We start from the raw sequence: 93,566 nt of genomic DNA on the forward strand, positions 1-93,566 counted from the left end.
AATCCACCCCCTTGGCCCCAGCCGCCGCCCATCGGCGGGATGATCCAGGGTCCCCCGCCGCCACGTCCGCCGCGGTTGCGCGACGCGCGCCAGATCAGGAAGATCACCAGCCCGAAGAACACCAGCGGCAGCACCTGGGCCAGCGGGCTCTCGGTCGTGGTCTGGTCTTCCCGCAGGGTGGGCCGCTTCTGCCAATCGCTTGAATCGGTGCTCAGCACCGTGATGACGTCATCGGTGCCCCGTTCGATGCCGCCGGAAAAATCGCCGGTCTTGAAACGCGGCACCATGGCACTGGTGATGATGACCTTCGACAAGGCATCGGTCAGCGTGCCCTCGAGCCCGTAGCCGACCTCGATCCGCACCCGACGTTCCTTCGGTGCGACGAGCAGCAGCACGCCGTTGTTGTTCTTGGCCTCGCCGAGCTTCCAGGCGCGGAACAAGCCATTGGCGTAAGGTTCGATCTCGACGCCGTCGAGGCTTGGCAGGGTGGCGACGACGAGTTGGATGCCCGACTTGTCCTCGAGGCCTTTCAGCTTGTCGTCGAGCCGCTGCCGGGCCGCGGGGTCGATCACGTCCGCCCCGTCCACCACCCGGCCCGTCAAGGCCGGATAGGCAGGATCGGCCGCCACCGCGCCGGCGCCCAGCAGCAGAAACAACAAGCCAAGGGTGGCGGCTGCCCAGCCGGGCAGGCGGCGTGTCGAGGCCTGAAGGGCGGGGCGGGACGTCATCGGTCGATCCGTCCGGTCAGAACTTCACCTCCGGTGCCTTGTCGGCGCCTTCCGTGGTGGCCGTGAAGGTCGCCATCGGCTTGTTGTGGAACACGATCGTTTGCCAGATCACGTTCGGGAAGGTGCGCAGCGCCAGATTGTAGTCCTGCACCTGGCCGATGTAGTCGCGCCGGGCCACCGCGATGCGGTTCTCGGTGCCCTCGAGCTGCGACTGCAAGGCGAGGAAGTTCTGGTTCGACTTGAGGTCGGGGTAGTTCTCGCTGACCGACAACAAGCGCCCGAGGGCGCCGGACAACTGGTTCTGGGCATCCGTGAACTGCTTCAGCTTTTCGGGGTCGTCGAGGTTCGAGGCGTCGATCTTCACCGACGTGGCCTTGGCCCGGGCCTCGGTCACGGCCACCAGCACGTCCTTTTCCTGCTTGGCATAGCCCTGCACGGTGTTGACCAGGTTGGGGATCAGGTCGGCGCGGCGCTGATACTGGTTCTGCACCTCGGCCCAGGCAGCCTTGGCCGATTCTTCCTTGGTCGGAATGTTGTTGTAGCCGCAGCCGGCCACGCTCAGGCCAAGCGTCGCGGCCAGCGTCAGGCCGCGGGCGTGTTTCCAAAATTGCGTCATGCTGGTCCCCAAGGTGCTTTGGGCGCGGACAGGTCCGCGCCGCCGATCAACGGTCGTCGAGCGTGAAGCCGATCTTCACCGTCACCTGGAAATGCGCCACCTTGCCGTTCTCGACATGGCCACGGGTCTCGACGACCTGGAACCAATGGATGTTGCGCAAGGTCTTGGCCGCGTCCTCGACCGCGTTCTTGATGGCCTGATCGACCCCATCCGGCGACGAGCCGACGACTTCGACGAGGCGGTAGGAATGTTCGGACATGGCTTCCTCTTGGATGGGACGCGTGGTGACGACCGCCGGACCCGTGCCGGTCGCATGCGCGCCGGAGGCTCCGGCAGCGTTGTTCTAGGGTCGACCATCGTGATGGGAAGTGCAGCTGCGATCAAGCTTGCTGTCGTTGGGCTGGCGTCGCCGCGTCGCGGGCGCTAGATGTAAAGCCTCATTCACAGGCGTGCCGAGACGCCGCCCCGCGCCGCACCCCGTGCGCTCAAGATCCGAGACTGTTTCACCTTGCCTTTTCCGACCCTCAGCGCGCCGCTCGCGGACGCCCTTGCCGAGCGCGGCTACGCCGAGCCGACCGGCGTGCAGAGCGCCGTTCTCGACCCCGCGCTGGCGGGGCGCGACCTGCTGGTATCCGCCCAAACGGGGTCCGGCAAGACGATCGCCTTCGGGCTTGCGATCCATGACGGCCTGCTCGGCACGCGCGAGCGTTTCGAGGCCGCGGCCGAGCCGCTCGCCCTGATCGTCGCCCCGACCCGCGAACTGGCCCTGCAGGTGCAGCGCGAGCTCGAATGGCTTTACGCCAAGACGGGCGCCGTGGTGACGTCCTGCGTCGGCGGCATGGATCCGCGGCGCGAGGCGCGGGCGCTCGATACCGGAGCCCATATCGTGGTCGGCACGCCGGGTCGGCTGCGCGACCATCTCGAGCGCGGACGCCTGAAGCTCGACAACCTGAAGGCCGTGGTGCTCGACGAGGCCGACGAGATGCTCGACATGGGGTTCCGCGAGGACCTCGAAGTGCTGCTCGACGCGACCCCGTCCGATCGCCGCACCCTGTTGTTCTCCGCCACTCTGCCGAAGGGCATCGCCCATCTGGCCAGCCGCTACCAGCGCAATGCCCAGCGGATCGCGGTGGCGGGGGCGGTCGGAGGCCACGCCGACATCGAATACCGGGCCGTGCGGGTGCAGGGCCACGAGATCGAGCACGCGGTGGTGAACCTGCTGCGCTACATGGATACACCGAGTGCCATCGTGTTCTGCAACACGCGTGAATCCGTGCGCCACCTGCATGCCGGCCTGTTGGAGCGTGGCTTCTCGGCCGTGGCGTTGTCGGGCGAACTCAGCCAAAGCGAGCGCAACCATGCCTTGCAGGCGCTGCGGGACAAGCGCGCCCGCGTCTGCATCGCCACCGACGTGGCGGCGCGCGGCATCGACCTGCCGAACCTCGGGCTGGTGATCCACGCCGAATTGCCGAACGACGCCGAAGCCCTGCAGCATCGCAGCGGCCGCACCGGCCGCGCCGGCCGCAAGGGCACCAGCGTGCTGCTGGTGCCGCGGCAGCGGCTGCGCAAGGCGGAGGGCCTGCTGGCGGCGGCCGGCGTGCAGACGACCTGGTCGGGCCCGCCCACCGTCGAGGAGATCCGCGTTCTCGATCAACAGCGCCTGCTCGCCGATCCGTTGCTGACCGAGGCCGCGGCCGAAGAAGATGCCGAGCTCGTGGCCGAGCTGACGCGTGAGCGTTCGGCTGCCGACCTCGCGGCGGCGCTGCTCAAGCTGTACCGGTCGAACCTGCCCGTCGTCGAGGATGTCAGCGACCCAGGCTATCGCTCGGACACGCGGTCGCCCCGGCCCGATCGGCCGGAGCGGGGCGAGCGCGGCGCGTCCGGCCCGCGCGAGGGCGGCGACGGTGGTAGTGGCGTCTGGTTCCGTCTCGATACGGGTCGCGCCAACAATGCCGATCCGCGCCGCTTGTTGCCCATGCTGTGCCGCCGCGGCGACATCACCCGGCAGGACATCGGCGCCATCCGGATCTTCGACCGCGAAACCAAGGTCGAGATCCATCCCGACAAAGCCGCTCATTTCGCCGAAGCCGTGCGGCGCACGAACGGGGCCGGCGCCGTGGCGATCGACCGGGTCGCCGAAGCGCCCGGCCCGGCCCGACGCGACGCCAAGGCGGGCGTCGAGCCCCGCAAACCGCGCAAACCCCATAAGCCGCGCACCGGCTCGGCCCACTGACAGGGCCGCTGCCAAGCACGCCGCGACGCCAACGCACCGCATTCCCGATCCCGTCTGAGCCGCTATGATGGCGGCCGGCGGCGTCGGACCGGGCTCGATCATGCGTGTGTTGCGTTTCATCCTCGGCGATCAGCTGACCCACACCATTTCGGCGTTGCGGGACATCGGCCCCGACGATGTGGTGTTGATGGCCGAGGTGGCGGAAGAAGCGTCCTATGTGCCGCATCACCCGCAGAAGATCGCCTTCCTGTTCTCGGCCATGCGCCACTTCGCCGATGACCTGCGCGGGCGCGGCATCACGGTCGACTACGTGGAACTTCACGCCGATGGCAACACGGGTTCGCTGACGGGCGAGCTCCTGCGTGCCGTCAGGCGCCACGCCGCCGATGCGGTCGTCGCGACCGAGCCGGGTGAGTGGCGGGTCGAGGCCATGATGGGCACCTGGGCCGAGGCGGCGGGCGTGCCGGTGGAGATCCGCACCGACGACCGCTTCCTGTGTTCGAGGCCCCAGTTCGCGGCCTGGGCGGCTGACCGTGCGTCCCTGCGGCTCGAATGGTTCTACCGCGCCATGCGGGAGAAGACCGGCCTGCTGATGGAGGACGGCAAGCCGGCCGGCGGCCGCTGGAACTTCGATGCCGAGAACCGCAAGCCGCTGCCGGCCCGCCACACGGTGCCCGAGCGGCGCCGCTTCGTGCCCGACGCGCTGACGCGCGACGTGATCGAGCTGGTGCGTCGGCGGTTCGGCAACAATTTTGGCGATCTCGAGCCGTTTGGCTGGGCCGTGACCCGGGCCGAGGCGCTGCAAGCGCTGGCGGATTTCGTCACCAACTTCCTGCCGTCCTTTGGCGACTACCAGGATGCCATGAAGACCGGCGAGGGGTTTCTCTACCACGGCGTGATCTCGCCCTACCTCAATGCCGGGCTGCTGACCGCCGAAGAGGTGTGCCAGGCCGCCGTCGCGGCCTATGCGGCCGATGCGGCGCCGCTCAACGCCGTCGAAGGATTCTTGCGGCAGGTCCTCGGCTGGCGCGAGTTCATCCGGGGCGTTTATTGGCTGAAGATGCCGGGTTACGAGAAAACCAATGCGCTCGGAGCCAGCCGCCCGCTGCCGGCCTTCTACTGGACGGGCGACACCGACATGAACTGCTTACGCCAAGCGATCGGCGACACCCGCCGGCAGGCCTATGCGCACCACATCCAGCGGCTGATGGTGACGGGCAATTTCGCGTTGCTGGCGGGCGTCCGGCCGGCCGAGATCGAGGAATGGTACCTCGCGGTTTATGCCGATGCCTATGATTGGGTGGAACTGCCCAACGTGCACGGTATGGTGATGTTCGCCGATGGCGGCCTGATGAGCTCGAAGCCCTATGTGGCGGGCGGCAATTACATCGACCGCATGTCGGATTATTGCGATGCCTGTCGCTATGACGTGAAGCTGAAGAGCGGGGTGGGAGCCTGCCCGTTCAACTACCTTTACTGGGCCTTCCTGATCGACAATGCCCCGTCGCTGCAGGGCAACCACCGGCTCGGCAACCAATACCGCACCCTGGAGCGGTTCGGCCCCGAGCGCCGTGCCGCCCTGCAGGCGGAGGCGCATGCGTTTCTGGACGCCCTGCCGAGCGACTATTGAGCCATGCGGGGGTCGCGCCGCGTCTTTCATCTCGCGGCGGCCGAGCCTGGGCCGAGCCGCCTCGCGGCGCTGATCCAACGCCGCCTGCCGATCACGGATGTGCCCTCGGTGCCGGAACTCCGCCTGCATCTCGCCGAGCCGCGCAGTGGGCTCGGGCGACTGCTGGCCCGCGACCCTGCTGCGGCGGCGCCCTATTGGGCCCACGTGTGGAGCGGCGGCCTCGTGCTGGCGCGCTACCTGCTCGATCACCCCCCGCTCGTGGCGGGTCGCAGCGTGCTCGATCTCGGCGCCGGTTCCGGCCTCGTGGCCATCGCCGCCGCACGGGCCGGGGCGGAGGCGGTGCAGGCCGTCGAGGTCGACCCCTACGCGACCGAGGCCATCGCGCTGAATGCCGCGCTGAACGGGGTTTCGGTGGTGCCGCTTTGCGCCGACATCCTCGACGCCGCACCGCCCATGGTGGACGTGATCCTGGTGGGCGACCTGTTCTACGAGGCCGGGCTGGCGACCAGGGTGGCGGCCTTCCTGGATCGCTGCACTGCGGCGGGATGTCTGGTGCTGGTCGGCGACCCTGGGCGGGCGGCCCTGCCGCTCCATCGCCTGGTGACCATCCATGCGGCGCCGGTGGCGGAATTCGGCTCGGGCCACGCGGCCATGCCGGCGCAGGTGTTCCGCTACGGCGCGTCGTGACGGATCATCGGCCCCGGATGGTGCCGGTCGGCAACGTGACGCTGCCGGGCAGCGCCTCGGCATAATTGTCGGCGATCTCGCCGCAGAGCGCGTCGTGGTCGAAGCTGGCGCGGCGGGTCTGCACGTCATGCTCGAAGGCGGCCCGCTCAGAACCGCCCGGCAGGACCGACGTGGTGGACACACCCTGGCGAGCCAGGAAACCAAGCGCGATGCCGAAATTGACGGCCTCGCCGTGGCAAGCGCTGTCGATCAGGGTCAGATCGGCCATGACCTGCACGGCTGCCGCCACCTTCGTGGCGTCGGGTGCGGCATCCTCGGCCCAGGCCGAAGCGACGCCCAGACAGGTCAACGTCGCCCAGGCGAAGCAATGGATCAAAGAGGGGCGGCGCAAGGGCATCGGCAATCCATCGGGCACCCCTGGGGTGCGCCGCCAACCCTTACTTCGCGGTAAACAGCGGCCCGGGTTCCGGGGTGCCGATCGACACCCAACGGTTCTGGTCCTCGCCGGACTGCCGCTTGATGAAGCGATAGCCCGTTTCGTCCCAGCGCATTACCTTGTCGGTCATGTTGTCGAGCACGAGGTCGCCCTTGCCGGTCTTCACGGTCAACACCGCATGGCCTTCGCCGGCATGGTCCTTGACCACGGTGACCAGCAGCGCCTGACGGGGCAGGCCGCGATCCATCAGCACCTTGCGCTTCATCAGCACGTAGTCTTCGCAATCGCCCTTGCCGTCGAGCGGATAATCCCAGCGATCGACGACGCCCCAATGCTCCATGTCGGTCACCGACGTGACGCTGCTGTTGACGCTGCGGTTCACCTGGTCGAGGTCGCGCAAGGTCGCGGCGGTCGGCGGGATGGTGACAGGCACCAAGGTCGGCCCATCGCATTCCCCGGCATAGCGATTGCAGAAATCCACCCAGCCGTAGGGCACGCTGGTGATCCCCGTCGTCTGCATGAAGGGCGTGCCGGCCTGGGCGGCGGCGAGGCCGCACGACAAGACCAGCGCCACCAGCGCCGCCGTCCAACCCTGCCAATGGGATCCGCTCATCTCGGCCTCACTCCTGATGGCCGGATCGTGACAGGATGGGTTTGCGGGCCACGAAAGTAAAACGATCGTTTTTTACGGGCCCGTCTTTACGAAGACTACCGAAGCGTGAAGCCGCCGCGGCTGTGGTCAGCAGGGAAGCGAGCCAGTGCGCCACGTGTCCGATCCTCGCCTTGCAGCGGCATGGGCGCTGTTGCCCGCCGTAAGCATGAACGGAAGGTTAACACATTCGTTCCGACACGGGGCCGCCGCCCTGGCGAATGGTTAACGGCGGCGCCTGCCGTCCAAAAAAAGCCGCGGACCGGCCATGATGCGCCGGGAGGCGCAGATCGACCCGATGCGGTCGGCAAACGCGGCCTTCAATGAATACTCTACGGCAGCACGGAGTATCTAAAAAGAATACGCCTCACTATCGATAGTCGATGGCAAGCATGTTGCGTGATGTGCAAGATGTGATTTAGATTTCGCATGCCCCTTGCTGTTTCGAAGGCACTGCGATGTCATGACGGTGGCGCTGACGCTGAATGCTGCCAAGTCGCGGGGCTGGGCCAGGGCGCTGATCGCCTTGTTGATATTCTTGCGGCTCGCCGAATGCGCGTGGAGTGGCGCCTTCAACATCCCGGCCGGGCAGGGGCTCGCGATCTTTGACGCAACGTTCGAGGGCGGCAGCCGCTACTTCGATGGCCTCGGCCACATGGCGCCCGCCAACGCCTTCAAGCGGGGCGACGTTTCGGCCTATGTCGAATATGGCGTCACCGATTGGCTGATGGCCGTGATCCGGCCCGATCTGACCGCGGTGTCGCTCGGCGGCAGCCCGGGTGGCCGCTACGCCGGCCTCGGCACCTCGGAAGCGGGCGCACAGGTGCGGGTCGCCACCTTCGGGCCGGCTGTCCTGGCGGTTCAGGGTACGTTCCGGCTTCCCGGTTCGACCGATCGCCGCAACCCGGCGCTGTTGAACCAGACGTCGCATGACGCCGACCTGCGCGGGCTCTTCGGCTATGCGTTCGCGCTCGGCTCCTGGCCAGCCTTCCTTGACCTGCAGGGCGCCTACCGGTTCCGCGACGCGGGCGCACCCGACGAGGCCCATGCGGATGCGACCTTCGGGGTGCGGCCCTGGGCGGACCTGACCCTGATGCTGCAGGCCTTCAACACCACCGGCCTTTCGCGCGGCACGGCCTGGTTCCCGCGCCAGCGCTACACCCATGTGGTCGCGTCGGGCGTCTACGACCTCGACCCGTGGTGGTCGGTGCAACTCGGCCTGTTCACCACGGTGCTGGGGCGCCAGTCGCTGCAGGATCGTGGCGTCACCACCGCGGTGTGGCGTCGGTTCTGAGCCTTATTCGGCGGCCGTCGCCAGTTCGAGCGCGGCCCGCAGCGTGTCGCCGTCATAGGGCTTCGACACGATGGGGATGCCGAGGAAGCGTTCCGGCACCTTGACGCTTTCGCCATAGCCGGTCGCGAAGACGATCGGCACGTCCTGACTGACACACACGTCCGCCACCCCGAAACTGGTCTCGCCCGCCAGGTTGATGTCGAGCAGCACGGCATCGAAACGGCCCACCGCGATGGTCCGCAAGGCATCCGACACGGTCCCGGCCACATCGACGGTCAGGCCGGAACCCTGCAGTTCCACCTGGGCGTCGAGCGCCACCATCATCGAATCCTCCACGAGCAGCAGGCGCTTGCCCGTCAAGGTGAGGGAGTCGCCGAGCCGCGCGAGGCTCGGCTCGTCTTCGTCGCTGCCGAGCGTGACGTGCAGGGCCGGAATCATGAAGCGGGCCGACAGACCATCCGGCAGGTAATCGAGCCGGGCCTCGCCCCGGAGCTCGAACGGCACGGTCTGTTCCATGATGACCGAGCCGAAGCCGCGCCGCTCCGGCTTCCGCACCACCGGGCCGTTCTTCTCGATCCAGCGGATCGTCAGCGCGCCTTCTTCCGACGTGGTCCAGTCCACGTCGAGGTGGCCGCCGGGTTGGCTGAGCGAGCCATATTTGGCCGCGTTGGTCATCATTTCGTGGAACACGAGTGCCAGGGCCTGATAGGCGCGGGGGTCGAGCATCACCGGTGGGCCGGCAAAACTGATGCCCTCGATGGCGCCGCGCGCCCAGGCCTTGGCCTCGGCTTCGAGCAGTCGCCTCAAGGGCGCCGCCGTCCAGCCGCTCTGGGTCATCTGGTCGTGCGCGAAGCTCAAGGCCCGGATGCGTTGCTCGAGGTCGGACGTGAAGGCCCCGATCGAGGCGGCGCCATGCTGGCTTTGCCGCACCAGCGAGCGGATCAAGGCGAGGATGTTCTTGACCCGGTGGTTGAGCTCCGCGATCAGCAGCGCATGGCCTTCCTGGGCATTGCGCTGTTGTCGTTCGGTGATGTCGCTACGCCGCAGGATCACGTCGAGCAGCGACACCCGCAGGCCTTCCGCGATGTGGATCTCGGCCGGCAGCCAGGGCGCCGACTGGCCGGTCACCTCCTCGCGCCAGGCAGCGAAGCTTTTGCGAGGCCCGATGCGGGTGCCGTGCCCCGTCACCTCGACGGCTTTGTTGGGGTTGCCGCCCCATTGCACCACCTGGGGCAGTTCCTTGCGGAAGAACAACAGATAGTCGCGCGGCGTGCGGGCGAACGGGATCGCCAGCACGCCGCTGGCCAAGCTGCGATAAGCGGCAGCGCTCGGGGCCAGCGTGTCGAGCCGTTGCACCGCGAAGGATTGCCGGGCCGGCTGTTGGTCGAGCGCGGCAACCAGGTCGGGCATCAGTTCGGCCGGCGGCAGCGAGCCGACGCCCGAGAACACGCCTTCGTACCAGATCCCGATGCCGTCGCAGGGGATCAGCTCCTTCAACAAGGGCTCGTAACGCGCCACGTCGTCGAACAGCGTGGTCTCGGGCGGCATGCTGTTGATCAGCCGCTCATGCGCGTCGCGCGACCGCGACACATGCGACAATTCCCGGGCGCGTTCCTGCGCGTCGATGTGCAACGACAAGACCTGGCCGAACAATTCGCAGGCCGAGGCGATGCCGGAGGACAGGAGCCGCGGCGCGATGTGGTGGCAGGCGATCAGCCCCCACAGCTTGTCGCCCACGATGAGCGAGATCGTCAGGGTGGCGCTCGATCCCATGTTCTTCAGATATTCGATATGGATCGGCGACACGCTGCGCAGGGTCGCGAGGCCGAGGTCGAGCGGCGCCTCGAGATTCGGCGCGGCCAGCAGCGGCGAAGGCTCGTAGAAGACGTCGGGGATCAGGCGCAGCCATTGCGTCAGGTAGAGCTGCCGCGCCTGGGCCGGGATGTCGGACGCCGGGTAGCGCAGGTTGAGGAACGGGGTCAGGCCGGAGCGGAGCGATTCGGCCACCACCTCGCCCGACTCGTCCTGAAGGAACCGGTAGATCATCACCCGGTCGAAGCCGGTGACGGCCCGCACCTGGTTGGCCGCCAAGGTGAGCGACCGCTCGAAGGTGGGGGCTCGCTTCACCCGCGTGATCATGCTGCGCACAAGCGTCATCGGCGAGGAGCTCGAGACTTGCGCGCCCGTGCCGGGCAGGAATTCGATGATGGCGGCCGAACCGCTGACATGGGCCATGACGTCGGCCGTCAGCGTGTCGGACAAGGCGACGTGCGGCAGCAGCTCGGCCTGTCCCGACACGGAGGACGCCTGCAGCACGTTGCGGATGTCGTGCAGGGCTTGCGGCGTCAGAAGCGCATCGGCGGGCTTGTCGAGCAGCGCCTCCACATCGGTGATGCCGAACATCGGCCCGAGATTGCGCGACACATGCGTGATCTTCCACGACGTCATGTCGCAAGCGATCAGGCAGCCGTGCGCCTGCACCGAGCCCGGGATGCGAATCGGCTCCTTGGCGCAGATGTCCAGATCGACGGCGGGGGACGCGGCTAGCGATGACAAAACAAGAAGGCTCCTGCCGTGATCCGGGATGCGTGGCGCCCCGATCCATCCCGTTCGTCACGCATGGGCATGACGATAAAGGCCGGAACGTGTCGACGCTTCCGGCAGTCCTGGGGCCTCGGCACCGTCGGCCGCAAGCCGGAACAGATTGAAGGCGAGATCGGCGCCGGCCTGCAGCCCTCGCTTGGCCGCGGGGGTCGAAGGAACACCATCCAACACGGCCAGGAAGGTCGGCCAGCCGCGCTCGACCTGATGGGCCAGGAAGCCCGTCGCCGACCGCACGGTGACATCGGAACTGTTCATCACCCGGCGATGCAGGACCCGCCCGCCGAGCCTCGATCCTTCGAGCACGTAGAGTGCCCCGAGCGCATGGTCCCGCGACGGCAAGAACGGACCCGAAGGGGCGATCGGCGCCGGCAGTCCGAGCGCGGCGAGGTCGGCCCGAAGCGCGGCGGCGCGACGGCGCGCGGGCCAATCGGGCAGAAGCGCCGTTGCGCCCGCCGCATCGAGCGCCTGTTCCAAGGGGAACACCGCCCGCGCCTGGGCCAGCAGGAAGCCTGATAAGCCCTGCCTGTCGCGCAGATCGAACCGCTCGAAGGCGGCTTCGACGCCGTCGTGCCAGGGGCGCGTCACCCGACGCAAAAAAGCGTGCGGGGTTTCGCCGTCCGGGTCTGGTGCTGCCTGTTCCGGGGCGTCCATCATGGCGGCAGAAGGCCCCATTCCGGGCCCCTTCGCAAGACCAAGGGCGGCGCCTTTGCGAGAAGCGCGGCAAGCACGCGCCGCGACCCGGCTGCGGGATCACCCAGGGGTGCCGTCGCAACGGCGATCCAGCCTGGCGCCAAGCTTCTCGCAGGCTTCGTTCCGCTCGCAATGACGACTGCGGTGCGAGGCGCGCGCAGGGTCCACCTCGCCCGCGGCGATTGGCCCGATCCCCAGGGGCCCCGGACTTGACCTCCATCCCCCGCATCGCCACAACCGAAGACCATACGAGAAGGTCCACAATCGTGACCAGCGTCACCCTCATCGACAATTACGACAGCTTCACCTGGAACCTCGTGCATTACCTGGGGCAACTCGGGGCGGCCGTGACGGTGCTGCGCAACGATGCCGTCACGGCCGCCGACGTGGTGGCGACTCATCCCGATGCCATCGTGCTGTCGCCCGGGCCCTGCACGCCGCGCGAGGCCGGCATCTGCCTCGACCTCATCAAGGCCGCGGGCGCCACCACGCCGATCCTCGGCGTCTGCCTCGGCCATCAGGCCATCGGCGACAGCTACGGCGGCCAGGTGACGCGTGCCGCCACGCCCATGCACGGCAAGAGCTCCATCGTGCATCACCGGGGCGAGGCGGTGTTTCGCGGCATCGAAGGCCCGTTCGCGGCGACCCGCTACCATTCCCTGGTGGTGGCGCGCGACAGCCTGCCGGATGTGCTGAGCGTGACGGCAGAAACCGACGACGGCACCATCATGGGCTTGTCGCACCGCAGCCATCCGGTGCACGGCGTGCAGTTCCATCCCGAAAGCATCGCGTCCGAGCATGGCCACCTGATCCTCAAGAACTTCCTCGCCCTCGCGGAAACCTGGAACACCCGCAAGGCTGCGGCCTGAGCCGATGACCTCACCGACGCCCATCTTGGGCCTGAAGCCCGTGCTCGGCCGCATCGCGGCCGGTGAGGCGTTGTCGCGAGACGCGGCGGAAGCCGCTTTCGACACCATCCTTTCGGGCGATGTCACCCAAGCGCAGATCGGCGCCTTTCTGATGGGGCTCCGGGTGCGCGGCGAGACCGTCGACGAAATCACCGGCGCCGTCGCGTCCATGCGCAAGCGCATGGCCCAGGTCGTGGCGCCGGCCGATGCCATCGACATCGTCGGCACCGGCGGTGATGGGCAGGGCACGGTCAATGTTTCGACGCTCGCGGCCCTGATCGTGGCGGCCTGCGGCGTGACGGTCGCCAAGCACGGCAATCGCGCCGCTTCGTCGCAATCGGGGTCGAGCGATGTGCTGGGCGCGCTCGGGGTCGGCATCGGCTTGACGCCGGCCGCGGTGTCGCATTGCCTCGCCGAGGCGCGCATCGGCTTCATGACGGCCCAGGCCCACCATCCCGCGATGCGCCACGTCGGCGGCGCCCGTTCGGAACTCGGCACCCGCACGATCTTCAACATGCTGGGGCCGCTCTGCAATCCGGCCGGCGTCAGGCGCCAGCTGCTTGGCGTCTTCGCGCCGCAATGGCTCGAGCCGCTGGCCGCCGTGCTGCGCAACCTCGGCAGCGAGCGCGTTTGGGTGATGCATGGTGCCGATGGCCTCGACGAGCTCACCATAACGGGTCCGAGCCATGTCGTGGCATTGGAAGATGGCGTTCTCCGCCGCTTCACCGTCACCCCCGAAGAGGCGGGGCTGCGTCGTGCCGAGCCGGCAGCGCTGCGCGGCAGCGACCCGGCCGCCAATGCGGCAGCCCTGCGGGCGGTGCTGGCCGGCGCCCGCAACCCTTATCGCGACATCGCGGTTCTCAACGCCGCGGCGGCGCTGGTGATCGCCGAGTTTGCCGGCGACTTGCGGGACGGCGCTGCGCTGGCCGAGCGGGCCCTCGACGACGGCCGCGCCCAAGCGACGCTCGACCGCCTCGTCGTTCTTTCCAACCCCACCGACCGGGAGCCCTGACATGGCCGACATCTTGCGCGAGATCGAAGCCTACAAGCGGCGGGAGATCGCCGCCGCCAAGGCCGCCGTGCCCCAGCTCGAGCTTGAGCGGCGCGTGGCCGACATGGCCCCGCCGCGTGGTTTCGCTTTGGCGCTCGAGGCCAAGCTGGCGCAGGGGCAAACCGCGCTGATCGCCGAGATCAAGAAGGCCAGCCCGTCGAAGGGGCTGATCCGCGCCGACTTCGACCCCCCGGCGCTGGCCCGCGCCTACGAGGCCGGTGGGGCCGCCTGCTTGTCGGTGTTGACCGATGCGCCGTCGTTCGGGGGCGATCCGGCGTTTCTCGGTGCGGCGCGCGAGGCCGCGGCGCTGCCGGCATTGCGCAAAGACTTCATGTTCGACCCCTATCAGGTGTGGGAAGCCCGGAGCTGGGGGGCCGACTGCATCCTGGTGATCCTGGCAGCCCTCGGCGACGCCGAGGCGCATGCCCTGACCAATGCCGCGCGGGCCTTGGGCATGGATGTTCTGGCCGAGGTGCACGACGAGGCGGAACTCGACCGGGCCCTCGCGCTCGACACCCGGATGATCGGCATCAACAACCGCGACCTGCGCAGCTTCGCGGTGTCGCTCGAGGTGTCCGAGCGCCTCGCGGCCCGGGTGCCGCAAGGCCACCTGCTGGTCGGCGAAAGCGGCATCGCCACCGCCGACGACTGCGCCCGGCTTGCACGCGCCGGCATCCGCGCGGTGCTGGTGGGCGAAAGCCTGATGCGCCAGGACGATGTGGCGGCCGCCACCCGCCGCCTGTTGGCGCCCGTGGCCGTCGAGGTGGCCGCATGAGCGGCCTGACCCATCTCGGCCCCGGCGGCGAAGCCCGCATGGTGGACGTGTCCGGCAAGGACGCCACGCTGCGGGAGGCGGTGGCCGAGGGCCTGGTGATCATGCAGCCCGAAACGCTGAAGATCGTCGTCGACGGCAATGCCAAGAAAGGCGACGTGCTCGGCACCGCCCGGATCGCCGGCATCATGGCGGCGAAGCGCACCCATGAGCTGATCCCGCTGTGCCACCCGTTGGCTTTGTCGGGCATCACCGTCACGCTGGAACCCGAAGGTGAGTTGCCGGGCCTCCGCCTGCGCGCCACCGTCCGCACCACCGGGCCGACAGGGGTCGAGATGGAGGCCTTGACGGCCGTCAGCGTCGCGGCGCTGACGGTCTACGACATGGTCAAGGCCGTCGATCGCACCATGCGGATCGAGGCGATCCGGCTGGTGCGCAAGTGCGGCGGCGCTTCGGGCGATTTCAAGGCCGGAGCGGCCGCTTGAGCGCTGACCCGATGGTGTCGGTGAGGGAGGCGCTGGAACGCATCCTGGCGACCGCACCGCAGGCGCTCGCGGCCGAGAACGTGCCCTTGGCGGAAGGGTTCGGCCGCACGCTCGCGCACGACGTGGTGGCCCGTCGCACGCAACCGCCCTTCGACGTGTCGGCCATGGACGGCTTCGCGTTGCGGGCCGCCGATGCGGCGCAGCCCGGCACCCGACTGCCGATCGCCGGGCGCAGTGCCGCCGGCGCGGGCTATCACGGCAATCTGCCGGCCGGCACCGCGGTGCGGATTTTCACCGGCGCCCCGGTGCCGCCCGACGCCGATGCGATCCTGATCCAGGAGAACGCCCGCTACGATGATGCGGGCCTCACGGTCGTGGAGCCGCCGGCGGCGGGGCGTCACATCCGCCGGGCCGGGCTCGATTTTCGCGAAGGCGAAGTGGGGCTGCCGGCCGGTACCCGCCTGAACCCCGCCGAACTGGCGCTGGCGGCCGCCATGAACCATCCGGTGCTGCCCGTGGTGCGCCGGCCGCTCGTGGCCATCCTGGCGACCGGCGACGAACTGGTGCAGCCCGGCGCAGTGCCGGGGCCAGACCAGATCGTCGCCTCGAACAGCTTCGCCATCATGGCCCATGTGGCGGCGGCGGGCGGCCGCTGGCTCGACCTCGGCCTCGTGCCCGATCGCATCGACGCGATCGTGGTGGCGATCCGCCGGGCCGAGGAGGCTGGAGCCGACGTGCTGGTGACGCTCGGCGGTGCTTCGGTGGGCGACCACGACCTCGTGCAGCCGGCCCTTGTGGCGGCCGGCATGGAGCTCGCCTTTTGGAAGATCGCCATGCGGCCGGGCAAGCCGATGATGCATGGGTGCATCGGCGCCATGCGGGTGCTGGGGCTGCCCGGCAACCCCGTATCCTCGATCGTCAACGGGGTCTTGTTCCTGCGTCCGCTGATCCGGGCGCTTTGCGGCGATCCACGGGCCGGCGCCGACCCCTGCGAGCCCGCCATCCTGGCGGCCGACCTGCCGCCGAACGACGTGCGTCAGGATTATATGCGCGGCACGCTGGTGCCTGCCAGCGACGGGGGGCTGCCCCGCGTCACCGCCGGTCGCACGCAGGATTCGTCCATGTTGCGGGTCTTAGCCGGGTCCGGCTGCCTCGTGGTGCGGCCGCCCCATGCCACCGCGGCCCGGGCCGGCGACGCGTGCCAGATCATCCGGCTCGACCGTTATCCGTTCTAGCGACGGCCTGGTTCGTCGGGCCAACAAGGTGTCGCCGTGCTGACAGTGCATCACCTCGCCAATTCACGCTCGCAGCGCGTGCTGTGGATGCTGGAGGAACTCGGCGTTCCCTACGCGGTGCAGCGCTGGGAGCGGGGCGCCGACATGATGGCGCCGGCGGCGCTGCGGCGCATCCATTCCCTCGGCAAAAGTCCGGTGCTGGTGGATGATGACAGGACCCTGGCCGAGACCGGCCTGATCCTCACCTATCTCAGCACGCGCTACGGCCACGGCTCCCTGGCACCCCCGGGGAATGACGCGACGGCGCCCGAGCGCCTCGATTGGTTGTATTGGCTGCACTATGCGGAAGGCTGTAAGCGTGGCTGGACGGCCGCCTACCGGTTTTTGGTTTGGCTTGGGATAGGTGTCCACCTGATGCTGAGGTGGACACCTGATGGAAACGAGCGGCGGGAAGCGGCGCGTTTGGCCTGCTGAGGAACGACAACGGATTGTCGCTGAAGCGATGGCGCCGAATGCGTCGGTTGCGGCTGTCGCCTTGCAGCATGGCGTCAACGCCAATCTTCTCTTCAAGTGGATCAGCCGCTTGCGTCAGGGCTTGCCTGATCGGCGTCAGGATCCCCGCGCTGCGAGGGACGGCACAACAGTTGGCCCGATGCCGATGTTCATTCCGGTCGAGGTTATTGCCCGGGCTGCACCGGCTCCGACCCTCTTGCGGGTGCCGGCCAAGAAGGTCAGGCGCCCGGCCTCGCTGGCACAACGGCCTGGTCAAGGTCGCCGGCAGGGTGCGATGGAGATCGCGCTCCCGAACGGCGTCTTGTTGTCGCTCGACAGCGACGTCGATCCGGAGGCGTTGCGGCGCATCCTGTCGGCCCTGGTCGGCCTTCGATGCTGACGATCGCCCCGGGGCTCAAGGTTTATCTCGCCTGCAAGCCGGTCGACATGCGCCGCGGCTTTGACGGCTTGGCGGCTGACGTCACGCAGGTCCTGCGCGCCGACCCGTATTCCGGGGCCGTCTTCATCTTCCGGAGCCGCCGCGGTGACTACCTGAAGATCCTGGCGTGGGACGGCTCCGGCCTGTGCCTGTTCGCAAAAAGGTTGGAGAAGGGACGCTTCGTGTGGCCGCCGATCGTGGAGGGTGGCCTTCGCCTTTCGGCGGCACAGCTCGCCCTGTTGGTGGAAGGCATCGATTGGCGCCGCACGGTGGCGCCCGCCGAGGTCGCGGCCCCCACGCGGGCCTGAGATCGGCGCCATTTTCCTTGCGGCTCAGGCCCGTGAGGATAGTCTCTGGCGATGTCGCGCACTGCCGCCGATCTCCCTCCGCCTACAACTCCACACGGCTTCGCCGCGCGGAGCCTCTTGTAGGCTCCGCCCGACGACCCTGCCGCGCTCCGCCACTTCGCGAGCGCGTTGCAGCACGATCTCGCGGTGCTCGAAGCCACCGTCCAGGCCCAGACCCTGCTGGTCGAGAAGCTGAAGCACCAGCTCGCCGTGTTGCGACGGGCGCGCTTCGGCCGCTCCTCGGAGAAGCTCGACGCTCAGGTCGAGCAGCTTGAACTGCTGATCGGCGACATCGAGGAGAGTGCGGCCGAGACACAGGCCACGATCGCTCGATCGGCAGAGCCGGTGCCTGTCGCGGCCGAGCGCAAGCCGTCCACGCGCGTGCCCTTGCCGGCCCACCTGCCGATCGAGACGATCCTGCACGAGGCGCCTTGCGTTTGCCCAAACTGCGGTGGCACCACCTTCGGCCGCATCGGCGCTGACGAGCGCGAGGTGCTGGAATATGTGCCCGCCCGCTTCCGCCGCATCCTGCACCTCCGCCCGAAGATGACCTGCCGCGCCTGCGAAACGATCGTGCAGGCGCCGATGCCGAGCCTGCCGATCGAAAAGGGCCGGCCTGGTCCGGGGCTCCTGGCGCACGTGGTTGTGTCGAAGTTCTGCGATCACCTTCCCCTATACCGCCAGTCCGAGATCTACGGTCGCGAAGGCGTCACCATCGACCGCTCGGTGATGGCGGGCTGGATGGGCCACGTCGCGGCGCTGCTCGCGCCCCTGGCCGAACGCATCGGTCGCCACGTGCGCGCCGGCCCGGCCATCCACGCGGACGACACTACGGTTCCGGTGCTCGATCCTGGGCGCGGCAAGACGAAGACCGGCCGCTTATGGGTTGCGGTACGCGACGAGCGGGGCTTCGGCTCGATGGCGCCGCCTGCGGCCGTCTACCTTTACTCGCCGGACCGGACGGCCCAGCATGCGCATGCGCTGCTGAAGGGCTGCCGCGGCCACCTGCATGCCGACGGCTACGCGGGCTTCGGCAAGCTCTACGAACCCGATCTTCTGACCGGTGCGCCGGCGCCGCTGATCGAGGTGGCGTGCTGGAGCCATGCACGACGCAAGATCTACGACGTCCATGTCACGACGGCGTCTCCCGCCGCCGAGCGCGCCCTGGCGCTGATCGGCGATCTGTTCGCGGTCGAGACCATCATCTGTGGTAGGCCGCCAGCCGAGCGGCAGCGCGCACGTGTCGAGCGGTCCACCCCGATCCTGGACGCGCTGAAGGTTCACCTGGAAGCGACGCTGGCTAGGATCAGCGGCAAGAGCCCCTTCGCCAAGGCGATCCGCTATGCGACGTCACGATGGCCGGCGCTGACGCGCTTCGTTGGTGACGGAAGTCTCGAACCCTCGAACAACGCCGCGGAACGGGCCATCAGGCCTCTGACCTTGGGTCGAAAAAACTACCTGTTCGCCGGTTCCGATGCGGGCGGCCGCCGCGCCGCGACCTTCTACACCCTGATCAGCACGGCACGCCTGAACGGCGTCGACCCTCAGGCTTGGCTGACCGACGTCATCGGCCGCATCGCCGACCATCCCATGAGTCGCCTCGACGAGCTGCTCCCCTGGACTTGGACCGCCAGCCGACCGCCTCATGCTCAAGCCGCGTAGCCTGCCGCGGCCATCCGCTCACGCTTACGGAAGGCTCGGCCATGCCGCCGCTGCTGGTGCGACTGGTGTTCGACGCGCTGCCGCGCCGTGCGCCTTGGCCCCTTCGCCCTGCCGCGGCCTTGTTGGCCGCCGGAGTCAACAAGCGGCTGCTCGGCCCGCAACTGGCGCTGCACTTCGATTATTGGGAGCACAGCCTGCGCGAAAGCGGCTGGTTCGCCGGGGCGGAGTTCTCGACCGCCGACGTGATGATGAGCTTTCCGCTTGAGGCCGCCGCGAAGCGCGTCGGCCTTGGTTCGCGCCATTCCGCATCGCAAGCTTCCTCGAACGCATCCATGCGAGGCCCGCCTACCGCCGCGCTCTCGAGCGCGGCGGTCCCTATGATTTTGCCTGAAGCGTTTCCGTCAGGCGTCGCGGAGCGTCAGCCGCTTGTTGATGCCAAGTGCCACCAGGGTGCAGATGCAGCCTGAGAACAGGTAGGCGGCCACGGCCCACAGGCCGAAGCTGTTGTAGGACCCGAGCGTGATCAGCGGCGCGAAACCGGCGCCCACCAGCCAGGCGAGGTCGGACGTCAGAGCCGATCCGGTGTAGCGGCTCTGGTTGGTGAAGTTGGACGCCACCGCACCAGCGGCCTGGCCGAGCGACACGCCGAGCAGGCCCCAGCCGAGAACCGTGAACAACGTCTGCCCGTGGGTGCCGGCGCCCAACATCCAGGGCGTCAGCAGGCTGAAGATCGCAAGCAGCACCGCCACGGTGCCGAGCGTGGTGCGCCGCCCGAAGGTGTCGGCGAGAATGCCGGACAACAAGACGCCGAGAAACCCGATGGCGGCGCCACCGATCTGCCGCAGCAGGAACTCCCCCGGCGACCGATCGGTGTAGAGGTCGACGTAGGACAGCGGGTAGATGGTTACGAGATGGAAGCAGGCATAAGTGGCAAGCGGCACGAAGGCGCCCACCACGATGTTGCGGCCGTAATCCCGCAGCAAGGTCCCGACAGGCATCGGCAACAACTCGCGATGCTCCAGCATCTCCTCGAATTCTTCCGTGGCCACGAGGCGGAGGCGTGAGAACAAGGCGACGACATTGATCGTGAAGGCCACGAAGAAGGGATAGCGCCAGCCCCAACCCAGGAAATCCTCATGACCGAGGTTCAGCTCGAAGAAGCTGAACAAGCCCGCCGCAACCGCGAAACCGATCGGAGCGCCAAGCTGCGGGATCATCGCATACCAGCCCCGCTTGCCCTGCGGGGCATTCAGCGCAAGCAATGACGCGAGGCCGTCCCAGGCTCCGCCGAGAGCCACACCCTGCAGGATCCGGAAGATCGCCAACAACACGATGGAGGCGGAACCGATCTGCGCGTAGCCGGGCAGGAAGCTCATCGCCGCAGTCGAGCCGCCAAGCAGGAACAAGGCCGTGGTCAGCTTGACGCCGCGGCCATGCCGACGGTCAATCTCCATGAACAACACCGTGCCGATCGGCCGGGCCAGAAAGGCGAGCCCGAAGATGGCAAAGCTGTAGAGCACCCCGGTGAGCCGCTCCGCGAAGGGGAACATCAGCTGCGGGAACACCAGCACCGAGGCGATGCCATAGACAAAGAAGTCGAAGGATTCCGAGGTGCGCCCGATGATCACCCCGATGGCGATTTCGCCTGGCGCGACATGGTGCCCATCGGCGTTCACCAGACGGGCGTCACGTTCCAACGCCGTCGAAGTAGGGGTTTGTTGACCTGGGGCGGCCATGCCGGTGCTCCGCATGCGGACCCTAAAAGGGTTGCTTCCTGTGTTGTCCTATCGCATAGGGCCGCTTGGGGGCAGGCGTCAAACGGCTTCGGCCGCGCGGGACAAAAGGTCTTCTGGCCAAGCCCTCCACCACTGTGTAGAGCATGGTGCATCGCACCAAACCGGATGGTTCGTTTCGTCGTGAGAGTTCTGCGCGCCTTTGCCGTCCTGCCGCTGCTGCTCTTACTGGGCGGTTGCGATTGGGCCATCATCAGCCCGGCTGGCGACGTCGCGGTGCAGCAGCGTAACCTGATCTACGCTTCGACGGGCCTGATGCTGTTGATCATCGTCCCGGTGATCCTGGCGACGCTGATCTTCGCCTGGCGCTACCGCGCCGCCAACACGACGGCCAAATACGATCCCGACTGGCACCATTCGACGCAGCTCGAGGTGCTGATCTGGACCGCGCCGTTGTTGATCATCATCGCACTCGGCGCGCTGACGTGGATCAGCACCCATGTGCTCGATCCGTTCCGCGCCCTTGGCCGCATCGATGCCTCGCACCCGATCACGCGCGAAACGCAGCCGCTGGTCGTCGAGGCTGTGGCGCTCGATTGGAAGTGGCTGTTCTTCTATCCCGAGCAGGGGATCGCCACGGTCAACGAGTTGGTGGCTCCGGTCGACCAGCCCATCACCTTCAAGATCACATCCGCCACCGTGATGACGTCGTTCTTCGTGCCGGCGATGGCCGGGCAGATCTACGCCATGGCCGGCATGGAAACGCAGCTTCATGCCGTGATGAACAAGCCCGGCACCTTCCAGGGTCTGGCCGCGCATTACACCGGCGCCGGCTTCTCCCACATGAACTTCAAGATGCACAGCCTCGCCCCGAGCGATTTCAACGCCTGGGTCGAGAAGGTGCGCAAGGAAGGCACCGGTCTCGACCGGGCCACCTACATGAACCTCGCCAAGCCGAGCGAGCAGGAGCCCATCCATTATTACGGCTGGGCCGAAAGGGGCCTTTATCAGGACATCCTCAATCTTTGCGCCCAGCCGGGTAAGATGTGCCAGAGCGAGATGATGATGATCGATGCCAATGGCGGCGGCGGCAAGAACAGCGAAGCCAACTACGATCGGCTGAAGTACGATGGCGCGATGACGGAGGAGGGCCATGAGGCCCCTGGGGCCACCTTCCCGGCGTCGGGGCGGCCGCCGAATTCGAACGTGCAGCCGGAAGGCATGAAGCCGCGGCCGCTGTCCCCCGAGGTGAACGGCCAAAAGTCGCAGGGCGACGACGGCCAGGGGCACAATATGCAAGGAATGCCGGGCATGACGGACGGTAAGATCGCTCCGGCGCAACTCGACAAGAACTGAACCACACGGTCACAAGGTCACGAACGGGCAAAGACGCAATGTTCTCGAACCTCGATCTCCAGCACCTCATCCTGGGTCGCTTCACGCTGGAGGCCATACCCTATCACGAACCGATCCTGTTGATGACCTTTGCGGGCGTTGCCGTAGGTGGGATCGCGCTCCTGTCGATCCTCACCTATTTCAAAGTCTGGGGTTATCTGTGGACCGAATGGTTCACCAGCGTCGATCACAAGAAGATCGGCGTCATGTACATCGTTCTGGCGATCGTGATGCTGCTGCGCGGCTTTGCGGACGCGCTGATGATGCGCACCCAGCAATCCATGTCCTTTGGTGAAAACCAGGGCTTTCTGCCGCCGCACCATTACGATCAGGTCTTCACAGCTCACGGCGTCATCATGATTTTCTTCATGGCGATGCCCTTTGTGACCGGCCTGATGAACTTCGTGGTGCCGTTGCAGATCGGCGCCCGTGACGTGGCCTTCCCGTTCCTGAACAACTTCTCGTTCTGGATGACGGTCGGTGGCGCCATCATCACGATGGCCTCGTTGTTCGTCGGTGAATTCGCCCGGACCGGCTGGCTGGCCTTCCCGCCCTTGTCAGAGGCTGCCTACAGCCCCGGCGTCGGCGTCGATTATTATATCTGGGCGTTGCAGATCGCAGGTATCGGCACGCTGCTTAGCGGCATCAACCTCATCGCCACCATCGTGAAGATGCGGGCGCCCGGCATGACCATGATGAAGATGCCGGTCTTCGTCTGGACGTCGCTCTGCACCAACGTGCTGATCGTCGCCTCCTTCCCGGTGTTGACTGCTGTTCTGGCCCTGCTGTCGCTCGATCGTTACGTGGGAACGAACTTCTTCACCAACGATCTCGGCGGCAATCCGATGATGTACTTCAACCTCATCTGGATCTGGGGCCACCCGGAAGTCTACATCCTGATCCTGCCGGCCTTCGGCGTGTTCTCGGAAATCACGTCGACGTTCTGCGGCAAGCGGCTCTTCGGCTACGCGTCGATGGTTTATGCCACGGTCGTGATCACCATCCTGTCCTACCTCGTGTGGCTGCATCACTTCTTCACCATGGGGTCGGGCGCGAGCGTCAACTCGTTCTTCGGCATCACCACGATGATCATCTCGATCCCGACGGGGGCGAAGATCTTCAACTGGTTGTTCACCATGTATCGCGGCCGCATCCGGTTCGAGCTGCCGATGATGTGGGTCATCGCCTTCATGGTGACGTTCACCATCGGCGGTATGACGGGCGTGCTGCTGGCGGTGCCGCCGGCCGACTTCATGCTGCACAATTCGCTGTTTCTGGTGGCGCACTTTCATAACGTCATCATCGGCGGCACGTTCTTCGGCGTGATGGCCGGCACCAACTATTGGTTCCCGAAGGCCTTCGGGTTCAAGCTCGACGAGTTCTGGGGCAAGATGTCGTTCTGGCTCTGGACGGTCGGCTTCTACTTCGCCTTCATGCCGCTGTATGTGCTTGGCCTGATGGGCGTGACCCGCCGCCTCAGCCACTTCGACGATCCGTCGTTGCAGCCCTGGTTCATCGTGGCGGCCTTCGGTGCCTTGCTGATCGCCGGTGGGATCGGGTCGTTCCTGATGCAGCTGTTCGTGTCCATCAAGAACCGCGAAAAGCTGCGCGATCTGACGGGCGATCCTTGGAACGGCCGTACCCTGGAATGGGCCACCTCGTCGCCGCCGCCGGCCTATAACTTCGCCTTCACGCCGATGGTGCACGACCTCGACACCTGGACCGACATGAAGGCACGGGGCTATACGCGGCCGCTCGAGGGCTACAAGCCGATCCACATGCCGAAGAACACCGGCGCGGGCGTGATCCTGTCGGGCATCTCGACCGTCATCGGCCTCGCCTTGATCTGGTACGTGTGGTGGCTGGCTGCACTCGGTTTGGTGGCGTTGCTGGTGTGCGCCATCGGGCACACGTTCAATTACAACCGTGACTATTACATCTCGGCCGAGGATGTGGTGCACACGGAAGCGGCCCGGACGAAGCTCCTGGCAGGGCAGGTCTGATCAAAATGGAAGCGTCGAACGCCGCCGCCGCGACGGCGACAAGTCCGGAAGAGCTGCATTTCTATGTAGCGGACGAACATGGTCATGCCGAAGGCAGCACCATGCTCGGCTTCTGGCTTTACCTGATGAGCGACTGCCTGATCTTTGCAGTCCTCTTCGCCTGCTATGGGGTCTACGGCCGGCAGTTCGCTGCCGGCCCAACGCCTCACGACCTTTTCGACCTCTCCACCGTGGCGTTGAACACGTCCATGCTGTTGTTGTCGTCCATAACCTATGGCTTCGCCATGTTGGCCATGGAGGACGACAAGGTCGGACGCACCCAGCTTTGGCTGCTTGTCACGGGCCTGTTCGGGGCGGCTTTTGTGTTTCTCGAAATCCGGGAGTTCCTGGAATTCATCCACGATGGCGCCGGTCCGCAACGGTCGGCCTTCCTGTCCTCGTTCTTCACCCTTGTGGGGACGCACGGTCTGCATGTCAGCCTTGGCCTGATCTGGCTGGTGACCTTGATGGTGCAGGTGGGACAGCGCGGCTTGGTGCCTGAAAACCGCCGTCGCCTGATGTGTTTGTCGATGTTCTGGCATTTCCTCGATGTCGTGTGGATCGGCGTCTTTTCCTTCGTTTATCTGATCCCGGTGCTGCGATGACGAGCGACGGCGTTCACGTCGAGGTCCTCCACAGCGGGGACCAGGCCGGTCACGGAAGCCGCAAGGGCTACCTGACAGGCTTCATCCTGTCGGTCATCCTGACCGCGGTCCCGTTCTGGCTGGTGATGAACCACGTTCTGACCGATCCCCGCGTCATGGCGGGATTGGTCATGGGCTTCGCGCTCGTGCAGATTGTGGTCCACATGGTCTACTTCCTGCACATGAACACGAAGTCGGAAGGCGGCTGGACCATGCTGGCCTTGATCTTCACCGTCGTGCTGGTGGTGATCGCGCTCGCGGGCTCGCTGTGGATCATGTACCACCTCAACACCAACATGATGCCGACCATGCAGAACATGCGCGACATGTCCTGATGCCCAGGGAACCGGCCGGGGATGGCGAGCGGGCTCGCTCGACCGGTTCCCTGGTCGGGCTCGGTGCCGTAGCTCTGTCTCTCATCGTGGTCCTGTTGGGGCTCGGCACCTGGCAGATGGTTCGCCGGGTCTGGAAGCTCGATCTGATCGCTCGCGTCGAGGCGCGCGTCCATGCGGCGCCGGCGGCTGCGCCGGGGCCCGATCAATGGAAGGCCGTTACGGCCTCCGGCGACGAATACCGGCACGTCACCCTGACCGGCACCTTCCTCAACGCCGACGAGACGTTGACCCAAGCCGTGACCGATTATGGTCCCGGGTTCTGGGTCATCGTGCCGTTGCGGGCGGCGTCGGGCATGACGGTGCTGGTCAACCGTGGCTTCGTGCCATCCGACCGCGCCGATCCCGCGAGCCGCCCCGACAGCACCGTTGAGGGTGAAACGACTGTGACGGGTCTGCTACGCCTGCCGGAGCCGCATGGCGGCTTCCTGCGTAACAATGATCCGGCTACGAACCGCTGGTATTCCCGGGATGTCGCGGCGATCGCGGCTGCGCATGACCTTGGACCCGTGGCTCCCTATTTCATCGATGCCGATGGGCCGCCCGATCCGAGCCGTCTGCCTGTCGGCGGGCTGACGGTCGTGCACTTCCCCAACAACCACCTCGTTTATGCGCTGACTTGGTACAGCCTCGCCGCCATGCTGGCCGCAGCCGTGGCCTGGATCGGGCGGGACGAATGGAAACGGCGTAGCCGTCGCACTCGATCACGCGCGTTGCCTTTCAGCGGCTGATGGCGGCAGGCGCCAGCCGAAAGCGTCGGCGGCTCGGGTAATGGTGATTGATGCTCCTCATTCCGGGCAAGCGGAGTGCAGACCCGGAATCGGGGAGCTTCAGCGTCGCAGTCCGGCGCACACCGGTTCCGGGTTCGGCTGCGCCGCCCCGTAATAAGGGTCGGTGGCGGTTCAGGAACAATGCAGGTTGCTATCAAGGTCGGACGAAGTTCGACCACCCCGAGAATGCGTCCGCGCCGAGACCGACAGCGGGACTCGGCGGCTTAGCGCTGTGGCCTCAAACCACGTTCGGGTAGATGTAGAGCTGGATGACGTGTTCTACGAACCAGATCAGCAGCAACAGCACGATGGGCGAGATGTCGACGCCACCAAGGTTCGGCAGGATCTTGCGGATCGGCCGTAACACGGGCTCCGTCACCGCATTCACGAAGTTCCAGATCGAGCGGACGAGTTCGTTGCGAAAGTTGATGACGTCGAACGCCAGCAGCCACGACATGATGGCCACGGCGACAATCACATAGGTGTAGAGCTGCAAGACGACGAACAGCAGGTCGAGGAGGGCGCGCATGGGCGGTCCGGAAAGCCAGGGCTAGACCGGCGCTTGTGCCCGGCGACATTCTTCTAAGGGGCAGGGTGGGTCGGGGCAACCCCGCCCGGCTTGGCCGACAGGGTGTCCAGGTGTCCGATCAGCAACCCCGACGCCGCTTCGCCTTTTAAAGCGAGCCGGAGGGCTACGAGAGCTGACCGTGGTTTCCCTTACCTGGGTGGCCTTATCGCCGCCGACCGGTGGCTTCGGCACATGGGCCTGCTGTTATGCAACACCTGCCGGGTGTCTTGCGTCGAGTGTCGGCGAGCCCGACTTCGAGGCTGACGCCTTCCGGTGCAGCCGATAGGGTCGAGAACTTGAAGCCTGTTCGGATTAGTCTTTCCCCCATGCGTGGCTTTCTGGTTTTTGCGGCCTGCCTGCTCCCCACCGTCGCGCTGGCGCAACTCGACCTGTCGGGTGCCACAGCGCCGGCACCGGCCGGGACGGTGGTGACGCCGGCTCCCGCCAAGCCCAAGGCCCCTCGGCCCCCAAGGGTCGTGCCGGCCGCACCGCCGGCCGAGTCGACCTTGGGTGGCAAGACGCTGTCGCTGAACGGCGGACGCAGTCAGGTCACCTTCGCGCCGCGCGACAAGACGGTCGACGTGGCGCGGCTGCTGCTGGCCGGGCACAAGATTTCCAACGGCCGGGATGAATGTCAGGTCGACGTGTCGGGCATGCCGCTCAGGCTCACGCCACTCGACAAGGCAAATGGCCTCGTCCGCTATGCGATCCCGTTGTCGGCCTGTCCGCTCAGCTTCGATGTTCTGAGCGGCGCCATCGTGACCCACGCGGATGCGGCGACCTGCAGCTTCAAGGAGGCCGACTGCCAAGCGGCCGTTGTGGGGCTGTGGGGTGCGCAGCCGGGCGACATCGGGGCCGATCAGGTCAAAGCGATCGAACGCGACCGCACGGCGGCCGAAAAGGAGGTCCGAGCCGCCTATAAGGCGCTCGTATCCTCCACCAAGGACCGCGCCGTCATCAAGGATTACGCGAGCGATCAGGCAGGGTTCTCGTCGCACCGCGAGGAAGCCTGCCGGGATTACATCGGCGAGTCCCGGCATGGGTTCTGCGCGGCCCGCCTCACCCAGGCTCGGGCCACATCGCTTGAGGCCGCGCTGGTCGTGGCGCAGGCCGCCAAGGAGGAGCGCCGCCGCAAGCGGGCAGGGCGCAACGGCCGGCGCTAGTCAGGCGCCGGCCGTCGCGCGATCAGGCGGCCGCCTTCGACCAGGCCACAACGCTCTGTTTCTGGGCGCCGAGCCCGTCGATGCCGAGAGCCATCGTGTCGCCCGGCTTGAGGAAACGCGGCGGCTTCATGCCCATCCCGACCCCGGGCGGCGTCCCGGTGGTGATGACGTCGCCAGCCTCCAGCACCATGAAATGCGACAGATAGGAGACGATCTTCTTGACGTCGAAGATCATCGTGCCGGTGGTGCCGGTCTGGCAGCGCTGTTCGTTCACGTCGAGCCACATGCCGAGTTGGCCGACGTCGGCGATCTCGTCGGCCGTCACCAGCCAGGGGCCGAGCGGTCCGAAGGTGGCGCAACCCTTGCCCTTCATCCACTGGCCGCCGCGCTCGATCTGGTATTCGCGCTCCGACACATCGTTGCAGATGCAATAGCCCGCCACATGGGCCGGCACCTCGGCCTCGGTGATGTACGAGGTCCGGGAGCCGATCACGATGGCGAGTTCCACCTCCCAGTCGCTCTTTTCCGAGCCGCGCGGCAGCATGACAGCGTCGTAAGGGCCGACGATGCAGTTCGGGGCCTTGTTGAAGAGGATCGGCTCCTTCGGGATCGGCATGTTGGATTCGGCCGCGTGGTCGGCATAGTTCAGCCCGACGGCAATGAAATTGCAGGGCCGGGCCACGCAGGCGCCGATCCGCGGTGATCCGTCCACCTTGGGCAACGTGTCGACCGCGAGGTTGCGCAGCCGGTCCAGCGTCGCGGGCCCGAGATTGTCGCCGCCGAGGTCGCCCGTCAGCACCTGGCTGAGGTCGCGGATGGTGCCCTGCGGGTCGAGCAGCCCTGGCTTCTCGTGTCCGACCTCACCGTAGCGCAACAGCTTCATGGTCCGTCTCCCGTCCTGTGGGGCCTTTCGAGCCCGGCCCGTTTACCCGAACTTCGTGGCTCGACGGCATGGTGGGGGTCAAGCCCGAACCTGGACGCCCGCCTTGAGCCTCAGCCTCGTCGACCAGAGCGATGCCGCGTCGCGCGTCGGCCGTCATGCTCTGTTCGGCCCCATGCTGGCCGCCTGTGCCCTGGCTGTGCTGGTGATGGCGCCCCAGGCCTGGTCCGTTGCCAGCCGGGGCACGTTCCTCGATCCCGACGATGCCCTGCGCACCGTGGAGATCCGCGACTTCCTGGCCGGCCAGTCCTGGTTCGACATGGTGCCGCACCGTTTGTCGCCCGGCCACCCCTTCGCGATGCACTGGTCGCGCCTCGTCGATGCACCGTTGGCCGCGCTAAACTGGGCGTTCGGACGGGTGATGCCCGCCGATGCGGCCGAACGGGCCATGCGGATCGTGGTGCCGATCGGCTTGTTCCTCCTGGCGCTTTGGGCGATCCTGCGCATCACGGCGCGCCTCGCCGGACGCGCCGCGCTGTTGCCGGCCGGGCTGTTGTTCGCCTCCTCGACGGAACTGATGGCCAATTTTTTGCCGGGTCACATCCACCACCATGGGCTGCAAGCCATGCTGCTGCTCGGCGCGGTTTTGGCGCTGATGCGCGTTTCCGCGCCAAAGCGCGTTCCAACGCCGAAGGGGCAGCTACGGCATGGGGCGCTGGCCGGCGGACTTGCGGTGGTGTCGCTCGGCATCGGCCTGCAGAACCTGCCTTTCGTGGTCGGCATCACCGGTGTGGTGCTGGGGCTCTGGGTGGTGCGGGGCCGTCCGCAGGCGCGGGGCCTCGCGGGGTTCGGGCTCGGCCTTATGGCGGCGGTGCCGGTGTTCTGCCTCGACGTGGCGCCCCACCACTATGCGATTGTGGCCTGCGACGCCTTCTCGATCGCCCATGTCGTCGCTGCTGGCGCGACGGCGGTGTTGTGTCTGCTGTTAGCAGGGCTATCGGAGCGGCTGCCGCGTCCCGCCAGCCGCGCCATCGCGGTCGGCTGCGGCGGGGCCTCGATCGTGGTCGGGCTTGCCTGGGGGTTCCCGACCTGCCTCGGCGATCCCATGGCGGGCGTCGATCCCTTGCTGCGTCGGGAATGGCTCGATGGGGTCGGTGAGGCCCTGCCGTTGTCCCGGCTGATCGCGGCATCGTGGCCCGAAGGGATGGCTCTGCTGCTCACGCTTGCGGGCGGTCTCGGCGCGACCGTCCTGGCGACCGTCGCGGCCAGGCCCGATCGGCATGCAGGCTGGCTGGGCCTGCTGGTCTTGGCGAGCATCGGCGTGGCGGGCACGCTCTGGCAGGTGAGGGTGGCGGCCTCGACGGCGGCGCTGCTGGTTCCGGGCTCGGCCTGGCTGGTCGGGCAGGTGTTCGAGCGCGCCAGCCGGCGGCCCGGGCGGCCGGCCCTGCTGCTCGCGGTTGTGAGTGGTGTGATGCTCGGCGGATCGGGATGGAGCGCCATGGCCGGCTTGGGGGCCCGGCACGGTTCAGGTGCGGCCGCCGCGGCGCGGCCCGCCGACTGCTTCGATCCCGCCGCCTTTGCGGGGCTGGCGGCGCTGCCGCCAGGGCTCGTGCTGTCCAGCATCGATCCCGGCTCGGCACTCCTGGCCTATACCGGCCACACGGTGCTGGCCGCCCCCTATCATCGCAACACCTACGGCAATCGGCTGTCGCTGCTGGCCCTGGCGGCACTGCCCGAGGCCAGCCTGCCGATGCTGCGGCAAGCGGGCGTGCGCTATCTGGCGCTGTGCCGTGCCTCGAACGAAACGGCCGAGACCGTGGCGACCCACCCGGATAGCCTGTCGGCGCGCCTCATGGCCGGTCAGGTGCCCCCCGGCCTGACGCGGCTCGGCGGCGATCGGGACACCTACCTGATCTGGCAGGTCGATTGAACCTCGCTCAGCCGGGTTCCAGTAGGCCGAACACGGCCACCAGCGCCACGGCCATGATGCCCAACCCGATCTCCGTCAGCGTTGCGCCGCGGATGCGGTTCATCGCCCGGCCATCCCCGCGGATCCACTGACGGAGAAAGCCGTAACGGTTGAGGAGAGCCAGGGCCGTCATCAACAGAGCGCAGGCGATCTTTAGGGCCAGCAACGTTCTGTAGGGCGAAGCGTCGGTCCACGACAAACCACCGGGCCCCGACGCATGGCCAAGCACCAGCGCGGCATTGATGGCGCCGGTGGCCAACACCCCGGCAACAGCCGCGTGCCCGACGGTCGAGAAGCGCCGCAGCGCCAGCACGGCGTCGCCATGCGTATCCCGTGCCGCCTCGGCCAGGATGGGGAAGAGCAGCGGGAGCGACCCGAGCCAGAAGCCAGCCGCCAGCAGGTGCAGCCACGTCGCTCCGCGCTGCAGCAGCCCGGGCACGCCGGCCCGCATGGCGGCATGCCCGCCGGCCGCGACACCCGCCAGCAACAGGCCCGCCACGACCGCCGTCGCGGCCGTGCGCCCGGGCAGGCGTCCGAGCGACAGACCGAGCAGGGCCGCCGCCGCAACCGCTTGGGCGACCCAGAGCGGCCCGAGATTCGTCTCAAACAACACGTCTGCGAGGCGTCCGGGCGTCAGCGCATCGGCCCACAGGCCGCCGAGCGCCGCCGCCTGCAGCGGCAGGGAGGCCGCGACACTGAGGGCCGCAGTGGCGGCGGCCAACACCTGCCAGGGTCGGAAGCGTGGCTCGAGCCGATACCGCAAGGCCGGCGGCACCAGCACGCCGCTATAGATCCCACCGCCCCACAGCATGAGCGTCGGGACGTCGCGCAGCCAGCGGACGACGGCCATTCCCGTGTCGATCTCCATGCCGCTCCCCGGCAGCGACGCCGTTGCTACGGCCGCGAAGCCGCCGATGCCTCACACCTGGACGACGCTGACCGGTACCGCTCCGACGCCGGCCGTCGGATGGCGCAGATCGACGTCGACGCGCCAATGGACGATGAAATGCGAAGCCGAAGGGCGGTACAGCCCCACCACATCTTCCGTGGTGTAGGCCAGGTGGCAGACCTGCCCCACACGGCAGCCACCGCCGATGCTGCCGGCCAGCGCCGGTATACCGAGGGAACTGCTGGCGAGCGCCGCCTTGACGCAGGCGGTCTCGCCCGCTTCCGTGCGCTTGTCGCATTGCGACAGGGCGCGTTCGATTGAGGTTCGGGGCGCGTCGACCGTATTCTCGATGCGCAGCACGTCCGGCACCGGCACCTTGGGCAGGTCGGACACCAGGGGCAAGGTTTCGAGCGTCGAACAGGCCGCGAGCCAAAGGCACGGCAGCAGCAGGAGGGCGGTTCGGAGGTTCAAGCTACGGCTTCCGTCAAGCTGGGGTCGTCGTCGTCCTGTCCGGTGCGGTTGACGCGATCGGTGACGATCCATTGCCGCAGCGCATCGGCCGCCGCGGGTCGCAACATGGCCGCATCCGCGCGACCGCTCAGCCAGGCGTCGAACCCATCGGGGGTCAGCAGCACCGGCATGCGGTCGTGATAGGGCACCATCCAGTCGCTGGCGTCCGACACGACGATGGTTGCGGACAGGATCTCGGCGCCGGTGTCGGGGTCGCGCCAACGGTCCCACAATCCTGCGAAACCCAGCACGGGGCTCCCGTCGCCGGCCGTGAACAGGTGCGGCACGCGGGCTCCCTTCGGGCCTGTCCATTCGTAGAACCCGGAAGCCGGCACGATGCATCGGCGCTGCCGGAAGGCGTCGCGGAACATCGGCTTCGCGGCCACCGTTTCGGCCCGGGCGTTGAAGGTGGCCGGCACGTCGCGCAGGGTCTTCGACCACCAGGCCGGCACAAGACCCCACCGCATCCGCACCAGCTCGCGGCGGCCTTCGCGGTCGAGCCGCACCACGTCGATGGTGGTGGTGGGCGCGATATTATAGCGGGGTTGCAGGTTCAGCGGCGTGCCGATGACGGACAGGAACCGGTGCACCTCTGCCCAGGTGTAATGTTGCGTGAAGCGGCCGCACATGCGGGGACCATGCTCCGTCGTGGCTGGGATGTCGAGGGAGGAACGGCTTGCGCCGTCCCTGGGGGGCGCCTAGCCTGAGGTGTCACCGCGTCGCAGAACGCGGGCCAGCAGCCAGGAGGATGCAATGACCTTATCGGTTATTCTCGCGGCGAAGGGCCGCGACGTCACCACCACCATGCCGGACCGGACTTTGCGCGACACCGTGCGGACGCTCGGTCGCGAGCGCATCGGCGCTATCGTGGTGGTGGACGGCGAACGCCGTGTTCACGGCATCGTATCGGAGCGCGACATCATCCGGGCGGTGGCGGCCCGCGACCTGACGGTGCTGGACGATCCGGTGTCGGGCCACATGACCACCCGGGTCGAGACCGCGACGCCCGACAGCGGCGTGATCGAAGCGTTGGCCCGCATGACGGCGGGGCGTTTCCGACATCTGCCGGTCGTCGAGGACGGCCGGCTCGCGGGGCTCGTGTCGATCGGCGACCTCGTCAAATACCGCTTGTCCGAGATGGAAACCGAGAATCAGGCCATGCGGGACTACATCACCGCGGTCGCCTGAACCCCCGGCCTCAGCCCAGCATCTCCAGCCGCGGCGCCGACCCGGGCGTGGTCGCGACCCGACGATAGAAGCAGGAATGGCGGCCGGTATGGCAGGCACCGCCGTCGCCGCCGACCGTGACGCGCGCCACGAGGGCGTCCTGGTCGCAATCGGTGCGCAATTCCAGCAGCCGTTGCGTCTGGCCGGAGGTGTCGCCCTTGCGCCAGAGCGCATCGCGGGATCGCGACCAATAGGTCATCACGCCGGTGTCCAGCGTCGCGTCGAGCGCCGCCTGGTTCATGTAGGCCACCATCAGCACCGTTCCGGTGCTGGCTTCCGTGGTGACACAGACGATGAGGCCCTGGGCATCGAAGCGGGGCGTGAAGGACGCGCCTTCCTCGAGAACCCTATCATGGCTCATCGGGGCATCCGCACGAGCGTGATGAAGCGCGCTTGTTCGGCCGGATCGGAGAAGCAGCCCTTGAAGCTCGTCGTGATCGTGGAGGCGCCCTGCTTGCGGATGCCCCGCATCGACATGCACAGGTGCTCGGCCTCGACCATCACGGCGACACCGCGGGGCTGCAGGTGTTCGTCGATCGCCTGGGCGACCTGTTCGGTCATGGTTTCCTGCGTCTGCAGGCGGCGGGCGAACACATCCACCACGCGAGCGAGCTTCGACAGGCCGAGTACGCCATCGGCTGGGTAATAGGCGATGTCGACCCGTCCCATGAATGGGATGACGTGGTGCTCGCAATGCGACGCGAAGCCGATGTCGCGCACCAGCACCATCTCGCTATAGCCCGCCACATCCTCGAATTTGCGTTGCAGGTAGGCGGCCGGATCGTCCCGATACCCCGAGAACAGATCTTCGTAGGACCGCACCATGCGTTTCGGCGTGTCGATCAGGCCTTCGCGGCCGGGATCGTCGCCGGCCCAGCGCAGCAGCGTGCGGACGGCGTCTTCGGCCTCCTCGCGGGTGGGGCGGCGCCCGGCATCCGCGTCGGGGGCCTCGACCCCCGGGGGCGTCGGTTGCACGATGGCGTTCATGGTTCTCAGATCCTCGGCCCGGCGGGTCTCGCGGAGGCCGGGCGTGGCGCCTATATAGAGGCGGTGACCGGACAATGCACCTCATGGCTGATCCCGGCGGACGGCATCGATGCTCAGCGACATCTATAACACCCGCATCCTGGCCCTGGCCGGCAACATTCCACGCCTGGGCCGGCTTCCGGCACCGGACGGCACCGCGACCGCTCATTCGCGCCTGTGCGGCTCGACCGTGACGGTCGACCTCGTCCTGCGGGACGGTCGGGTGGCGGACTTCGCCCATGATGTGAAGGCCTGCGCCCTGGGGCAGGCCTCCTCGGCCATCATGGCGGAAGGGATCATCGGCAGTACGCCGAGCGATCTCAAGGATTTGCGCGATCAGGTTCATGCCATGCTGAAGCAAGGCGGCGCGCCGCCCAAAGGCCGGTGGAGCGGTGTGGCTGTGCTGGAGCCGGTCCGGGATTTCAAGGCCCGGCACGCCTCCACGCTGTTGACCTTCGATGCGGTGGTGGAAGCCCTGGCCCAGGCCGAAGCGCGGCAGGGCAGGCTTGCGGCCGCCGTCTGAAGCGCGGCGCGGGCTGGCAGCAGGCCTCGCGCATGGCCTGATACTGGGCTACCAGCTCAGTCTGTCGGGCCTGATCGGGCGCCAGTGCCGCTTTCTGCCGAGCTGTTCGGATTATATGGACGAGGCCATCGCCCGGCATGGGCTGTGGCGAGGGGGATGGCTTGGCGCCACGCGTTTCTGCGATTGCCATCCGTGGGGCGGCTCCGGCTACGATCCCGTGCCGGACCGCTTGCCGGCTCTGGCGCCGTGGCGGTTGCGACGGGCTTGCCGGGCTCAGGAGCGGGCCAGCAATTGTGCCGATAGCCCGTAGATGCGCAGGCGCAGGTCGTCCGGCATGTCGCTCAGCACATGCAGATAGGTACGACCGCCGTCGCAGATCTGCTGATCGGGCAGGGGCGGGTCGAAGGTCTTGCCGTCGAGCAGCGCCGCGATCTGTTCGTCGGTCAGGTTCTGCGCCTTCAGGGCGGCGGTGAGCTGATCGAAATCGGCGTTGGTGGGCTGCTGCCGTTCGACGGGCTTTCGCTGCCCATCCGCGATGGCGTTCAGCGTCGCCATCGCGATGCGGGCCAGGGCGCCGCGGTGTGTCGCCGCAAAGGCCATGAAGCCGGGCCCCGAGCCGCCATACAGGAAATCGGCGCAAAGCGACGGGTCCCGTTCGGCCAGGGTATCCAGCATGGCGCCCTGGGCCGCGAACACTTCGCCGAGCGGTAGCGGCTCCGCCTTGGCGGCCAGCACGCCCCGCGATTGCCGCAGGTCTCGCAGGGCATCGGTGAGGAGCCGCTCGGGGTTGGGCGGCCGCCCGGTGCGCATCACGGTCTGGCTGGCCCGATCGAGGACGCCCGCATATTGGGTCGGGAATTCCGTGCGAAGCCGGTCATAGAACGGCGCATAATCGGGCGCGTCGCCCATGCGCGACAAAACCAGGGCCTTGGCCGCCGCAGCGTCCGGGCGGGGCGGGGCATCGACGGGGCGAAATGCGACCGCCGGCACGGTGGCGGTCGGCGCCCATCGGGCCATGCGCCAGCCGAGACTCGCCACCAGGGCTACGGCCAAGCCGAGCAGCACGAAACGCAGTGCCTTCATGGCCACAACCCTTAGAACCCGCCGCCATTCTAGGGAAGCCCCCGGGATCGGCAAGGCCACGCTCAAGCCCGAACACGGCGCAACCTGGCCGAAGGCGCTTGTTTCACCGGCGCGGGTGACTTATCCGGGCGACCTCACCCCATGACGCGCCTACGTCGACATGTATCGGCGAGTGGGCGCGAAAGGACAGCAGCTATGATCACCGTAACCTTCCCGGATGGCGCCAGCCGCTCCTACGAGCCTGGCACCACGGGCCTCGCCATCGCGTCCGGCATCTCGCCCTCGCTGGCCAAGCGCACCGTCGCGATGGCGCTCGACGGCGTCGTGACCGACCTTGCGGATGCGATCACCCGCGACGCGCGCATCGAATTCGTCAATCGGGAGGACCCGCGCGCGCTCGAACTGATCCGGCACGACACGGCCCATGTGCTGGCCGAGGCCGTGCAGGCGCTGTATCCCGGCACCCAGGTGACCATCGGCCCGGTGATCGACGACGGCTTTTATTACGACTTCCACCGCGCCACCCCGTTCACGCCCGAGGATTTCGCCACCATCGAGGCGAAGATGCGCGAGATCATCGGCAAGGATCGGCCCTTCACTAAGACGGTGAAGAGCCGGGACGAGGCGCGCGCCTTTTTCGAAGCACGCGGCGAAGCCTTCAAGGTGGAGCTCGTCGACGCGATCCCGGCCGGCCAGGACCTGAAGTTCTACAGCCAGGGCGAGTGGATCGACCTGTGCCGCGGCCCGCACATGACCTCGACCGGCAAGGTCGGCACCGCCTTCAAGCTGATGAAGGTGGCGGGCGCATATTGGCGTGGCGATTCGACCAAGCCGATGTTGTCGCGCATCTACGGCACCGCCTTCGCCAAGCAGGCCGATCTCGACGCCCACCTGCACCGGCTCGAGGAGGCGGCCAAGCGCGACCACCGGCGGCTCGGACGCGAGATGGACCTGTTCCATTTCCAGGAAGAAGGGCCGGGCACCATCTTCTGGCACCCGAAGGGCTGGACCCTGTTCCAGACCCTGATCGGCTACATGCGCCGCCGCCAGCAGGCGGCCGGCTATATCGAGGTCAACACCCCGCAGGTGCTCGACCGCGCCTTGTGGGAAACCTCGGGCCATTGGTCGAGCTACCGCGAGAACATGTTCGTCACCACGACCGAGGACAAGCGGGTCTTCGCGCTGAAGCCGATGAACTGCCCCGGCCACGTGCAGATCTTCAAGAACGGCTTGAAGAGCTACCGCGATCTACCGCTGAAGATTGCGGAATTCGGCATCGTGCATCGCTATGAGCCGTCCGGCGCGCTGCATGGCATCATGCGGGTGCGCGCCTTCACCCAGGACGACGCCCACATCTTCTGCACCGAAGACCAGATCCAGGCCGAAAGCCTGAAGGTCAACGACCTCATCATGTCGATCTACCGCGACTTCGGCTTCGACGACGTGCAGGTGAAGCTGTCGACCCGGCCCGAGAAGCGCGTCGGCACCGATCAGGTCTGGGACGAGGCGGAGCGCTCGCTCGGCCTCGTGCTCGATGTGCTGGCCCAGCAGGGCATCCCGACGGCCGTCAACCCGGGCGAGGGCGCCTTCTACGGCCCGAAGCTCGAATATGTGCTGCGCGACGCCATCGGGCGGGAATGGCAGTGCGGCACCAACCAGGTGGATTTCAACCTGCCGGAGCGCTTCGGTGCCTTTTATATCGGCCCGAATAGCGAGAAGGTGACGCCCGTCATGCTGCATCGGGCGATGTTCGGATCGCTCGAACGCTTTACCGGCATCCTGATCGAGCATCATGCCGGGCATCTGCCGCTGTGGCTGTCGCCCGTGCAGGTGGTGGTCGCCACCATCACCCAGGAGGCTGACGACTACGGACGCGAGATCATCGAGCGCTCCCAGGCGATGGGCCTGCGCATCGAGGGCGATTTCCGCAACGAAAAGATCACCTACAAGGTGCGCGAACATTCGTTGGCCAAGACGCCCGTGCTGCTGGTGCTGGGCCGCAAGGAAGCGGCGGAGCGCACCGTCTCGATCCGGCGGCTCGGCTCGACCGAGCAGACCAGCATGGGGCTCGATGCGGCCTTGCGGATGCTGGCCGACGAAGCCGTGCCCCCGGACGTCAGGCGGCAGGACCAGGCCCGGTTGGCGGTCGCAGCCGAATAAAGCTCGTCATTGCGAGCGAAGCGAAGCAACCCAGGGGGGACGCGCACCCCTGGGTTGCTTCGTCGCTGCGCTCCTCGCAATGACGAGAAAGCGCTTCTGATCGTTAGAACGCCTTGAAGGTGATCAACGTCCGGGTGTCGGCGATGCCCGGGATGCGATGCACCTTCTCACCGACGAAATGGCCGACGTCGACCCCGTCGTCGACGTGGAACTTGGCCAGCACGTCGAAGCTGCCGGCGGTCGAATAGATCTCGGACGCGATCTCGGCCTCGGCCAGCGCGCTCGCCACCGCGTAGGTGCGGCCGAGATGGCATTTGATCTCGACGAAGAAGGTCTGCACGCGTTTCGTCCTTTCAGTCGCTTTGCGGCGCGATCGTGCCGCCTTGCGCCCCGGTCGGCACCTCGACGTCGCGATCCGTACCCGACGCGACCTTGAACTCGGCCTGATAGGTTTTGCCGGCATGCCGCGCGATGGCGATGTAGTCGCCTTCCGCCAGCACCAGTGACGGGAAGGCGCCGATCAACTCGCGCACCACGTCGCCGCCGGGCGTCAGGATGGTGAAGCCGGTGTCGGCCAGCGCCTCGCCACCGGGCTGGTTAACGAGCTTCAAGGTCATCACGGCGGCCCGGTGCTTCACTGTGGCGGTGATGAACTTGCCGGCCTGGACCCGGAGATCGGCGTTGACGACGGAGTTGCTGTTCGACACCGGCACCAGGGAGCCGACCCCCACGGTGTCCAGATAGGTCGAGGTGATGTGGTACATCCCTTCAGGCAGCCGCAGGATCTCGCCCGGCTTGGCGTTGGCCACAACCAGCTTGGCCTGCGGGTTGCCGTGTTCCGGCACATAGATGGCGACCGAAAGCCGGTCGGCCGCGATGGCGGCGTCACCCAGCCGGCCGTCCACCTCGAGTGCTCCGGCGTTCAGGGTCAGGCGCTCGCTCGCGGCCTTGTCGGTCACCACGACGCGCTTCATCTGGCTGGCGAACCCGTAGGTGACGTGCACCACATAGGCGCCGTCCGGCAGCGTGAAGGCGGGTTGCGCCTCGCTCGACTGGGCCACGATGCGATGCGTGCCGTCTTGGTCGGTGCGCTCGTCGAAGACCGACCAGCGCATGCCGGTGCCGAGCGGGGCGGGGTCGCCGCCCACCACGGCGGACAAGCGGAGCAAGCCCTGGCCGGCCGGCGCAGCGTCGGGTGCTGGCGCAGCATCGTGCGGCGCCGCCTCGACGGCCTGACCGACGGTGGCCGGGACGCTCAACAACACCGCCAGCGCGGTCGTGATGGAAAGCCGCCGCACCTGATCTCCCTTGCCGTCGTACCGGCCTGACGGCCAAGCTCGCCTCTGCCGCGGCTTTGCGCCGCTTTCGTGTCCGGGGCCGCTGAACCGCGCCGCGTCCGCCCAATAGGCTCGATTTTAACGTGACCACAGAACCGCCCGCAACGCCGACCGCTTCCACCGCGCCGCCAGCCCAGGATCTCGACCTGCGCGGCCTGCGGTGCCCCATGCCGGTGCTCCGCACCCGCAAGGCCTTGGCATCCCTCGAGGCTGGGCGAGTGCTTCGGGTTTTGTGCACGGATCCCCTGGCGGCGATCGACATTCCGCACCTGCTGCGCGAGACCGGCGACGCGCTGGTGGATCAGGAAGCGTGCGGCCCAGACCGGATCTTCATCATCCGCAAGTGCTGACGATCATCTTCGACCGGTGAGGCCCGCATGGAGCCGGCGGGCCGCCACGAGGTCGTCCGGGGTGTTGAGGTTGAAGAACGGATCGTGCGGCATCGTCGGCCATGCCACCTCGGCGACCCCGACCTCCGCCTGGAAGGCCATCACCTTGCGCAGGTCGCGATCGAGAAGCGCCTGGCGCAGCGCTTCCCGGAGGTCGCAGCGCCAGAGCGCCACCAGAGGGTGAGGTCGATCGCCTGACGTGGCCCGCACCACGGGACGGCCGCTCCGGTGCGCCTCGGCCCGCAGCCGCGGGACAAGGTCGGCCGGCACGAAGGGGGTGTCGCCCGGGACGCTCAGCATCCAGCCCTGCGGGTTGATCGCGGCCCCATGGTCGAGGCCTTCCAGGATGCCGGCCAGCGGACCGCGCGACGGCCCGGGCCCATCGGGCAACACCACCGGCCCCCGATCCGAGAAGCGGTGGGGATCGCCATTGGCGCTGATCGCGAGACCATCGCATTGCGGCCCGAGCCGGCCGATCAGCACATCGAGGAGCGTCGCGCCGTCGTCGAGCCGCAGCAGCGCCTTGTCGTGCCCGTCCATGCGACGGGCGAGCCCGCCTGCCAGGATCACGCCGACCGGGAGCGCGGTCGCGGCTTCAGTCATCCTGGCGTCCCGCAGCGGGCGGCGCCATCGGGCAGCGCAGGGGCTTGATGTCGATCAGCGGCGTGCCGTCGACGCAATCGAGCCCGCGCACCATCAGCCCGTCCGGTTCGACGGCCAACAGAACCACAACGGAGGACGAAATGGGGTTCGGCCGCATCGGCGAGCGCAGCGCGAAGGTGCCGTGCGCCAGTCCGCTCGATCGCGGCCGCTGCACCACCAGGTCGCGCCGGGCGAGATGCATCCAGTACAGGATCTCCACCTCGGCATAGCGGTCGAGCCCCGCCAGGGCGGCGCGCCAGGGCGGGTCCACCACAACACGGCAGATAGGGCCATCCTGCGGGTCGCCGCGTTTCGGACAATCCTGGCGCGTCAGCCAGGGGGTGTGCAGGCGCCCGAGGAAGTGCACCCCGGCGTCGGTCGCGGCCGGGCGCACGACCGTGACCTCGCCGGGGCGCGGGTCGTCGGCGCTCACGGGAGGCCCTGCGTGCTGGCGGCCGTTGTTGTCCCGTCGGCTTCGGCCCGCAGGATGCGCGGGGGTGTCCCCAGGATGCCGGCGACGGTTGTGGCGGCCGTCGTGCCGCCGCCGACGCTCGGCTGGGCCATCAACGAGAAGCTGCGGTCGCTTAAGGATGCCTCCGCCGTGAAGGACCGGGGCTGTCGATCGGCCGCGACGAGGCGGCCATCGACGACGCTGAGCCGTTCGTCCGTAAGGCGCAGGTCTGCCGTCGCGAGATCGAACGGCGTCGTGGCATGGGTCCGCAGCCAGATCGGCAGGCTTGGCCCGAGCGCCGACACGTCCGCGATGCTGGGCAGTGCCGGCAGGGCGCCGTTGCGGACGCTCAACTGCCCGTGGCCGGCGAGCGATGCCGCGAGGGCCCGCGGGCTCGTGCCGGTCGCCTCGGCGACGAGCCGCCCCGACACCGAACCCGAGATGCCGGTGGCGCCCAGCGCCTGGGCCAGCGGGTCGAGGTCCATCTGCGATGCCGACAGGTCGACCCGCAGGGCGACCGACCTCCCCGTGACGGACGCGACCGCCCGGCCGCGGATCAGGCCGTCGAGGCTGCGGGCCTCGCTGAAGCCGGCCTCGATGCGGCCGTCGCGACACAAGGCCGAGAAGGCGGCGTCCTCCATCACCAGGGGGCCGATCAGGGCGCGCGACGCCGAGATGCGCAGGTCGACATCGCCCAGCAGCGCGGGGTCGATCGTCCAGGGAGCATCGCTCCAGCGTCCGCCGCGATCACGCAAGTGAGACACCGCCGCGACAGCGCCCGTGAGATCGAGCGCATCGGTCGCGAAGGTGCCGGTCCAGGCCCAATGGCCGCCGTTGGGCTGCCAGGCGAGGCTGCCCTCGAAGGCGGTGTCGTCGAGGCCTAGATGGGCGTCCGAAAAGGTGATCGTGTCGCGGTTGGCGACGCCGCTGCCGCTGAAGCTGAGCCGCTCCACCAGCCGGCCGAGGCCCGGCGGCGACCCGCTCGCCTGCAGCAGGTCCGGCAAGGCAAGGGTGCTGACCGCGACGCGGCCCTCGAACCCGCCATGGATACCGGCCCGAAGCTGGCCCTCGAGTGTCGCATCCAGCAGCTGCGAGCGTAGTGTCACGCGGCTGGTGGCCGGACGCCCGAGCGCGAAGTCGAACGCAGGGTCGACCTCAGCCGCGATAGCGAGGCGCGTTCCGCGCCAGGTGCCAGACCCGGTGAGGGCCAGCGTCCCATTGTGATCGAGCCCGTCCAGGACCGCCGAAACCGCCGTCACCGTGCCGCGAAGGGCGGCGTGGCGGGACGCCAGGGTGAGCGTCCCGTCCTCGATGAACACCCGTTGGGGCAGCGTGCGCCCGAGAAGCGCCATGGCCGATCGCGCCCCGGCGGCCGGCAGCGCGTCGGCGTCGAGCGCGATGGCGGGCCCGACCAGCCGGATCCGGCTGAAGGCGAGCCGGCCCGACAACAGCGAAGCGATGCTTTGCGTCGCTTCGAGCACCGGGGCGTTGATCCGCATCCCGGCGGGGCCATCGAGGCTCACATCCCGGATCACGACGCCGGGGCGCGGCAGCAAGTGGACATTCACGGTCGCGGCTGCGGTCGCCGCCGTGCCGAAGCTGCGGGCCAGCGCGGCACTGGCCGATCGCGCCAGGGTCACCTCGACGCGGTGCAGCTGCGCGGCCGCGAGCCCCACGCATAGCAGCGCCGCCACGACGCCGAACCACCACCGCATAAGCCGCCGTTCGCCCACCGAGCCGTACCACTCCCGCGTCGTCGAGGGCCGCTGCTTGCGGCAGCTTTGTGACAATTGCGTGAGCATTGCCGGACGCTGGCACATGGCCCCTCGCAGGGCCGGATGGTTAATCAAGTATCAACGTTCTGCCGGCAGGAACTGACGGCAGCAACGTGCGGCCTCAACAAGGTAAACGCCTTAAAAAGGTCGTACTGGTCTTGCTCCGTGGCAGGCGTGGCAATGGCTACGAAACCGCGGCGACGGGCTGAAATCTCGGCAGGTCGGGCGGTGTTGGCCATGTCGGTCGGCGCCTGGGCGCGGCTGTCCTTTGCATGACGGAGCTTGGTGGTGATTCAGGGCGCAGCGCGGGTGAGGGCAGAGGTTTCGGCCGGACGTAAGGTCGGTCTGATGCTGGGCTTGTCGGCCCTGGCGATCGGCCTCGGCATGGGCGCGGCCTGGGCCGGCGACGACGATGCCGGCGCCAGCCAGGCCGAATGGGCGCAAAAATACGACGCGGACCCGCGACTGGCCGTGCAGCGTTCCAGCACGCCGACCTTGTCGCCGCAGACCGTGGCCGCGACCGAGCAGGCCGTGCAAACCTATCAGGCGATCGTCAGCAAGGGCGGCTGGGTGCCGGTGCAGGCGCCCGCCAACATGCATGTGGGCTCGAACGGCCGGGCCGTGGTGGCGCTGCGCCAGCGCCTGACCATCAGCGGCGATCTCGATCCCGAGGCCGGCAACTCGCCCGTTTATGACACCTTCGTCGAAGCGGCGGTGAAGCGCTTCCAGGCCCGCAACGGCATCGGGCAGACGGGTGTGCTGACGCCGGCCACCTTGGCCGAGCTCAACGTGCCGGCCGATACGCGGCTGAAGCAGCTGCAAACCAACCTGGTGCGCCTGCGCTCGTTCTCCGCCAACCTTGGCGAGCGCTTCGTGATGGCCAACATCCCGGCCGCCGCGGTCGAAACGGTCGAGAACGGCCAAGTGTTCAGCCATCATGCGGCGGGCGTCGGCAAGATGGACCGTCAGTCGCCGGTGATGCAGACCAAGGCGATGGACATCAACTTCAACCCGTTCTGGACGGTGCCGGCCTCGATCATCAAGAAAGACCTCATCCCCAAGATGCAGGCCGATCCGACCTACCTGACCTCGAACCACATCCGCACCTACAACAAGGAAGGCCAGGAGGTTTCGCCGTCTAGCATCAACTGGAACTCCCTCGAGGCGACGAACTACAAGTTCCGCGAGGACCCGAGCGTCGAGAACTCGCTCGGCGTGGTGCGCATCAACATCGCCAATCCGTATGGCGTCTATATGCACGACACGCCCACCAAGGGCGTCTTCGGCGACGACTTCCGCTTCGTGTCGTCGGGCTGCATCCGGGTGCAGAACGTGCGCGACTATGTCGCTTGGCTGTTGAAGGACAACCCGGGCTGGGATCGGTCCAAGATCGACGAGGCCATCCGATCCGGCGAGCGCATCGACGTCAAGCTGACCAATCCGGTGCCGGTCTATTGGGTCTACATCACAGCCTGGGCGACCCCGGACGGGGTGGTGCAGTTCCGCGACGACATCTACCAGCGTGACGGTTTCGGCACCGTCACGGCGGCCAATGTGGCGTCGGACGAGCAGAACGACGCTGTGGAACCGGCGATCTCGCAGGAATAAGCGGAGCCTGCAGGCGGCTTCCCCGCCCGCAGGACCCCATGGTAAGACCTGCGGCAACCGGCACGCTTCGGCGTGCCGTTTCGTTTCAGCCGAGGACCGCCCGCAATGACCGATCTCGCCGTCCATGCGCCGAAAGGCCGTGAGTCCCGCCTGTCGAACAGCTTCTTCGGGGCCAGCCTGTCGGCCACCGATCCGGAGATCGCGGGCGCCATCGCGTCCGAGCTCGGCCGGCAGCGCGACGAGATCGAGTTGATCGCCTCGGAAAACATCGTGTCCCGCGCGGTGCTCGAGGCGCAGGGCTCGGTGATGACCAACAAATATGCCGAGGGTTACCCGGGGAAGCGTTATTACGGCGGCTGCCAGTTCGTGGACGTGGCCGAGGACCTCGCCATCAAGCGGGCCAAGCAATTGTTCGGTTGCGACTTCGCCAACGTGCAGCCGAATTCCGGCAGTCAGGCCAACCAGGGCGTCTTCCTGGCGCTGCTGAAGCCCGGCGACGCCTTTATGGGCCTCGACCTCGCGGCCGGCGGGCACCTCACCCATGGCTCGCCCGTCAACATGTCGGGCCGCTGGTTCCGGCCGGTGCCTTATACGGTCGACCCGACCACCCACCTGATCGACATGGACGCGCTCGCCGCCAAGGCCCGCGAGCACAAGCCGAAGATCATCATTGCGGGCGGCTCGGCCTATTCGCGTCATTGGGACTTCGCCCGCTTCCGCGAGATCTGCGACGAGGTCGGGGCCTATTTCATGGTCGACATCGCGCATTTCGCCGGCCTGGTGGCCGGTGGCGCGCATCCCTCGCCCTTCCCGCACGCCCATGTGGTCACCACCACCACCCACAAGACCCTGCGCGGGCCGCGGGGCGGCATGATCCTGACCAACGACGAGGCCTTGGCCAAGAAGATCAATTCGGCGATCTTCCCCGGCCTGCAGGGCGGCCCGCTGATGCACGTCATCGCCGCCAAGGCGGTGGCGTTCGGGGAAGCGCTGACGCCCGAGTTCCAGGCCTATGCCCATCAGGTGGTCGCCAATGCCCGGGCGCTGTCCGCTTCCGTGGTCAAAGGCGGTGCGGCCATCGTGTCGGGCGGCACCGACAATCACCTGATGCTGGTCGACCTGCGTCCCAAAGGGCTGACCGGCAAGGCCGCCGAGGCGGCGCTCGGCCGCGCCCACATCACCTGCAACAAGAACGGCGTGCCGTTCGACCCCGAAAAGCCGTTCGTGACCTCGGGCGTGCGGCTCGGCACCCCGGCCGCGACGTCGCGCGGCTTCGGCGAGCCGGAGTTCACCGAGGTGGGGCGCCTGATCGGCATCGTGCTGGACGGGCTCGCAGCCCATGGCGAGGCCGGCAACGGCGCTGTGGAGGCCGAGGTGCGCGAGCAGGTGACGACACTGACGCGGCGCTTCCCGATCTACTGATCCGCCGATGGTGGGCGAAGAGCGCGCCAACCACGCGCGCTGGATGCGGGCCGCTTTGGCGTTCGGCCGGCGTGGCATGGGGCAAACGGCCCCGAACCCGGCCGTGGCGGCGCTGGTGGTCCGAGACGGCGTGGTGCTCGGCCGGGGTGTCACGGCGCCCGGCGGGCGGCCGCATGCCGAGCCGCTGGCGCTGGCCGAGGCCGGTGCCGCGGGGCGGGGCGCCACGCTGTATGTGACGCTCGAGCCTTGTAGCCACCATGGCCGCACGCCGCCCTGCACGGAGGCCATCGTGGCGGCCGGGATCAGCCGCGTGGTCTACGGTCTCGACGACCCCGATGGGCGCGTGGCCGGCCGTGGTCTCGCCCAGTTGCGTGAGGCGGGGATCGCGGTGGTGGGACCGGTGCTCGAGGCCGAAGTGCGCCGCGACCATCGTGGGCACCTCTTGCGCGTCACCGAAGGGCGTCCGACCGTCAGCGTGAAGATGGCCGAGACGGCAGATGGTTTCGCGGCCCGCGCGAGCGGCGCCGAGCGCCTGCTGATCACCGGCCCGCACGCCAACCGGGAGGTCCATCGCCTGCGGGCGTCGCACGACGCCGTGATGGTGGGCATCGGCACGGTGCTGGCCGACGATCCGTTGCTTACCGTGCGGTTGCCGGGCGTCGTGGCCCGCCCGGTGCGGGTGGTGCTCGACAGCTACGGGCGTATGCCGGCGGCCGCGCAGCTGATGCGGACGCCGAGCGAGGGGCCCCTGATCGTCCTGACGTCGGAGGAAGCCGCCTCCGAAGCGCCGAGAATGCGGGGCGCCAGCAACCCTGAAATCACCCTGATCGGCGTGCCCACCGGCCCTGATGGCCTCGACCTCGACGCGGCGTTGCGCCGCCTTGGCGGGTTCGGCCTCACCCGTGTCTTCTGCGAAGGTGGTCCGCACCTCGCCTCGGCCTTGATCCTGGGCGGCTTCGCCGATTGCGTGGTTGTGTTGACGGGTGCGCAGGCTTTGGGATCTCCGGGCCTGCCTGCCTTGTCGGATGAAGCGCGGCACACCCTGGCCGACCCGGCCCATTATGCCCGCATGGGCGACCGGCGGCTCGGGGCCGACCGGCTCCAAGAGTTCGAGAGGATCTGAACCCCATGTTCACCGGGCTTGTCAGCGACGTCGGCGAAGTGTTGTCCGTGGAGGAGCGCGGCGACGTGCGCCGCCTCCGCATCGCCTGCGCCTATCCGGCAGCATCGATCGCGCTTGGGGCCTCGATCGCCTGTTCGGGCCCGTGCCTCACGGCCGTGGCGGTCGGCGAGGCGGCGGGTCGGACCTGGTTCGACATCGATGCCGGTTGGGAAACCCTTGACCGCACGACGCTCGGCACCTGGACCGCCAACCGGAAGATCAACCTCGAGCGCTCGCTCAAGATCGGCGACGAACTCGGCGGTCATCTCGTGTCCGGTCACGTCGATGGCCTCGCCACCGTGGTCGGGCGGGAGGACCTCGGCACCACGGTGCGGTTCACCTTGGAGGCACCCGCACCGCTGGCGCGGTTCATCGCCGAAAAGGGCTCGGTCTCGCTCGACGGCACGTCGCTGACGGTCAACGGCGTCGAAGGCAGCCGCTTCACGGTGCTGCTCATCCCGCACACGCTGGCGGTGACCACCTGGGGCGATGTCGCGGTCGGCGACCAGCTCAACCTCGAGGTCGACCAGATGGCCCGCTACGCGGCGCGTCTGGCTGACACCGCCGCTTCTGGCCAAGGCGGTTCGACGCGGGCCTGACGGCGGCCCCGCCGGCCGGGCAGGGGTGGATTGTGCCGGCTCGGCTTGCCTGCCGCCCGGCGCCCCTTTAATGACGGGCGACCCGTTGGGGCGCGTCGCCCCGCCTGCTGATCTCCGAGCGAAAACACCGATGGCCGAACCGAGCCGCATCAAGACGGCGACGCATGATTCCGTCGCGCCCGCCCATGTGCTGATCATCGAGGCGCGATTCTACGACGCCATCCAGGATCAGCTTCTGGCCGGCGCTCAGGCTGCGCTCGAGGCCGCGGGCGCCAGCTACGACATCGTGACGGTGCCGGGGGCGCTCGAGGTGCCGGGTGCTGTGGCAATCGCCTATCAGGCCACCAAGCCCGTCTATGACGCTGTGGTGGCGCTCGGCTGCATCATCCGGGGCGAAACCTACCATTTCGAGATCGTGTCGAACGAAAGCGCCCGCGGCCTGACGGATTTCGGCATGGCGCATTGCTTCCCGATCGGCAATGCCATCCTGACGGTCGAGACCCTGGAGCAGGCCGAGGTGCGGGCCGATCCGGCGCGCGGCAACAAGGGCGCCGAGGCCGCCGAGGCTGCCCTGACGCTGCTTCGGCTGAAACGCGGCCTGGGCGTCCGCTGATGACGCCGCGTCCCGAACAACGCGCTGCCGCGCGCCTTGCCGCCGTGCAGGCGCTCTACCAGATGGAGCTCGCCGGTACGGCGCTGCCGAACATCCTGGCGGAATTCGAGTCGCATTGGATCGGGCAGGAAGTCGAGGGCGACCAATACAAGCCGGCCGATATCGGGCTGTTCCGCGACGTGCTGAACGGCGTGCTCGAGCACCAGGGCCCGCTCGACCGGATGGTCAATGACGCGCTGCAAAGCGGATGGCCGCTGACCCGGGTAGAAAGCATCCTGCGCGCCATCCTGCGGGCGGGCGCCTATGAGTTGCGCCACCGTGGCGACGTGCCGGCCCGCGTCGTCATCAAGGAATATGCCGACATCGGTGGCGCCTTCTTCGAGCGCGAGGAAGTCGGCATGATCAACGCCGTGCTGGATGGGCTCGCCCACCGGCTGCGGGCCGAAGAGTTCGACGCGAAGGCCCACTAGGGCCGGACCACAAGGGAGACACGGGATGTCAGGGGCTGTTCGCGACTTCGGTGAGGTGGACGGCATCCCCGTCCAGGAGATCTCCATCGCTTCCGCGGCGGGGCTGGAAGCCAGCATTATCACCTGGGGCGCCGTCATCCGCGACCTCGCGGTGCCGGTACGCGGCGTTCGGCAATCGACCGTGCTAGGCCTCAACAGCCTTGCCGATTACCGCGCCCATTCGCCGAGCTTCGGTGCTGTGCCGGGGCGCTACGCCAACCGCATCGCGCGCGGCCAGTTCGCGATCGACGGTAGGTCCTTCCAGGTGCCCTGCAACGAGAAGGGCCGCAACGCCCTGCATGGCGGCACGGCCGGCTTCAACAAGCTGCCCTGGCGGCTGGCGAACAGCACCGCCGACAGTGTCACGCTGGCCTTGCACTCGGCCGACGGCGACATGGGGTTTCCGGGCAACCTGGACGTGACCTGCCTGTATCGGCTGGACGGCTTGACGCTGCGGATGGAGATCACCGCCACCACGGACGCGCCGACGGTCGTCAACCTGACCAACCATGCCTATTTCAACCTCGACGGCTCGGCCGACGTGCGCGACCACGAATTGAGCGTCGCGGCGGCCTTCCGTACTGCGGTCGACGACGAACTGATCCCCACCGGCGCGATCGTGCCGGTGGCTGGCACGCCGTTCGACTTCCGGGCGCCGCGCCCGATCCGCGACCCGTCCGACCAGCATTACGACATGAATTACGTGCTGGCTCGCCAGCCCGATGCCGCGACGGGCCTCGCCCATGCGGCGCTGCTGCGCTCGAAGGCGAACGGGCTCGCGCTTGAGGTGGCGACCGATCAGTTCGGCGTGCAGATCTATGACGGCGCCAAGGTGCATGTGCCGGTGGCGGGCCTCGATGGCGCCCATTATGGCGCCTATGCGGGCGTCGCCATGGAGACGCAGAATTTCCCCGACGCACCGAACCACCGGCATTTCCCGTCGAGCGTGCTGCGGCCCGGCGAAACCTACCGGCAGATCACGGAATATCGGTTCAGCTTGTAGCCCGACCCGTCTGAGCCAGATCAGGGTCGAGAAGGGCGGGCCGCTTGGTGCGGCCCGCCCTGGTTTTTTTAGCGATCGAAGCTGCCGCCGCTCTCGGCCAGCGCCGCACCGACCTCGAGGCCGAGGTCGTCGAGGGTGTTCTCTTCGCGGACGTTGAGGTCTTCGCCCATGGCCTGACGCTCGGCTTCGGCCTCGGAACGCGCCACGTTGGCCGTGACGTTCACGGACACTTCCGGGTGCAGCTGCAGCGGCACCGTGTGCATGCCGATGGCCTTGATGGGGGTCATCAGGGCGATCTGGTTGCGGTTGATCGAAACGCCGGCCTTGCTGACCGCCTCGGCGATGTCACGCGGCGACACCGACCCGTAAAGCTGGCCGGTCTCGCCCGCCTGACGGATGATGGTGAAGCTGGCGCCTTCGATGCGCTGGCCGACCGCGAGGGCTTCCTGCTTGGCTTCGAGGTTGCGGGCCTCGAGCTGGGCCTTCTGGCCTTCGAAGGTCTGGGCGTTCTTCACGGTGGCGCGCAGGGCCTTGCCGCGCGGCAGCAGGAAATTGCGGGCGAAGCCGTCCTTGACGCGCACCTTGTCGCCCATCTGGCCGAGCTTCGGCACGCGCTCCAGCAGAATCACTTCCATGGTTCTCTCCTATCGGGGTTGGTTGGATGGTGTGGGAGGTAGGGCCCGGGGCCGCCGCAACGGCGTCAGGCAATCCACGACGCCGAGCACCGCCAGCGCCAGCAGCGACGGCACGAGGCTCAGCGTGATGAAATAGATGGCGAACAGAATGAGCCGCCGGGCCGCGAGGCCACGCGTCAACGCATGGGCGGCCCCCAGACCCTGCAGCACGAAGGCGACGGCGAGGGGCGCCAGGACGACGCCCGCGACCATGCCGGCGATGCTGCCCAGTAGCGTCGCCAAGGCCGCCCCGACTAGCACGTAAGCCGCCCAGCGCGGCAATCGCAGATGCTCGGGCAGCGTCGGCCAGGGGCGCGCCAGCAGCCCCGAGCCCTGCACGACCCGGCCCGCGACCCATAGGTTCAACATCAGCATCAGGAAGGTGGAGGCCGCCATCAAGGACGGCAGCAGGCGCACCACCGAGCCGGCCGCCTCGGCCAGCTGCCCTTCCGGGCCTGCCTGGGCCAACATGGTCTTCAGGTGGGCCGTCAAGGCCGCTACGGCCGTTTCATAGCCGCCGTAATGCGCCAGGGTAGCGGCCCCGAAGCCAAGCACAACAAGTGTGACCAGGGCGGCGCCCGAAGCCGCGACCCTGCCGATCGGATACCAAGCCATGGCGGGCGCCGCTGAGGACACTGTCGGCACGGGTTCGGCCGTCGGGCGGCCCAGCAGGCTCAGATAGCCGAGCCACCAGGATGGCAAGCCGATCAGGACGGCGAAGAAGACAGCCGGCAAAAGGCCCAGCAAGGCCAAGATCGTCACGGTGCCGACGCCGGCCGCGATGAGGCCGGTGGCCTGCGCGAACCCAAGCGTCGCGATCATGATCGGCAGCGGTGTCGCATAGGCGATGACGATCGCCAACGGGCCGCCCTTGGCGGAAGCCGCGAAGAGCAGAGCCGAGGCGAGTCCGGCGCCGGCCGCGACGCCAATAGGTTTCAACGAAGCCATGCTGTCCCGCGGGAGGCGGTTAGACGGCCCCAGCGGGCCGCCAACGAAGTCGGAGGGATCACACCCCGGCCGGATCTTGTGGGGCGGCCGGGCTGACCCGACCGCCGAAACGCAATACCGCGAAGCGGCTTAGCGGATCACGTAAGGCAGCAGGCCCAGGAAGCGCGAGCGCTTGATGGCCTGAGCAAGCTCGCGCTGCTTCTTGGCCGAGACGGCCGTGATGCGGGACGGCACGATCTTGCCACGCTCGGACACGTAGCGGGACAGCAGGCGCGTGTCCTTGTAGTCGATCTTCGGCGCATTCGGGCCGGAGAACGGGCAGGACTTGCGACGACGGAAGAAGGGGCGGCGCGGAGCGGTCGACATCAGGCTTGTCCCTCTTGAGCGAAGCCGCCTTCAGCCGAACGGGGCGGGCGCGGAGCACGGTCGAAACGGCCACCGCCGCCGCCACGGCGATCGCCGCGGTCACCGCGATCGTCGCGGTCGCTTTCTTCACGCTTGCGCAGCATCGCCGAGGGACCTTCCTCGAGCTCTTCCATGCGGAGCGTGAGGACGCGCAACACATCCTCGTTGAGGCTGAGCTGACGTTCCATTTCGGCCACGGCGGACGCCGGCGCCGAAATGTTCATCAGCGTGAAATGCGCCTTGCGGTTCTTCTTGATGCGGTAGGCGAGGGACTTGACGCCCCAATATTCCACCTTGGCGATCGTGCCGCCGCCGGCCTCGATCACGCCCTTCATCTGTTCGGTAATGGTTTCCACCTGTTGCGCAGTCACGTCCTGCCGCGCCAGATAGACATGCTCATAGAGAGCCATGCTGGTTCTGCCTTTCATCATCGTCGTGCCGACCCTGGCGCGAAGCCCTTCGAGCCCCGGAAAGGCTCGACGGATGGATCAACGAAGGCGGGAACACGGGGAGCAGCGGGTCGTAACCCTCGCTCGGCTGCGATCAACAGCAAAGCGCTCCCGTTCAGCCCCCGGCCAGGGTCTGCGGAGGAGGACTAGATAGCCGAGATCGCGGCGGAAGGGAAGGCCTGTCGGGCAGAGGCTTACGGCGACACCGCCGTCGCCCCCTCCCGGCTGCGCCACAGGTACCACAGCACCGAGCCGAGCACGAGCGTGCCGCCCAGGAGCACGGCCCGGCTCGGCACTTCCGCGAAGGCCAGCCACACCCAAAGCGGCCCCAGCACCACATCCAGCATCGACACGATGCCGGCCTCGCCTGAGCCGATGCGGCGTCCGCCTTCGAGGGCCAGAATGTAGCCGATGCCGGTGGTCAGGATGCCAAACGCCGCCATGGCGCCGATCTGGCTCGGGCTCGGCAGGGTGGCGGCCATCAAGGGCCAGCTCAGGATGGCGCATAGCCCTGCCGCGACAGCCATGATGAGCGGCATGTCGGCGCCCGGATGCCGCTTCACATGCACCAGCTGCAGGCCGAAGCCGACCGTCGTCGCAAAGGCCGCGAGATTGCCGGCGATGTCGCGCGCCGTCATGGCGGCCCCCGCCATCAGGGCCACCCCGGCGAGCGCCACGGCGCCGGCGACGAGCAGGCGGGCGTCGACGCGCTCGCCGACCCACACAAAGGCGATGCCGGCCGCCACGAACGGCAGGGTGGCGTAGACGGTCATCACATTGGCCACGCTGGTCAGTTCGAGTGCGAACACATAGGCGATCGTGGCTATGAGGCTGGTGGCGATCTGGAACAGGTCGGGCCAGCCCAGGCGACGCAGGGCGGCGCCGGCGCGTCGGCGGCTTCGCATCGCGAAAAAGGCCGCGAGGAACACCGCCGAGGCGAGCGACCGCCATCCCAGCACCGTCCAGGGATCGAGCCCGGCCATGCGGACGAACAGGCCCGCGGTGCTCCACAACACGGCCGAGATCGCCACCAGCACGAAGCCGAGGGTCCTGTCGGTGCCGGGTGAGGTTTTGGGCCGATCCATGGTTGCATTCTCCCACGACATGGGAAAGCGTCCTACCGGACGGGCTCGCTCCGAATCGACCGGCGCTGTCGATCCCGAGCCATCGCCGCGGCGGCGTTCGATTGCCGGACCGCTGTGGCGCGCTTGACACAGCCATGCCGATGATGGAACTCGCGACCCTTTCAACGGCCATGGAGGCCCGATGTCCATCGCACTCGTTTTTCCGGGGCAGGGGTCCCAGGCCGTCGGCATGGGCAAGGCCCTGGCCGAGAGCTTTCCCGTGGCGCGAACGGTGTTTGACCGCGTCGATGCGGCCCTTGGTGAGCCCTTGTCGCGGTTGATGTTCGCCGGGCCCGAGGCCGAGCTGACCCGCACCGCCAATGCCCAGCCGGCCTTGATGGCAACCAGCCTCGCGGTTGTGGCGGTATTGCAGGCCGAGGCCAGTTTCGCGGTGACCGATGCCGCCTTTGTGGCTGGCCATTCGCTTGGAGAATATTCGGCGCTGGCGGCGGCGGGCGCCTTCGAGATCGAGACGGCGGCGCAACTGCTACGGCTGCGCGGCGAGGCCATGCAGCGGGCGGTACCGGCCGGGGAGGGCGCCATGGCGGCCCTTCTCGGCGTTGAGGAGGAGCAGGCCCGCGCCATCGCGGCCGAAGCGGCCGAGGGGGAGGTCTGCGATATCGCCAACGACAATGGCGGCGGGCAGGTCGTGGTGTCGGGCCACGCTGCCGCGGTGGAGCGGGCCATTGCGCTCGCCAAGGCGCGCGGCGTCAAGCGGGCGGTGTTGCTGCAGGTGTCGGCCCCCTTCCATTGCGGCCTGATGGCGCCGGCCGCGGTTGCCATGCGCGATGCCCTCGCGGCGGCCGACATCAAGGCACCGGTCGTGCCGGTGGTGGCCAACAGGCTGGCCGCGCCGGTGACGACCCCGGATGCCATCCGGCAGGCGCTCGTCGATCAGGTGTGTGGCACCGTGCGCTGGCGCGAAAGCATGCGCTTCATGGCCGATGCGGGGGTGACGGAGTTCGTCGAGGTCGGCTCCGGCAAGGTGCTGGCTGGATTGGTGAAGCGCATCGCACCCGAGGCGCAGGCCCGATCGATCGGCACGCCGGACGATATCGCGGCTTTCCGCAACCGTTGAGCTTTCCCGTGGCGTCGAGTCGGCACGGCCCGCGCTCGTCTGAAACAAAGGACCCATCCATGTTCGATCTGACCGGCAAGACCGCTCTCGTGACGGGCGCCACAGGCGGTCTCGGTGGCGCCATCGCCCGCACCCTGCACGCTCAGGGCGCCACAGTGGCGATCTCGGGCACCCGCGCGGCCAAGCTCGACGAGCTCGCGGCGGAGCTTGGTGATCGCGTCCACTGCCTGCCGTGCGACCTCGGCAACGTCGAGGCCGTTGAGGCGCTGGTGCCGGCCGCCGAGGCGGCACTCGGCCGGCTCGACATCCTGGTCAACAACGCCGGCGTGACGCGCGACAAGCTTTTCATGCGGATGAAGGACGAGGACTGGCAGGCGGTTCTCGACATTAATCTGACGGCCGGCTTCCGGCTGTCCCGCGCGGCCCTCAAGGGCATGATGAAGCGCCGTGCCGGGCGCATCGTCACCATCACATCGGTGGTGGGCACCACCGGCAATGCCGGGCAGGGCAATTACGCGGCCTCGAAGGCGGGCCTCACCGCGATGAGCAAGTCGCTCGCGGCCGAGGTGGCGAGCCGCGGCGTCACGGTGAATTGCGTCGCGCCGGGCTTCATCGCCAGCGCCATGACGGCCGTGCTGACCGACGCCCAGAAGGACAAGATCCTGGGCAGCATCCCGGCTGGCCAGATGGGGGCCGGCACCGACGTCGCGGCCTGCGTGGCCTTCCTGGCCAGTGACGAGGCCGGCTATGTGACGGGCCAGACCCTGCACGTGAATGGCGGCATGGCCATGGTGTAGAGGCCCGTAGCGGTAGGGCCGCCTGCAGCCTTGGTGGCGTTTCCCGCTCTCGCCAAGGCGGAATCGCCGTGCTAGCAACCCACCCCGGGCCATAAACCAACAACGAAGGCCTGGGGAAATTGCCTTTCTGTAACGAATGTGCTTCCAACGCGAGCGTCGGCCAGCAGCGGCAACGGCCCTCTTGGGGTGTTGAGCATCCCGGGTCAGACCGCAGCGGTGGACACGGGATCCGATCAACGCTCACGACCAGAGCACACCAACCTCAACAAGGAATGACCAGATGAGCGATGTCGCCGAGCGCGTGAAGAAGATCGTTGTGGAACACCTCGGCGTGGAGCCGGACAAGGTGGTCGACAACGCCAATTTCATCGACGATCTGGGCGCCGACTCGCTCGACACCGTTGAGCTCGTCATGGCTTTCGAGGAAGAGTTCGGCGTCGAGATTCCGGACGATGCGGCCGAGACGATCGTCACCGTCGGCGATGCGGTGCGGTTCCTCGAGAAGAACAAGAAGGCCTGACACCCATCAGGAGCCGCGGCGCCCCGGTGCCGCGGCGAGGCCTGCGGTGTGGCCGCGGGGACTGGTGCTTGGATACGGTTCCGCCGGTCGGGCGCCCGCAACACGACCAAGAGTAAGGATCTGGATAGGTGAACCTCGGACGTCGGGTCGTTATCACCGGATTGGGCATGGTCTCGCCGCTCGGCGGTGACGTTCCCACAACATGGGCGCGGTTGATCGCGGGCCAGAGCGGCGCCAGGATCATCGAGGATTTCGATACCTCCGACCTTGCCTGCAAGATCGGCTGCCAGGTCCCGCGCGGCGACGGGCAGGACGGCACCTTCCATGCCGACAGCTGGATGGAGCCCAAAGAACAACGCAAGGTCGACCCCTTCATCGTTTATGCGGTCTCGGCCGCCACCCAGGCCCTGCGGGATGCCGGGTGGGAGCCCAAGACCTACGAGGACCAGATCAACACCGGCGTGCTGATCGGCTCGGGTATCGGCGGTCTCGGCGGCATCAACGAGGGCGCCGTGCTGATGCACGAGCGGGGCCCGCGTCGCTTGTCGCCCTTCTTCATCCCGGGCCGGTTGATCAATCTGGCCAGCGGTTACGTGTCGATCATGCACGGCCTGAAAGGGCCCAACCATGCGGTCGTTACGGCTTGCTCGACCGGCGCGCACGCGATCGGCGACGCCGCGCGGCTGGTGGCCTTCGGAGATGCCGACGTCATGGTGGCGGGCGGCGCCGAATCGGCTGTCAATCGCCTCAGCTTCGCCGGCTTCTGCGCCTGCCGGGCACTGTCGACCGGCTTCAACGACCGGCCTGAGGCGGGTTCGCGGCCCTACGACAAGGATCGTGACGGCTTCGTCATGGGCGACGGGGCCGGTTGCGTGGTGGTCGAGAGCCTCGAACACGCCAAGGCCCGCGGAGCCCGCATTTATGCCGAGGTGATCGGCTATGGTCTCACCGGCGACGCCTACCACATCACCGCGCCATCGGCGGATGGCGATGGTGCCTATCGGTGCATGAAGGCCGCGCTGAAGCGCGCCGGCCTCGAGCCCTCGGCGGTCGACTACGTCAACGCTCATGGTACCTCGACGCCGCTTGGCGACGAGATCGAGCTCGGCGCCGTGACGCGCCTGATGGGCGATGCGGTCGAGGGTCTCACCATGTCGTCGACGAAATCGGCGGTCGGTCATCTGCTGGGTGCCGCCGGGGCCGTTGAAGCCATTTTCTCGGTTCTGGCCATCCGCGACCAGGTGGCGCCGCCGACGCTGAACCTCGACAATCCGTCGGTCGAAACGCCGATCGACCTCGTGCCCCACAAGGCCAAGTCGAAGCGTATCGGCGTCGCGCTGTCGAATTCCTTCGGGTTCGGCGGCACGAATGCGTCGCTGGTGTTCCGCCACCCCGACGCCTGAGACGGCCGGTGCCGCGTGGCACTGCCGCATCAAACCCGGGAAATCGCCGCGTGCCTGTCGCCCCGCCACGAGCGCGCCGTTGTTCCGCGTCCTGGTTAGGCTAGAACGGTCTGCGGCGCGGCCGCAGCCTACCCGTGCGTAACGATCCGAAGGGTGCCGTCGTTGAAAAGCCCGAGGGAAGCCCTGCAGCCTGAAGCGGCGCCGCCTCCGCCGCCCGCCCCACAACGCCACAAGCGCGCTTCACTGTTCTCGCTGCTGAGCGGCCTTTTGTCGTTCATCATCGTCCTAGTGGTGGTGGCCGTGATCGGCTGGTCGTTCGTGTCCAGCAAGGTCACCGCTCCGGGGCCATTGGGCGCCGACAAGACCGTCAACATCCTGAAGGGCGACGACGTCGAGACGACGCTGGAGGAAAACAGCGTCATCGACAATGCCATGCTGATGAAGGCGATGCTTCTGCTCGAACGCAACAAGGGGAGCGTGAAGGCGGGCGAGTACCTGTTCAAGCAGAATGCCAGCCTGCAGGACGTGATCGACACGCTGGTGTCGGGCAAGCAGGTGCTGCACGCCCTGACGATCCCGGAAGGCCTGACCAGCCAGCAGGTGGTCGACCGCATGAGCGACAACGACGTGCTAGTGGGCGAACTGAAGGCCGTGCCGCCCGAAGGCTCGCTGATGCCCGACACCTATAAGTTCGCCCGTGGCACCACGCGCGAGCAATTGGTGCGCACCATGCAGCAGGAAGAGCGCAAGGTCGTCAACGAGGTGTGGAGCCATCGCACGGGCGAAACGGTTATCCGGTCGCCCTATGAGCTCGTGACGTTGGCTTCGATCGTCGAGAAGGAAACCGGCAAGGCGGACGAGCGCCCCCGCGTGGCGGGCGTCTTCATCAATCGGCTGTCGAAGAACATCCCCCTGCAGTCCGACCCAACCATCGTTTACGGGCTAGTGGGCGGCAAGGGCACGCTCGGGCGGGGCATCCTGAAAACCGAGGTCGAACAGAAGACCCCCTACAATACCTATCAGATCGCCGGGCTGCCGCCTGGGCCGATCGCCAACCCTGGCAAGGCGGCGCTGGAGGCGGTGGCAAATCCGTCGCGTACCCGCGAACTCTATTTCGTGGCTGATGGCACGGGGGGCCACGCCTTTGCGGAAACGCTCGATCAGCATCGCGCCAACGTCCTGCGCTGGCGCCAGATCGAGAAGGACGCCAAGGACAAGGTGACGCCCGACTCGGGGCCTGCGGGCCCGGCGGCGCCGGCCGGCAGCAAGAACCAGCGCGGCGATCTCGGTTCGGACACGGTGTTCGGCGGCCTGGCGCCGCTCGGCTCTGGGGCGGGGAAGCAGGCGGGCGACCGCTTCGCGGCCGTGCCGTTGCTGACGAGCGACGCGCATTTCATTGGCGCGCCCCGGGCCGAGCCGAACGGTGATCTGTTCAACGAACTCGACGTCGAGGTCGACGGCGTCAGGTCGAAGGATCCGCCGCAGGATGTCTTCGGCGCCGCGGCGGCTGACACCGGTGTGGCAGAGCCCGCCGGCTCGATGCAGACGTTCCCGCTTTCGCCCCAGCGGCAGGCCGAGATGAAGGCGCGCGAAGCGGCGATGGGCTTGCCCGCGAGTTCAAGCGCGCTCCCGGCCGAGACGGCGCCGCTGCGCACTGCATCAGCCTCGCCGGAGGGCGGCCTGCCGCCCCTGGCCGAGGGGCGTGTGCGGATCTTCGATGCTTCGGAAGGCACCGCCCTCGATCCGCTGAAAGATCGCAGCTACGACCTGTCGAGCGCCAAATCGGTTCCGGCTTTGAAGGCGCTCCCTCCGATGCCGGTGCTCACCCGCTGAAGGCAGGCCGCGCCGCCGCCGCTCATGCGGGGCTGGACCGGGCGCGGGAAATCGCGCAGGTTGCCGTCCCTTTCCAACTTGTGACGCTATGACGATCGTCGATCCGGTTTCCAGCCTGCCTCCCTCGCGCCGTGGATTAATGTTGATCCTGTCGTCGCCGTCCGGCGCCGGCAAGACCACGCTCACCCGGCTGCTGTTGCAGAACCGCGAGCTCGACCTCACCCTGTCCGTGTCGGTCACCACACGGGCGCGTCGGGCCAGCGAGGCCGACGGCATCCATTATCACTTCATCACCCCGGCGACCTTTGCGGCCCTGCGGGACGCCGGCGACCTGCTGGAACATGCCGAAGTGCATGGCAATTCCTATGGCACGCCCCGGGCGCCGGCCGAGGAGGTGCTGGCGGGCGGCCGCGACATGCTGTTCGACATCGATTATCAGGGGACGCAGCAGGTCCGGGCCAAGGCGCCCCAGGACGCCGTGACGATCTTCATTCTGCCGCCCTCGATGCGGGAGTTGCGGGGGAGGCTCGAGCGTCGAGCCGAGGATTCGGCCGACGTCATCGACGCTCGGCTGGCCGCGTCGCGCAACGAGATCTCCCGCTGGACCAGCTACGATTACGTGCTGGTCAACGAGGATCTGCAGCAGACGTTTGGCAGCGTGCTGTCGATCCTGAAGGCCGAGCGGTTGCGGCGCCTGCGTCAGACGGCGGTGACGACCGCGCTCGTGGCGCGCCTCATGGACGAGCGTTGATCCGCCGCTCGTCCCACCAGCTGGCCATGGCGACGAAATCCGCGATGGTGAGTTCCTCGGCCCGGCGGGTACCGTCGACCGCGGCCGCGTCCAGCATGGGTTGCAGATCCGCCGGCTGAAGACCCGGCAGCGCCTTCAACGATTGGCGCAGCATCTTGCGACGCTGCCCGAATGCCGCCTGCGTGACGGCCGAGAGGGCGCCCGCCCTGCAGGGCAGCGGATCGGGCCGAGGCACCAGTTCGACGATCGAGGATGTGATCTTCGGCGGCGGCGTAAAGGCCGAGGCCGGCACGTCGAACTGGATACGGGCCTTGGTGCGCCAGCCGCACAGCACACCGAGGCGGCCGTAGTCGACCCGCTGGGCCGGTGTCGCGACGATGCGTTCGGCCACCTCGCGCTGGAACATCAGCACCATGCGGTCGAACCAGGGCGGCCATGGCTCCGTTTCGAGCCAGCCTGTCAGCAGTGCCGTACCGACATTGTAGGGAAGGTTCGCCACGATGCGCAGCGGCCGTCCGGGTACCGCATAGGCGCTCGGGTCCACCGTCAGCGCGTCGCCCTCGATCACCTCGAGGCGTCCGGGATAATGCGCCGCCACCTCGGCCAGGGCCGCCAGGCAGCGGCTGTCCTGCTCGATCGCCACGACGCGTTCGGCGCCTTGGGCCAGCAGGGCCCGGGTGAGGCCGCCTGGGCCCGGTCCGACCTCGACCACCGTGACGCCCGCCAGAGGCCCGGCGGTCCGGGCGATGCGAGCCGTCAGGTTCAGGTCGAAAAGGAAATTCTGCCCGAGCGACCGCTTCGGCTCGAGCCCGTGTCGCGCCACCACGTCGCGAAGCGGCGGCAATCCGTCGGAGGTGACCTCGGAACCCGCCGCCATGACGTTCAGTGGCCGTCTTCCACGACGCTGTTGCCGAGGGCCGACGATCCGCTGGCGGATGCCAGGGTCCGCAACGTCAGCGTGAAGGTGAGAGTCTTGTCGTCATATTCGGTGTTGGATGCCGTGGTGTAGCTCTGGGAATAATTGACGCTGAAGGTCGTGCATTCGTCGTTATAGCCGACGCCGAGCCCAAGCACCGACAGCTTGGGGCGGCCCAAGGGCGTGTCGTAGGCGCCGGTGGTTGTGTTGTATTTGTAGGGCTTGAGGTCCAGCGTGGTGTTGGCGCTGACGAAATAATGGTCGAGGAAGTTGTAGCGCCCCGTCAGCAGCACGCCTTCGCGGGTGAACGGATAGCCGACCAGCGGTTGCGCCTCGTAGCGCGAGAACTGCACAGACGACGAGAAGTCCATGATGCTGAAGCGCCCGATCAGGTCGATCGTCTCGGGTGTGAAATCCTGCTGGTTGAAGCGCCCCTTGGCGATGAACGACAGGTTGGAGTTCGGCGCGAGGGCGAAGCGGCCGACATAATCCGAGTTGGTCGTCTCGAGGCCCGACTGCGAAGACACCTGCGAGATGTCGGACACGCCATAGGAATTGGTGCCTGCGAGTTGCACCGACTCGCCGAACAAGGCGTTCACATAGCCGCCCTGCTGGAACGTCATTGAATATTGGCCGCCGACGTTGGCCCGCACGCCACCCTCGACCCGATCGTAGCCGGAGAACTTATTCCACTCGAACAAGTTGGTATCGTCGAAGAACAGGCTCTGGGCGTCTTCATTAGGCCGCTGCCCGGCGTCCGTTTCGTTGGGCCGCACGATCACCTGGGCGATCGGCTCGAGCGTATGGGTGACGCTGCCGGTCTGCGCCACGAAAGGGTAGCGCCAGTCGAGGCCGATGCCCGGCATCGCCCGGGCAAACAGCGAGTTGTTTGAACTGAAGAAATTCGACTGATTGGTGTTGGCGATAACCGACGTCGAGGACCCGTTCGTGAACGAGAAGGTGTCGGAGGTGTTGAGGTTGTAGCCTTCCACGTCGAAGCGCGCGAAGGCGAAGGGCGTCCAGACTTCGCCGATCGGGTCGATGAACTTGCGCTGCCAGGTGATCTGCGCTGAGGCCCGCTCGGTGCTGCCACCGATGCCGCGGAGCAGGCAGGTCGGGGGGGTGAAGTTCGGCTTCGCGGGATTGGCGGTCGGGCAAACGTCGTAGAGCCCATAAGCCTTGTCGAGCAGCCGCGTGCCGGTCGACTCGTAATAAGCGGCATCGCGGCTCAGCGCCGTGATGTTGGCGTCAATATTGACCTCGCCGCCGATCCCCAGCGAGCGCGCCGGATCGACCGCGACGGTGCGGTTGTAATCGACCGTCGGCAGCACGAGCGGCTGCTGCTTTTCGAAGTCGAACGACGACAGGCCCTGGATATAGTAGCCGCGCAGATCGAAGAAGCTGCGGTCGCCCTTGCCGGTCAGGTAGACGGTGGAGATCGACTCGCGGATGTAGTCCGCCGTCAGCGTATCGTCGCGGACCTTGTAGTCCTGGAAAAAGTACTTGTCCGAGAAGACCGCGATGTCCCAGCCGTATTTCCACTCGGGGTTGATGTAGAACTGCCCCTTGGTCTCGATCGAGCCGCGCAGATCGCGCTGCCCTGACCCATAGGGCGAGGCCGCGAAGGCGCTGGGATCGAGCTGGTAGATCCCGGTGGCGCGGATGTTGTAGGTGCCGGTGCTGAGGCGCTGGCGGAACTCGGCCTGGCCAAGCACGCCCTGGCGCGTCAGGATCGTGGGCGTCAGCGTCACGTCGTAGTCGGGCGCGAGATTCCAGAAATACGGGATCGAGGTGCCAAAGCCGAGGCGCTCGTTATACAGGAAGCGCGGTGCCAGGACGCCGCTCTTCTTGGTGACGCTCGGATCGGGGCTGGACAGGTAGGGGAAATAGGCCAGGGGGACGCCGGCCAATTCGAAGGTGGCGTCCTCGTAGTAGATCATCTGCTCGTCGGACTTGTGGATGATCTTGACGGCCTTGACCTGCCAAAGCGGCGGCCGCTCGGGATGCTCCTTGCAGGGCGCGCAGGCCGTATAGGTGCTCTTGTCGAGCACGGTGGTCTCGCCTTCGTTGCGTTCGGCCCGCGGCGCCGTGATCGTCGTCTTGTCGGCCGTCAGCGTGCTCAGGCTGTCGATGAACCCGCTGCGGAAATCATCCGTCAGATCGAACCGGGTGGCATGCGTCACCGAGCCATCGGCTTCGGTCAGCTTGGCATTGCCTTCGGCATAAACGCGGCTGGTCGCGCGATTGTAGATCACCTTGTCGGCTTCGAGGGTGCGGCCCTGGTAATAAAGCTGCACATTGCCTTCGGCCGTGACCACGTTGGTGTCGCGGTTGTAGACGAGCTGATTGGCCTGGACGACCAGCCGGTCGGTCTTTTGCGGCGCGGCGGTTCCCGCCTGCGCCGGAGCGGAGGCAACCTGGGCCGCATGGGCCGTGCCTACGCTCGCCGTCGCCAGCAAGGTGGCGAGGAGAACGGTGGCGACCTGTCCGAACATGGCGATACGCGACTTCACTTCCATTCGCACTTAGGCAGCGTCCCGCATCAACCATCTTCCTGGTACAACAGCACCAGCGATCCCAACATACTCCCGACAATGGCCGGAGACCAAGCGGCGACCTGCGTGCTGAGGAGGCCGGCACCGCCGAGATCCCCAACCAGTTTGGTTGCGACATAAAGCACGAAGCCCGATGCCACGCCGCCCGCCACCATGCGGGCCACGCCACCAAACCGGAAAAACCTTAAGGAAAACGAAGCCGCCACGAGAACCATGGCGACGAACAACAGCGGCCGGGCCAGAAGCTTCTGATATTGCAGCGCATAGGCGGTGGCATCCAACCCGGCGCGTTCGGTTCGGTCCCGCACTTCGGGCAGCTCCCAGAACGGCACGCTTTCGGGCGGGACGAAGGATTGGGTCACCTGTTCGGGCGTCAGATTGCTGGCCAGCAGGTAGGTGTGGTCGTCCACCGGCGCCGTGTCGGGCGCCAGGACGCGTGCGTTTTCCATCGACCAGTATCCCGGATGCAACGCCACATGATCCGACTCGATGCGTTCCATGAAGGATCCGTCGGGCTCGAACACGAAGGCCGTGACGCCCGACAGATTGATTCCCCCGTCGCTGGCCCGGGTGGCACGCAAGATCGCCTGGCCGTCGAGGCTCTTCTGCCGGATCCACAGGTCGGCGTCGCCGGTGCCGCCCTTCTGGCCGAACAGCTTGACTTCAAGCCGATCGGCCCGCTGCTTGAAGATGGCGGACATCGGATTGTAGACCGTCACGGCGAACAGGCCGAGCGCGAGCGCCACCGCGACAGGCGGCAGCAGGAACTGCCACACCGACACGCCCGCGGCCCGGGCGACGATCAGCTCGAGTTTGCGCGTCAGGTTAAGGAACGCGAACATGGCGCCGAACAACACCGCGAAGGGCAGCATCTGTTCGGCCACCGCGGGCACGCGCAGCAGCGACAACAGCGCCACGAGCTGTGCGGTCGCCCCCTTGGTGTCGCCCGAGCGCCGGAACAGCTCCACGAAGTCGATAAGATAGATCAGGGCGAACATCGTCCCGAAGACGCCCATCACGGTGCTGAGGAAGCGGGTCGACAGGTATCGCGCGAGGGTGAAGCCGACCATGCTCAGGCGTGTTTCTGCCGGACGCTCGGCATCACGGTCAGCCGGGGTAGGCTGATGCGTGGCCCGAACAGCATGAACAGCGTGCCCAGGATGGTGAGCAGCGGCACCGCGTAAACAAAGCCGACGCCCGCGGGCGTCCTGGCGGCGACGTTCGAGGCCGCGAAACCGCATATCCGCACGGCCATCACCACCATGATGGCGGTCATGATGGCCGAGCTTCGTCCTTGCCGGGTGGTCCGGGCCTGCCCGAGCGCCGCAAAGGCCACAAGCCCGAACGCGACGGCATAAAGCGGGTTGACGAAACGGTCGTGCAGTTCGGCCCGGAATTTGCCGTATTGGGCTTTCACGTCGGGGGCGTTGCGGTCGAGGTGCAGCAGTTCCGCGGTGCTGCGCTCGCGCGGCTTGTAAGGGATGTTGCCCGCATCGCCGCCAAACTGGGCGAGGTCGACGGCGTAACGGTCGAAGGCCACCAGCGCGGCGTCACGACTGTTGGCTTGTTGACGCTGCACGCTGCCCTTTTCGAGCACAAGGAAGCTCGCGTCGTCCGTGTTGACGGTCTGCCCCCGCTCGGCCAGGTAGCTCGTTACCTTGTCGGGGTCGCGGCGGTCCTGCATGAAGACGCCCAGCAGCTCGCCGCTTGGTCCGCGCTCCCGGTAGTGAAACACGAATCCCTGGTCGAGCGTCGTGAAGGTGCCGGCCCGCACCACGCGGGTCAAAAAGTCCGAGCGGACCTCGGTGATGAGATCCCGGAGGGCGTGGAAGCTCCACGGCATGACGAAGAGCGACATGGCCGCGACCGTCAGGGCCGCCAACAGCGTCAAGGTCGCGAAGGGCCGCATCAAACGGGCCGGCGACAGGCCCGAGGCGCTCATCACGATCAGCTCGCTGTCGCTGTTCAGCTTGTTCAGGCTGTAGAGGATCGCGATGAACAAGGCGATCGGCGCGATGATCATCACCAGAGACGGTACGCCGAGGCCGGTGACGGCCAGAAAGGTGAGCAGCGACTGACCCTTGGTGGTCAACAGGTCGAATTCGCGCAGCGCCTGGGTGATCCAGATCATAAAGGTCAGCACGCCGAGCGCCGACAAGAAGGCCCACAGCGTGGTGCGGAACACATAGGCTTGAACGAGCTTCATGGGTGTCGGATCGTCCGCGACGACCGGTTAGTCCCGGCGTCCATCGTGCGGTGCAGCATAACCCATGACTTAGCCCCGTGCATCGTGCTTCGCACCCGTGCTTCTCGCGCTTGGGACGTGATTGCGCGCCGGTCCCGATCGGCTCCTAGTCAGACGTCACGGCATTTTAGGGGCAGGCTAATCGTCTTGCGTCCATCCGCTCGGCCGCAGCCGGCGCTTGCCATTGGACGGGCCGTGGGTGCACAGGCTACCCTTGGCGAAAGCCGCTAAGGATGGTCGAGAATGTCCGATTTGGTCGAGATTGCCTTCACGTCGCTCGAGCCCGCGAGCCTCGCGGCCGCCCGGGGCGGCACGGTGGTGTGTTTCGTCGGCAAGGCCCTGGCCTTGCGGGGCGCCGCCGCGACGGCCTTCGACGGTGCCGCGGCCCTGGTGGCACGGGCGGCCGGGGTGGCGCAGTTCAAGGCCAAGCCGAAAACCGTCCTCGACCTGATCGCCCCTGCCGGCATGCAGGCGGATCGGCTTCTCGTGGTGGGGATCGACGAGGAGGCATCGGCGCGGCCGCACGACTGGGTGACGCTCGGTGGCCTCGTGATGGGCAAGCTGAAGGCCGGCACCGAGGCCCTGGTGGTGTTCGATCCGACGGGGGCCGACGCGGCCGCAGCCGCCTCCTTCGCGCTCGGCCTCAAGCTCCGCGCCTACCGGTTCGACCGTTACAAGTCCAAGAAGACCGAGAAGGAGGATGACGCGCCGGTGCGGGTGACGATCGCCACCGCCGACGGTGCGGCCGCCTCTGCCGCGGGCGCCAGCCTTTCGGCCATCGCGGATGGCGTCTACACGGCGCGAAGCCTGACCAACGAGCCGCCGAACGTACTGTTCCCGGTCGAATATGCGCGCCGGGCCGCCGAGCTCGCCTCGCTCGGCGTCGAGATCGAAGTGCTCGATCAGGCAGCTCTTGAGAAGGCCGGCATGCGGGCGCTGCTGGCGGTCGGGCAGGGGTCGCGCCACGAAAGCCGCGTCGTCATCATGCGCTGGAACGGCGGCGCGCAGGACCAGCAGCCGGTGGCGATCGTCGGCAAGGGCGTCACCTTCGATACCGGCGGCATCTCGATCAAGCCGGCGGCCGGCATGGAGGACATGAAGGGCGACATGGCGGGCTCCGCCTGCGTGGTCGGCTTGATGCACGCCCTGGCGAGCCGCAAGGCCAAGGCCAATGTGGTGGGCGCGATCGGCCTCGTCGAAAACATGCCCGACGGCAACGCCCAACGGCCTGGCGACATCGTGACCGCGATGTCCGGCACCACCATCGAGATCATCAACACCGATGCGGAAGGCCGCCTCGTGCTGGCGGACCTGCTTTGGTATGTGCAGGCCACCTACAAGCCCGCCGTGATGATCGATCTTGCGACCTTGACGGGCGCCATCATCGTGGCGCTGGCGCATGAATATGCCGGCATGTTCTCGAACAACGACGATCTCTGCGCCCGGCTCAGCCAGGCGGGCGATGCGACGGGCGAGCGGGTGTGGCGGCTGCCGCTCGGGCCCGCCTACGACAAGCTCATCGAATCGAAATTCGCCGACATCAAGAACACCGGCGGCCGGCACGGAGGCTCCATCACGGCGGCGCAGTTCCTGCAGCGTTTCGTCAACGACGTGCCCTGGGCCCATCTCGATATCGCCGGCACCGGCATGGGCTCGCCGCTCGACGAGATCAACCAGAGCTGGGGGTCGGGCTGGGGCGTGCGGCTGCTCGACCGCTTCGTGGCGGACCATTACGAGGCCTGAGCCCCGGCCGTGACCGAGGTGTGGTTTTATCATCTCGAAACGCAGGGGCTCGATGCCGTGCTGCCGGTGCTGCTGCGCCGGTCGCTCGACCGGGGCTGGCGGGTCGCCGTGCAAGGCACGGCGCCCGAGCGGCTGCAGGTGCTCGACAGCCTGCTCTGGACCTTCGACGAGGCGAGCTTCCTGCCGCATGCCGTCAAGGGGGACGGCAATGCCGCCCTGCAACCGGTGCTGCTGACCGACGATGACGAGAACCCCAATGGGGCGGCGCTGCGCATCTTCATCGATCGTGCCGTCGCGCAGCCGGCGCTGGAGCGGCAGGACTATGCCCGCGCCATGCTGATGTTCGATGGTCGCGACGACGAAGCGGTGGCGGATGCGCGGCGGCAATGGTCGGCCCTGAAGGGCGCCAGCCACACCGTCACCTATTGGCAGCAAAGCCACGAAGGCCGCTGGGAGAAGCGGGCATGAGGCGCGATCGCCAGTTTGGCATCCGGGCCTTGGCGCTGTTGCTTGGGGCCGGTCTCGCGGCTTTCCAGCCGACGGCCGCCTCCGCCCGGCAAAGCCTGAGCTTCACGCCTGGTCAGCACGACCGGTCGCATGGCGTGCAGGCGGAACACAGCCGGCATCGGGTCCGGAGCGTCCGGCCCCATGTCCGGTCCGGCGTGGCCCGGGCGCCGGGCGGAGCGGCGCGGGGTCGCGCCGTCGCGTCGCAACGGGAAACTGTGGATGACGGACCGGCCGCCAAGGCCGTGCCCGGCAAGGGGTTCTCGATGGAGAACGGTGTGCTGACCTATCCGGCACCGGCCCGCTTTCAAACCAAGGCTCTACGGGGTCGTTAATCGCTGTCGCATCACCCTTTCGGGTGATGGCGGACCCTGGTGGCTGGGCTAGGTCTGAGGTGTTTTAAGCACCAAAGCCTTTTCCCCCAGCGCCGCCCGGTCGCCATTGTCGCAGTGGCACACCGGGCGGATCTGACCGCCTACATGGTGGCGCCGATCTGCCAGGGCACGAATTCGGCATCGCCGTAGCCGAGCGTCTCGGATTTCGAGGGGGCTCCGGAAGCCACCCGCAGGATGGTGTCGAAGATCTCCTGGCCCTTGGCCTCCAGGCTGACGCCGTCGAGCACGTCGCCGCAATTGATGTCCATGTCTTCTTCCATCCGGCGGAAGGTGTCGGAATTGGTGGCGAGCTTGATCGAAGGCGTCGGCTTGCACCCATAGGCGGAACCCCGCCCGGTGGTGAAACACAGGATGTTGGCGCCGCCCGCTACCTGCCCGGTGGCCGAGACGGGATCGTAGCCGGGGGTGTCCATGAAGGTGAAGCCTTTGGCGGTGACGGGCTCGGCATAATGGTAGACGCCGCTGAGCGTCGCGGTGCCGCCCTTGGCGGCAGCCCCCAGCGACTTCTCGAGGATGGTGGTGAGGCCGCCGGCCTTGTTGCCCGGCGACGGGTTGTTGTTCATCTCGCCGCCGACGCGGGCCGTGTAGTCTTCCCACCACTTGATCATGCCGACGAGCTTCTCGCCGATGTCGCGCGTCGCGGCCCGCCGGGTCAGCAGATGTTCGGCGCCATAGATTTCCGGCGTTTCGGACAGGATGGTGGTGCCGCCGTGGCGCACCAGGATGTCGGACGCGACCCCGAGGGCCGGATTGGCCGTGATGCCCGAATAGCCATCCGAGCCCCCGCATTGCAGCGCCAGCATCAGCTCGGACGCCGGAATGGTTTCGCGAACCACGCGATTGGCGGCGGGCAGCATATCTTTGAGCGCCGTAAGGCCCGCCTCGACCGTGCGGCGGGTGCCGCCGGTTTCCTGGATCGTCATGGTGCGGAAGGTGTCACCCTCGACGAGCCCGTATTCGGCCTTCATGCGGCCGATCTGGAACACCTCGCAACCAAGGCCCACCAGCAGCACGCCGGCGATGTTGGGGTTGCTGGCATAGCCCCACTGGGTGCGCTTCAGCGCCTCGAAGCCCATGCCCTTCGCAGCCATGCCGCAGCCGGTGCCATGCACCAGCGCGATGACGCCGTCGATGTTGGGATAATCACGCAGCAGCCCCTGCCTCTCCACCTCGCGGGCGATGAAGCGGGCCACGGTGGCGGAACAGTTCACCGACGTCAGGATCGCCACGTAGTTGCGGGTGCCGGCCCGGCCGCTCGCGCGGCGGAACCCCTGGAAGGTGGCCTGCTGCTCGACCGGCAGCACCGCCTCGTTCCGGGCGCCCTCCGAGAACTGATAGTCGCGGGAGAAATCCTGCATCAGCACGTTATGCTCGTGCACCCAGTCGCCCGGCGCGATCGGGGCGCTGGCGAAGCCGATGATCTGACCGAACTTCAGGATGGGGCCGCCCGCTGCGATCGGCGCTACCGCCATCTTGTGGCCCTTTGGAATGCGGGCCTGCGCCGCGACGCCGGAGGCGTTCGGCCGCCCGGGTTCCAGGGTGTCGACCGCCACCACGACATTGTCGGCGGGCTGCAGCCGCAGCGTGCGGGCGGGGGATTGGACGACGTCAAGCATGATCGGCCTCGGCGAAAAGGGTGGGGTTCTGTTGGGCGAAGCTCGCGAACATCGCGGTGGTGCGTTCGAGGTGGGCGCGGGCCGCAAGGGCCGCCATGCCGGGGTCGCGGGCCGCGATGGCATCCGCGATGGCGCGGTGGTCCTCAAGGGTGCGGCCCGCATGGCCGGGCGGCGTGGTGAGCAGCCGCCGCACCCGCTCGAGATGTGACAACAGCCGCTCCAGCATGTCGGCCGCGTGCGTGAGCCCGAGCGCCTGCACGATAAGGCGGTGAAAGCCGACATCGAGCCGATAGAAGCCAGCGTGATCGGCCGCCTCGACCGCCGTCGCCTGGTAGCGGAGCGAGCGGGCCAACTCCATGTCGAGCCCCGGCAGCCTAGCCTTGGCAGCTTCGGCCGCGAGGTCGCCCTCGAGGGCGCGGCGGATCAGCATGAACTCGCGCACGTCGCCGAGCGAAATGCGCGATACGAAGGACCCATGCTGCGGCTCGACCACCACCAGCTTCTCAAATGCGAGGCGGCCGACCGCGATGCCGACGGGGAAGCGCGACATCCCCAACTGGTCGCATAAGGCCGCCTTATCGATGGCCGATCCCGGTGGCAGCAGGCCCGACAGGATCGCCTCCTTGACCGAAGCATAAACCTGGTCAGCCTTGGAAGGGCGGCGCGCGTCGAGCCCGGGTGCGCTCGCGGCCGTCAAGGCGAGAGCCGGGCTCACGCCGGTGTCACGCATGACGGGATGCATTCAACTAGCATGCCAGTGTGTAGGCTCGGCTCTGGCGCCCGTCAATCGAACCATGCGACAAGGCGATCCGACCGATCTTGGAGCCGAACCGATGTCCGACCCGCTTGCCTCATTGGTGGCCGACAGCCTGCCGACGGATGGAACCACTGGGGCTTTGGCGGGGCGCCTGTGGCGTCCGGATCTCGGCGGTCCCGCCGTGGTGGCGATCCGGTCCGAGGGCGTCATCGATGTCACGCCGAGCTTTCCGACGATGCGGGACCTCTGCGAGGCCGCCGACCCCGCCGCTGTCTTGAAGGCGGCGCCGGGGGAGAACCTCGGCGAACTCGCCGCGATCCTGGCCAACACGCCCGAAGCGGGCCGCGACCCGGGCCGGCCCTTCCTTCTAGCCCCGATCGACCTGCAGGCCATCAAGGCGGCCGGGGTCACTTTCGCGGTGTCGATGCTGGAGCGTGTGATCGAGGAGCGGGCCCGTGGCGACGCCGCCGCGGCCGTGACCCTGCGGGCCGAAATTACCGCTATGGTGGGCGACGACTTCTCCAAGCTGAAGCCCGGCTCCGACGAGGCCATGCGGCTGAAGGCGATGCTGCTCGCGCAGGGTGCCTGGTCGCAATATCTCGAAGTCGGCATCGGCCCGGATGCCGAGATTTTTACCAAGGCACCCGCCATGGCGGCCGTCGGAACCGGCGCCGACGCCGGCATCCATCCCGCGTCCTCGTGGAATAACCCCGAACCCGAGGTGGTGCTGGCTGTCGCCTCGACGGGCGCCATAGTGGGCGCGACGCTCGGCAACGACGTCAACCTGCGCGATGTCGAAGGCCGCTCGGCCCTGTTGCTCGGCAAGGCCAAGGACAATAACGCGAGCTGCGCCCTCGGGCCGTTCCTGCGGTTCTTCGATGCGAGCTTCGACCTCGACCACGTCCGCGCCATGCACGTGACGCTGACGGTCGACGGCCCGGAGGGCTACCGTCTGGAAGGATCGAGCTCGATCGCGAAGATCAGCCGCGATCCGGCCGATCTCGTGGCCCAGATGATCGGCCCGCACCATGGCTACCCGGACGGTGCGGTGTTGTTCCTCGGCACATTGTTCGCGCCGATCGAAGACCGGGACGCGCCCGGCAAGGGCTTCACCCACAAGATCGGCGACGTGGTGACGATCGCGGCGCCGGAACTTGGGCGTTTGGTCAACCGGATGCGCTCGACCTCCGATTGTGCCCCCTGGACCTTTGGCGCGAGCCACCTGATGCGCCATCTGGCGCGTCGCGGCGTGCTTTAGCGCTTCGATCAGGGCGTCGCGGCCGGGGACAAGCGCCGCCCTAAGCTGGACGGGCGGCGCCGCGCCGGTATGCTGCCCTAAGCCACATGCCGCCAAGCCGGCCCCTGAGAGCCGCAAAGGAAACGCCATGCCCGCATCCGAAGGTCTGATCCTGGTCACAGGGGAATCGCTCGTCGACCTGATCCCGGTCGAGGCCACGACCTTCGAGGCGGTGCTGGGCGGTTCGCCCTTCAACACCGCCATCGGGCTCGGGCGCCTTGGCGTGCCGACCGGCTTCGCGGGCCGCATCTCGACCGATGCGATGGGCGAATTATTGGTGGAGCGCCTCGCGGCCGACGCGGTCGACCTCAGCTTCGTGGCTCGTGCGCCGCAGCCCTCGCCGCTCGCCTTCGTGACGCGCGGCACGGCCGCGACCGGCGCCCGCTATGCCTTTTACCTCGGCTCCACCGCTTATGACGGGCCGTCGCCGCTGCCGGCCCAATGGCCCGATGGGGTGGCCCACCTGCACATCGGCTCTTTCGCGGCCGTCGATGGCGCCTTGGGTGAAGCGGCGCTCGTCAGCCTGCGCGGGGCGGCCGGCCACGGCACCACCAGCTTCGATCCCAACATCCGCCCCTTCGTGGTGCCACCCGTCGACCGGACGCGCGCCCTTGTAGAAGAGCGCGTGCGCTTGTCGACGATCGTCAAGGCCAGCGACGAGGACATGGACTGGCTGTATCCGGAGCGTGACCCGCATGCGTCGGCCTCCGCCTGGGTGCAGTGGGGGCCGCGCCTCGTGGTGTTGACCCGGGGCGGCGCCGGTTCGACGGCGTTCTTCGACGGTCGGCAGGTGGAGGTGAAGGCGCCGACCATCACGGTCGCCGACACGGTGGGAGCTGGGGACAGCTTCATGGCGGCGCTTCTGGGTGCCATGCATCGCGACGGCGGGCTTGGGCCCCGCGCCAATCTCGGTTCGACGGCCCTTACCGAGGTGCGGGTCGGGGCCTGGCTACGCTTCGCCACGGCGGCGGCGGCCATCACCTGCACCCGCAAGGGCGCCAACCCGCCGACGCGGCCCGAGGTCGAGGCCGGCCTCGCCTGAAAACTCAATAGTCGACGGACACCAGATAAAGTCCGGCCGCCGGCGCTACCTGGCCGCACCGGCTTCGGTCGGCCGCATCGAGCGCGGCTCGCAGATCGGCCGCGCTCCAGCGGCCGGCCCCGACATGTTCGAGCGACCCCACCATCGAGCGCACCTGCCGGTGCAGGAAGGATTGCGCCGACACTCGCACCGTGATGGCGTCGTCATCCTGCGTGACGTCGCAGCGGTCGAGGGTGCGGACCGGGCTTGCGGCCTGGCAGTCGCTGTCCCGGAAGGTGGAGAAGTCGTGCCGCCCCAGCAGGTGCTGCGCGGCCGCGTGCATGGCTGGAGCGTCGAGCGGCCGCTTCACCAGCCAGACCCGGTTCGCATCGAGAGCCGCCGGCGCCCGCCGGTTGCAGATCCGGTAGCAATAATGCCGGCGCGTCGCCGAAAAGCGGGCATCGAAATCGTCCGCCACCGCCTCTGTGGTGACGATGGCAATCGGATGCGACGCCAAACGGGCGTTCAGAGCGTCGCGGACGCTGTCGGGGCGGTAGGGCTTGGGCAGGTCGAGATGCGCCACCTGGCCGGTCGCATGCACGCCCGCATCGGTGCGGCCGGCACCGCGCAGGCCGTTGCGGGCGCCGCCGAGCGGTGCCGCCGCCTCCTCGATGGCCTGCTGCACCGCAAGGCCGTTGGCCTGGCGCTGCCACCCCACGAAGGGGGACCCGTCATATTCGACCGTCAGTTTGTAGCGCGGCATCGGCTCACGCCTCGGCGGCCAGCCGCAGGCCCGGCATGATCGGCGTGCCGCGTAGGAACTCGGCTACCCCCATGGCGGGCTTGCCGGCGCGCTGCAGGCGGCGCACCGCGAGGGCGCCGTCGCCGCAGGCCACCAGCAGGGCTTCGGGGCCCGCCTGCAGTACGGTTCCAGCCACGCCATCGCCAGCGGTCGGTTGGGTGTCGCTGAGGCGCAAGCGCTCCGTCCCGCGCCCGAGATCGACATCGCAGAAGGCGCCCGGGAAGGGCGTCAGACCGCGGATGTGGTCATGGACGCTTTTGTTCGCCCCCGACCAGTCGACCCGCGCCTCGGTCTTGTCGATCTTGGCCGCGTAGGTGACGCCGTCGGCTGACTGCGCCGTGAACACCAGCGTGCCCCGCGCCAGAGCCGCGACGGCGCGCCCCATCAGATCGGCCCCGAGGGGCGCCAGCCGGTCGTGCAGATCGCCGGCCGTCATGTTGGGGGTGATGGCAATGCGCTCCGTCATCGCCACCGAACCGGTGTCGAGCCCGCGCTCCATCTGCATCACCTCGACGCCGGTTTCGGCATCGCCCGCCATGATGGCGCGCTGCATCGGCGCGGCGCCCCGCCAGCGCGGAAGCAGGGAGCCATGCAGGTTGAGGCAGCCCAGCGGCGGCACGGACAGGATCGATTCCGGCAGCAGCAGGCCGAAGGCCACGACCACCGCGGCTTCCGGGCCATACTGGCGAAACCGCTCGGCCTCGTCGTCGCCCTTGAGGCTGCGCGGCACCTCGACCGGGAGCCCGAGCTTGTCGGCCATGGCCTGCACGGGCGACGGGCGCAACGCCATGCCGCGCCCCCCAGGCGCCGGAGCCCGGGTGTAGACGGCCGCGATGTCATGGCCCTGGGCCACCAGCTCGACCAAGGTCGGCACGGCGAAATCGGGCGTGCCCATGAAGACGAGGCGCATCGGGCTCAGGGCGTCGTGGCAGGCTGGGGAGCCTGGCGGTCGGGCGGCGCGGGCCGCTCGCCTTCGCGCGGGTTAAAAGGGCGGCCGTCTTCGGCCGCCTTCTTGGCCGCCTTGGCGAATTTGCGGATCACCCGGTCGCGCTTGAGGCGCGAAATATGGTCGACGAACAACACGCCGTTGAGATGGTCGATTTCGTGCTGCACGGCCGTCGACAGCAGGGCGTCGGCAGGCATCTCGCAGCTTTGGCCGTCGCGGTCGAGAAAGCGCACCCGCACCGACTGTGGCCGTTCGACCTCTTCGTAATAATCGGGGATCGATAGGCAGCCTTCCTCGTAGACCGAGCGCACTTCCGACGACCAGACGATCTCGGGGTTGACCAGGAACAACGGCTGCTTCGGCTCGTCCTGCCGGGCGACATCCAGCACCACGAGGCGTTGCGGCAGCCCCAGCTGGATGGCCGCGAGGCCGATGCCGGGCGCGTCGTACATGGTCTCCATCATGTCATCCAGCAGGGCACGGATGGCGTCGTCGACCTGCGCGATCGGCTCGGAAACAAGGCGGAGCTTGGGATCGGGTAGCGTGATGATGGGGCGGATGGCCATGAGGGTCTCGCGGGGATCTGCGGTGGAGATAGCGAGGCCCCGGCCGGGACGCAAATCGGGCCCTGCGCCGAGACGCTGGGCCGCATGCGAGCCCTGCCGCCCGATGCCCTATTGCTGCCCAGGTCGGCCGATCTAAGCGCGTGCAAATGCGCAACGATCAAGCTATTTTGGCGCAAGCCGTCCCGAATGGCGCCAGCTGTGGCATTGGGGGCGCAGGGAAGATGGAGCTTCGCGTGAAAGGATTTCTTGCCGCCGCCGTTCTGGGTGCCGCCACCCTGGCGCCTGCGGCCTTCGCGGCCGAGGCGAGCCTGGATCCCACCGGGACCTGGCTGGTCGAGGATGGTCGCGCCAAGATCAAGATGGAGAAGTGCGGCACTGACCACAAGAACCTGTGCGGCACGGTGGTGTGGCTGAAGGAGCCGCTTGACGACAAGGGGCAGCCCAAGAAGGACCTGCAGAATCCCGATCCCGCCAAGCGCAGCCGTCCGGCGCTCGGCATGGAGTTGATCAAGGACCTGACCCCCGATGACGACCTGTATGTCGGGCAGATCTACAATGCCGAAAACGGCAAAATGTACACCGTGAAGGTGCATTCCGAGAAGCAGGCGGAGCTCAACGTCAAGGGCTGCCTGCTGAGCATCCTGTGCATGTCGCAACATTGGACCAGGGTGGCCGACTTGCCGCTGCCGGCCACGGTCGCCTCCATCGGCGCGAAATCGAAGGGGCATCCGGCTCCGATCGCGACGCCGGCTCCGGCTCCCGTGGCCCCCCAGACCGAGAACTGAACCGGGGACCCTGGCGCTGGGCCTTGCTTTGGGCCCGGCGTTGTTTCATTCTCAAGCCCTGGTCCGGGCCCCTCTGGCGACCGAGACGTCTGTCGTGATGTCGGACCCTTCGTCACAAGCGCGCCGACGCGGCGCTTGATCCGGATGCCGCGGCATCCGGCGACCCCAGGCCGGCCATGACCGACATTCTCATCCTGCTCCAAGACCCTTCCGCTTGGGTCGCGCTCGCCACCTTGGTGGTGATGGAGATCGTGCTCGGCATCGACAACCTCGTCTTTGTCGCGATCCTGACCAATTCCCTGCCGGAACATTATCAGGTGACGGCGCGTCGCGTCGGCATCGGGCTAGCTCTCGTGCTGCGGCTCGTGCTGCTCGGCACCATCGCGATCATCGTGCACCTGACCGAACCGGTGCTGCGGGCCTACGGCGTCGCGCTGTCGTGGCGCGACCTCATCCTGATCGCCGGCGGCTTGTTCCTGGTCTACAAGGCCACGTCCGAGATCCACGAGAATATGGAGCCCGACGACCAGGAGGGTCCCGCCGGCAGGAGCCCGCGGCAGATCGGCTTCGCCAACGCCATCGTGCAGATCATCGTGCTGGACCTGGTGTTCTCGCTCGACAGCATCATCACGGCGGTCGGCATGACAGACCATATCCCGATCATGTTCGCGGCCGTCATCATCGCGGTCAGCCTAATGATGCTGGCCGCCACGCCCTTGGCGGAGTTCATCAAGCGCAACCCCACCATCGTGATGCTGGCGCTCGGCTTCCTGCTGATGATCGGCATGACGCTGATCGCCGACGGCCTCGGGGTGCATGTGCCGAAGGGCTATATCTACACCGCGATGGCGTTCTCGGCCGGGGTCGAGACGCTCAACACCCTGGCCCGGCGGGGGCGGCGGAAGCGTTCGGCCGCCTCGATCGCCGAACGACGCCTGTCGGATTCGGACGAAACCGGTCGCCCGGTCCTGCTCAAGGAAACACGCATATGAGCGATATTGCAGCCCTGACGCCCGGCCGGGTGGCGGCCATCACGGGTGCCGCGAGCGGCATCGGGCTTGCGGCGGCCCTCACGCTGGCGGCTCGGGGCCTGCACGTCGTGCTGGCCGACCTGCCGGGCGCCGCACTCGAGGCCGCGCGGACCCAGGTGGCCGCCGTGGCGCAAGGGGGCGCCGCGGTCGTGGCGCTGCCGACCGATGTGGCCGAGATCGCGGCGCTCGAGGCTTTGCGCGACCGTGCCAAAGCGCTCGGCTCGGTCGCCATCGTGATGAACAATGCGGCCATCAGCCCGGTCGGCCAGCCCTGGGACGCCTATGCGGACTGGCAACGGCTGATCGGGGTCAACCTGTGGGGCGTCATCAACGGGGTGCAGGCCTTTGCGCCGCTGCTGCTCGAACAGGGTGAGCCGGCGCTGATCGTCAACACGGGTTCCAAGCAGGGCATCACCACACCGCCCGGCAATGCCGCCTATAACGTGTCGAAATCGGCCGTGAAGACCTTTACGGAACAGACCGCTCACGCGCTGCGCAACGTGCCCGGCAGCCAGGTGACGGCCCACCTGCTGGTGCCCGGCTTCACCTTCACGGGGCTGACGAACGCCACCGAGAAGCCAGCCGCCGCCTGGACGGCGCAGCAGGTCGTCGACTTCATGCTGGACAGCCTCGCCCGCGACGACTTCTACATCCTGTGCCCGGACAACGACGTGCAGCGCCCGACCGATGAAAAGCGCATGGCCTGGGCCATGGGCGATGTGATCGAGAACCGGCCCGCCCTGTCGCGCTGGCATCCCGACCACAAGGCGGCCTTCGAGCGTTTCATGGATGAGGGCGCCGCGCCGCTTCCCGGCATCATGTGAACAGGCGGGCGTCTGGTTGGATCGCCTCCGATCCCGGAAACACCGTCGCGGCCAGCGCGACCGGGCTCAGCCCCCACTGGGTCGCCAGCACCCCTTTCAGGATGGCGCGAAGGTCGGTCGTGGGGGCGAGGTCGCGACCCTCGTAAAGCTGGGCCGGCCGTAGCCCGGGCCAGTCGGCCAGGACGCGGCCGCCCTTCACGGCGCCGCCGGCCAGGAACGCCACCGTGCCGGTGCCATGGTCGGTGCCGACCGTGCCATTGATGCGGGCCGTGCGGCCGAACTCGGTCACGGCCACGATGGTCGTATCGGCCCAGGCGGACCCGAGCCCGTCCCGAAAGGCCGCGATCGCGCCGTCGAGGCCGCCGAGCAACTGTGCCAACCGGCCGGTGGCGCCACCTTCGTTCACATGCGTGTCCCAGCCGTCGAAGGCGAGCGCCGCGATGCGGGGTCCGTCGGGCGCGGCCAGCAACCGCGCCGCGCCTGCCGCCGCCTGCACCATGCCGTCGGGTCGGTCCATGCGGCCTTTCGGGCTCATGCGGTCGTTGCCGGCAAGCCGGGTGCTAGCGAGGCCGCTCGCTAGGCTGTCGTGGAGCGCAGGGTCGCGGCTTGCGTAAAGCGCCAGCAACCGCTCCGCGAGGTCGTCGCCGGCGGCCGGCATCGCTTGCGGCGCCCAGCCCAGCACGGCGGTCGGACCGCGCATCACCAAGGGGCTGACGGCCCCGACCGCGAGGCCCCGCGTCGGGCCGACCCGTTCGCCCGGCGGCAGCAGCGCCAGGGCGCGGTTGAGCCAGCCCGACGCTGTCAAGCCTGGGGCCGGCTGGCCGCTTTCCAGCACGTCCTGTCCGTCGAAATGCGAGCGGTCGCGATAGGCGGTCGCGGTGGCATGCACCACCGCGGCCTCGCGGCGGGCGAACAGCGACGCGAAGACCGGCATGGCCGGGTTGAGGCCGAAGAAGCCATCGAGCGGCAGCGCCGCATGGGGGCCGTCGCGGCCGAGCGCCAGGGCGCCATGCAGGCCGGCATAATCGGGGTCGCCCACCGGCGCCACGGCCGACAGGCCGTCGAGCGCGCCGCGCAGCACGATCGTCACGAAGCGCATGTCGCGCCCGCCCGCGGCCAGGGCCCAGCGCGGCAGGAACGCCCAGGCGAAGCAGCCGCCCGCCGTCGCCAGCAGGGCCCGGCGAGCGGGGGAGGGCAGGGCGCATAAGGACATGAACCTCAGCTCCGTTGGAATTCCGGCGACATCAACAACAATGCCACGGCCTGCTGGCGCGATTCCGCCCGAAGCACGGCGGCCCGGGTTTCGACCGAGGCGGTGGATCCGAAGGCGGCGTCCAGCAAGGCCGTCGGGTCACCTGCCATGCTGGCTCGCAGCGCCAGCTGGGCACTGGCGTCGAGCCGCAGTTTGAGGCCTTCGGGCGAGCCCCAGGCGGCCACGCCGTCCGGAAACCCATTTGGGCCGGGCGGCTCCCAGAGCGGCATGCCGAGCGTGCGCAGCCCGCCCAGCAGGGCGCCGGGATCGGCGATCGACAGGTCGAGTAGCCGATAGGCGGCGATCAGAAATCCGAACGGGTCGCGCAGGCCGGTGAGGGGCAGCGACCAGGCGTCCGGCAGGTCGATCAGCGCCAGGCTGACGGCCTTTAGGTCGCCGTCGTGCGCCGTGAACACACTCGCCAAACGGGCGACGGCGCCCGGAGGCGGCGGATCGGCGATGAAGTGGCGCACCAGCTTCGTCGCAAGGTGCCGCGCCGTTGCCGGGTGGGCCGCGAGGTCGTTCAGCACCGCCTCGCCCTGGCCATAGCCGCCGGGTGGGTAACCGCGGTCCAGAACCGTGGCCGGGCCGGGCTGGTGCATGGCGCTGTCGAAGGCAAAGGTTCCGGGCTCGCCACGCCGGCCGTCGCGTCCCGCCACGGTCCAGCCCGTCAGCACGCGGGCAAAGGCGGTGACGTCGGCCTGGCTGTAGCGGCCATCGACCCCGAGCGTATGCAGCTCCAGGATCTCGCGGCCGAGGTTTTCGTTCAGCCCCTTGGCTCCGTTGCGGCCGGCACGCGCCTCCGGCCCGGTGGAGGTCGCGTTGTCCAGGAAGACCACCATGGCGGGATGGCGCTCGACCGCGATCAGCATGTCGGCAAAGCGCCCGAGCACAAACGGGCGGATCGCCTCGCGCTCGAAGCTGCCGGCCGTGGCGCGTGCGATCTCGCCCTTGGCGACCGAGACGCAGAAATGGTTCGACCAGAAGGCGACGAGCCGCTCCGCAAAGCCGATCGGCGCCGTTGCGGCGCGGCGGAAGCGCGCCAGCGCCTCGGCCCGGTACAGGCGCTCGGCCGCGTTGCCGAGAATCTTCAGGCTCGCCAAACGGGCCTGCGATGCCTCGACGGCGGCCTCGCTGCGCCCGGCCGGAGCGGTCGTCGCGGCGGCGCTCGACAGGGCCGCTCCGTCCAGGGTGCGGCGGGCTTCGGAAGCGGCATAAACGCTGCGGGTGGCGCCCGCCGTGCCCTCGAGCCCGAGCATCTCGCCCGTGTCGGCATAGATCAGCGCCGCATCGGCATGGGCCAACTCGGCATGCAACGCCGCCCGTCCGTCCGTGATGGCGTCGCGGCTTCCCGGCCTCGGCCCGAGCCCGAAGCGCTGCAACGCGATAGTGGCTTGCTGGTCGGGCGGGCCCATCCGGTTCCTCGTGGGAAGCAGGGCACCAATGTGCCGTGAGGCGCTTGCGCGACGCAAGAGCCGTCGGCGATGAACGGGGTCGAGGGTTCAGACACGAAGGACGCGGATGACCGACCGACCTACGCCCGATGCAACGATCACCGGCATCGAGGCTGCCGCCTTGGCGTCGCTGGCCGACGTGGAGCGTTTCATCGAGCGCGGCACGCGGGAGTTCCGGTTGGCCAATGTGGCGCTTTTCGCGGCCGGCTTCACGACATTCGCCTTGATCTATTGCGTGCAGCCGATCCTGCCGGTCTTCGCGCAGGAGTTCGGCATCGGCGCCGCCGAGTCGAGCCTGGCGCTGTCGTTGACGACCCAGAGCCTGGCGATCTGCATGCTGGTGGCGAGCGCCCTATCCGAAACCTTCGGCCGCAAGCCCGTCATGGTGGCGTCGTTGTTCGCCTCCTCGATGTTGATGATCGCCTCGAGTTTCGCGCCCTCCTGGCACAGCTTTTTGTGGTTGCGGGCGCTCGCGGGCGTCGCCTTCAGCGGCCTGCCGGCCACCGCCATGGCCTATGTGGGCGAGGAGGTGGACGTCCGTTCGGTCGGCCTTGCGATGGGGCTTTATATCGGGGGCACCGGCCTCGGCGCACTGGGCGGTCGCTTCATCGTCGGCTTCATGACCGACGTCGTCAGCTGGCGCACAGGACTGTTGACCGTGGGCGTGCTGGCGCTGGCCTCGAGCGTGATTTTCGTGATGACCCTGCCGGCCTCGCGCCATTTCACCCGGCGACCCTTGTCCCCGGCGACGCTTCTCAACGGGTTCTGGGCCAACCTGCGCGACCCCGTGCAACTGACCTTGTTCGCCGAAGGCTTCTTGCTGCTCGGCGTATTCGTGTCGACCTATAACTACATCGGGTTCCGGTTGATGGCGCCACCCTATGGGTTCAGCCAGACCGTGGTGGCCCTGATCTTCGGCATCGGGCTCGTGGGGATCGTCAGCGCCGCCTGGATCGGTGACTTCGCGGCCCGGATCGGACGCCACCGCGTGTTCTGGGTGCTGGTGGCGCTCGTCTTCGCGGGCATGCTGATGACGCTTGCGACCGGCCTGGCTGTCGTGCTGGGCGGCGTGACGCTGCTCACCTTCGCGTTCTATGGAGCCCATTCGGTCGCGTCGAGCTGGGTGGGGGTCCAGGCCCGGCAGGCCAAGGCGCAGGCCTCGTCGCTTTATCTGTTCAGCTATTACACGGGGTCGAGCCTGATCGGCTCGGCCGGAGGCTTCGCCTGGGGACATGGCGGTTGGCCCGCCGTGGTGCTGCAGTCGAGCGTGGTGTTGACGGTCGCGTTCGGCCTTGCGCTGCTGCTGCTCGTTAGGCCGCCACCGCGGCGCATAGCGCTGCCGTGAGCGCCGCGACCGGTGCGTCCCATTCGCCGCGCCGGGTTTGCCGGAACAGCCGCGCGCCCGGATACCAGGGCGAGTCGGAGCGCTCCAGCAGCCAGCGCCATTCCGGCACTTTCTGCAGCAGCACCCAGACGGGGCACCCGAGGGCGCCTGCCAGATGGACGATCGAGGTGTCGCAGGTGATGACGAGGTCGAGGTTGGCCATCACGGCTGCGGTGTCGATGAAGGCATCGGCGCCGCGGTCCAGCTCCCCGCTCAGATCCTCCACGACGAGGCCGCGGGCTTCCCCGGCGCGTTCGGCATTGTCGGGCATCTGAAGCGAGAAGAACCGCACGCCCGGCACGCTCGCGAGCGGCGCCAGCGCTACGAACGGCACCGAGCGACCGGGATCGCATTGCCAGTTCTGGCTGCCGCGCCAGCAGAGCCCGACCCGGAACCCGTCCGTGCCGATCCGTGCGGCCCAGTGGTTCACCAAGGCCGCCTCGGCCGACAGATAGGGCTTCGACCGGGCCAACTGCGCGGCATCCACCCCGAACACCGTGGGCAGGCTCGACAAGGTGATCTGCGCGTCGAAGCTGGCATCCTCGGCCACCGCGTCCACCACCGTGAGGCCGAGGGTCACGTCCCGCAAGGCGCGATGCAGGCGCGGCAGGCAGATCAGCGTCACCTCCGGCACCAGGGCCGCGACGGCCGGGAGGAATCGCGAAAACTGCAAGCTGTCGCCGCTACCCTGGTCGGCGAAGACCGCGAGACGGCGCACCGCATGCGTGGGGCCGCGCCATTCGGGCGTCGGCCGCTTCAAGGCGGGCTTTTCCTGCCGTTCGGTGAAGAACCGGTATTCGTATTCGGCCCAGCCCTTCGGCAGGTCGCCGAGCAGCAGGTCGAGTTCGCCGCGGTTCGCCAGCGCGTAGATGAAGCCGGGATCGATCGCCAGCGCGGCGTCGAAGTCGGCCCGGGCTGCGTCGAAACGACCGAGCATCTTCAACGCCAGGCCGCGGCTCGAGAAGGCTTCCGGATAGGCGGGCTGTAGCGCGAGCGCGCGGCCGAAGGCCTGAATGGCTTCGAGCTGACGCTCGAGGCGCACCAGCACCATGCCGCGGTTGAGGTGCGCCTGGGCCAGGGTGGCGTCGAGCGCCAGCGCCCCGTCGAGGCTGACCAGGGCCTCGTCCATGCGGCCGAGATCGTGCAGCAGGATGCCGCGGTTGTTCCACAGCAAGGCGTCCCGGCTGAGGCGCGGCACCGCGTCGTCGTATATCGCCATCGCCTCGAGGAGGCGCTCCTGCCGGCGCAGCAGGGCCGCGCAATCCAGAACGGCGTCGAGATCTTGCGGTCCATGTTGGATCGCGAGCCGAAACAGGTGCAGCGCCCCTTCGGGATTGTTGTCGCCGTCAAGCAGGCGACCGGCGGCCCGCAGCGCGGCGGGGTAGGCGGGGCGAAGCGTCAGGGCGCGGTCGAGGGCCGTCAAGGCCATCGGCTTGTTGTCGATCCGCAGCATCAGCATGCCGTAGTCGAAGTATGCGGACGCGTCGCGGAGGCCGGTCGCGAAGGCGGCCTCGAAGGCCGCAATGGCGGCTTCGGTTTCATCGAGCCCGAGGTGGGCTTCGGCGCGGCCGGCCAACCCGTCCATCTGGCGCGGGTCGTCGGCCAGCGCGGCATCGAACCAGGGCAGGGCTCGGCGATAAGCGCCGGCATTGACCAGAACGCGGCCGATCAGGCTTTGCAGGCCCGCGCCGAGCTGAGGTGCCGGCGCGAAACCACTGAGGCGCGAGATCGCCCGATCGGCCTGGCCGGCGCCGAGGTCCGCGATGGCGGCCGATACGGCCGCCTCCGTGGTCTCCATCGTCGGCGAGGGGTCACGTAACAGGGTGGCGTTGAGCATGCGACCTCGGACAGCGGCGCGAGTTTCGGACTTCGTGCCGCATCCGATCACAGCCGACTTGCGCCGGGCTTGCGGGGCATCGGGCGAAGGGCGGACCCCTTCGCCCTGGATGGGCTCAGTCCTTCAGCTCGGCCGATTTCGCCCACAGGTTGATCTTGCCTTCCTGAGCGAAGCCGTCGATGGCGCGTAACTCCTGCTCGGAAAACTCGAGGTTCTTCACGGCCCCGGCGCAATCGACGATCTGCTCGGGCCGGCTCGCGCCGATGAGCGCCGAGGTGACGCGGCCGCCGCGCAACACCCAGGCGATGGCCATCTGGGCGAGCGTCTGGCCGCGCCCCTGCGCGATGTCGTTCAGGCCGCGGATGCGGCGCAGGTTGTCTTCCGAGATCATCGCGGGTTTCAGGAAGCGACCTTCGGCGGCGCGGCTGTCCTTCGGCACCTCGCCCGACAGATAGCGATCGCTGAGCATGCCCTGAGCCAGGGGCGAGAACACGATCGAGCCGATGCCTTCCTGGTCGAGCGTATCCAGCAAGCCGTCGTCCTCGACCCAGCGGTTGAGCAGCGAATAGCTCGGCTGGTGGATCAGGCAAGGCGTGCCGAGGCGCTTCAGGATGGCGGCGGCCTCGCGGGTCCGCTGCGAGTTGTAGGACGAGATGCCGACATAGAGCGCCTTGCCCTGCCGCACGATCGCGTCGAGCGCGCCCATGGTCTCCTCGAGCGGCGTCTCGGGGTCGAAACGGTGCGAATAGAAGATGTCGACATAGTCGAGCCCCATGCGGTGGAGGCTCTGGTCGAGGCTGGCCATCAGGTATTTGCGGCTGCCCCATTCGCCATAAGGGCCGGGCCACATGTCATAGCCGGCCTTGGACGAGATGATGAGCTCGTCGCGATGGTGCTTGAAATCCTTTTGGAGGATCTCGCCGAAATGCACCTCTGCCGAGCCGGGCGGCGGGCCGTAGTTGTTGGCGAGGTCGAAATGCGTGATGCCGAGGTCAAAGGCCGTGCGGCACATCTTCTTCATGCTGCCTGGCGAAGCGTCTTCGCCGAAATTGTGCCAAAGGCCGAACGAGACTGCGGGCAGCTTCAAGCCGCTCCGGCCGCAGCGGCGGTAAGGCATGGTTTCGTAGCGGGCGGCGGCGGGTTCGTAGCTCATGGCATTCCTTGAAGGGCCGCCGGATCGAACGGCGTGGTGCTGTCCAACGCATGAGCGGGCGTGCCCGTTGCCTTTGCGGCAACGCTACCAACAGCGGCCGGCATGGAGCCAGCCGCTGTTGGTAGCGGCAAGGTCTATTTCTTGGCCCGCTGGTCGCGCTTGGCGAGCGTGCGCAGCCGCAGCGCGTTGAGCTTGATGAAGCCGGCGGCGTCGCGGTGGTCGTAGGCGACGGCGCCTTCCTCGAAGGTGACGAGGTCCTGGTCATACAGCGAGTTGGGGCTTTCGCGCCCGATCACCCAGGCCGAGCCCTTGTAGAGCTTCAGCCGCACCGTGCCGGTGACATGCTCCTGGCTCTTGTCGATCAGTGCCTGCAGCATCTCGCGCTCGGGCGAGAACCAGAAGCCGTTGTAGATGAGCTCCGCATATTTCGGCATCAGCTCGTCCTTCAGGTGCCCGGCGCCACGGTCGAGCGTGATCTGCTCGATGCCGCGATGGGCGAAGTAGAGGATCGTGCCGCCGGGCGTCTCATACATGCCGCGCGACTTCATGCCGACGAAGCGGTTCTCGACAAGGTCGAGCCGGCCGATGCCGTTGGCCCGGCCGAGCTCGTTCAGCTTGGCCAGCAGCGTCGCGGGTGACAGAGCCTCGCCGTCGATCGACACCGCGTCGCCGCGCTCGAACCCGACCGTGATGATCGTCGGCGTGTCGGGGGCCTGTTCCGGGCTGAGCGTGCGGGAATACACGTAATCCGGCACCTCTTCGGCCGGGTCTTCCAGCACCTTGCCCTCCGAGGACGCGTGTAGCAGGTTGGCGTCAACCGAGAAGGGCGCCTCGCCGCGCTTGTCCTTGGCGATCGGGATCTGGTTCTTTTCGGCGAATTCGAGCAGCTGGGTGCGGGAGGTCAGGTCCCATTCGCGCCAGGGCGCGATCACCTTGATGTCGGGCTCGAGCGCGTAATAGCTGAGCTCGAACCGCACCTGGTCGTTGCCCTTGCCGGTGGCGCCATGACAGACCGCATCGGCTCCGAGCTGGCGGGCGATCTCGATCTGCTTCTTGGCGATCAGCGGGCGGGCGATCGAGGTGCCGAGCAGGTAGAGCCCCTCGTATTGGGCGTTGGCGCGGAACATCGGGAACACATAGTCGCGCACGAATTCTTCGCGCAGATCCTCGATGAAGATGTTTTCGGGCTTGATGCCGAGTAATTCCGCCTTCTTGCGGGCCGGCTCCAGCTCCTCGCCCTGGCCGAGGTCGGCCGTGAAGGTGACGACCTCGCAGCCATAGGTGGTTTGCAGCCACTTCAGGATGATCGAGGTGTCGAGGCCGCCCGAATAGGCCAGGACGACTTTCTTGATGGCTTTGTCGGGGGCGGGCATCGCGGCGGTTCTCGGGACGGAGGACGGATACGTCCCGCCTTACAAGAGCCCGCTGGAGGCGCGCAAGGGTGACGGCGCGAGCCGACCGCGCAAATCGAGGACAGTTTGCTGCGGATTCGAGCTTGCCGCCCGGGTCGGGATGGCGTTCACCTCGCGGCATCGCATCAGGGAGGCCCAATGACCGCGCAATTGATCGACGGCAAGGCGAGCGCGGCGGCGCTGATCGCCCGCATCGCCACCGACGCGGCGCTGCTCCTCGAGACCAAGCAGGTGCGCCCCGGTCTTGCGGTGGTGATCGTCGGCGACGATCCGGCCAGCCAGGTTTATGTCGCGAACAAGAGCCGGACGGCCGAGCGTTGCGGCTTTCATTCGGTGCAACATACGCTCGGGCCCGACACCAGCGAGGTTCAGCTTCTGGCCCTGGTGGCGAAGCTCAACGCCGACCCCGCCATCCACGGCATCCTGGTGCAGCTGCCGCTGCCGAAGCAGATCGCCGCCAATGCGGTGATCCGGGCCATCGATCCGGCAAAGGATGTCGACGGCTTCCACGACATCAATGCCGGCCGCATCGCCTCCGGGGCAGCCCACGAGGCCTTCGTGCCGTGCACGCCGGCCGGTGCCATGATCCTCATCCGCGAAGTGCTGGGCGAGGCGCTCGCGGGGAAGAACGCCGTCGTGGTGGGGCGGTCCAATATCGTCGGCAAGCCGATGGCAAGCCTGCTGCTCGCGGCCGACTGCACTGTGACGATCGCCCATTCGCGCACCGCGGACCTGCCGGCCGTGTGCCGCGGCGCCGACATCCTGGTGGCGGCCGTCGGTCGTCCCGAGCTGATTCGCGGCGACTGGGTGAAGCCGGGCGCCGTGGTGGTGGATGTCGGCATCAATCGCCTGCCGGCCGCCCCGGGCGAGGCCAAGGGCCGGCTCGTGGGCGATGTGGCCTTCGACGAGGTGGCGGCCCATGCGGCCGCGATCACCCCCGTGCCGGGCGGCGTCGGGCCGATGACGATTGCGTTGTTGATGCTCAACACCTTGACGTCGGCTTGCCGCCACGCCGGCGTGGCGATCTAGCCCGTCTGGCCCGCGGCCCGATCCATGTCGGGTTCTTGCGGATGGGGGTGGGGGCCGCCCCGTGACGCGGACGCCGCATCCCGCTAAGCCAATCACCCTGCAGCACCCGCCCCGAAAGGACCCGGCATGACCACAGCCAATCACCGCACGTCAGATTATCCGGTCGATCCGCTGTTCCTGGAGCGATGGTCGCCCCGAGCCTTTTCGGGCGCCGCCATGCCCGAAACGGACCTTCTGTCGATGATCGAAGCCGCCCGCTGGGCTGCCTCGGCCTATAATTCACAGCCTTGGAGCTTCCTTTACGCGCTGCGCGACACGGAGGCCTGGCCGAAATTCCTGGACCTGCTGGTGCCGTTCAACCTTAGCTGGGCCGAACACGCGGCGGCCGTCGTCATCGTGGTGTCGAACTCGTTGATGGTGCCGCCCGGCAGGGACAAGCCGGTGCCCTCGCACAGCCATTCCTTCGACACCGGCATGGCGACCGCCCAATTCGTGTTGCAGGGCACGAAGCTCGGCTATCACAGCCATGGTATGGTGGGCTTGGACATGGAGCGCGCTTTCGCGGAGCTCAACGTGCCGGTTGGTCACCGGGTCGAAGCCGCCTTCGCGGTGGGCCGTATCGGCGAGAGGTCGAGCTTGCCCGACGCCTTGCAGGCGCGCGAGCAACCGAGCAATCGCAACGCAATCAGCAGCATCGCCCTGAACGGCGGCTTCCCGGCACCCGGCGCCGCCTGAACGGAATTCGATCGAGGCCGGCCGGGCACCGCGGTGCGCTGACCGGCCATGCGATCACGCTGTCCGCTTGCGACGGCTACGGCCAAGCGCTGCGACGACCAGCAACGCAGCGCCGAACAAGGGCAGGCTCGGCGGAAGCGGCACGGTCCCGACGGTCGTCGATCCTTGGCCGCCGTTGCCGCCTGTCACCAAGGTGGAAGGGCCATTCGAATCCGAGCCAAGCGAAGACGATTGCAGCGCGACCGCAAGACTTCGCGACGAAGGCGTCGAAGTCTCCGACTGTCCGTCGGATTGAGGAGCGACTGTGGTGACCGCTGCGGTGGAATCGACGATCGGGCTCGCTTGTGTTGCAGCATGCGAGCCGAGATCGCCGTCATCCGTACGGATCACGTCGGTCGTGTAGCCGTTGCGCTCGAATTGCGCGATCGCATCGCGGCTGAAGATGCTGGCGGTGGTCGACCCCGTAGAGGTGATGGTCAGCGCCTGAGCCGAGGTGAACGTCGTGGCCGCGGCCAGAGAAATGCCTGCTAAAAGATTAATACGCATTGAACGAATTACATCCACTACGGTGCCGATCTGGCGCAGCATTGAGCCCCTCGTTTTAATTGGCGCAAGCAGTGGCTGGATTAAAGGTTAATTTACCAATGGTTAGACGACCAACGGCGTCGGGCAACTCGTCTTCCTCGGAACCTTACCGCCGCCTGCGACGTTCGACCGCAACATACCGGGAGAACTGACCATGATTTTCAACAAGGCCCTGATGCTGGGCGGCCTGCTGGTTGCCTTGTCGACCCCCACCTTCGCGCAGAACGCGGCAGCCGTAGGGGCGGCCGACGGGGCTGCGGCCGGCGGGGCGGTTGGGGCACTGGTCGGTGGCGTCACAGGTGCCGCCGTTGGCACGGCCGCGGGCGTCACCGGTGCCATCGTAGGGGCTCCGGCGGTCGAGCCGGTTCCGCCGACCACGACGCGCCGCTCGACCTGCGTGACTGCGGCCGACGGATCGCAGCGTTGCGACAGCGTTGAAACCACGAATTGAGCCTTTGAAGTAGTCTGGTTCTTGCTCAACCAGACTACTTCTAGCATCCCTTCTCGGTCGGCTGCCCGATCGGGCCAAATGGTTCCCATTTGGCCCTGACAGCCTCTAGTGGCGCGGCGTTTCAAACGCTGCGCCCGGACGGCTGGGCTTGCACAACGCTGAGGTAAGGGCGATGTAGGACCTCAGAAGCCGGTCCCCGGTCTGAGGGTTAAGGAGTCGTCCATGCCCGCGCTGTCGATCCTCGATCTCGCCCCCGTGCCCGAGGGCTTCGGCCCTGGGGATGCCCTGCGCAACTCCCTCGATCTGGCCCAACATGCGGAACGCTGGGGCTACCAGCGTTTCTGGGTGGCCGAGCATCACAACATGATCGGCATCGCCAGCGCCGCTACGTCGGTGGTGGTCGGGTTCCTGGCAGGCGGGACATCCCGCATCCGGGTCGGGTCCGGGGGCATTATGTTGCCGAACCATTCGCCCTTAGTGATCGCCGAGCAATTCGGGACTTTGGCGTCGTTATATCCCGGCCGCATCGATCTGGGCCTCGGACGCGCTCCCGGCACCGACCAACGCACCCTGCGGGCCTTGCGTCGCGACCCCGCCGCCTCCGACAGTTTCCCCCAGGATGTCCTCGAATTGCAGGCACTATTGGCGCCGGCCCAGGACGGGCAGGCCATCCAGGCGGTGCCGGGCGCCGGCACCGAGGTGCCGTTATGGATTCTCGGGTCGAGCTTGTTTGGGGCACAATTGGCCGGGATGCTCGGCTTGCCCTACACCTTTGCGTCGCATTTCGCGCCCGAGGCGCTGCTGCCCGCCCTGCAAGCCTATCGGGCCCGGTTCGAGCCTTCCGAGCAATTGGCGCGGCCGCACGCGATGGCGGGCATCAACGTCATTGCGGCCGACACGGACGCGGAGGCGGTGCGGTTGTTCACCTCGGTGCAGCAGCAATTCGCCAATATGGTGCGCGGCACGCGTGGCAAGCTGCAATGCCCCATTGCCGATATCGAGAGCTATTGGATGCCGATCGAAAAGCAGCAGGCATCACGCATGCTGCATTATTCGGTAGTCGGCTCGCCAGAGACGGTGCGCCGCGGCCTGCAGGATTTCGCGGCCCAGACCGGCGTCGACGAACTGATGGTGGTGTCGGCTATTCACGATCACACGGCGCGGCTGCGCTCCTACGAAATCGTCAGCCAGCTCGCGCCGGCCCTCCAGGAGGCGCCCCGCCTGGTGGCCTGAGATCAGGCCGGATGCAGCACGGCAACCAGCATCAGCGCCAAGCCGACCAGTGACACGAGCCAGCACAGCGATCGCAAATAGGGGATGCCGGCCGCATAAAGCGGCACGTAGACGATGCGAGCCACCAGGTAGAGCCAGCAACCCCAGGCCGTCAGCGTGCCGTCGCGCCCCGCCACGTGGGCGATCAGAACCGCAGCGGCGAAGAGCGGCAATGTTTCAAACAAGTTCTGTTGCGCCCGCTTCAAGCGGGCCGTGACCGGACGCATCGGCGGTCCGTCGCCATCACGAGCGCCGGTGTTGTAGGCGACGCCGGTTTCCTGCGTGCGCAAGTGCGAAGGCAGCAGGATCTGCACGATGGCCAGCACCAGGGTCCAGGCCAGCAGGGTCAATTCGAGCGTCATGTCGGGTCCGGGTGCCGCGACGTCAGGGCAGGGCGCGGACCCCGCCCGGCGGCAGAACCTCGATATCCCGGCTCTCGTCCTTCAGCGCAACCCCCGTCTCGCCGCGGCGCAGCGCCTCTCCCATCAGCCAGAGGATCGCCTCGGCGGCCCGCGCGGGCGACAGGCCGGCGGCCCGGATGTTCGAGATGCAATTGCGTTCGTTGTCGCGCCGCCCCGGTCGTGGCTCATAGGTCAGATAGGCGCCAAGCGAATCCGGCGACGACAAGCCCGGTCGCTCGCCGATCAACACCAGGGCCAGCCGAGCCTCGAGGGCGCCGCCGACCGCGTCCCCGAGCGCCACGCGGGCCTGGGTCGCGATCGTCAAAGGCGCCAGGCGCAAACCGCGTCGAACCACCTGCGGCAGCAGCGCCGCCAGCAGCGGCTCCACCTGGGTGTGGATGGCGGTGGCCGACAGGCCATCCGCAACCACGACCGCGAGGTCGCATCCGTGCGCGTCCGTCATCGCGACGAGCCGTTCGGTTTCGCCGGCGCCGAGCCGGCGCCCCAGGTCCGGGCGCCGCAGGTAGGTGGCGCGATCGCCGGCCGCGCTGTTGACCGCGACACTCGTATGTCCGAGCCGGGCGATGGCGGCTTCGACGAGGCTGCGATCCAGCACCGCATGAACGGCATCGCGGGCCAGGGCATGGGCATGGCCGAAGCGCAGCACTTCTTGGGTCGGCAGCGAGGCGCCCGTGCGGCCGAGCGCCACGCGGGCGGGCGTCAGGCTGCGCAAGGCGTTCCAGGCGTCTCCCCCGGCGGGGACGTCGAGGTCGTCGCTCATGCGGCGCGGGGCCGGGGCATGGCGCCGAGGAGATGCGTTGCGTCCGCCGGGGGCGACAAGCGTCCCGTCGCGTCGCTCAGGCCGGTGCGATGCAGCCATTGCTCGAATTCCGGCGCCCGTCGCAGCCCCAGCACCTCGCGCAGGAACAGTGCGTCGTGGAAGGAGGTCGACTGGTAGTTCAGCATGACGTCGTCGCTGCCCGGGATGCCCATGATGAACGACACGCCCGCCGTGCCCAGCAAGGTCAGCAGCGTGTCCATGTCGTCCTGATCGGCTTCCGCGTGATTGGTGTGGCAGATGTCGCAGCCGAGCGGCAGCCCCATCAGCTTGCCGCAGAAATGGTCCTCGAGGCCGGCCCGGATGATCTGCTTGCCGTCGTACAGATATTCCGGGCCGATGAACCCCACCACCGTGTTGACCAGCAGCGGCTCGAAGGCGCGGGCCACCGCATAGGCGCGCGCCTCGCAGGTCTGCTGGTCGACGCCGCCATGCGCGTCGGCCGAAAGCGCCGAGCCCTGGCCGGTTTCGAAATACATGACGTTATCGCCAAGGCTGCCTCGCTTCAGGCTGCGGCCGGCTTCGAGGCCCTCGCGCAAGATGCCGAGGTTCACGCCAAACGATTCATTGGCCGATTGCGTGCCGGCGATCGACTGAAACACGAGGTCCACCGGCACGCCACGTTCGATCAATTGCACCGAGGTGGTGACATGGGTCAGCACGCAGGCCTGGGTCGGGATGGCGAGGCGGGTGATGATCTCGTCGAGCAGTCGGCACAGATCGCCCAGCACTGCAACATTATCGGAAGCCGGGTTGATGCCGATCACGGCATCGCCGCTGCCTAATGATAGTCCGTCGATCACAGACGCCGCGATACCTCTGGCATCGTCGGTGGGGTGGTTCGGTTGCAGCCGTGTCGCCATCGTCCTGCGCAGCCCGATCGTGTTACGGAAGCGCGTCACCACCTCCACCTTGCGGGCCACCGCGATCAGGTCCTGGTTGCGCATGATCTTGGAGACGGCAGCCACCATCTCGGGTGTCAGCCCCGGGGCAAGATTTTGCAACGCGTGCGGCGTGGCAGCGTCGGACAGCAGCCAGTCGCGAAATTCTCCGACAGTCAGGTGCGCGATGGGGTGGAAGGCGGACGCGTCATGCCCGTCGAGGATGAGGCGCGTCACCTCGTCGGCCTCATAGGGGATAAACGTTTCGGTCAGGAAGCTGCGGAGTGGCACATTGGCCAGACATAGTCGCGCCACGGCGCGTTCCTCGCCGCTCGCTGCGGCGATCCCGGCGAGGCTGTCGCCCGAGCGCTCGGGCGAAGCCTTTGCCATCAGGCATTTTAGGTCATCGAAGCGCCAGAGCGTGCCGCCCGCCGTTTGCGTATATCCCATGCCGGCGCCCTCCCGATTGCGCCGCGTCGAGTGTAGTGGAGGCCGCGCATGACCTGAAGCGCAGAAAATGGGCGTGGTCGCCCGAGACGTGCCTGAGTTTCCCTTTTGTTCTTGCGCCGTCGAGACCGCATCCCTAGATTCCGAAAAACACTGGACAAGCATTGGGCAGGCAATCATGGCGACGCTCAAGGAATTCGAAGAGGCCCTTCGTCAAAGCGGCATGGTGAATGCCCTGGCGATCCTCGAGCAGATCAAGAAACGCGATCGCGACAAGCGATCGATCGCACCGGCCCGACGCGTCGTCGGACGTAAGATGACGGCCGAATTGGCACGCACCATCGTCGAGATGCATGCGTCGACCGGCATGACCCAGCAGGAGATCGCCTTCAAGCTCGGCGTCAACCAGGGCCGCGTCAATGAGGTGATCAAGCGCGGTAAATGGCTGAATGCCGATCCGAAAGCACCGGAAGCGCAGTCCCGCGACAAGGCGATGGAACGCCTGGATCACCGGGCCAAGGCGCGTCGCAAGCCGCAGGACAGCGCGGTCGTGACGATCGTCCGGGCACCTAAGGCCGATCACCCCAAGAGCCTGACGCCGCCAACGGTGTCGCGGCAACTGCCGCTGGCGGCATCAGAGCCAAGCAGCGTGATCAAGGTGCGGTCCACTGCGACGTGCGTGCCATTACGGCGCGACGTTGAGCCGTCTGCCCCGATCGTATCGGCCCAATTGGCGTTTCTGGACCTCTAAGGCTCTCAGCTGAGCCTGGCTATCGTTTATGGCCGGGGCGAGCAGGCTCGAGCAGGTGCGTTCGACAGGTTTGAAGCCCTAGTCCCGGGGATCATGGACCGATGGGCAATCAATTTCACTGAATTTTCGCCCATCGTTTCAGCAGTTTGCCTTCATCCGCGACGATCCCCTGACGTTTTTCTGACGGTTTATGGATTTCCCTGGTTGACCTCTCATCCGCGTGCATCCTATAAGGCGTTCATCGACGGCGGCGCTGC

General features: G+C 67.7%; 95 protein-coding genes and 2 pseudogenes. 53 read left to right on the plus strand and 44 right to left on the minus strand.

What is annotated here, in order from left to right; all coding sequences use genetic code 11:
* The 3 genes from P7D22_RS06720 to P7D22_RS06730 form a co-directional block, all read right to left on the minus strand.
* The coding region (locus P7D22_RS06720; protein ID WP_319933452.1) for a TPM domain-containing protein at positions 1-728 on the minus strand (728 nt) is incomplete at its 3' end.
* A 16-nt stretch (positions 729-744) separates the two neighbouring features.
* On the minus strand, positions 745-1,344 hold the full coding sequence (locus P7D22_RS06725; protein ID WP_319933453.1) for a LemA family protein: 600 nt from the start codon (positions 1,342-1,344) through the stop codon (positions 745-747).
* 46 nt (positions 1,345-1,390) lie between these two features.
* Positions 1,391-1,603, minus strand: a complete 213-nt coding sequence (locus P7D22_RS06730; RefSeq protein ID WP_319933454.1) for a dodecin — start codon at positions 1,601-1,603, stop codon at positions 1,391-1,393.
* Between the two features lie 249 nt (positions 1,604-1,852).
* On the opposite strand from P7D22_RS06730, the gene P7D22_RS06735 reads away from it, so the two are divergent.
* The 3 genes from P7D22_RS06735 (at position 1,853) to P7D22_RS06745 (ending at position 5,894) form a co-directional block, all read left to right on the plus strand.
* Complete coding sequence (locus P7D22_RS06735) at positions 1,853-3,577, plus strand: DEAD/DEAH box helicase (protein ID WP_319933455.1); 1,725 nt, start codon at positions 1,853-1,855, stop codon at positions 3,575-3,577.
* Between the two features lie 100 nt (positions 3,578-3,677).
* Positions 3,678-5,207: a cryptochrome/photolyase family protein gene (locus P7D22_RS06740; protein ID WP_319933456.1), complete on the plus strand. Its 1,530-nt coding sequence runs from the start codon at positions 3,678-3,680 to the stop codon at positions 5,205-5,207.
* 3 nt (positions 5,208-5,210) lie between these two features.
* Positions 5,211-5,894 carry a class I SAM-dependent methyltransferase gene (locus P7D22_RS06745; RefSeq protein ID WP_319933457.1) on the plus strand — a complete coding sequence of 228 codons (684 nt, stop codon included), beginning with the start codon at positions 5,211-5,213 and terminating at the stop codon, positions 5,892-5,894.
* Between the two features lie 4 nt (positions 5,895-5,898).
* Here P7D22_RS06745 and P7D22_RS06750 read toward each other — a convergent pair whose 3' ends face one another.
* Both P7D22_RS06750 and P7D22_RS06755 read right to left on the minus strand, forming a co-directional pair.
* Positions 5,899-6,291, minus strand: a complete 393-nt coding sequence (locus tag P7D22_RS06750) for a hypothetical protein (RefSeq protein ID WP_319933458.1) — start codon at positions 6,289-6,291, stop codon at positions 5,899-5,901.
* A gap of 40 nt (positions 6,292-6,331) precedes the next feature.
* Positions 6,332-6,943: a transglutaminase-like cysteine peptidase gene (locus tag P7D22_RS06755; RefSeq protein ID WP_319933459.1), complete on the minus strand. Its 612-nt coding sequence runs from the start codon at positions 6,941-6,943 to the stop codon at positions 6,332-6,334.
* 499 nt (positions 6,944-7,442) lie between these two features.
* Here P7D22_RS06755 and P7D22_RS06760 point away from each other — a divergent pair, with 499 nt between their 5' ends.
* Positions 7,443-8,273 (plus strand): hypothetical protein, encoded by an 831-nt coding sequence (locus P7D22_RS06760; protein ID WP_319933460.1) that lies wholly within the window; start codon positions 7,443-7,445, stop codon positions 8,271-8,273.
* A gap of 3 nt (positions 8,274-8,276) precedes the next feature.
* On the opposite strand, the gene P7D22_RS06765 is transcribed toward P7D22_RS06760, so the two are convergent.
* Together P7D22_RS06765 and P7D22_RS06770 are read right to left on the minus strand one after the other, a co-directional pair.
* On the minus strand, positions 8,277-10,829 hold the full coding sequence (locus tag P7D22_RS06765; RefSeq protein WP_319933461.1) for an HWE histidine kinase domain-containing protein: 2,553 nt from the start codon (positions 10,827-10,829) through the stop codon (positions 8,277-8,279).
* A 57-nt stretch (positions 10,830-10,886) separates the two neighbouring features.
* Positions 10,887-11,549 carry a biliverdin-producing heme oxygenase gene (locus P7D22_RS06770; protein WP_319933462.1) on the minus strand — a complete coding sequence of 221 codons (663 nt, stop codon included), beginning with the start codon at positions 11,547-11,549 and terminating at the stop codon, positions 10,887-10,889.
* 284 nt (positions 11,550-11,833) lie between these two features.
* Between P7D22_RS06770 and P7D22_RS06775 the strand changes: the two genes are divergently transcribed.
* From P7D22_RS06775 to P7D22_RS06815, 10 genes and pseudogenes are all read left to right on the plus strand, one after another.
* Positions 11,834-12,436, plus strand: a complete 603-nt coding sequence (locus P7D22_RS06775) for an anthranilate synthase component II (protein WP_319933463.1) — start codon at positions 11,834-11,836, stop codon at positions 12,434-12,436.
* Between the two features lie 22 nt (positions 12,437-12,458).
* The gene (gene trpD, locus P7D22_RS06780) at positions 12,459-13,487 is read left to right on the plus strand and encodes an anthranilate phosphoribosyltransferase (protein ID WP_319933543.1); all 1,029 of its coding nucleotides are present in this window, start codon (positions 12,459-12,461) and stop codon (positions 13,485-13,487) included.
* A 1-nt stretch (position 13,488) separates the two neighbouring features.
* On the plus strand, positions 13,489-14,301 hold the full coding sequence (gene trpC / locus P7D22_RS06785) for an indole-3-glycerol phosphate synthase TrpC (RefSeq protein WP_319933464.1): 813 nt from the start codon (positions 13,489-13,491) through the stop codon (positions 14,299-14,301).
* On the plus strand, positions 14,298-14,783 hold the full coding sequence (gene moaC / locus P7D22_RS06790) for a cyclic pyranopterin monophosphate synthase MoaC (RefSeq protein WP_319933465.1): 486 nt from the start codon (positions 14,298-14,300) through the stop codon (positions 14,781-14,783). The genes trpC and moaC overlap by 4 nt, the downstream gene beginning before the upstream one ends.
* Positions 14,784-14,794: 11 nt before the next feature.
* Positions 14,795-16,018 carry a molybdopterin molybdotransferase MoeA gene (locus P7D22_RS06795; RefSeq protein WP_319933544.1) on the plus strand — a complete coding sequence of 408 codons (1,224 nt, stop codon included), beginning with the start codon at positions 14,795-14,797 and terminating at the stop codon, positions 16,016-16,018.
* A gap of 36 nt (positions 16,019-16,054) precedes the next feature.
* Positions 16,055-16,369: pseudogene (locus P7D22_RS06800) on the plus strand (glutathione S-transferase); the annotation flags it as partial.
* A gap of 151 nt (positions 16,370-16,520) precedes the next feature.
* On the plus strand, positions 16,521-16,910 hold the full coding sequence (gene tnpA, locus P7D22_RS23425; protein WP_442916039.1) for an IS66-like element accessory protein TnpA: 390 nt from the start codon (positions 16,521-16,523) through the stop codon (positions 16,908-16,910).
* Positions 16,904-17,257 carry an IS66 family insertion sequence element accessory protein TnpB gene (gene tnpB, locus P7D22_RS06805; RefSeq protein ID WP_319933466.1) on the plus strand — a complete coding sequence of 118 codons (354 nt, stop codon included), beginning with the start codon at positions 16,904-16,906 and terminating at the stop codon, positions 17,255-17,257. The genes tnpA and tnpB overlap by 7 nt, the downstream gene beginning before the upstream one ends.
* A gap of 168 nt (positions 17,258-17,425) precedes the next feature.
* Positions 17,426-18,958: an IS66 family transposase gene (gene tnpC / locus P7D22_RS06810; RefSeq protein ID WP_319933467.1), complete on the plus strand. Its 1,533-nt coding sequence runs from the start codon at positions 17,426-17,428 to the stop codon at positions 18,956-18,958.
* A 41-nt stretch (positions 18,959-18,999) separates the two neighbouring features.
* Entirely contained in the window at positions 19,000-19,425 is a 426-nt protein-coding gene (locus P7D22_RS06815; RefSeq protein ID WP_319933468.1) for a hypothetical protein, read from the plus strand.
* On the opposite strand, the gene P7D22_RS06820 is transcribed toward P7D22_RS06815, so the two are convergent.
* Positions 19,360-20,694, minus strand: a complete 1,335-nt coding sequence (locus P7D22_RS06820) for an MFS transporter (protein ID WP_319933469.1) — start codon at positions 20,692-20,694, stop codon at positions 19,360-19,362. The genes P7D22_RS06815 and P7D22_RS06820 overlap by 66 nt on opposite strands.
* Before the next feature lie 165 nt (positions 20,695-20,859).
* Here P7D22_RS06820 and cyoA point away from each other — a divergent pair, with 165 nt between their 5' ends.
* From cyoA to P7D22_RS06845, 5 genes are read left to right on the plus strand one after another with little or no spacing between them, the layout of a single operon-like run.
* Positions 20,860-22,047: a ubiquinol oxidase subunit II gene (gene cyoA / locus P7D22_RS06825; protein ID WP_319933470.1), complete on the plus strand. Its 1,188-nt coding sequence runs from the start codon at positions 20,860-20,862 to the stop codon at positions 22,045-22,047.
* Positions 22,048-22,085: 38 nt separating this feature from the next.
* Positions 22,086-24,089, plus strand: a complete 2,004-nt coding sequence (cyoB, locus tag P7D22_RS06830; protein WP_319933471.1) for a cytochrome o ubiquinol oxidase subunit I — start codon at positions 22,086-22,088, stop codon at positions 24,087-24,089.
* A 5-nt stretch (positions 24,090-24,094) separates the two neighbouring features.
* Complete coding sequence (gene cyoC, locus P7D22_RS06835; protein WP_319933472.1) at positions 24,095-24,733, plus strand: cytochrome o ubiquinol oxidase subunit III; 639 nt, start codon at positions 24,095-24,097, stop codon at positions 24,731-24,733.
* The gene (gene cyoD, locus P7D22_RS06840) at positions 24,730-25,107 is read left to right on the plus strand and encodes a cytochrome o ubiquinol oxidase subunit IV (protein WP_319933473.1); all 378 of its coding nucleotides are present in this window, start codon (positions 24,730-24,732) and stop codon (positions 25,105-25,107) included. The genes cyoC and cyoD overlap by 4 nt, the downstream gene beginning before the upstream one ends.
* The gene (locus P7D22_RS06845; protein WP_319933474.1) at positions 25,107-25,895 is read left to right on the plus strand and encodes an SURF1 family protein; all 789 of its coding nucleotides are present in this window, start codon (positions 25,107-25,109) and stop codon (positions 25,893-25,895) included. The genes cyoD and P7D22_RS06845 overlap by 1 nt, the downstream gene beginning before the upstream one ends.
* Positions 25,896-26,172: 277 nt before the next feature.
* On the opposite strand, the gene P7D22_RS06850 is transcribed toward P7D22_RS06845, so the two are convergent.
* Positions 26,173-26,463 (minus strand): YggT family protein, encoded by a 291-nt coding sequence (locus P7D22_RS06850; RefSeq protein WP_319933475.1) that lies wholly within the window; start codon positions 26,461-26,463, stop codon positions 26,173-26,175.
* Positions 26,464-26,828: 365 nt separating this feature from the next.
* Here P7D22_RS06850 and P7D22_RS06855 point away from each other — a divergent pair, with 365 nt between their 5' ends.
* A complete protein-coding gene (locus P7D22_RS06855; RefSeq protein WP_319933476.1) occupies positions 26,829-27,665 on the plus strand; it encodes a hypothetical protein in 837 nt (278 codons plus the stop codon).
* A 22-nt stretch (positions 27,666-27,687) separates the two neighbouring features.
* Here the strand turns inward: P7D22_RS06855 and P7D22_RS06860 are convergent, their stop codons facing one another.
* On the minus strand, positions 27,688-28,548 hold the full coding sequence (locus P7D22_RS06860) for a fumarylacetoacetate hydrolase family protein (protein ID WP_319933477.1): 861 nt from the start codon (positions 28,546-28,548) through the stop codon (positions 27,688-27,690).
* A gap of 103 nt (positions 28,549-28,651) precedes the next feature.
* Here P7D22_RS06860 and P7D22_RS06865 point away from each other — a divergent pair, with 103 nt between their 5' ends.
* On the plus strand, positions 28,652-30,475 hold the full coding sequence (locus P7D22_RS06865; protein ID WP_319933478.1) for a hypothetical protein: 1,824 nt from the start codon (positions 28,652-28,654) through the stop codon (positions 30,473-30,475).
* 7 nt (positions 30,476-30,482) lie between these two features.
* On the opposite strand, the gene copD is transcribed toward P7D22_RS06865, so the two are convergent.
* From copD to P7D22_RS06880, 3 genes are read right to left on the minus strand one after another with little or no spacing between them, the layout of a single operon-like run.
* Entirely contained in the window at positions 30,483-31,382 is a 900-nt protein-coding gene (gene copD / locus P7D22_RS06870) for a copper homeostasis membrane protein CopD (RefSeq protein WP_319933479.1), read from the minus strand.
* Between the two features lie 51 nt (positions 31,383-31,433).
* On the minus strand, positions 31,434-31,874 hold the full coding sequence (locus tag P7D22_RS06875) for a hypothetical protein (RefSeq protein ID WP_319933480.1): 441 nt from the start codon (positions 31,872-31,874) through the stop codon (positions 31,434-31,436).
* Complete coding sequence (locus P7D22_RS06880) at positions 31,871-32,542, minus strand: SOS response-associated peptidase (protein ID WP_319933481.1); 672 nt, start codon at positions 32,540-32,542, stop codon at positions 31,871-31,873. Before P7D22_RS06880 ends, P7D22_RS06875 begins: the two co-directional genes overlap by 4 nt.
* A 124-nt stretch (positions 32,543-32,666) precedes the next feature.
* On the opposite strand from P7D22_RS06880, the gene P7D22_RS06885 reads away from it, so the two are divergent.
* The gene (locus P7D22_RS06885) at positions 32,667-33,101 is read left to right on the plus strand and encodes a CBS domain-containing protein (RefSeq protein ID WP_319933482.1); all 435 of its coding nucleotides are present in this window, start codon (positions 32,667-32,669) and stop codon (positions 33,099-33,101) included.
* A 10-nt stretch (positions 33,102-33,111) separates the two neighbouring features.
* On the opposite strand, the gene hisI is transcribed toward P7D22_RS06885, so the two are convergent.
* The gene (gene hisI / locus P7D22_RS06890) at positions 33,112-33,501 is read right to left on the minus strand and encodes a phosphoribosyl-AMP cyclohydrolase (protein WP_319933483.1); all 390 of its coding nucleotides are present in this window, start codon (positions 33,499-33,501) and stop codon (positions 33,112-33,114) included.
* Positions 33,498-34,127, minus strand: a complete 630-nt coding sequence (gene folE / locus P7D22_RS06895) for a GTP cyclohydrolase I FolE (protein WP_319933484.1) — start codon at positions 34,125-34,127, stop codon at positions 33,498-33,500. Before folE ends, hisI begins: the two co-directional genes overlap by 4 nt.
* A gap of 109 nt (positions 34,128-34,236) precedes the next feature.
* Between folE and P7D22_RS06900 the strand changes: the two genes are divergently transcribed.
* Positions 34,237-34,689, plus strand: a complete 453-nt coding sequence (locus P7D22_RS06900; protein ID WP_319933485.1) for an iron-sulfur cluster assembly scaffold protein — start codon at positions 34,237-34,239, stop codon at positions 34,687-34,689.
* A gap of 13 nt (positions 34,690-34,702) precedes the next feature.
* Positions 34,703-34,999 (plus strand): membrane protein insertion efficiency factor YidD, encoded by a 297-nt coding sequence (gene yidD, locus P7D22_RS06905; protein ID WP_442916041.1) that lies wholly within the window; start codon positions 34,703-34,705, stop codon positions 34,997-34,999.
* Here yidD and P7D22_RS06910 read toward each other — a convergent pair.
* The gene (locus P7D22_RS06910; protein ID WP_319933487.1) at positions 34,963-35,772 is read right to left on the minus strand and encodes a hypothetical protein; all 810 of its coding nucleotides are present in this window, start codon (positions 35,770-35,772) and stop codon (positions 34,963-34,965) included. The genes yidD and P7D22_RS06910 overlap by 37 nt on opposite strands.
* A gap of 195 nt (positions 35,773-35,967) precedes the next feature.
* Between P7D22_RS06910 and thrS the strand changes: the two genes are divergently transcribed.
* Positions 35,968-37,932 carry a threonine--tRNA ligase gene (thrS, locus tag P7D22_RS06915; protein WP_319933488.1) on the plus strand — a complete coding sequence of 655 codons (1,965 nt, stop codon included), beginning with the start codon at positions 35,968-35,970 and terminating at the stop codon, positions 37,930-37,932.
* Positions 37,933-38,035: 103 nt separating this feature from the next.
* Here thrS and P7D22_RS06920 read toward each other — a convergent pair whose 3' ends face one another.
* Complete coding sequence (locus P7D22_RS06920; protein ID WP_319933489.1) at positions 38,036-38,272, minus strand: Lrp/AsnC family transcriptional regulator; 237 nt, start codon at positions 38,270-38,272, stop codon at positions 38,036-38,038.
* Between the two features lie 13 nt (positions 38,273-38,285).
* Positions 38,286-39,230 carry a hypothetical protein gene (locus P7D22_RS06925; RefSeq protein WP_319933490.1) on the minus strand — a complete coding sequence of 315 codons (945 nt, stop codon included), beginning with the start codon at positions 39,228-39,230 and terminating at the stop codon, positions 38,286-38,288.
* Between the two features lie 122 nt (positions 39,231-39,352).
* On the opposite strand from P7D22_RS06925, the gene P7D22_RS06930 reads away from it, so the two are divergent.
* Positions 39,353-39,619, plus strand: coding sequence for a sulfurtransferase TusA family protein (locus P7D22_RS06930; protein ID WP_319933491.1), 267 nt, complete (start codon positions 39,353-39,355; stop codon positions 39,617-39,619).
* Between the two features lie 3 nt (positions 39,620-39,622).
* On the opposite strand, the gene mobA is transcribed toward P7D22_RS06930, so the two are convergent.
* From mobA to P7D22_RS06945, 3 genes are read right to left on the minus strand one after another with little or no spacing between them, the layout of a single operon-like run.
* The gene (gene mobA / locus P7D22_RS06935; protein ID WP_319933492.1) at positions 39,623-40,261 is read right to left on the minus strand and encodes a molybdenum cofactor guanylyltransferase MobA; all 639 of its coding nucleotides are present in this window, start codon (positions 40,259-40,261) and stop codon (positions 39,623-39,625) included.
* Complete coding sequence (locus P7D22_RS06940) at positions 40,254-40,733, minus strand: SAM-dependent methyltransferase (RefSeq protein ID WP_319933493.1); 480 nt, start codon at positions 40,731-40,733, stop codon at positions 40,254-40,256. The genes mobA and P7D22_RS06940 overlap by 8 nt, the downstream gene beginning before the upstream one ends.
* A complete protein-coding gene (locus P7D22_RS06945; RefSeq protein WP_319933494.1) occupies positions 40,730-42,571 on the minus strand; it encodes an AsmA family protein in 1,842 nt (613 codons plus the stop codon). Before P7D22_RS06945 ends, P7D22_RS06940 begins: the two co-directional genes overlap by 4 nt.
* Positions 42,572-42,910: 339 nt before the next feature.
* Here P7D22_RS06945 and P7D22_RS06950 point away from each other — a divergent pair, with 339 nt between their 5' ends.
* The 7 genes from P7D22_RS06950 to P7D22_RS06980 all read left to right on the plus strand — a co-directional run bounded on the left by P7D22_RS06950 (position 42,911) and on the right by P7D22_RS06980 (position 49,442).
* On the plus strand, positions 42,911-44,134 hold the full coding sequence (locus P7D22_RS06950; protein WP_319933545.1) for a L,D-transpeptidase family protein: 1,224 nt from the start codon (positions 42,911-42,913) through the stop codon (positions 44,132-44,134).
* Positions 44,135-44,239: 105 nt separating this feature from the next.
* Positions 44,240-45,556 carry a serine hydroxymethyltransferase gene (gene glyA / locus P7D22_RS06955; protein WP_319933495.1) on the plus strand — a complete coding sequence of 439 codons (1,317 nt, stop codon included), beginning with the start codon at positions 44,240-44,242 and terminating at the stop codon, positions 45,554-45,556.
* A gap of 7 nt (positions 45,557-45,563) precedes the next feature.
* Positions 45,564-46,679, plus strand: a complete 1,116-nt coding sequence (gene ribD, locus P7D22_RS06960) for a bifunctional diaminohydroxyphosphoribosylaminopyrimidine deaminase/5-amino-6-(5-phosphoribosylamino)uracil reductase RibD (RefSeq protein ID WP_319933496.1) — start codon at positions 45,564-45,566, stop codon at positions 46,677-46,679.
* Positions 46,680-46,684: 5 nt separating this feature from the next.
* Positions 46,685-47,317 carry a riboflavin synthase gene (locus tag P7D22_RS06965; RefSeq protein ID WP_319933497.1) on the plus strand — a complete coding sequence of 211 codons (633 nt, stop codon included), beginning with the start codon at positions 46,685-46,687 and terminating at the stop codon, positions 47,315-47,317.
* A 130-nt stretch (positions 47,318-47,447) separates the two neighbouring features.
* Positions 47,448-47,930: a 6,7-dimethyl-8-ribityllumazine synthase gene (gene ribH / locus P7D22_RS06970; protein ID WP_319933498.1), complete on the plus strand. Its 483-nt coding sequence runs from the start codon at positions 47,448-47,450 to the stop codon at positions 47,928-47,930.
* Entirely contained in the window at positions 47,930-48,400 is a 471-nt protein-coding gene (gene nusB / locus P7D22_RS06975) for a transcription antitermination factor NusB (RefSeq protein ID WP_319933499.1), read from the plus strand. The genes ribH and nusB overlap by 1 nt, the downstream gene beginning before the upstream one ends.
* 25 nt (positions 48,401-48,425) lie before the next feature.
* Positions 48,426-49,442, plus strand: a complete 1,017-nt coding sequence (locus tag P7D22_RS06980; RefSeq protein WP_319933500.1) for an aldose epimerase family protein — start codon at positions 48,426-48,428, stop codon at positions 49,440-49,442.
* A 68-nt stretch (positions 49,443-49,510) separates the two neighbouring features.
* Here the strand turns inward: P7D22_RS06980 and rplI are convergent, their stop codons facing one another.
* From rplI to P7D22_RS07005, 5 genes are all read right to left on the minus strand, one after another.
* Positions 49,511-50,077, minus strand: a complete 567-nt coding sequence (rplI, locus tag P7D22_RS06985) for a 50S ribosomal protein L9 (RefSeq protein ID WP_319933501.1) — start codon at positions 50,075-50,077, stop codon at positions 49,511-49,513.
* A 9-nt stretch (positions 50,078-50,086) separates the two neighbouring features.
* Complete coding sequence (locus P7D22_RS06990; protein WP_319933502.1) at positions 50,087-51,064, minus strand: DUF2232 domain-containing protein; 978 nt, start codon at positions 51,062-51,064, stop codon at positions 50,087-50,089.
* A 129-nt stretch (positions 51,065-51,193) separates the two neighbouring features.
* Entirely contained in the window at positions 51,194-51,430 is a 237-nt protein-coding gene (gene rpsR, locus P7D22_RS06995) for a 30S ribosomal protein S18 (protein WP_319933503.1), read from the minus strand.
* On the minus strand, positions 51,430-51,879 hold the full coding sequence (gene rpsF / locus P7D22_RS07000) for a 30S ribosomal protein S6 (RefSeq protein WP_319933504.1): 450 nt from the start codon (positions 51,877-51,879) through the stop codon (positions 51,430-51,432). The genes rpsR and rpsF overlap by 1 nt, the downstream gene beginning before the upstream one ends.
* 233 nt (positions 51,880-52,112) lie before the next feature.
* Positions 52,113-53,003 (minus strand): DMT family transporter, encoded by an 891-nt coding sequence (locus tag P7D22_RS07005; RefSeq protein WP_319933505.1) that lies wholly within the window; start codon positions 53,001-53,003, stop codon positions 52,113-52,115.
* Between the two features lie 181 nt (positions 53,004-53,184).
* Here P7D22_RS07005 and fabD point away from each other — a divergent pair, with 181 nt between their 5' ends.
* From fabD to gmk, 6 genes are all read left to right on the plus strand, one after another.
* The gene (gene fabD, locus P7D22_RS07010) at positions 53,185-54,120 is read left to right on the plus strand and encodes an ACP S-malonyltransferase (protein WP_319933506.1); all 936 of its coding nucleotides are present in this window, start codon (positions 53,185-53,187) and stop codon (positions 54,118-54,120) included.
* A gap of 59 nt (positions 54,121-54,179) precedes the next feature.
* Complete coding sequence (fabG, locus tag P7D22_RS07015; RefSeq protein ID WP_319933507.1) at positions 54,180-54,917, plus strand: 3-oxoacyl-[acyl-carrier-protein] reductase; 738 nt, start codon at positions 54,180-54,182, stop codon at positions 54,915-54,917.
* A 280-nt stretch (positions 54,918-55,197) separates the two neighbouring features.
* Entirely contained in the window at positions 55,198-55,437 is a 240-nt protein-coding gene (locus P7D22_RS07020) for an acyl carrier protein (RefSeq protein WP_319933508.1), read from the plus strand.
* A 128-nt stretch (positions 55,438-55,565) separates the two neighbouring features.
* Positions 55,566-56,840 (plus strand): beta-ketoacyl-ACP synthase II, encoded by a 1,275-nt coding sequence (fabF, locus tag P7D22_RS07025; RefSeq protein WP_442916040.1) that lies wholly within the window; start codon positions 55,566-55,568, stop codon positions 56,838-56,840.
* Positions 56,841-56,993: 153 nt separating this feature from the next.
* Positions 56,994-58,673: an endolytic transglycosylase MltG gene (gene mltG / locus P7D22_RS07030; protein WP_319933510.1), complete on the plus strand. Its 1,680-nt coding sequence runs from the start codon at positions 56,994-56,996 to the stop codon at positions 58,671-58,673.
* A 139-nt stretch (positions 58,674-58,812) separates the two neighbouring features.
* Positions 58,813-59,424: a guanylate kinase gene (gmk, locus tag P7D22_RS07035; protein ID WP_442916042.1), complete on the plus strand. Its 612-nt coding sequence runs from the start codon at positions 58,813-58,815 to the stop codon at positions 59,422-59,424.
* Here gmk and rsmA read toward each other — a convergent pair.
* The 4 genes from rsmA to lptF are packed head-to-tail and all read right to left on the minus strand — an operon-like array spanning position 59,408 to position 65,101.
* Positions 59,408-60,301 (minus strand): 16S rRNA (adenine(1518)-N(6)/adenine(1519)-N(6))-dimethyltransferase RsmA, encoded by an 894-nt coding sequence (gene rsmA / locus P7D22_RS07040; protein ID WP_319933512.1) that lies wholly within the window; start codon positions 60,299-60,301, stop codon positions 59,408-59,410. The two genes, gmk and rsmA, sit on opposite strands and share 17 nt — an antisense overlap.
* 5 nt (positions 60,302-60,306) lie before the next feature.
* Positions 60,307-62,859, minus strand: coding sequence for an LPS-assembly protein LptD (locus P7D22_RS07045; protein ID WP_442916043.1), 2,553 nt, complete (start codon positions 62,857-62,859; stop codon positions 60,307-60,309).
* 23 nt (positions 62,860-62,882) lie between these two features.
* On the minus strand, positions 62,883-63,965 hold the full coding sequence (lptG, locus tag P7D22_RS07050; RefSeq protein ID WP_319933514.1) for an LPS export ABC transporter permease LptG: 1,083 nt from the start codon (positions 63,963-63,965) through the stop codon (positions 62,883-62,885).
* A 2-nt stretch (positions 63,966-63,967) separates the two neighbouring features.
* Positions 63,968-65,101, minus strand: a complete 1,134-nt coding sequence (gene lptF / locus P7D22_RS07055; RefSeq protein ID WP_319933515.1) for an LPS export ABC transporter permease LptF — start codon at positions 65,099-65,101, stop codon at positions 63,968-63,970.
* 282 nt (positions 65,102-65,383) lie between these two features.
* Between lptF and P7D22_RS07060 the strand changes: the two genes are divergently transcribed.
* Genes P7D22_RS07060 through P7D22_RS07070 form a run of 3 tightly spaced genes read left to right on the plus strand, consistent with a single transcriptional unit; the run spans position 65,384 to position 67,722 of the window.
* The gene (locus P7D22_RS07060) at positions 65,384-66,883 is read left to right on the plus strand and encodes a leucyl aminopeptidase (protein WP_319933516.1); all 1,500 of its coding nucleotides are present in this window, start codon (positions 65,384-65,386) and stop codon (positions 66,881-66,883) included.
* Between the two features lie 9 nt (positions 66,884-66,892).
* Entirely contained in the window at positions 66,893-67,351 is a 459-nt protein-coding gene (locus P7D22_RS07065) for a DNA polymerase III subunit chi (RefSeq protein ID WP_319933517.1), read from the plus strand.
* Positions 67,348-67,722, plus strand: coding sequence for a hypothetical protein (locus P7D22_RS07070; protein ID WP_319933518.1), 375 nt, complete (start codon positions 67,348-67,350; stop codon positions 67,720-67,722). The genes P7D22_RS07065 and P7D22_RS07070 overlap by 4 nt, the downstream gene beginning before the upstream one ends.
* A gap of 140 nt (positions 67,723-67,862) precedes the next feature.
* On the opposite strand, the gene P7D22_RS07075 is transcribed toward P7D22_RS07070, so the two are convergent.
* Together P7D22_RS07075 and P7D22_RS07080 are read right to left on the minus strand one after the other, a co-directional pair.
* Complete coding sequence (locus P7D22_RS07075) at positions 67,863-69,398, minus strand: UxaA family hydrolase (protein WP_319933519.1); 1,536 nt, start codon at positions 69,396-69,398, stop codon at positions 67,863-67,865.
* Positions 69,391-70,128 carry a GntR family transcriptional regulator gene (locus tag P7D22_RS07080; protein WP_319933520.1) on the minus strand — a complete coding sequence of 246 codons (738 nt, stop codon included), beginning with the start codon at positions 70,126-70,128 and terminating at the stop codon, positions 69,391-69,393. The genes P7D22_RS07075 and P7D22_RS07080 overlap by 8 nt, the downstream gene beginning before the upstream one ends.
* A gap of 103 nt (positions 70,129-70,231) precedes the next feature.
* Here P7D22_RS07080 and P7D22_RS07085 point away from each other — a divergent pair, with 103 nt between their 5' ends.
* Together P7D22_RS07085 and P7D22_RS07090 are read left to right on the plus strand one after the other, a co-directional pair.
* The gene (locus P7D22_RS07085; protein ID WP_319933521.1) at positions 70,232-71,413 is read left to right on the plus strand and encodes a fumarylacetoacetate hydrolase family protein; all 1,182 of its coding nucleotides are present in this window, start codon (positions 70,232-70,234) and stop codon (positions 71,411-71,413) included.
* Positions 71,414-71,540: 127 nt separating this feature from the next.
* A complete protein-coding gene (locus P7D22_RS07090) occupies positions 71,541-72,494 on the plus strand; it encodes a carbohydrate kinase family protein (protein ID WP_319933522.1) in 954 nt (317 codons plus the stop codon).
* Between the two features lie 4 nt (positions 72,495-72,498).
* Here P7D22_RS07090 and truA read toward each other — a convergent pair whose 3' ends face one another.
* The 3 genes from truA to def are packed head-to-tail and all read right to left on the minus strand — an operon-like array spanning position 72,499 to position 74,787.
* Complete coding sequence (gene truA / locus P7D22_RS07095; RefSeq protein ID WP_319933523.1) at positions 72,499-73,236, minus strand: tRNA pseudouridine(38-40) synthase TruA; 738 nt, start codon at positions 73,234-73,236, stop codon at positions 72,499-72,501.
* A 4-nt stretch (positions 73,237-73,240) separates the two neighbouring features.
* Positions 73,241-74,185, minus strand: a complete 945-nt coding sequence (fmt, locus tag P7D22_RS07100; RefSeq protein WP_319933524.1) for a methionyl-tRNA formyltransferase — start codon at positions 74,183-74,185, stop codon at positions 73,241-73,243.
* A 5-nt stretch (positions 74,186-74,190) separates the two neighbouring features.
* Entirely contained in the window at positions 74,191-74,787 is a 597-nt protein-coding gene (gene def / locus P7D22_RS07105; RefSeq protein ID WP_319933525.1) for a peptide deformylase, read from the minus strand.
* Positions 74,788-75,020: 233 nt separating this feature from the next.
* Between def and P7D22_RS07110 the strand changes: the two genes are divergently transcribed.
* The 3 genes from P7D22_RS07110 to P7D22_RS07120 all read left to right on the plus strand — a co-directional run bounded on the left by P7D22_RS07110 (position 75,021) and on the right by P7D22_RS07120 (position 77,427).
* Positions 75,021-75,572 carry a DUF2147 domain-containing protein gene (locus P7D22_RS07110; RefSeq protein WP_319933526.1) on the plus strand — a complete coding sequence of 184 codons (552 nt, stop codon included), beginning with the start codon at positions 75,021-75,023 and terminating at the stop codon, positions 75,570-75,572.
* A 176-nt stretch (positions 75,573-75,748) separates the two neighbouring features.
* A complete protein-coding gene (locus P7D22_RS07115) occupies positions 75,749-76,564 on the plus strand; it encodes a TerC family protein (RefSeq protein WP_319933527.1) in 816 nt (271 codons plus the stop codon).
* Positions 76,561-77,427, plus strand: a complete 867-nt coding sequence (locus P7D22_RS07120) for an SDR family NAD(P)-dependent oxidoreductase (RefSeq protein ID WP_319933528.1) — start codon at positions 76,561-76,563, stop codon at positions 77,425-77,427. Before P7D22_RS07115 ends, P7D22_RS07120 begins: the two co-directional genes overlap by 4 nt.
* Here the strand turns inward: P7D22_RS07120 and P7D22_RS07125 are convergent.
* Positions 77,420-78,640 (minus strand): DUF1501 domain-containing protein, encoded by a 1,221-nt coding sequence (locus P7D22_RS07125; protein WP_319933529.1) that lies wholly within the window; start codon positions 78,638-78,640, stop codon positions 77,420-77,422. The genes P7D22_RS07120 and P7D22_RS07125 overlap by 8 nt on opposite strands.
* Positions 78,641-78,645: 5 nt before the next feature.
* Complete coding sequence (locus P7D22_RS07130) at positions 78,646-80,094, minus strand: DUF1800 domain-containing protein (RefSeq protein WP_319933530.1); 1,449 nt, start codon at positions 80,092-80,094, stop codon at positions 78,646-78,648.
* A gap of 106 nt (positions 80,095-80,200) precedes the next feature.
* On the opposite strand from P7D22_RS07130, the gene P7D22_RS07135 reads away from it, so the two are divergent.
* On the plus strand, positions 80,201-81,478 hold the full coding sequence (locus tag P7D22_RS07135) for an MFS transporter (protein WP_319933531.1): 1,278 nt from the start codon (positions 80,201-80,203) through the stop codon (positions 81,476-81,478).
* On the opposite strand, the gene P7D22_RS07140 is transcribed toward P7D22_RS07135, so the two are convergent.
* The 3 genes from P7D22_RS07140 to P7D22_RS07150 form a co-directional block, all read right to left on the minus strand.
* Entirely contained in the window at positions 81,444-83,354 is a 1,911-nt protein-coding gene (locus tag P7D22_RS07140) for a tetratricopeptide repeat-containing glycosyltransferase family protein (protein WP_319933532.1), read from the minus strand. The two genes, P7D22_RS07135 and P7D22_RS07140, sit on opposite strands and share 35 nt — an antisense overlap.
* Before the next feature lie 115 nt (positions 83,355-83,469).
* Positions 83,470-84,507: an L-glyceraldehyde 3-phosphate reductase gene (gene mgrA, locus P7D22_RS07145; RefSeq protein ID WP_319933533.1), complete on the minus strand. Its 1,038-nt coding sequence runs from the start codon at positions 84,505-84,507 to the stop codon at positions 83,470-83,472.
* A 134-nt stretch (positions 84,508-84,641) separates the two neighbouring features.
* Complete coding sequence (locus tag P7D22_RS07150; protein WP_319933534.1) at positions 84,642-85,880, minus strand: argininosuccinate synthase; 1,239 nt, start codon at positions 85,878-85,880, stop codon at positions 84,642-84,644.
* Positions 85,881-86,057: 177 nt separating this feature from the next.
* On the opposite strand from P7D22_RS07150, the gene folD reads away from it, so the two are divergent.
* Both folD and P7D22_RS07160 read left to right on the plus strand, forming a co-directional pair.
* Positions 86,058-86,948, plus strand: a complete 891-nt coding sequence (gene folD / locus P7D22_RS07155; RefSeq protein ID WP_319933535.1) for a bifunctional methylenetetrahydrofolate dehydrogenase/methenyltetrahydrofolate cyclohydrolase FolD — start codon at positions 86,058-86,060, stop codon at positions 86,946-86,948.
* A gap of 126 nt (positions 86,949-87,074) precedes the next feature.
* A complete protein-coding gene (locus P7D22_RS07160) occupies positions 87,075-87,683 on the plus strand; it encodes a nitroreductase family protein (RefSeq protein ID WP_319933536.1) in 609 nt (202 codons plus the stop codon).
* Positions 87,684-87,737: 54 nt separating this feature from the next.
* On the opposite strand, the gene P7D22_RS07165 is transcribed toward P7D22_RS07160, so the two are convergent.
* Positions 87,738-88,271, minus strand: a complete 534-nt coding sequence (locus tag P7D22_RS07165) for a hypothetical protein (protein WP_319933537.1) — start codon at positions 88,269-88,271, stop codon at positions 87,738-87,740.
* 151 nt (positions 88,272-88,422) lie between these two features.
* Here P7D22_RS07165 and P7D22_RS07170 point away from each other — a divergent pair, with 151 nt between their 5' ends.
* Together P7D22_RS07170 and P7D22_RS07175 are read left to right on the plus strand one after the other, a co-directional pair.
* Positions 88,423-88,719, plus strand: coding sequence for a hypothetical protein (locus P7D22_RS07170; RefSeq protein ID WP_319933538.1), 297 nt, complete (start codon positions 88,423-88,425; stop codon positions 88,717-88,719).
* A gap of 222 nt (positions 88,720-88,941) precedes the next feature.
* On the plus strand, positions 88,942-89,952 hold the full coding sequence (locus tag P7D22_RS07175; protein ID WP_319933539.1) for an LLM class flavin-dependent oxidoreductase: 1,011 nt from the start codon (positions 88,942-88,944) through the stop codon (positions 89,950-89,952).
* Positions 89,953-89,954: 2 nt separating this feature from the next.
* On the opposite strand, the gene P7D22_RS07180 is transcribed toward P7D22_RS07175, so the two are convergent.
* The 3 genes from P7D22_RS07180 to P7D22_RS07190 are packed head-to-tail and all read right to left on the minus strand — an operon-like array spanning position 89,955 to position 92,561.
* Positions 89,955-90,353: an MAPEG family protein gene (locus tag P7D22_RS07180; RefSeq protein ID WP_319933540.1), complete on the minus strand. Its 399-nt coding sequence runs from the start codon at positions 90,351-90,353 to the stop codon at positions 89,955-89,957.
* Between the two features lie 22 nt (positions 90,354-90,375).
* Positions 90,376-91,173, minus strand: a complete 798-nt coding sequence (eutC, locus tag P7D22_RS07185; RefSeq protein ID WP_319933541.1) for an ethanolamine ammonia-lyase subunit EutC — start codon at positions 91,171-91,173, stop codon at positions 90,376-90,378.
* The gene (locus P7D22_RS07190) at positions 91,170-92,561 is read right to left on the minus strand and encodes an ethanolamine ammonia-lyase subunit EutB (RefSeq protein WP_319933542.1); all 1,392 of its coding nucleotides are present in this window, start codon (positions 92,559-92,561) and stop codon (positions 91,170-91,172) included. Before P7D22_RS07190 ends, eutC begins: the two co-directional genes overlap by 4 nt.
* Before the next feature lie 175 nt (positions 92,562-92,736).
* Here P7D22_RS07190 and P7D22_RS07195 point away from each other — a divergent pair.
* Positions 92,737-93,093 (plus strand): annotated as a pseudogene (locus P7D22_RS07195) (RNA polymerase subunit sigma-70); the annotation flags it as partial.
* Positions 93,094-93,566 lie beyond the last annotated feature (473 nt).

The sequence above is a fragment of the Lichenihabitans sp. Uapishka_5 genome (genome assembly GCF_033947565.1).
In the GTDB taxonomy this organism is placed as follows: Bacteria; Pseudomonadota; Alphaproteobacteria; order Rhizobiales; family Beijerinckiaceae; genus Lichenihabitans.

Excerpts from the sequence above, each read along its gene's own strand:
- P7D22_RS06725 (WP_319933453.1), bottom strand. The coding sequence starts at position 1,344 with ATGACGCAATTTTGGAAACACGCCCGCGGCCTGACGCTGGCCGCGACG.
- P7D22_RS06730 (WP_319933454.1), bottom strand. The coding sequence starts at position 1,603 with ATGTCCGAACATTCCTACCGCCTCGTCGAAGTCGTCGGCTCGTCGCCG.
- P7D22_RS06740 (WP_319933456.1), top strand. The coding sequence starts at position 3,678 with ATGCGTGTGTTGCGTTTCATCCTCGGCGATCAGCTGACCCACACCATT.
- P7D22_RS06745 (WP_319933457.1), top strand. The coding sequence starts at position 5,211 with ATGCGGGGGTCGCGCCGCGTCTTTCATCTCGCGGCGGCCGAGCCTGGG.
- P7D22_RS06750 (WP_319933458.1), bottom strand. The coding sequence starts at position 6,291 with ATGCCCTTGCGCCGCCCCTCTTTGATCCATTGCTTCGCCTGGGCGACG.
- P7D22_RS06755 (WP_319933459.1), bottom strand. The coding sequence starts at position 6,943 with ATGAGCGGATCCCATTGGCAGGGTTGGACGGCGGCGCTGGTGGCGCTG.
- P7D22_RS06760 (WP_319933460.1), top strand. The coding sequence starts at position 7,443 with ATGACGGTGGCGCTGACGCTGAATGCTGCCAAGTCGCGGGGCTGGGCC.
- P7D22_RS06770 (WP_319933462.1), bottom strand. The coding sequence starts at position 11,549 with ATGGGGCCTTCTGCCGCCATGATGGACGCCCCGGAACAGGCAGCACCA.
- trpC (WP_319933464.1), top strand. The coding sequence starts at position 13,489 with ATGGCCGACATCTTGCGCGAGATCGAAGCCTACAAGCGGCGGGAGATC.
- moaC (WP_319933465.1), top strand. The coding sequence starts at position 14,298 with ATGAGCGGCCTGACCCATCTCGGCCCCGGCGGCGAAGCCCGCATGGTG.
- P7D22_RS06795 (WP_319933544.1), top strand. The coding sequence starts at position 14,795 with ATGGTGTCGGTGAGGGAGGCGCTGGAACGCATCCTGGCGACCGCACCG.
- tnpA (WP_442916039.1), top strand. The coding sequence starts at position 16,521 with ATGGCGCCGAATGCGTCGGTTGCGGCTGTCGCCTTGCAGCATGGCGTC.
- tnpB (WP_319933466.1), top strand. The coding sequence starts at position 16,904 with ATGCTGACGATCGCCCCGGGGCTCAAGGTTTATCTCGCCTGCAAGCCG.
- P7D22_RS06815 (WP_319933468.1), top strand. The coding sequence starts at position 19,000 with ATGCCGCCGCTGCTGGTGCGACTGGTGTTCGACGCGCTGCCGCGCCGT.
- P7D22_RS06820 (WP_319933469.1), bottom strand. The coding sequence starts at position 20,694 with ATGGCCGCCCCAGGTCAACAAACCCCTACTTCGACGGCGTTGGAACGT.
- cyoA (WP_319933470.1), top strand. The coding sequence starts at position 20,860 with ATGGTTCGTTTCGTCGTGAGAGTTCTGCGCGCCTTTGCCGTCCTGCCG.
- cyoB (WP_319933471.1), top strand. The coding sequence starts at position 22,086 with ATGTTCTCGAACCTCGATCTCCAGCACCTCATCCTGGGTCGCTTCACG.
- cyoC (WP_319933472.1), top strand. The coding sequence starts at position 24,095 with ATGGAAGCGTCGAACGCCGCCGCCGCGACGGCGACAAGTCCGGAAGAG.
- cyoD (WP_319933473.1), top strand. The coding sequence starts at position 24,730 with ATGACGAGCGACGGCGTTCACGTCGAGGTCCTCCACAGCGGGGACCAG.
- P7D22_RS06845 (WP_319933474.1), top strand. The coding sequence starts at position 25,107 with ATGCCCAGGGAACCGGCCGGGGATGGCGAGCGGGCTCGCTCGACCGGT.
- P7D22_RS06850 (WP_319933475.1), bottom strand. The coding sequence starts at position 26,463 with ATGCGCGCCCTCCTCGACCTGCTGTTCGTCGTCTTGCAGCTCTACACC.
- P7D22_RS06855 (WP_319933476.1), top strand. The coding sequence starts at position 26,829 with ATGCGTGGCTTTCTGGTTTTTGCGGCCTGCCTGCTCCCCACCGTCGCG.
- P7D22_RS06860 (WP_319933477.1), bottom strand. The coding sequence starts at position 28,548 with ATGAAGCTGTTGCGCTACGGTGAGGTCGGACACGAGAAGCCAGGGCTG.
- copD (WP_319933479.1), bottom strand. The coding sequence starts at position 31,382 with ATGGAGATCGACACGGGAATGGCCGTCGTCCGCTGGCTGCGCGACGTC.
- P7D22_RS06880 (WP_319933481.1), bottom strand. The coding sequence starts at position 32,542 with ATGTGCGGCCGCTTCACGCAACATTACACCTGGGCAGAGGTGCACCGG.
- P7D22_RS06885 (WP_319933482.1), top strand. The coding sequence starts at position 32,667 with ATGACCTTATCGGTTATTCTCGCGGCGAAGGGCCGCGACGTCACCACC.
- hisI (WP_319933483.1), bottom strand. The coding sequence starts at position 33,501 with ATGAGCCATGATAGGGTTCTCGAGGAAGGCGCGTCCTTCACGCCCCGC.
- folE (WP_319933484.1), bottom strand. The coding sequence starts at position 34,127 with ATGAACGCCATCGTGCAACCGACGCCCCCGGGGGTCGAGGCCCCCGAC.
- P7D22_RS06900 (WP_319933485.1), top strand. The coding sequence starts at position 34,237 with ATGCTCAGCGACATCTATAACACCCGCATCCTGGCCCTGGCCGGCAAC.
- P7D22_RS06910 (WP_319933487.1), bottom strand. The coding sequence starts at position 35,772 with ATGAAGGCACTGCGTTTCGTGCTGCTCGGCTTGGCCGTAGCCCTGGTG.
- thrS (WP_319933488.1), top strand. The coding sequence starts at position 35,968 with ATGATCACCGTAACCTTCCCGGATGGCGCCAGCCGCTCCTACGAGCCT.
- mobA (WP_319933492.1), bottom strand. The coding sequence starts at position 40,261 with ATGACTGAAGCCGCGACCGCGCTCCCGGTCGGCGTGATCCTGGCAGGC.
- P7D22_RS06945 (WP_319933494.1), bottom strand. The coding sequence starts at position 42,571 with ATGTGCCAGCGTCCGGCAATGCTCACGCAATTGTCACAAAGCTGCCGC.
- P7D22_RS06950 (WP_319933545.1), top strand. The coding sequence starts at position 42,911 with ATGGGCGCGGCCTGGGCCGGCGACGACGATGCCGGCGCCAGCCAGGCC.
- glyA (WP_319933495.1), top strand. The coding sequence starts at position 44,240 with ATGACCGATCTCGCCGTCCATGCGCCGAAAGGCCGTGAGTCCCGCCTG.
- ribD (WP_319933496.1), top strand. The coding sequence starts at position 45,564 with ATGGTGGGCGAAGAGCGCGCCAACCACGCGCGCTGGATGCGGGCCGCT.
- P7D22_RS06965 (WP_319933497.1), top strand. The coding sequence starts at position 46,685 with ATGTTCACCGGGCTTGTCAGCGACGTCGGCGAAGTGTTGTCCGTGGAG.
- ribH (WP_319933498.1), top strand. The coding sequence starts at position 47,448 with ATGGCCGAACCGAGCCGCATCAAGACGGCGACGCATGATTCCGTCGCG.
- nusB (WP_319933499.1), top strand. The coding sequence starts at position 47,930 with ATGACGCCGCGTCCCGAACAACGCGCTGCCGCGCGCCTTGCCGCCGTG.
- P7D22_RS06980 (WP_319933500.1), top strand. The coding sequence starts at position 48,426 with ATGTCAGGGGCTGTTCGCGACTTCGGTGAGGTGGACGGCATCCCCGTC.
- rplI (WP_319933501.1), bottom strand. The coding sequence starts at position 50,077 with ATGGAAGTGATTCTGCTGGAGCGCGTGCCGAAGCTCGGCCAGATGGGC.
- P7D22_RS06990 (WP_319933502.1), bottom strand. The coding sequence starts at position 51,064 with ATGGCTTCGTTGAAACCTATTGGCGTCGCGGCCGGCGCCGGACTCGCC.
- rpsR (WP_319933503.1), bottom strand. The coding sequence starts at position 51,430 with ATGTCGACCGCTCCGCGCCGCCCCTTCTTCCGTCGTCGCAAGTCCTGC.
- rpsF (WP_319933504.1), bottom strand. The coding sequence starts at position 51,879 with ATGGCTCTCTATGAGCATGTCTATCTGGCGCGGCAGGACGTGACTGCG.
- P7D22_RS07005 (WP_319933505.1), bottom strand. The coding sequence starts at position 53,003 with ATGGATCGGCCCAAAACCTCACCCGGCACCGACAGGACCCTCGGCTTC.
- fabD (WP_319933506.1), top strand. The coding sequence starts at position 53,185 with ATGTCCATCGCACTCGTTTTTCCGGGGCAGGGGTCCCAGGCCGTCGGC.
- fabG (WP_319933507.1), top strand. The coding sequence starts at position 54,180 with ATGTTCGATCTGACCGGCAAGACCGCTCTCGTGACGGGCGCCACAGGC.
- P7D22_RS07020 (WP_319933508.1), top strand. The coding sequence starts at position 55,198 with ATGAGCGATGTCGCCGAGCGCGTGAAGAAGATCGTTGTGGAACACCTC.
- gmk (WP_442916042.1), top strand. The coding sequence starts at position 58,813 with ATGTTGATCCTGTCGTCGCCGTCCGGCGCCGGCAAGACCACGCTCACC.
- rsmA (WP_319933512.1), bottom strand. The coding sequence starts at position 60,301 with ATGGCGGCGGGTTCCGAGGTCACCTCCGACGGATTGCCGCCGCTTCGC.
- P7D22_RS07045 (WP_442916043.1), bottom strand. The coding sequence starts at position 62,859 with ATGGAAGTGAAGTCGCGTATCGCCATGTTCGGACAGGTCGCCACCGTT.
- lptG (WP_319933514.1), bottom strand. The coding sequence starts at position 63,965 with ATGGTCGGCTTCACCCTCGCGCGATACCTGTCGACCCGCTTCCTCAGC.
- lptF (WP_319933515.1), bottom strand. The coding sequence starts at position 65,101 with ATGAAGCTCGTTCAAGCCTATGTGTTCCGCACCACGCTGTGGGCCTTC.
- P7D22_RS07060 (WP_319933516.1), top strand. The coding sequence starts at position 65,384 with ATGTCCGATTTGGTCGAGATTGCCTTCACGTCGCTCGAGCCCGCGAGC.
- P7D22_RS07070 (WP_319933518.1), top strand. The coding sequence starts at position 67,348 with ATGAGGCGCGATCGCCAGTTTGGCATCCGGGCCTTGGCGCTGTTGCTT.
- P7D22_RS07075 (WP_319933519.1), bottom strand. The coding sequence starts at position 69,398 with ATGCTTGACGTCGTCCAATCCCCCGCCCGCACGCTGCGGCTGCAGCCC.
- P7D22_RS07080 (WP_319933520.1), bottom strand. The coding sequence starts at position 70,128 with ATGCGTGACACCGGCGTGAGCCCGGCTCTCGCCTTGACGGCCGCGAGC.
- P7D22_RS07085 (WP_319933521.1), top strand. The coding sequence starts at position 70,232 with ATGTCCGACCCGCTTGCCTCATTGGTGGCCGACAGCCTGCCGACGGAT.
- P7D22_RS07090 (WP_319933522.1), top strand. The coding sequence starts at position 71,541 with ATGCCCGCATCCGAAGGTCTGATCCTGGTCACAGGGGAATCGCTCGTC.
- truA (WP_319933523.1), bottom strand. The coding sequence starts at position 73,236 with ATGCCGCGCTACAAACTGACGGTCGAATATGACGGGTCCCCCTTCGTG.
- fmt (WP_319933524.1), bottom strand. The coding sequence starts at position 74,185 with ATGCGCCTCGTCTTCATGGGCACGCCCGATTTCGCCGTGCCGACCTTG.
- def (WP_319933525.1), bottom strand. The coding sequence starts at position 74,787 with ATGGCCATCCGCCCCATCATCACGCTACCCGATCCCAAGCTCCGCCTT.
- P7D22_RS07115 (WP_319933527.1), top strand. The coding sequence starts at position 75,749 with ATGACCGACATTCTCATCCTGCTCCAAGACCCTTCCGCTTGGGTCGCG.
- P7D22_RS07120 (WP_319933528.1), top strand. The coding sequence starts at position 76,561 with ATGAGCGATATTGCAGCCCTGACGCCCGGCCGGGTGGCGGCCATCACG.
- P7D22_RS07125 (WP_319933529.1), bottom strand. The coding sequence starts at position 78,640 with ATGTCCTTATGCGCCCTGCCCTCCCCCGCTCGCCGGGCCCTGCTGGCG.
- P7D22_RS07130 (WP_319933530.1), bottom strand. The coding sequence starts at position 80,094 with ATGGGCCCGCCCGACCAGCAAGCCACTATCGCGTTGCAGCGCTTCGGG.
- P7D22_RS07135 (WP_319933531.1), top strand. The coding sequence starts at position 80,201 with ATGACCGACCGACCTACGCCCGATGCAACGATCACCGGCATCGAGGCT.
- P7D22_RS07140 (WP_319933532.1), bottom strand. The coding sequence starts at position 83,354 with ATGCTCAACGCCACCCTGTTACGTGACCCCTCGCCGACGATGGAGACC.
- mgrA (WP_319933533.1), bottom strand. The coding sequence starts at position 84,507 with ATGAGCTACGAACCCGCCGCCGCCCGCTACGAAACCATGCCTTACCGC.
- P7D22_RS07150 (WP_319933534.1), bottom strand. The coding sequence starts at position 85,880 with ATGCCCGCCCCCGACAAAGCCATCAAGAAAGTCGTCCTGGCCTATTCG.
- folD (WP_319933535.1), top strand. The coding sequence starts at position 86,058 with ATGACCGCGCAATTGATCGACGGCAAGGCGAGCGCGGCGGCGCTGATC.
- P7D22_RS07160 (WP_319933536.1), top strand. The coding sequence starts at position 87,075 with ATGACCACAGCCAATCACCGCACGTCAGATTATCCGGTCGATCCGCTG.
- P7D22_RS07165 (WP_319933537.1), bottom strand. The coding sequence starts at position 88,271 with ATGCTGCGCCAGATCGGCACCGTAGTGGATGTAATTCGTTCAATGCGT.
- P7D22_RS07170 (WP_319933538.1), top strand. The coding sequence starts at position 88,423 with ATGATTTTCAACAAGGCCCTGATGCTGGGCGGCCTGCTGGTTGCCTTG.
- P7D22_RS07175 (WP_319933539.1), top strand. The coding sequence starts at position 88,942 with ATGCCCGCGCTGTCGATCCTCGATCTCGCCCCCGTGCCCGAGGGCTTC.
- P7D22_RS07180 (WP_319933540.1), bottom strand. The coding sequence starts at position 90,353 with ATGACGCTCGAATTGACCCTGCTGGCCTGGACCCTGGTGCTGGCCATC.
- eutC (WP_319933541.1), bottom strand. The coding sequence starts at position 91,173 with ATGAGCGACGACCTCGACGTCCCCGCCGGGGGAGACGCCTGGAACGCC.
- P7D22_RS07190 (WP_319933542.1), bottom strand. The coding sequence starts at position 92,561 with ATGGGATATACGCAAACGGCGGGCGGCACGCTCTGGCGCTTCGATGAC.